The 115,343-nt window shown below is 76.7% G+C and carries 89 protein-coding genes and 1 tRNA gene (1 of these 90 running past the window's edge); 50 read left to right on the top strand and 40 right to left on the bottom strand.

Features of this window, described 5'->3' with window-relative positions:
* Positions 1-1,318, top strand: partial view of a hypothetical protein gene (locus LO771_RS18090; protein WP_230653674.1) — the final stretch only. Its footprint begins 1,397 nt before the window's first position; 1,318 of the gene's 2,715 nt are visible here — the last part of the coding sequence; the start codon falls outside the window, past its left edge; the stop codon is at positions 1,316-1,318.
* 275 nt (positions 1,319-1,593) lie between these two features.
* On the opposite strand, the gene LO771_RS18085 is transcribed toward LO771_RS18090, so the two are convergent.
* Complete coding sequence (locus LO771_RS18085) at positions 1,594-1,920, bottom strand: hypothetical protein (RefSeq protein WP_230653671.1); 327 nt, start codon at positions 1,918-1,920, stop codon at positions 1,594-1,596.
* 515 nt (positions 1,921-2,435) lie between these two features.
* On the bottom strand, positions 2,436-2,855 hold the full coding sequence (locus LO771_RS18080; RefSeq protein ID WP_230653668.1) for a PPOX class F420-dependent oxidoreductase: 420 nt from the start codon (positions 2,853-2,855) through the stop codon (positions 2,436-2,438).
* A gap of 426 nt (positions 2,856-3,281) precedes the next feature.
* Between LO771_RS18080 and LO771_RS18075 the strand changes: the two genes are divergently transcribed.
* The 4 genes from LO771_RS18075 (at position 3,282) to LO771_RS18060 (ending at position 6,994) form a co-directional block, all read left to right on the top strand.
* The gene (locus LO771_RS18075; RefSeq protein WP_230653666.1) at positions 3,282-4,136 is read left to right on the top strand and encodes an SAM hydroxide adenosyltransferase; all 855 of its coding nucleotides are present in this window, start codon (positions 3,282-3,284) and stop codon (positions 4,134-4,136) included.
* 215 nt (positions 4,137-4,351) lie between these two features.
* Entirely contained in the window at positions 4,352-5,239 is an 888-nt protein-coding gene (locus LO771_RS18070; protein WP_230653664.1) for an ABC transporter substrate-binding protein, read from the top strand.
* Positions 5,240-5,249: 10 nt separating this feature from the next.
* Positions 5,250-6,254: an amino acid ABC transporter permease gene (locus tag LO771_RS18065; protein WP_230653662.1), complete on the top strand. Its 1,005-nt coding sequence runs from the start codon at positions 5,250-5,252 to the stop codon at positions 6,252-6,254.
* Positions 6,251-6,994 (top strand): amino acid ABC transporter ATP-binding protein, encoded by a 744-nt coding sequence (locus LO771_RS18060; RefSeq protein WP_230653660.1) that lies wholly within the window; start codon positions 6,251-6,253, stop codon positions 6,992-6,994. The genes LO771_RS18065 and LO771_RS18060 overlap by 4 nt, the downstream gene beginning before the upstream one ends.
* A gap of 95 nt (positions 6,995-7,089) precedes the next feature.
* Here LO771_RS18060 and LO771_RS18055 read toward each other — a convergent pair whose 3' ends face one another.
* Entirely contained in the window at positions 7,090-7,932 is an 843-nt protein-coding gene (locus LO771_RS18055) for a patatin-like phospholipase family protein (RefSeq protein ID WP_230653658.1), read from the bottom strand.
* A gap of 149 nt (positions 7,933-8,081) precedes the next feature.
* Here LO771_RS18055 and LO771_RS18050 point away from each other — a divergent pair, with 149 nt between their 5' ends.
* The 13 genes from LO771_RS18050 to LO771_RS17990 all read left to right on the top strand — a co-directional run bounded on the left by LO771_RS18050 (position 8,082) and on the right by LO771_RS17990 (position 26,091).
* Positions 8,082-8,744, top strand: a complete 663-nt coding sequence (locus LO771_RS18050) for a TetR/AcrR family transcriptional regulator (RefSeq protein ID WP_230653656.1) — start codon at positions 8,082-8,084, stop codon at positions 8,742-8,744.
* A 159-nt stretch (positions 8,745-8,903) separates the two neighbouring features.
* A complete protein-coding gene (locus tag LO771_RS18045; RefSeq protein ID WP_230653654.1) occupies positions 8,904-9,392 on the top strand; it encodes a glutathione peroxidase in 489 nt (162 codons plus the stop codon).
* 1,140 nt (positions 9,393-10,532) lie between these two features.
* Positions 10,533-11,123, top strand: a complete 591-nt coding sequence (locus tag LO771_RS18040; RefSeq protein ID WP_230653651.1) for a cysteine hydrolase family protein — start codon at positions 10,533-10,535, stop codon at positions 11,121-11,123.
* A 57-nt stretch (positions 11,124-11,180) separates the two neighbouring features.
* Entirely contained in the window at positions 11,181-12,206 is a 1,026-nt protein-coding gene (hypE, locus tag LO771_RS18035) for a hydrogenase expression/formation protein HypE (RefSeq protein WP_230653650.1), read from the top strand.
* Between the two features lie 16 nt (positions 12,207-12,222).
* A complete protein-coding gene (gene hypF / locus LO771_RS18030; RefSeq protein ID WP_230653649.1) occupies positions 12,223-14,655 on the top strand; it encodes a carbamoyltransferase HypF in 2,433 nt (810 codons plus the stop codon).
* On the top strand, positions 14,652-15,920 hold the full coding sequence (locus tag LO771_RS18025) for an acetyl-CoA carboxylase biotin carboxylase subunit family protein (protein WP_230653646.1): 1,269 nt from the start codon (positions 14,652-14,654) through the stop codon (positions 15,918-15,920). Before hypF ends, LO771_RS18025 begins: the two co-directional genes overlap by 4 nt.
* Positions 15,921-15,986: 66 nt before the next feature.
* Positions 15,987-18,608, top strand: coding sequence for an acetyl-CoA carboxylase biotin carboxylase subunit family protein (locus LO771_RS18020; protein ID WP_230653643.1), 2,622 nt, complete (start codon positions 15,987-15,989; stop codon positions 18,606-18,608).
* Entirely contained in the window at positions 18,605-19,900 is a 1,296-nt protein-coding gene (locus LO771_RS18015) for an MFS transporter (protein WP_230653641.1), read from the top strand. Before LO771_RS18020 ends, LO771_RS18015 begins: the two co-directional genes overlap by 4 nt.
* A 78-nt stretch (positions 19,901-19,978) precedes the next feature.
* A complete protein-coding gene (locus LO771_RS18010) occupies positions 19,979-21,499 on the top strand; it encodes an aspartate aminotransferase family protein (RefSeq protein ID WP_230653638.1) in 1,521 nt (506 codons plus the stop codon).
* A gap of 32 nt (positions 21,500-21,531) precedes the next feature.
* Positions 21,532-22,749: a fatty acid desaturase gene (locus LO771_RS18005; RefSeq protein WP_230653635.1), complete on the top strand. Its 1,218-nt coding sequence runs from the start codon at positions 21,532-21,534 to the stop codon at positions 22,747-22,749.
* Between the two features lie 96 nt (positions 22,750-22,845).
* Positions 22,846-23,292, top strand: a complete 447-nt coding sequence (locus LO771_RS18000; protein WP_230653632.1) for a cobalamin-dependent protein — start codon at positions 22,846-22,848, stop codon at positions 23,290-23,292.
* Positions 23,285-24,697 carry a methylaspartate mutase gene (locus LO771_RS17995; protein WP_230653631.1) on the top strand — a complete coding sequence of 471 codons (1,413 nt, stop codon included), beginning with the start codon at positions 23,285-23,287 and terminating at the stop codon, positions 24,695-24,697. Before LO771_RS18000 ends, LO771_RS17995 begins: the two co-directional genes overlap by 8 nt.
* Entirely contained in the window at positions 24,697-26,091 is a 1,395-nt protein-coding gene (locus LO771_RS17990) for an aspartate aminotransferase family protein (protein ID WP_230653628.1), read from the top strand. Before LO771_RS17995 ends, LO771_RS17990 begins: the two co-directional genes overlap by 1 nt.
* Before the next feature lie 274 nt (positions 26,092-26,365).
* On the opposite strand, the gene LO771_RS17985 is transcribed toward LO771_RS17990, so the two are convergent.
* The 8 genes from LO771_RS17985 to LO771_RS17950 all read right to left on the bottom strand — a co-directional run bounded on the left by LO771_RS17985 (position 26,366) and on the right by LO771_RS17950 (position 36,092).
* On the bottom strand, positions 26,366-27,982 hold the full coding sequence (locus LO771_RS17985; RefSeq protein WP_230653626.1) for a glutamate synthase subunit beta: 1,617 nt from the start codon (positions 27,980-27,982) through the stop codon (positions 26,366-26,368).
* A 491-nt stretch (positions 27,983-28,473) separates the two neighbouring features.
* Positions 28,474-28,725: a hypothetical protein gene (locus LO771_RS17980; RefSeq protein WP_230653625.1), complete on the bottom strand. Its 252-nt coding sequence runs from the start codon at positions 28,723-28,725 to the stop codon at positions 28,474-28,476.
* Between the two features lie 353 nt (positions 28,726-29,078).
* Positions 29,079-29,567 carry an iron chaperone gene (locus tag LO771_RS17975; RefSeq protein WP_230653622.1) on the bottom strand — a complete coding sequence of 163 codons (489 nt, stop codon included), beginning with the start codon at positions 29,565-29,567 and terminating at the stop codon, positions 29,079-29,081.
* A 190-nt stretch (positions 29,568-29,757) separates the two neighbouring features.
* A complete protein-coding gene (locus LO771_RS17970) occupies positions 29,758-30,237 on the bottom strand; it encodes a helix-turn-helix transcriptional regulator (RefSeq protein WP_230653621.1) in 480 nt (159 codons plus the stop codon).
* 195 nt (positions 30,238-30,432) lie between these two features.
* Positions 30,433-30,843, bottom strand: a complete 411-nt coding sequence (locus tag LO771_RS17965) for a VOC family protein (protein ID WP_230653618.1) — start codon at positions 30,841-30,843, stop codon at positions 30,433-30,435.
* A gap of 203 nt (positions 30,844-31,046) precedes the next feature.
* Positions 31,047-33,794: an alkaline phosphatase family protein gene (locus LO771_RS17960; protein ID WP_230653616.1), complete on the bottom strand. Its 2,748-nt coding sequence runs from the start codon at positions 33,792-33,794 to the stop codon at positions 31,047-31,049.
* Positions 33,795-33,798: 4 nt separating this feature from the next.
* Positions 33,799-35,154 (bottom strand): ABC transporter permease, encoded by a 1,356-nt coding sequence (locus LO771_RS17955; RefSeq protein ID WP_230653613.1) that lies wholly within the window; start codon positions 35,152-35,154, stop codon positions 33,799-33,801.
* Entirely contained in the window at positions 35,151-36,092 is a 942-nt protein-coding gene (locus LO771_RS17950; RefSeq protein ID WP_230653611.1) for an ABC transporter ATP-binding protein, read from the bottom strand. The genes LO771_RS17955 and LO771_RS17950 overlap by 4 nt, the downstream gene beginning before the upstream one ends.
* Positions 36,093-36,609: 517 nt before the next feature.
* On the opposite strand from LO771_RS17950, the gene LO771_RS17945 reads away from it, so the two are divergent.
* From LO771_RS17945 to LO771_RS17925, 5 genes are all read left to right on the top strand, one after another.
* On the top strand, positions 36,610-38,376 hold the full coding sequence (locus LO771_RS17945; protein WP_230653609.1) for a SpoIIE family protein phosphatase: 1,767 nt from the start codon (positions 36,610-36,612) through the stop codon (positions 38,374-38,376).
* Positions 38,377-38,723: 347 nt separating this feature from the next.
* Positions 38,724-38,927 carry a cold-shock protein gene (locus LO771_RS17940; RefSeq protein WP_230653608.1) on the top strand — a complete coding sequence of 68 codons (204 nt, stop codon included), beginning with the start codon at positions 38,724-38,726 and terminating at the stop codon, positions 38,925-38,927.
* Positions 38,928-39,316: 389 nt separating this feature from the next.
* Positions 39,317-40,852 carry a DEAD/DEAH box helicase gene (locus LO771_RS17935; protein WP_230653606.1) on the top strand — a complete coding sequence of 512 codons (1,536 nt, stop codon included), beginning with the start codon at positions 39,317-39,319 and terminating at the stop codon, positions 40,850-40,852.
* A 359-nt stretch (positions 40,853-41,211) separates the two neighbouring features.
* Positions 41,212-42,708: an MFS transporter gene (locus LO771_RS17930; RefSeq protein ID WP_230653604.1), complete on the top strand. Its 1,497-nt coding sequence runs from the start codon at positions 41,212-41,214 to the stop codon at positions 42,706-42,708.
* 128 nt (positions 42,709-42,836) lie between these two features.
* Positions 42,837-43,445 carry a TetR/AcrR family transcriptional regulator gene (locus LO771_RS17925; RefSeq protein WP_230653601.1) on the top strand — a complete coding sequence of 203 codons (609 nt, stop codon included), beginning with the start codon at positions 42,837-42,839 and terminating at the stop codon, positions 43,443-43,445.
* Positions 43,446-43,584: 139 nt separating this feature from the next.
* Here LO771_RS17925 and LO771_RS17920 read toward each other — a convergent pair whose 3' ends face one another.
* Positions 43,585-44,379, bottom strand: a complete 795-nt coding sequence (locus LO771_RS17920) for an alpha/beta fold hydrolase (RefSeq protein WP_230653599.1) — start codon at positions 44,377-44,379, stop codon at positions 43,585-43,587.
* Positions 44,380-44,440: 61 nt separating this feature from the next.
* Between LO771_RS17920 and LO771_RS17915 the strand changes: the two genes are divergently transcribed.
* Positions 44,441-44,860, top strand: a complete 420-nt coding sequence (locus LO771_RS17915; protein WP_230653596.1) for a MarR family winged helix-turn-helix transcriptional regulator — start codon at positions 44,441-44,443, stop codon at positions 44,858-44,860.
* 350 nt (positions 44,861-45,210) lie between these two features.
* Here LO771_RS17915 and LO771_RS17910 read toward each other — a convergent pair whose 3' ends face one another.
* Entirely contained in the window at positions 45,211-46,164 is a 954-nt protein-coding gene (locus LO771_RS17910; protein ID WP_230653593.1) for an NADP-dependent oxidoreductase, read from the bottom strand.
* A 497-nt stretch (positions 46,165-46,661) separates the two neighbouring features.
* On the opposite strand from LO771_RS17910, the gene LO771_RS17905 reads away from it, so the two are divergent.
* The gene (locus tag LO771_RS17905; protein WP_230653590.1) at positions 46,662-48,401 is read left to right on the top strand and encodes an FAD-binding oxidoreductase; all 1,740 of its coding nucleotides are present in this window, start codon (positions 46,662-46,664) and stop codon (positions 48,399-48,401) included.
* A gap of 42 nt (positions 48,402-48,443) precedes the next feature.
* On the opposite strand, the gene LO771_RS17900 is transcribed toward LO771_RS17905, so the two are convergent.
* The 3 genes from LO771_RS17900 to LO771_RS17890 form a co-directional block, all read right to left on the bottom strand.
* Positions 48,444-50,246 (bottom strand): GAF domain-containing SpoIIE family protein phosphatase, encoded by a 1,803-nt coding sequence (locus LO771_RS17900; RefSeq protein ID WP_230653589.1) that lies wholly within the window; start codon positions 50,244-50,246, stop codon positions 48,444-48,446.
* 210 nt (positions 50,247-50,456) lie between these two features.
* A complete protein-coding gene (locus LO771_RS17895) occupies positions 50,457-51,644 on the bottom strand; it encodes a flotillin family protein (protein WP_230653762.1) in 1,188 nt (395 codons plus the stop codon).
* Positions 51,645-51,691: 47 nt separating this feature from the next.
* Complete coding sequence (locus LO771_RS17890) at positions 51,692-51,928, bottom strand: hypothetical protein (protein ID WP_230653776.1); 237 nt, start codon at positions 51,926-51,928, stop codon at positions 51,692-51,694.
* A 370-nt stretch (positions 51,929-52,298) separates the two neighbouring features.
* Here LO771_RS17890 and LO771_RS17885 point away from each other — a divergent pair, with 370 nt between their 5' ends.
* The 3 genes from LO771_RS17885 (at position 52,299) to LO771_RS17875 (ending at position 54,702) form a co-directional block, all read left to right on the top strand.
* Positions 52,299-53,618, top strand: coding sequence for a cytochrome P450 (locus LO771_RS17885; protein WP_230653587.1), 1,320 nt, complete (start codon positions 52,299-52,301; stop codon positions 53,616-53,618).
* 7 nt (positions 53,619-53,625) lie between these two features.
* A complete protein-coding gene (locus LO771_RS17880) occupies positions 53,626-53,823 on the top strand; it encodes a ferredoxin (protein WP_230653585.1) in 198 nt (65 codons plus the stop codon).
* Positions 53,824-54,084: 261 nt separating this feature from the next.
* The gene (locus tag LO771_RS17875; protein ID WP_230653582.1) at positions 54,085-54,702 is read left to right on the top strand and encodes a hypothetical protein; all 618 of its coding nucleotides are present in this window, start codon (positions 54,085-54,087) and stop codon (positions 54,700-54,702) included.
* Between the two features lie 169 nt (positions 54,703-54,871).
* Here the strand turns inward: LO771_RS17875 and LO771_RS17870 are convergent, their stop codons facing one another.
* The 6 genes from LO771_RS17870 to LO771_RS17845 all read right to left on the bottom strand — a co-directional run bounded on the left by LO771_RS17870 (position 54,872) and on the right by LO771_RS17845 (position 68,352).
* Positions 54,872-61,219, bottom strand: a complete 6,348-nt coding sequence (locus LO771_RS17870) for a hypothetical protein (RefSeq protein ID WP_230653580.1) — start codon at positions 61,217-61,219, stop codon at positions 54,872-54,874.
* A 4-nt stretch (positions 61,220-61,223) separates the two neighbouring features.
* On the bottom strand, positions 61,224-62,138 hold the full coding sequence (locus LO771_RS17865; RefSeq protein WP_230653577.1) for a hypothetical protein: 915 nt from the start codon (positions 62,136-62,138) through the stop codon (positions 61,224-61,226).
* A 40-nt stretch (positions 62,139-62,178) separates the two neighbouring features.
* Entirely contained in the window at positions 62,179-64,503 is a 2,325-nt protein-coding gene (locus LO771_RS17860; protein WP_230653574.1) for a hypothetical protein, read from the bottom strand.
* A gap of 66 nt (positions 64,504-64,569) precedes the next feature.
* Positions 64,570-65,205 carry a hypothetical protein gene (locus LO771_RS17855; protein ID WP_230653571.1) on the bottom strand — a complete coding sequence of 212 codons (636 nt, stop codon included), beginning with the start codon at positions 65,203-65,205 and terminating at the stop codon, positions 64,570-64,572.
* A 109-nt stretch (positions 65,206-65,314) separates the two neighbouring features.
* Complete coding sequence (locus tag LO771_RS17850; RefSeq protein WP_230653568.1) at positions 65,315-67,663, bottom strand: WD40 repeat domain-containing protein; 2,349 nt, start codon at positions 67,661-67,663, stop codon at positions 65,315-65,317.
* A gap of 56 nt (positions 67,664-67,719) precedes the next feature.
* On the bottom strand, positions 67,720-68,352 hold the full coding sequence (locus LO771_RS17845) for a GNAT family N-acetyltransferase (RefSeq protein WP_230653566.1): 633 nt from the start codon (positions 68,350-68,352) through the stop codon (positions 67,720-67,722).
* A 706-nt stretch (positions 68,353-69,058) separates the two neighbouring features.
* Here LO771_RS17845 and LO771_RS17840 point away from each other — a divergent pair.
* The 4 genes from LO771_RS17840 to LO771_RS17825 all read left to right on the top strand — a co-directional run bounded on the left by LO771_RS17840 (position 69,059) and on the right by LO771_RS17825 (position 74,771).
* Complete coding sequence (locus LO771_RS17840) at positions 69,059-69,898, top strand: potassium channel family protein (RefSeq protein WP_230653565.1); 840 nt, start codon at positions 69,059-69,061, stop codon at positions 69,896-69,898.
* 152 nt (positions 69,899-70,050) lie between these two features.
* On the top strand, positions 70,051-71,049 hold the full coding sequence (locus LO771_RS17835; protein ID WP_230653562.1) for a TIGR03885 family FMN-dependent LLM class oxidoreductase: 999 nt from the start codon (positions 70,051-70,053) through the stop codon (positions 71,047-71,049).
* A complete protein-coding gene (locus LO771_RS17830) occupies positions 71,046-72,752 on the top strand; it encodes an alpha-amylase family protein (RefSeq protein WP_230653561.1) in 1,707 nt (568 codons plus the stop codon). The genes LO771_RS17835 and LO771_RS17830 overlap by 4 nt, the downstream gene beginning before the upstream one ends.
* Before the next feature lie 135 nt (positions 72,753-72,887).
* Positions 72,888-74,771 (top strand): ABC transporter ATP-binding protein, encoded by a 1,884-nt coding sequence (locus LO771_RS17825; protein ID WP_230653759.1) that lies wholly within the window; start codon positions 72,888-72,890, stop codon positions 74,769-74,771.
* A 128-nt stretch (positions 74,772-74,899) separates the two neighbouring features.
* Here the strand turns inward: LO771_RS17825 and LO771_RS17820 are convergent, their stop codons facing one another.
* Together LO771_RS17820 and LO771_RS17815 are read right to left on the bottom strand one after the other, a co-directional pair.
* Entirely contained in the window at positions 74,900-75,706 is an 807-nt protein-coding gene (locus LO771_RS17820) for a class I SAM-dependent methyltransferase (RefSeq protein WP_230653559.1), read from the bottom strand.
* Between the two features lie 187 nt (positions 75,707-75,893).
* On the bottom strand, positions 75,894-76,103 hold the full coding sequence (locus LO771_RS17815) for a hypothetical protein (RefSeq protein ID WP_230653557.1): 210 nt from the start codon (positions 76,101-76,103) through the stop codon (positions 75,894-75,896).
* A 390-nt stretch (positions 76,104-76,493) separates the two neighbouring features.
* Here LO771_RS17815 and LO771_RS17810 point away from each other — a divergent pair, with 390 nt between their 5' ends.
* The 3 genes from LO771_RS17810 (at position 76,494) to LO771_RS17795 (ending at position 78,722) form a co-directional block, all read left to right on the top strand.
* The gene (locus LO771_RS17810) at positions 76,494-77,105 is read left to right on the top strand and encodes a hypothetical protein (protein WP_230653555.1); all 612 of its coding nucleotides are present in this window, start codon (positions 76,494-76,496) and stop codon (positions 77,103-77,105) included.
* Between the two features lie 356 nt (positions 77,106-77,461).
* Positions 77,462-77,977, top strand: coding sequence for a MarR family transcriptional regulator (locus tag LO771_RS17800; protein ID WP_308188932.1), 516 nt, complete (start codon positions 77,462-77,464; stop codon positions 77,975-77,977).
* Between the two features lie 394 nt (positions 77,978-78,371).
* On the top strand, positions 78,372-78,722 hold the full coding sequence (locus LO771_RS17795; protein ID WP_230653553.1) for a DoxX family protein: 351 nt from the start codon (positions 78,372-78,374) through the stop codon (positions 78,720-78,722).
* Between the two features lie 192 nt (positions 78,723-78,914).
* Here LO771_RS17795 and LO771_RS17790 read toward each other — a convergent pair whose 3' ends face one another.
* A complete protein-coding gene (locus tag LO771_RS17790; RefSeq protein ID WP_230653552.1) occupies positions 78,915-79,625 on the bottom strand; it encodes a peptidylprolyl isomerase in 711 nt (236 codons plus the stop codon).
* 395 nt (positions 79,626-80,020) lie between these two features.
* Between LO771_RS17790 and LO771_RS17785 the strand changes: the two genes are divergently transcribed.
* The gene (locus LO771_RS17785) at positions 80,021-80,992 is read left to right on the top strand and encodes an LLM class F420-dependent oxidoreductase (RefSeq protein ID WP_230653551.1); all 972 of its coding nucleotides are present in this window, start codon (positions 80,021-80,023) and stop codon (positions 80,990-80,992) included.
* 242 nt (positions 80,993-81,234) lie between these two features.
* Here the strand turns inward: LO771_RS17785 and LO771_RS17780 are convergent, their stop codons facing one another.
* Complete coding sequence (locus tag LO771_RS17780) at positions 81,235-82,479, bottom strand: MFS transporter (RefSeq protein ID WP_230653549.1); 1,245 nt, start codon at positions 82,477-82,479, stop codon at positions 81,235-81,237.
* Positions 82,480-82,784: 305 nt separating this feature from the next.
* Positions 82,785-83,624 (bottom strand): oxidoreductase, encoded by an 840-nt coding sequence (locus LO771_RS17775; RefSeq protein ID WP_230653547.1) that lies wholly within the window; start codon positions 83,622-83,624, stop codon positions 82,785-82,787.
* A 370-nt stretch (positions 83,625-83,994) separates the two neighbouring features.
* Between LO771_RS17775 and LO771_RS17770 the strand changes: the two genes are divergently transcribed.
* From LO771_RS17770 to LO771_RS17745, 6 genes are all read left to right on the top strand, one after another.
* A complete protein-coding gene (locus tag LO771_RS17770) occupies positions 83,995-84,921 on the top strand; it encodes a helix-turn-helix transcriptional regulator (RefSeq protein WP_230653546.1) in 927 nt (308 codons plus the stop codon).
* Between the two features lie 238 nt (positions 84,922-85,159).
* A complete protein-coding gene (locus LO771_RS17765; RefSeq protein ID WP_230653545.1) occupies positions 85,160-86,368 on the top strand; it encodes a low temperature requirement protein A in 1,209 nt (402 codons plus the stop codon).
* A 644-nt stretch (positions 86,369-87,012) separates the two neighbouring features.
* Positions 87,013-87,504 carry a DUF4396 domain-containing protein gene (locus LO771_RS17760; protein ID WP_230653543.1) on the top strand — a complete coding sequence of 164 codons (492 nt, stop codon included), beginning with the start codon at positions 87,013-87,015 and terminating at the stop codon, positions 87,502-87,504.
* Between the two features lie 286 nt (positions 87,505-87,790).
* Positions 87,791-88,216: a DUF6153 family protein gene (locus LO771_RS17755; RefSeq protein WP_230653541.1), complete on the top strand. Its 426-nt coding sequence runs from the start codon at positions 87,791-87,793 to the stop codon at positions 88,214-88,216.
* Positions 88,217-88,303: 87 nt separating this feature from the next.
* Positions 88,304-88,984, top strand: a complete 681-nt coding sequence (locus tag LO771_RS17750) for a DUF305 domain-containing protein (protein ID WP_230653540.1) — start codon at positions 88,304-88,306, stop codon at positions 88,982-88,984.
* Positions 88,985-89,210: 226 nt separating this feature from the next.
* Complete coding sequence (locus LO771_RS17745) at positions 89,211-90,389, top strand: MFS transporter (RefSeq protein ID WP_230653539.1); 1,179 nt, start codon at positions 89,211-89,213, stop codon at positions 90,387-90,389.
* Positions 90,390-90,777: 388 nt separating this feature from the next.
* On the opposite strand, the gene LO771_RS17740 is transcribed toward LO771_RS17745, so the two are convergent.
* Positions 90,778-91,080, bottom strand: a complete 303-nt coding sequence (locus LO771_RS17740; RefSeq protein WP_230653538.1) for a putative quinol monooxygenase — start codon at positions 91,078-91,080, stop codon at positions 90,778-90,780.
* Positions 91,081-92,221: 1,141 nt separating this feature from the next.
* On the opposite strand from LO771_RS17740, the gene LO771_RS17735 reads away from it, so the two are divergent.
* The gene (locus LO771_RS17735; RefSeq protein ID WP_230653535.1) at positions 92,222-93,277 is read left to right on the top strand and encodes an alpha/beta fold hydrolase; all 1,056 of its coding nucleotides are present in this window, start codon (positions 92,222-92,224) and stop codon (positions 93,275-93,277) included.
* Between the two features lie 191 nt (positions 93,278-93,468).
* Here the strand turns inward: LO771_RS17735 and LO771_RS17730 are convergent, their stop codons facing one another.
* Positions 93,469-94,317, bottom strand: coding sequence for a pentapeptide repeat-containing protein (locus LO771_RS17730; protein WP_230653533.1), 849 nt, complete (start codon positions 94,315-94,317; stop codon positions 93,469-93,471).
* Between the two features lie 330 nt (positions 94,318-94,647).
* Between LO771_RS17730 and LO771_RS17725 the strand changes: the two genes are divergently transcribed.
* The gene (locus tag LO771_RS17725) at positions 94,648-97,602 is read left to right on the top strand and encodes a SpoIIE family protein phosphatase (RefSeq protein ID WP_230653531.1); all 2,955 of its coding nucleotides are present in this window, start codon (positions 94,648-94,650) and stop codon (positions 97,600-97,602) included.
* 197 nt (positions 97,603-97,799) lie between these two features.
* Here LO771_RS17725 and LO771_RS17720 read toward each other — a convergent pair whose 3' ends face one another.
* Positions 97,800-99,611 (bottom strand): glycosyl hydrolase, encoded by a 1,812-nt coding sequence (locus LO771_RS17720; RefSeq protein WP_230653530.1) that lies wholly within the window; start codon positions 99,609-99,611, stop codon positions 97,800-97,802.
* 471 nt (positions 99,612-100,082) lie between these two features.
* The gene (locus LO771_RS17715; RefSeq protein ID WP_230653529.1) at positions 100,083-100,505 is read right to left on the bottom strand and encodes a hypothetical protein; all 423 of its coding nucleotides are present in this window, start codon (positions 100,503-100,505) and stop codon (positions 100,083-100,085) included.
* Between the two features lie 309 nt (positions 100,506-100,814).
* Between LO771_RS17715 and LO771_RS17710 the strand changes: the two genes are divergently transcribed.
* Entirely contained in the window at positions 100,815-101,582 is a 768-nt protein-coding gene (locus LO771_RS17710; protein WP_230653528.1) for an SDR family NAD(P)-dependent oxidoreductase, read from the top strand.
* A gap of 194 nt (positions 101,583-101,776) precedes the next feature.
* Here the strand turns inward: LO771_RS17710 and LO771_RS17705 are convergent, their stop codons facing one another.
* The gene (locus LO771_RS17705; RefSeq protein WP_230653526.1) at positions 101,777-102,286 is read right to left on the bottom strand and encodes a protease inhibitor I42 family protein; all 510 of its coding nucleotides are present in this window, start codon (positions 102,284-102,286) and stop codon (positions 101,777-101,779) included.
* An 89-nt stretch (positions 102,287-102,375) separates the two neighbouring features.
* On the bottom strand, positions 102,376-104,274 hold the full coding sequence (locus LO771_RS17700) for a putative Ig domain-containing protein (RefSeq protein WP_230653524.1): 1,899 nt from the start codon (positions 104,272-104,274) through the stop codon (positions 102,376-102,378).
* Positions 104,275-104,674: 400 nt separating this feature from the next.
* Here LO771_RS17700 and LO771_RS17695 point away from each other — a divergent pair, with 400 nt between their 5' ends.
* Entirely contained in the window at positions 104,675-105,496 is an 822-nt protein-coding gene (locus LO771_RS17695) for a TrmB family transcriptional regulator (protein WP_230653523.1), read from the top strand.
* A 96-nt stretch (positions 105,497-105,592) separates the two neighbouring features.
* Here the strand turns inward: LO771_RS17695 and LO771_RS17690 are convergent, their stop codons facing one another.
* The 4 genes from LO771_RS17690 to LO771_RS17675 all read right to left on the bottom strand — a co-directional run bounded on the left by LO771_RS17690 (position 105,593) and on the right by LO771_RS17675 (position 108,348).
* Positions 105,593-106,360: a class I SAM-dependent methyltransferase gene (locus LO771_RS17690; protein WP_230653522.1), complete on the bottom strand. Its 768-nt coding sequence runs from the start codon at positions 106,358-106,360 to the stop codon at positions 105,593-105,595.
* Positions 106,361-106,500: 140 nt separating this feature from the next.
* Entirely contained in the window at positions 106,501-107,412 is a 912-nt protein-coding gene (locus tag LO771_RS17685; RefSeq protein ID WP_230653521.1) for a diacylglycerol kinase family protein, read from the bottom strand.
* Positions 107,413-107,518: 106 nt separating this feature from the next.
* Positions 107,519-107,605, bottom strand: a tRNA-Ser gene (locus tag LO771_RS17680).
* Positions 107,606-107,712: 107 nt separating this feature from the next.
* Positions 107,713-108,348 (bottom strand): TetR/AcrR family transcriptional regulator, encoded by a 636-nt coding sequence (locus LO771_RS17675; RefSeq protein ID WP_230653520.1) that lies wholly within the window; start codon positions 108,346-108,348, stop codon positions 107,713-107,715.
* Positions 108,349-108,539: 191 nt separating this feature from the next.
* On the opposite strand from LO771_RS17675, the gene LO771_RS17670 reads away from it, so the two are divergent.
* From LO771_RS17670 to LO771_RS17655, 4 genes are all read left to right on the top strand, one after another.
* Positions 108,540-110,120: an MFS transporter gene (locus LO771_RS17670; RefSeq protein ID WP_230653519.1), complete on the top strand. Its 1,581-nt coding sequence runs from the start codon at positions 108,540-108,542 to the stop codon at positions 110,118-110,120.
* Positions 110,117-111,646 carry an MmgE/PrpD family protein gene (locus LO771_RS17665; RefSeq protein WP_230653518.1) on the top strand — a complete coding sequence of 510 codons (1,530 nt, stop codon included), beginning with the start codon at positions 110,117-110,119 and terminating at the stop codon, positions 111,644-111,646. Before LO771_RS17670 ends, LO771_RS17665 begins: the two co-directional genes overlap by 4 nt.
* Positions 111,647-111,708: 62 nt before the next feature.
* Positions 111,709-112,200 (top strand): hypothetical protein, encoded by a 492-nt coding sequence (locus tag LO771_RS17660; RefSeq protein WP_230653517.1) that lies wholly within the window; start codon positions 111,709-111,711, stop codon positions 112,198-112,200.
* Positions 112,201-112,233: 33 nt separating this feature from the next.
* Positions 112,234-112,974 carry an SGNH/GDSL hydrolase family protein gene (locus tag LO771_RS17655; protein ID WP_230653515.1) on the top strand — a complete coding sequence of 247 codons (741 nt, stop codon included), beginning with the start codon at positions 112,234-112,236 and terminating at the stop codon, positions 112,972-112,974.
* 58 nt (positions 112,975-113,032) lie between these two features.
* On the opposite strand, the gene LO771_RS17650 is transcribed toward LO771_RS17655, so the two are convergent.
* The 3 genes from LO771_RS17650 to LO771_RS17640 are packed head-to-tail and all read right to left on the bottom strand — an operon-like array spanning position 113,033 to position 115,031.
* Entirely contained in the window at positions 113,033-113,509 is a 477-nt protein-coding gene (locus LO771_RS17650; protein WP_230653514.1) for an SRPBCC family protein, read from the bottom strand.
* Positions 113,510-113,553: 44 nt separating this feature from the next.
* Positions 113,554-114,792, bottom strand: coding sequence for a beta-ketoacyl-[acyl-carrier-protein] synthase family protein (locus LO771_RS17645; RefSeq protein ID WP_230653513.1), 1,239 nt, complete (start codon positions 114,790-114,792; stop codon positions 113,554-113,556).
* On the bottom strand, positions 114,792-115,031 hold the full coding sequence (locus LO771_RS17640) for an acyl carrier protein (RefSeq protein ID WP_230653512.1): 240 nt from the start codon (positions 115,029-115,031) through the stop codon (positions 114,792-114,794). The genes LO771_RS17645 and LO771_RS17640 overlap by 1 nt, the downstream gene beginning before the upstream one ends.
* Positions 115,032-115,343 lie beyond the last annotated feature (312 nt).

Here is a 115,343-nt window from a genome sequence, read left to right as displayed (position 1 = left end):
GCCCGACTCCCGGCCCGCCGTGCGCCACCGCCTGGCCCTGCTCGCCCGCGACGTCCCGCCGCTCGGCCGCGCCGTGCACACCGTCCGCCTCGGCGACGCGCCCGCCCCCGCCGCCGGCGTCCGGACGGAGGCGGACACCCGCACCCTGCCGCTCCCCGGCGGCGCCCGCGCCGAGGCCGCCGACGACGCCTCGCTCACCCTCCGCCTCGCCGACGGCACCGTGCTCCCCGGCCTGGGAAGGCTGCTCGACGAGGGCGACCGCGGCGACACCTACACCTTCGACCCCGTCCCCGGCGACCGCCCCGCCGCCCCCCGGCTCACCGCCGCGCGCCGCCGCACCTCCGCCGTCCGCACCGTGCTGGAGCTCGACGCCGTCCTCGACCTGCCCGCCGGCCTCACCCCCGACCGCGCCGCCCGCCTCCCCGGGACGACCGCGCTGCCGGTCCGCATCGCCGTGGAGAGCTGGCACGGGCACGCGCCGCTGCGCTGGACCGTCCGGTTCGACAACACCGCCGACGACCACCGGCTGCGCCTGCACTTCCCCACCCCCGGGGCCCGCGGCCGCTGGACCGCCGACGCCCACTACAGCCTCCTCGACCACCCCACCGGCCCCGACCTCGGCCCGCTCCCGCAGGAGCGCGCCCACGAGGCCGAGTGCGGCGCCGTCCCCGTGCAGAGCGTCTCCGCCGTCGGCTCCGGGGCGCTGCGCGTCGCCGTCGCGGCCCCCGGCCTGCCCGAGCGCACCGGCATCGCGCCTGAGCACAGCCCCTCGGGCGCCGAGGAGCTCGCCGTGACCCTGCTGCGGTCCGTCGGCTGGCTCTCCCGGTTCGACCTGGCCTCCCGCACCACCGGCGCCGGGCCCATGCTCGCGACCCCCGAGGCCCAGTGCCGCGGCCCGCAGCGCTTCGACCTCGACGTGCTCGTCGGCGAGGACGGGGACACCGCCGGGGAGCCCGGCCTCGCCCGGCTCGGCGCCGCCGCCCGCGCGCCGCTGCACGCCCTCCAGGTGCGGCCGGGGACCGCCCCGCGGCCCGTCCTCGACCCCGGACTGCGGGTCGAGGGGGCGCTGCTGACGGCGCTGAAGACCGCCGAGGACGGTGACGGCCTGGTCCTGCGGATCTCGAACCCCACCCGGTCGGCCCTCACCGCCCGCCTCCGCCTGCCGGCCGGGCTGCACGCCGTGCCGGCCCGGCTCGACGAGTCGCCGGCGGACGGCCCCGCCCTCGCGCCCCCCGCCGTGCCGGGCGGTCCGGTGGAACTCCCGCTGGGCCCCTGCGGCCTGCTGACCCTGCGGCTCACCGCCCCGCCCGTGCGGTAGGGCGGCGCCCGGGGCGGTGCCGGCCTCCCGGTCCCGCCCCGGGTCCGCCGGGCGGTCCCGGAACCCCGCCGGCCCCGACGGGGGTCCGCACGGCAGGAACGCACGGCCGGGACGCACAGCAGGGACGAACGGCAGGGACGCACAGGTGGTCCGTACGGCAGGGACGCACGCCACCGCCCCCGCGCGTCGCGGGGGCGGTGGCGTGCCTTCCCGTGGGCAGGGGGGAGGGCCCCGGGGACCGGGGCCCTCCCACCGCTGCCGGACCTAGGCGGCGCTCACCGGTGGCAGTGCCGGTAGCCCTGGTGCCAGACCGGGGTCCAGTAGCCCGCGTGCCAGCGGTGGTGGCGGTCGCGGTGGCCCCTGTGCCAGGTCCGGGTCCAGTGGCCCGCGTGCCAGGCGCACCTCTCCCGGCCGTGGCCGCGGGCGTGGTCCCGACCGCGGTCGCGGTCGCCGTCGTGGCCGTGGTCGTAGGACGCGGCGGCCGGGGCCGCCGTGCGGGCGGGGACGGCCGCGGCGGCCGAGGCCGAGGTGAGCGTGGCGCCGCCGACGAGTGCGGTGGCGGCCGCACCGAGGGCGAGCGTGCGGACGAACCGGTTTCCCATAATGGGTTTCTCCCTTTCCGGAGAGCGGGTGGAACGCTCCATTCCTACCACCGGAAACCGGGCGGGGAATCCTCGTTTCATCCTTTCGGCGGCAATTCTCCAACCTCCGGAAGAAACTTACGCCGCCTTTATGTCCGTCTTGCCAGTGAGCAGCAAAACCGCTGCTCATGGGGATCCCGGAGGCTGCCGGGCGGCCGCCGGGCGGTCATCGGGAGCGCCCGGCGGGAGAGGGGCGGTGCGCGGTCCGGAAAACCGTCGCCGTCCAGGGTGCGACCCACCGCCCCGTCGGCGGAACGCGGAAAACACGCATCGCGGAAAACGCGGACCGGGGAAAGCGCGGTCCGGAGGAATGCCGGCCGCCTCCGACCGCCTGTCTCGCACCGGCCGCCTCCGACCGGCCGCCTCCGACCGGCCGCCTCCGACCGGCCGTCCTGGCCGTCCCGGCCGGGGCCGTGCCGGTACCGGGAAACGGCCGCGCCCCCGCCCGGGGAGGGCGGGGGCGCGGGGCGGAGGCGTCAGCCGGCCTGGCTGCTGTCCTTGAGCGAGCCCCAGCCGTGCCACCGGTCGACCTCGATCCAGGCGCTGACCCGCGCGCGGTCCCGTCGCGGGTAGTCCTTGCCCGTGTACTGCCGGGACAGCCGGTCGATGTCGGCGAGGCCCTCGTCGTCGCGGATCCCGACGACCCGTCCGATGATGCTCACGTGGGTGTACCAGTCGCCCTCGTCCAGCACGGTGAGCGTGACCCGGGGGTCGTTGCGCAGGTGCTCCAGCCGCTTGCGGCCCTCGTCCATGTTGACCAGGACCCGGCCGTCGTCCCAGAGGTACCAGGTGGCCGTCGACACCGGCTGGCCGTCGGACCGGAGCGTGGTGATGACCGCCGGGTTCGGCTTCCTCAGCATGGCGACCGCGGCCTCCGGGAGCGGCGGGTTCGACATGGGCTCTCCTCCTGCTGTCGTACCGGTGTCCACACCCCCCGGCGCCGGCGGTGCGGGTGCGCCCCGCGGCGTCCGTGCCCACAGTGCCACACCCGGGCCGCCGCACCCCGCATCCGCTCCCCGCGGGTCCGCCCCGCCGCCCGGGGTCCGCGCACCCCCCTCCGTGCAACCCCCGCCGTGCCACCCCCCGCCCCGCTCCGCCGTGCCGTGCCGCGTGTCCACGGACCGGAAGCGGTGAACGCGCGATATCCGGCGGTGCTATATTTCGCCGCATGCCGCACACCGCCGCGTCCGCCATGATGCGAATGATGCCCCCGACACCGGAGGCGCTTCGCTAGCGAAGCCGTGTGCGCGCACGACGCGACGGACCCTCCGGAAACGGAGGGTCCTTTTTGTTGTCCCCGTGTGGAATCCGAAGGGCCCGCCATGTCCTGTCCCCCCGTCATCTCCCTCACCGACTGCGCCGACCCCAACGCGGTGGCCCGGCAGTCCGCCCGGATCGCCGCGCTCTTCGGCGCCACGCCGAGCCTCCTCCCGCTGGCCGGCCCGGACCCGGAGGGCGCCGCCGCTCTCACCCTGCTCGACCTGCTGCGCTCCACCGGCCTGACCGGCGGGCCGACCCACCCGACCGTGGTGCTGGTCAACATCGCCCCCCGGGACGGCCACTGGCCCAACGGCGCGCCGTTCTGCTGGTTCCGCCACGGGGAGCACCTGGTCGTCAGCACGCTGAACCCCCGGGTCCTCGCCCCGCTTGCGGCCTACCTGGGCCTGGAGGAGGTGCAGGTCACCGACGTGCGCGAGGTCCTGGAGGCCGCCGCGGCGCAGTGGGCGCGGCTCGGTCCGGCCGAGGTGGAGGAGATCGCCCGGACCCAGTTCCGCAGCCTCTGGTACGCGCCGCTGCTGGCCCGCTGGCTGGTCGACGGCCGCCCGGTCCCCGCGCAGCCGCACGCCGTCCAGGCCCCGGAGCCCGCGGAGGTGCGGGTCGCCGTCGTGGACAACTTCGGCAACTGCAAGCTGGACCGGCCCGCCGCGGCCCTCCCCGGCGCGGACGGCGCCGACGGACCGGGCGGCGCGGACGCCCTGCCCGTCCGCAGCCGGCGCGACGGCCGGAGCGTCCTGGTGCGCCGCTACGACCGGCTGCCCGACGTGCCGTACGGCGAGCCCGGGATCACCGTCGGGAGTTCGGGAATCGGCTTCGCCGAACTCGTGGTGCGCGGCGGCTCCGCGTCCGCACTGTTCGGTCTGCGTGAGGGCGACCCGGTCTTCCGTCTCACCAGCTGACATGTTGTCGCGGTGTTATCGGAAGGTGATCGCCGCAATTGACACCGCGCTCGGCCGCCCGGAATGCTGAAACGCATGTCCGGACCCTTCCCGCTGGTACGCCGCCGCCACGTGGACCACGTGCGCTGTGCCGCCGACCTGTGCCGCTGAGCGCGCGACCCAGGCCCCTCCCCCCGTACCGTCCCTCTCCGGACTCCCCTGTGAAGGAAACCCCCGTGCTCCGTCTCCGTACCCTTGTCTCCGCATGCGCGGGCGCCGCCCTCGCCCTGGCGGCCTCCGCGTGCGCCCCCCAGCCCGAGGCGAAGCCCGCGTCTGCCGCGGCCGCACCCTCCGGCAAGGCCGCCTCCGCCTGCACGCCGGACAGCCCGCACCTGTACCGCAGGGGCCGGCTGACCGTCGCGACGGACTCCCCGGCCTACGCGCCCTGGTTCCAGGACAACAAGCCCGCCAACGGCAAGGGCTTCGAGAGTGCGGTCGCGTACGCGGTGGCCGGGAAGCTCGGCTTCGACCGCAGCCGGGTGACGTGGGTCGTCGAACCCTTCGACAACTCCTACGCCCCGGGCGCCAAGAACTTCGACTTCGACATCAACCAGATCTCCGTCACCCCCCAGCGCGCCAAGGCGGTGGACTTCTCCACCAGCTACTACACGGCCAGCCAGGGCGTCCTCGTGCTGGACGGGTCGCCGTACGCGAAGACCGCGTCGCTGGCCGGGCTCAAGGGCGCCAGGATCGGCGTGCAGGTCGCCACCACCAGCTACCAGGCCGTGCTCGACCGGATCGGGCCCTCGCACCGGCCCAGCGTCTTCAACACCACCAACGACGAGATCCGCGCCCTGCAGAACGGCCAGATCGACGCGATCGTCACCGACATGCCCACCGTGTTCTACCTGGCCGGCGCCGAGCTGGAGCACGGCAGGATCCTCGGCCAGTTCGGCTACAGCGGCGGCACGCCCGAGGAGTTCGGCCTGCTCCTGAAGAAGGGCAGCGGACTGACCGCCTGCGTGAACCGCGCCCTCGCCGACCTGAAGGCCGACGGCACGCTGAAGAGGATCACCGACCAGTGGCTGTCCGCCTCGGCCGACGTCCCCGAGCTGAAGCAGTAACGGACCCGCCATGGAACACGGCACCACCGAACCCGGCACCGCCGGGCCCGAGAACCAAGCCGTACCGGACCGGCCCACCCCGACACCGGCACCCGGCACACCCGCCCCCGGCGCACCGTCCAGCGGCGCACCGGCCCCCGTGGCACCGGCCACCGGGGCTGCGGAGGAGGAGCACCGGCCGAGCCCCCGTGAGCAGGAGCGGGAGCGGTTCCGGCGCTCCCGCCGCCGGCGCGACACCTGGATCGCCGCCCTGTCCACCCTGGCCTTCCTGGGGCTGCTGGCGGCGGCCGCCGTCGCCTCCCCGGGCTGGGACCGGGTCCACGGCCTCTTCCTGGACGCCGGGGAGTTCCGGGCGGCCCTCCCCGAGATCCTGCAGGGCTTCTGGCTCAACGTCAGGATGTTCCTCGTCGCCGAGGCGCTGATCCTGGTCCTCGGGCTCGCCGTCGCCCTGGTGCGGGTGACCCGGGCACCCGGCCTCCAGCCGCTGCGGCTGGCCGCGACCGTGTACGTGGACGTCTTCCGCGGGGTGCCGACCCTGCTGCTGGTCTTCCTGGTCGGCTTCGGCCTGCCGGCCCTCCGGCTGCAGGGCACCCCGTCGCAGCCGTGGGTGCTCGGCGTGATCGCCCTCGTCCTCTCCTACACCGCCTACGTCGCCGAGGTCCTACGCGCCGGACTGGAGTCGGTCCACCCCGCCCAGCGCAACGCCGCCCGGGCGCTGGGGCTGAGCGGTTCGCAGACCCTGCGGCACGTGGTCCTGCCGCAGGCGGTGCGGAACGTGCTCCCGCCCCTGCTCAACGACTTCATCGCCCTCCAGAAGGACACCGCCCTGGTCGCCGTCCTCGGTCCCCTCGAAGCCCTGCGGGTCGCCCAGATCAAGGCGGACTACGACTTCAACTACACCCCCTACCTCGGGGCGGCGCTGCTCTTCATCGCCGTGACCGTCCCGCTGACCCGCGTCGCCGACCGCCTGCAGCGGCGGGCGGCGCAGCGCACCCGGGCGGAGGCGGCCCGGTGAACGAGCCCCTGCTGAGGATCCGCGGCCTGCACAAGCGGTACGGCTCCCGCACGGTCCTGCGCTCGGTCGACCTCGACGTCGCCGAGCACGAGGTCGTCTGCCTCATCGGCGGCTCGGGCTCGGGCAAGTCGACCCTGCTGCGCTGCGTGGACCTGCTGGACGTCGTCGACGACGGCACCGTCCACCTGGGCGGCACCGAGCTGACCGACCCCCGCCTGGACGCCGACGTCGCCCGCCGGCGGATCGGCGTCGTCTTCCAGGCGTACAACCTCTTCCCGCACCTGAGCGTGCTCGACAACATCACGCTCGCGCCCCGGATCGTCCACGGCGTGCCGCGCCGGCAGGCCGAGGAGACGGCCCGCGGACTGCTGGCCAGGCTCGGGCTCGCGGACAAGGAGCGGGACCACCCCGACCGCCTCTCCGGCGGGCAGCAGCAGCGCGCCGCCATCGCCCGCGCCCTGGCGACGGAGCCTGAGCTGCTGCTCCTCGACGAGATCACCTCGGCGCTCGACCCGGAGCTAGTGGGGGAGGTCCTCGACGTGGTCGCGGACCTCAAGCAGCGGGGGATGACCATCCTGATGGCCACGCACGAGATGGGCTTCGCCCGGCAGGTCGCCGACCGGGTCTGCTTCCTGGAGGACGGTGTGATCCGGGAGGAGGGCACTGCGGAGCAGGTGCTGACCGATCCGCGGCACCCGTCGACCCGGCGCTTCCTCTCCCGGGTGCTCGACCGGCGCTGAACCGGACCGGGCCGGCGGCGCGCCCCGGCCCGGTCCGCCCCGGCCCGCGCCCGCCCGTCCGTCCGAACCGGCCCGTCCGAACCGGCCCGTCCGGGTCAGCCGTGCCAGACGGCCGCCACGGCCCCGGCCGCGGCGGCCGCCTGCGCGTGTCCGGCGCGGGCCGCGGCGGGCCTGCGGGCGTGGTCGAGCGGGTTGCGGCCGAAGGCCCTGCGGGAGGCCCGGTCCGGGGTGAGGAGGACGGCCTCGGTGCCGCCCGCGGCCAGCTCCGCGACATGGTCCGCCGCGCCCGGCCCCGGCCCGACGGGCCGCGGCAGCGGGGCCAGCACCACGACCCGCCCGTACCCCCGGACGAGGTCGGCATTGGTGGTGGAGCGGACGCCGCCGTCCATCCACCGGCGGCCGTCCGCGGCGATCGGCGGCCAGATGCCCGGCACCGCGCAGCTCGCCGCGACGGCCCGCGGCAGGTCCACCCCGCCACCCGCGTCGAAGGTGCCCACGGCCCCGGTGGAGACGTCGACGGCGGCGACGCGCAGCGCGCGGCCGGGCCACTCCCGCACCCCGGTCAGGGAGGCGACGGCGGTGAGGACCTCGTCCTCGCCGACGCCGGTGCGGACGCTCCGGGCGAGCCGTCCCAGGCGCCGCCGTGCGCGTCCGGGGTCCCTGGTGCCGTGGACCGCCCACAGGAACCGGGCGGTGGCGGCGAGGGAGATCCGCAGGTCGAGGCCGTCCCGGCCGCCCTCCAGCTCCCTCCCGTAGAGCCGGTCGGGAGGCTCGCCGGAGGCCAGCCGGGTGCCCAGCACGGCGCCCGCCGAGGTGCCGAGCACGAGGTCGGCGGTGGTGAGGTCGACCCCGGCCCCGGCCAGTCCGGCCAGCACGCCGGCCTGCCACGCCTGCGCGGTGTACCCGCCGCCCCCCAGCACCAGTGCCGTGCCCGCCATGGTCCGCCCCTCCCCGAGCCGGTAAACGGGGACTGCTCCCCGTTTTGCCCGCCGACGATAGCATCGGGGCGGACGGGCGGCCCACCCTCGGGGGATCCGGGCGGGAACGGGCGGCGGCGGACCGGCGGCGGACGGGAGCGGGCGGGCGGATGGAGGCGGACGGGCGGAGTGCGGCGCCCCTGCGGCGTGACGCCCGGCGCAACCGGGAACGGCTGACGGCCGCCGCCGCCGAGGTCTTCGCCGAGCAGGGCCTCGACGCCCCCCTGGACGAGATCGCCCGTCGCGCCGGCGTCGGCAACGCCACCCTGTACCGGCACTTCCCCGACCGCGCCGCCCTCGTCGGCGCCGTCTTCCGGGGCGTCCTCGCCGACACGGCGCGCGCGGGCGAGGAGGCCCGGCGCAGCGAGGACGCCTGGGCCGGGCTCACCGCCTACCTGGAGCGGATCTTCGCCGGGCTCGCCGCCGACCGCGGCGCCAACGACCTCATGACCACCGGCATCCCCGGCGTCGCCGCCCTGGAGGTGCTCCACGCCGAGAACCGGGAGACCGTCTCCCTCCTGGCCGCCCGCGCCCAGGCCCAGGGCGCCATGCGCGACGACGTGAACGCCGAGGACCTGCTCTTCTCCTTCGCCGCCCTCGGCCGCGCCGTACCGGCCCTCACCGCCGCCGCCCCCGACGCCTGGCGGCGCTACCTCGCCCTGCTCCTCGACGGCCTGCGCGCCGGCGGGCCCGTCCCGCTGCCCGGCACCCCCCTCACCCGGGACGGGCTCGGCGCCGTGCTGCGCGACCTCGGCCCCCACCGGTCGGCCTGACCCCGGCACGGACGCCCGGCCGGCCCCGTCCGCGCGGCCTGCCGCCCTGGCGACCGCGCCCCCCGCGGGGAGCTCCCGCGGTGGAGGAGGGCGGCCCCGGCCGGGCGTAGGTTGTGCGGTGGGGTGCGGCGCGCGCCCCCGCACCCCGAGGGAGACCCCATGGACCTGTACGACTTCCCCCTGCGCACCCTGAACGGTGCGCCGACCTCGCTCGCCGACCACCGCGGCAAGGTGCTGCTGCTGGTGAACGTCGCCTCCAAGTGCGGCCTGACCCCGCAGTACGAGGGCCTGGAGCGCCTCCAGCAGCGCTACGCCGACCGGGGCTTCACCGTGCTCGGCTTCCCCTGCAACCAGTTCGCCGGGCAGGAGCCGGGCACCGCCGAGGAGATCAGCACCTTCTGCTCGACCACCTACGGGGTGTCCTTCCCGCTGATGGAGAAGATCGAGGTCAACGGCGAGGGCAGCCACCCGCTCTTCGCCGCCCTCACGCAGGTACCCGACGCCGACGGCGAGGCCGGCGACGTCCAGTGGAACTTCGAGAAGTGGGTCCTCTCGCCGGAGGGCGAGCCCGTGGCCCGCATCCGGCCGCGCACCGAGCCGGAGGCGGAGGAGGTCGTCAAGGCGGTCGAGTCCCACCTCCCGCGCTGATCCGGCGTCCGGCCCCGCCCGCCGGGTCCCGGCCCTGACGGGGCCGGACCGGCCGGCCCGGGTGCTCCCGGCGGGCGGCGGCGCCGCCTCCCGGGCGGGGCCCCGGGGAGCTCCTCCGCCCGGGACGTGAGCCTCCCGCAGCCGCAGCCGCAGCCGCAGCCGCAGCCGCAGCCGCAGCCGCGTCCCCGGCCGCGTCCGTCCGCCCGAGCCGGGACCCGCCGCAGCCGCCCGCGGCCGTGTCGGCCCGCCCGCCCGAGCCGGGACCCGCCGCGGCCCCGGCGCGGGCGGACGCCGCCGCGACGTTCCCCGCGGCCCCCGGGCCGGGAAGTGGAAGGCGGCGACCCGCCCCGCGTCGACCGCGCGGCCCGGGCGTGCCCCTCGGACCGGACGTGAAGGCCCCCTCCCGCGGGCCGCACCCGGTGCGCCGGGCGGGAGCCCGGGGCGCCTCTCCGTGGCCGCTCGTCGTGAAGTCCCGCCGACGGCCGTGGGAACAGTTCTTACCAAGAGTTTTCCAAATTCCGTCCCACCCTTCCCACGGGCGTGCCGCGCCGGGGTCCGAAAGCCGCTCCTCCGCGCGTTCGGGCCCCGGCCGATCCCCGGCCGAATGGCCGGTTCGCGCCGCCCGGGCGGCCCCGGCCGACGGCTTCCCCGGGTCCCTGCGGCCGGCGGCCCGGCGCGCGGAAGGCGGGGGCCGAACGGCCGTTGCCCTGGTGCGGCCCGGGATCCTCGGTGTGCGGAGGGGCGGTCGCGGGCCTCGCCGCGCGGTCCGCCGGAGGTGCCTGGCCGGCCGCCAATTCCTTGGACGAACCATTGGCTGAATTGTCTTCATATCCCTCTTGAGGCGGAGGAGTTGCTTCCGGAGAACTGCCTGAATAGCGATCTTGACTGCCCTCGAAGGCCTGTGCCAGAGTCTCCGACGTCGCGTCCGGGGCGGTGGCCCCCACCCGCCGGAGCGAACGGCGGAAATCGTTCCGTTTGTTTTCCGGATGCGTATTGCCGACGTATTCCCCTTCGTGGTGCGGACGTTGTATCGGCGCCCGTACCACGGGCCCGCACGTCCGCAAGGCGGCCGCCGGCTCCTGCCTGCCGAAAGGCCCTGTTCTTCCTTCCCGCGCCTTCCACGTCCTCGCAAGGATCCCCATGGGCAAGATCGCCGTTCTCACCAACGACCTCCAGGCCGACGTGGTCCACAAGACCCCCGAGCGCACGTCGGCGATGGCCGAGGCGCAGCCTCACTTCACCGCCTTCCTCGACGAGATGCGCCGGCGCGGCCACGCCGTCTACCACCTGCAGCTGGTGAACCTGCCGGACGACCCGAACGTGGAGCGGGACCTCGACGGCACCCTGCCCCTGCAGCGCGGTTCGGAGGGGGCGGCCATCCTGGCCGACTTCCTCGCGGAGGGCGACGTCGTCGTGGAGAAGAACAAGGACAGCGGGTTCTACGAGACCGAGCTGCACGACCGGCTGCAGGAGGCCGGCGTCGACACCGTCCTCGTCACCGGACTGCAGACCCAGATCTGCGTCCAGACCACGGCGGCCGACGCGTTCTTCCGCGGCTACAACGTCTGGGTCCCCTCCGACTGCGTGGTGTCCGGCAATCCCGAGGACCGCGACCGCGCCCTGGAGTGGCTCGGCGGCTACTGCGCCACGGTGGCGGACTCGAAGGAGATCTTCGCCGTGCTCGACGCCGAGGGCGGGCTCCCCCGCAAGGTCGTCAAGATCCTCCCCTAGCGGACCCCGGTACGGCCGCCGCCTCCCCCCACGACGTCCCGAAGGGACCGACTCCACATGACAAGCCCGGTGACCGGCTCCGGCGAGGTCGTGCTCGACCACGGCAGCGGGGCCCAGCTCAGCCACGAGCTGATCTCCCTCATCGTCGAGACGCTCGGCGACGTCTACATCGGCGAGATGGAGGACAGCGCGATGCTGTCCCTCCCCGCCAGCAGGATCGCGATGACCACCGACTCGTTCGTCGTCGACCCGCCGTTCTTCGGCAACGGCGACATCGGCAAGATCGCGGTCTGCGGGACCGTCAACGACCTCGCCGTGGTCGGCGCCAGGCCGCTCTACCTGACCCTCGGCATGATCCTGGAGACGGGGCTGCCGATCGACCGCCTGGTCCGGGTGCTCACCTCGATCCGGGAGACGGCCCGCGAGGCCGGCGTCCTCATCGTCTGCGGCGACACCAAGGTGGTCCGCAAGGGCGAGGCCGACCAGATCTACCTCAACACCGCCGGCGTCGGCGTCTTCGAGCGCACGCCGCTGCGGATGCGCGACGTCCGCCCGGGCGACCGGGTCGTCCTCAGCGGGCCGATCGGCAACCACACCGTCCACCTGCTCTCGATCCGCGAGGGGCTCGGCTTCGAGCAGCGGGTCCTCAGCGACTGCGCGCCGCTCAACGGGCTGCTCGACGACCTGTTCACCGCGGTCGGCGAGGGGGCCGTGCACTCCGTCCGGGACGTCACCCGGGGCGGCCTGGCCGCCGTGCTGCACGAGTACGCGGCCTCATCGGGGCACACCATCCGGATCGAGCAGGCCGCGCTCCCCGTCCAGTTCGAGACCGTGATGGCCACGGACATGCTGGGCATCAACGCCATCCACGCGGCCAACGAGGGCTGCGTCTGCCTCTTCGTGGACCCCTCCGCCGAGCAGGAGGTGCTGGCCGCGCTGCGCTCGCACCGCTACGGTGCCGACGCCGTCACCGTCGGCGAGGTCACCGAGGACGCCGGGGCGGTCGTGCTGATGCGCGACGCCGACGGCCGCGACTCCGTCGTCGAGGAGCTCCAGGGCTCCGAACTGCCCCGGCTCTGCTGAGCGGGGGCACGGCGACATGGCGGAGAACGACGTGGCGGAGAACGACGTGGCGGCGACCGGCGTGGGGGAGACCCGCGCCGCGGGGGCCGGCGCGGCAGGGGGGCAGCCGGCGGTCCGGTGGCGCGTCCGCGTCGGGGGCGTCGTCCAGGGCGTGGGCTTCCGGCCCTTCGTGTACAAGCTCGCGCTCGCCCACGACCTGACCGGCTGGGTCCTCAACGACCCCGAGGGCGTCCTGACCGAGGTGTCCGGCCCCGCCGACGCGGTGCGCCGCTTCACCGAGGCGCTCACCACGCAGGCGCCGCCCCAGGCGCGGGTCGCCGCCGTCACGGTGGAGGAGCTGCCGGGTCCGCACTCCGCGGCGGACGGCTTCGCCATCCGGGAGAGCGCCCACGGCGGCCGCAGGGTCGCCGTCGTCCCCGCCGACTCCCACGTGTGCGCCGACTGCCTCGCCGAGATGCGCGACCCGGCGGACCGCCGGTACCGCTACCCCTTCATCAACTGCACCAACTGCGGTCCGCGCTACTCCATCGTGCGCGCGCTGCCGTACGACCGTGCGACCACCACCATGGCGGCCTTCACCATGTGCGGGCCCTGCGCCCGCGAGTACCGGGACCCGCTGGACCGGCGCTACCACGCCCAGCCCAACGCCTGCGCCGACTGCGGCCCCCGGCTGCTGCTGGCCGGCCCCGCCGGGGAGTCGGCCGAGGGCGAGGACGCGCTCGCCGCCGCGGCGGCCGCGCTCCGCGCCGGCAGGACCGTGGCGGTCAAGAGCGTGGGGGGCTTCCACCTCGCCGTGGACGCCCGCAACGCCCGGGCCGTCGCCCGGCTCAGGGCCCGCAAGCGGCGCGACTCCAAGCCGTTCGCGGTCATGGCCCGCGACCTGGCGGCCGCCACCGCCTTCGCCCACGTCCGCCCGGCCGAGGCCGACCTGCTGCGGTCGCCGTCCCGCCCCATCGTCCTGCTCCGCAAGCGGTCCGGCGGCCTGCCCGAGGCGATCGCCCCGCGCAACCCCAACCTCGGCGTGATGCTGCCCTCCGCGCCGCACCACCACCTGCTGGCCGACCACGACGGGCTCGACGCGCTGGTGATGACCAGCGGCAACATCTCCGGCTACCCGATCGTGCACCGCAACGAGGACGCGCTGGAGCAGCTCTTCGAGGTCGCCGACCTGATCCTGTACCACGACCGCGGGATCGAGACCCGCGTCGACGACTCCCTCGTCCGGTACTCCGAGCACCCCGGGCTGGACGAGCCGGTGGTGGGCTTCCTGCGCCGCGCCCGCGGCTACGCCCCCTACCCGGTCGAGGTCGGCACCGCGCTCGCGCCCCTGGTCGCCTACGGTGCCGAGCTCAAGACCACGGTGGCCCTGAGCGACGGCTCCCGCGTCTACCTCAGCCAGCACATCGGCGACCTGAAGAACGACGAGACCTTCGCGTCGCACCGCGACACCGTCCGGCACCTGGCCGCCCTGCACGGCCTCCGCCCCCGCCACGCGGCCGTCGACCTGCACCCGCAGTTCCGCGCCACCCGCTTCGCGCTCAAGGAGGAGGGCGGCGCCTTCGGCCGCGTCGTGCGGGTCCAGCACCACCACGCGCACATGGCCTCCTGCATGGCGGAGAACCGGCTGGAGGGCGAGACGCTCGGCGTCGTCTTCGACGGCGCGGGGTACGGCGAGGACGGCACCACCTGGGGAGGCGAGTTCCTGCTCGGCGACTACCGGGAGGTGCGCCGGGTGGCGCACCTGCGCACGGTGCCCCTGCTGGGCGGCGACCGGGCCGTACGGGAGCCGATCAGGACCGGCCTGGCCCTGGCCCTGGACGCCCTCGGCGGCACCGACGCCGCCGTGGCGGCCTTCCCGGTGCTGGAGCGGCTGGACGACCGGCAGCTGCACGTCTTCGCCACCATGGCGCGGCGGGGCGTCAACGCGCCCCCCGCCTCCAGCATGGGCCGGCTCTTCGACGGTGTCGCCGCCCTGCTGGGCGTCACGACGCACGCCGAGTACGAGGCCCAGGGGCCGATCGAGCTGGAGGGGCTGATGGAGCGCGACCTCGCCATGGCGCCCCCGGCCGAGCGGTACCGGTTCGGAGCCGCCGAGGCCGGCGGCGCCACCGAGGTGGACCCCCGGCCGGTGGTCCGCGCGATCGCCGCCGACCTGGCGGCGGGTCTCGACACCGCGTCCGTCAGCCGCCGCTTCCACTCGGGCGTGGTCGACATGGTGGTGGCCCGCTGCCGGGCGGTGCGCGACGCCGCCGGTGCGGCGGCGACCCGCCAGGTGGTGCTGTCCGGAGGGGTCTTCCTCAACGAGTTCCTGCTCGTCAACTGCCTGGTGGAGCTGCGGAGGGCGGGCTTCGACCCCCACTGCCAGCAGCAGGTCCCGACCAACGACGGCGGCATCGCGCTGGGTCAGGTCATGGTGGCGCACGCCCGCCTGGCGGAGGCGGACCGGTGACCGGCCCCGGCCCCGCGGCGGAGGGCGGGCCCCCGCACGTCGTCGTCCTGCACCGGTGGCGCGACCAGCACGCCCACTACACCGAGTACCTCGACCACCGGGCCTGCCGCGTCAGCTACGTGACGACCGCGCTGGGCCGCGCCTCGGTGCCCGCCGCCGCGGCCGCCGTGTCCGTGGTCGCCGCCACCGACGCCCTGGCCGAGGTCAGGGACGCCGTCGAGGCCCACGCACGGCGGTTCGGGCCCGTGCACCGCCTGGTGGCGCTGAACGAGGGGGACCTCGACACGGCCGCCGCCCTGCGCGGCGAACTGGGTCTGCCGGGGCAGCGGCCCGACGACCTGGCACGGTTCCGGGACAAGCTGACGATGGTGGCCGCGGTCGACGCCGCGGGCGTGCGGGTCCCGGCGTACGCCGACGCGCCCGACGCCGGCGCCGTCCTGGCCTTCGCCGGGGAGCACGGCTGGCCCGTCGTCCTCAAGCCGCGCCGGGGCACCGCCAGCCGGGGCGTGGCGGTGCTCGGCGGCCCCGCCGACCTCGACGGCCTGTTCGACCCGGCCGGCGCGGCCGGGCCGGGCGCGGAGCCCCACCTGGTGCAGTCCTTCGTCCCGGCCCCGGTCTTCCACATCGACGGCCTGTGGACCGGGGACCGGCTGGGCCCCTGGCGGGCCTCGCGCTACGTCAACACCTGCCGGGAGTTCACCCGGGGGGCCTTCCTCGGCTCGGTGGAGGTCGACGACCCCCTCCTGCTCGCGACCCTGGAGCGGTTCACCGCGGAGGTGGCCGCGGCCCTGGGCGCGGACGCTCCCTGGGTGTTCCACCTGGAGGCGTTCGTCGGCACCGGTCCGGGGGACGGGCCCGTGCCGACCTTCCTGGAGGCGGGCGCGCGCGTGGGCGGCGCGGAGATCCCGTTCGTCTGGCGCGAGGTCCACGGGGTGGACCTCATGGCCGCCGCGGCGGCGATCCAGCTGGGCCGGCCCCCCGCCGTCCCCGCCGCGCGGCCGGGCGGCACGGCCGGCTGGCTGCTGCTGCCCCTGCCGGTCCCGCCGCCGTGCCGCGTGGTCGGCACCGAGGGCGGGCCGCCCGCGGGGGAGGGGCCGTACGCGCAGGTGGTGCCGGCGCCGGGGACCGTGATCCCGCAGGTCGGCGGCTACGAGCACGTCGCCGCCCGGCTCCGGTTCCGCGGCGCGTCCAGCAGGGAGGTCGAGGCCGCGATCGTCACGACCGCGGCGTCCCTGCGGGTGCACTGCGAGGCGCTGGCCCCCTAGGGGCACCCGTCGCCGGTCCCCCCGGGGCGGCGGCACGAGAACGGAACAGGAAGCGGAGAGGACCCGATGCGCAACAGGAACCGTCTCATCGTGGTGGGCAGCAGACTGCGTGCCTACCGCGAGTACGCGATGGCATCGCTGGCCGGGGAGTACGACCTCGCCCTGGTGACCTCCCGCCCGCTCACCTGGGAGCAGGAGTACGTCACGGCCCACCGGATCGCCGACACCGCGGACGCCGCCGCCCTCCGGCCCGCCGTCGAGGAGCTGCTCGCCGAGGCGGCCGCCGACGGCTGTCCCCGGACCGGCGTCTACACCTGGGACGAGTCGTCGCTCACCGCCACCGCCGAGGTGGCCGGGCAGCTGGGCCTGCCGCACCTGTCCGCCGCGGCGGCCGCGGCCTGCCGGGACAAGTACGCCACCCGCCGGCTCCTGGACCGCGCCGGGCTGCCGGCCGTGCGCCACCGCCTGGTGCACACCGCCGAGGAGGCCGCGGAGGCCGCCGCCGCGGTCGGCTACCCCCTGGTCCTCAAGCCGCGCGCGCTGGCCGGCAGCATGGGCGTCACCCTCGTCCGCGGCCCGGAGGAGTTCCCCGACGCCTGGGCGCGGACCGCCTCGACCGTCCTGCCCGGCCTGCCCGCCGAGGCCGGCGTCCTGGTCGAGGAGTTCCTGGACGGGCCCGAGATCAGCGTCGACAGCTGCGTCCTGGACGGCGTGGCCGAGCCGGTGGTCGTCGCCCGCAAGCGGCTCGGCTTCGACCCGGGGTTCGAGGAGGTCGGCCACCTGGTGGGGCCGTGGCGCCACGAGCCGTGGGCCCGGCCCGTCGAGGACCTCGTCCGGGCCGCCCACCGGGCGCTCGGCATCGAGGTGGGCGTCACCCACACCGAGATCCGGCTGACCGCGTCCGGGCCGCGGCTGATCGAGCTCAACGGACGCCTCGGCGGCGACCTCATCCCCCGCGTGGGGGCCCTGGCGACCGGTGTCGACCTGCCGCTCGCCGCCGCCGCGCTCGCCCTCGGCCGCCGGCCCGCCCTCGACGCGGCCGAGGACCGCTGGGCCGAGATCCGCTTCCTCTACCCGCCCCACGACGGCGTCCTGGAACACCTGGACCTCGGCGCGGCCGCCGCGGTGCCCGGCGTCGCCGAGGTGGTGCCGCTGGCCGGGCCCGGCGACGAGCTGCTGCTCCCGCCCCGGGCGCTCACCCCGCGCACCGCGGCCGTCGTCGCCGTGGGGCCGGACCCGGCCGCCTGCACCGCCGCCCTGGACGCCGCCGAGGCGGAGATCCGGCCCGTGATGGCCGGATCCGCGATGGACGGCCTCGGCGCGCTCCTGGAGAACCCCGTCACCCGCCGGTACCTGGCGGCGGAGCGCGGCCTGGAGCACATGACCGTCCCCGGCGTGCGCAACGACTGGATCCGCTACGGCGCCGGCGGCGGCCAGGCCCTCAACCGGCCGGTCTTCCTGGCCGCCGCGGACCGGCTGCGCCTGGAGGCCGACCTCAACGGCCTCTTCGACCTGCTCACCACCATCCCCGACCGCCTCTTCGACGGCGACCGGCGGGCCTTCGCCCGGGCCGTGGGCATGACGCCCACCCAGGTCGACCTGGTGATGCGCGGCGCCGGCCGCCGGATGCCCCCGATGTCCCGGGCCGACATGTACCGCGAGCCGGCCGGCTTCAAGCTGATGGAGCTCAACACCGGCAGCTCGCTGGGCGGCTGGCAGATGGGCGAGTTCGCCCGCACGGTCCGCGAGGACCGGGCGTTCCGCGCCTTCGCGGACGCCGAGCACCTGGTCCACCCCGACCCGGTCGCCCGCATCGCCGCGGTGCTGCGCGAGGAGGCCGCCGCCGCCGGCTTCGACCTGCCCGAACGCCCGGTGCTGGCGATCACCGAGTGGCCGGACGGCTACGCCAAGACCAAGCCCTGGCTCGACTTCGTCGTCCCCGACTGGCTGCGCAACGGCTTCGACGCCGTCGTCTGCCACCTGGGCGAGCTCGACTACCGCGACGGCGACCCCTACGTCCACGGCCGCCGCGTGGACGTGGTCTACCGCATCTTCCTCCCCGGGGAACTGGAGGAGGGGCAGCGCAGCCACGACCTGGTCGACCCGCTGCTCGACGCCGTCGAACGCGGCCGCACCTTCCTCTTCGCCGGACTGGACTGCGAGCTCTACGGCAACAAGGGCAGCCTGGCGATGCTCAGCGACGAGCGCAACCGCGGCGCCTTCGGCACCGCCGAGCACGCGCTGGTCGAGCGCATCCTGCCGTGGACCCGCTTCCTGCGCGACGAGAAGGTCCAGCGGCACGGCGAGAGCGTCGACCTGCTCCCGTACGTCCTGGCCCACCAGGACCGCCTGGCCCTCAAGCCGACCCTGCTGTACGGCGGCGTCGGGGTCGTGCCCGGCTGGTCGGTCGGCCCGGAGGAGTGGGAGGCGCACGTCCGCGGCGCCGTCGGCGGGCCCTTCGTGGTCCAGGAGCGGGTGCTGCCGGTCGCGGAGCGGTTCGTCGCCGACTCCGGCCGCGGCTTCGAGCGGATGGTGGTCGCCTACGGCGTGCTGATGGTCGGCTCGGAGTACTCCGGCATGCTGGTCCGCGGCACCCCCGACCCCGGGGTCGGCATCGTCAGCATGTCCAACGGCGCGCAGATCGGCTGCTGCTTCCACGTCGCGGGACCGGGCGGGGGAGCGGCATGACCTCCCCGCGCCGCGGCGCCCTGTGGGGCAACCGCGACTTCCTCAGGCTCTGGGCGGGCGAGTCCGTCTCCCAGCTGGGCGCCCAGGTCACCCAGCTGGCCCTGCCGCTCGCCGCGGTCTACCAGCTGCACGCCACCTCCACCCAGCTGGGCCTGCTCAACGCGGCCAGCTACGCGCCCTTCCTCGGCGCGACGCTCTTCATCGGCGTCTGGGTCGACCGGCGCCGCCGCCGGCCGCTGATGGTCTCCGCCAACCTCGGGCGGGCCCTGCTCGTCGGCAGCGTGCCGCTGTGCGCCGTCCTCGGGGTCCTCCACATCGGGTACCTGTACCTGGCGGCGCTGGCCATCGGCGTCCTGACCGTGCTCTTCGACGTCTCCTACCAGTCCTACCTGCCCTCCCTGGTCGACCGGGAGCACCTGGTGGAGGGCAACAGCAAGATGTCCGTCACCACCTCGGTCGCCCAGATCGGGGGCCCGGGCCTGGCGGGCCTGCTGATCGGCTGGCTCACCGCGCCGGTCGCCCTCCTCGTCAACTGCCTCTCCTACCTCGTCTCGGTGGCCGGCCTGGCGTCCATCCGCCGCCAGGAGCCCCGGCCCGAGCAGCCCGCCGTGCGCACCTCCACCGCGCGCAGCATCGCCGAGGGGCTGCGCATGGTCCTCGGCAACGCCTCCATCCGCGCCATCGCCCTCCAGGCCGGCACGTACAACTTCTGCTGGATGTCCCTGCAGACGGTCTTCGTGCTGTACGCGGCCCGGCAGCTCGGGATGAGCCCCGGCACCATCGGCCTGGTCCTGGGGGTCGGCGCCGTCGGCTCGCTGCTGGGCGCCGTCGGCGCCGGACCGCTGAAGGACCGGCTGGGCCTGGGCCGGGCGGTCATGGTGGAACTGGCCCTCTGCTGCTGCGCGCCCGCCCTCGTCCCGCTCGCGCCCGTCACCGGCCCGCTCCCGTACGTCCTGTACACCGCCGCCTTCGCCCTCTGCGGCCTCGGCTCCACCATGTCGACCATCCACGCCGTGAGCCTGCGCCAGGTGATCACCCCGGACCACCTGCTCGGCCGGGTCAACGCGGGCTGCCGGTTCATCGCCTGGGGGCCGCTCCCGCTCGGCGCCCTGGCCGGCGGCTCCCTCGGCGACGCCGTCGGGCTGCGGGCCACCCTCTGGGCCACCTCCGCCTGCTTCCTCCTCGCCCTGCTCTGGGTGGCCTTCTCGCCGGTCCCCCGGATGAAGGACTTCCCCGCCCCCCTGCCCCTGCCGCAGGACGCGCCCGAACCGGACCCGACCCCGCAGACCTGAGCCCCCCGCCGCCGCCCCGCCCCGGCGGCCCCGTCCCGAGCGGCCCGAAGCCGCCCCGCCCCCACGAGGAGAGCACCCGTGAGCACGAGCGCGCCCGGCCCCCTGTACCAGCCCGCCGGCACCCCCGCCGGCCTGGAGAGCGTGCGCCGCCTGGTCGACACCGCCCTCGACATCCTCCGGGAGGTCTCCGCGGCCCGGACCGGCCCGGTCGCGCCGGGCGGCCCCGGGGGCGCCCGCGCCGCCGCCGCCGAGGCCCTCGCCGCACCGCTGCTGCCCGAGCGGGGCGGCGACCCCGGCGAGGTCCTCGCCGGCCTGGTGCGCCCCTACGCGCAGTGGTCGGTGGACATCACCCACCCGGCCGCGCTGGCCCGGATGCAGCCCCCGCCCACCGACGTGGCCGCCGCCGCCGAACTGGTCGGCGCCGTCCTCAACCAGTCCCTCCACGCCTGGGAGAGCGGCCCCTTCGCGCTGGAGCTGGACCGCTGGGTGATCGGGCAGCTCGCCGAACTCGTCGGCTACGACGGCGCCGAGGCCGGCGGCACCCTCACCTCCGGCGGCAGCGTCTCCAACCTGATGGCCATGACCATGGCCCGGGACACCACCATCGCGGAGAAGCTCGGCCGGTACGCCTTCCAGGAGGGCCTGCTCCGGCTGGGCGTCCAGCCCGTGGTGCTCTGCCCCCGGGGCGTCCACTTCTCGGTCGAGCGCGCCGTGCGCCTGCTCGGCATCGGCGAGGACAACATCATCACCGTCCCGGTCGACAAGCAGGGGAGGATGATCCCCGAGGAGGCCGACCGCATCCTCACCGGGCTCCCCGAGGACCGGATCGCCGTCGCCCTGGTCGCCGTGGCCGGCTCCACCGACCTCGGCATCGTCGACCCGCTGCCCGAGCTCGCCGCGGTCGCCCGCCGGCACGGCGTCTGGCTGCACGCCGACGCCGCCTACGGCGCCGGCGCGCTCTTCTCGCCCCGGCTGCGCCCGATGCTCGACGGACTCGCCCAGGCCGACTCGGTCACCCTGGACCTGCACAAGTTCGGCTGGACCCCCGCCTCCTCGGCCGCCCTGCTGGTGCGCCGGGCCGAGACCATGTCCTCCTTCGGCCTCCAGCCCACCACCTGCCTGAGTGCCGACGACGACACCTGCGCCGGCTACATCGGTGCGCAGAACACCTCCCTGCAGACCACCCGCCGGGTCGACGCCCTCAAGATCGCGGTCTCCATGCGGGCGCTGGGCCGGGAGACCGTCGCCGCCATGGTCGACACCTGCCACGACCTGGCCCGGCACGCCGCCGCCCGCATCGCCGCCGAGCCGCGCCTCGAACTGGGCACCGAACCGCCGCTCACCGCCGTGCTCTTCCGCTACCTCCCCGGCCACGGCCTGGACGCCGACGACTTCAACGGCAGGCTCCGCCGCCGCGTGATGGAGGAGGGACGGGCCCTCCTCGCCCGCACCCACATCGCGCAGGAGGACGGCGGCAGCCGGGTCTTCCTCAAGCTCATGCTGCTCAATCCGGAGACGACCACGGGCCAGCTCGACCTGGTCCTCGACGACCTGCTGGCGCTGGCCGCGGCCATGGAGGCCGCGGCGGCCGACGCCTGACCGCACCACCACGCCCGGGAGAGAGATCGGCGATGCCTGAGGTGCACCACCCGCCCGCGCCCCCGCTGCGGGAATCCGGGACGGACGACCCCGTCCGCGAGTCCATGCGGCGGCTGCCGCGCGTGTTCGACCTGCCGCTGACCCTGCTCACCGGCCGTCCGCACGCCGGCCAGCGCCGGACCAGGTACACGCCGACCAGGCACCTGCTCAACGCCCTCCTGTCGGTCGCCGCCGGGGTGGCCGTCGGCGCGTCCGCGACGGCGGCCGGCGGCTGGGTCCTGCTCCTGCTGCTCCCCGGCTGGGCGATGACCCTCCACGGCGCCAGGAACCTCCGCATGATGATCTACCACCAGTGCGCCCACCTGAACATGTGGGGGCGGCCCCGACGGGACGTCCTGCTGGGGAGGCTCGTCGCCGCGCTGCTGATGGTCCAGGACTTCGGGAGCTACAGCGCCGAGCACGTCGGCGACCACCACGCCCTGCACCACATGACCCTGCGCGACCCCACCGTCCAGGCGTTCCTGGTGAGCCTGGAGCTGCGGCCCGGCATGACCCGGCGTCAGATGTGGCGGAGGGTCCTCGGCAAGTGCGCCTCCCCGCTGTTCCACGCCCGGTTCCTGGCCGCCCGCGTCCGGTCCCACGTCCACGGGGCCCCGCCGGCCTGGCGCGCCGGGACCCTGGCGGCCGCGGCCGCGGCGGCCGGGGCCGCGACCTGGCTCCACCTGTGGATCCCCGTCCTGGTGGCCTGGGTCTTCCCGATGACCGTGCCCTACCAGGTCAGCAACGTCCTCCGGCTCTGCGTCAAGCACACCTTCCCGCAGCCCGGCCCGGCCGTCCGGCGCGGCAGGGAGTACTTCGCCGGCCTGACCAACGCCATCTTCCTCGGCGAGGCCGCCCCCGCCCCGGACCTGCCCCCCGTCCGGCGGGCGGCGGCCTGGGTGCGCTGGTGGTGCCGCATGCTGCTGGTCCACTTCCCGGCGCGGTACCTGGTGCTCACCGGCGACACCGTCGTGCACGACTACCACCACCGGGCCCCGATGAGCCGCGACTGGGCCAACTACCTCTTCGCGAGGGAGGAGGACCACCGGCGGGCGCGCCCGGGCCGGCCCCCCTACCGCCACGTCTGGGGCCTGGTCGCCGCCGTCGACCTCGTCTTCGACTCGCTGCGGACCGCCGACCCGGCGGAGTACCACCCGGACCGGCTCGCCGAGGTCAGCCGGCGCCACCTGTTCGCGGCCTTCGAGGACTGAGCCGCGCACCCGGCGGCCCCGCGGGCCCCGACCGCACCGACGACCCCGCGGGTCCCGACCGCACCGACAGCAGCCCACGCAACGGAGAGAGTGCCCATGGACACGCTTCACGGGCGGAGCGAACGCCTGGTCATCCTGGGGGTGGCCGAGAGCGACGCGCACGCCGTCGCCAACCACCTGATCGCCATGCAGCTGCGCGAGCACGGCTTCACCGTGGTCAACCTCGGCGTGTGCACGCCGCTCGCGGACTTCGCGGACGCCCTCGACCGCCACCCCCGCGCCGAGGCCGTCCTGATCGGCAGCCTCAACGGCCACGCCCACCAGGACCTGCGCGCCCTGCCCGAACTCCGCGCCGCCGGCCGGCTCCGCCGCCCGGTGGTGCTGGGCGGCAACCTGTCCGTCGGCAGCCGCACGACCGACGCCGACCTGCAGCGCCTGCGGGACCTCGGGGTGGACCACATCCTCCCCGACGCCGGAGGCCTCGTCCTGCTGCTCGACATGCTGGACGCCGCCGCCCGGGAGCCCGAGCCGCAGCATGGCTGACCTGCACGGCCTGGAGATCTCCGCGCGGACCGCCGCCGCGCTGCCCGACTGGGACGACACCGTGGCCTACCTCGCCTCCCGGCCGCTGCCGGCCGTCGAGGTGCTGCGCGCCGCCGACGCCGCCGCCCGGCCCGTCGTCCAGCCCCGCTGCGGCGTCGGCGGCCACGGGGAGATGCTCGGCCTGCTGCGCGAACTGGAGTCCGCCGGACCGGGCATCCTCTCCGTCACCATCGACTCCCACACCCGGCTGCTCCGGTTCGACACCGCCTCGGCCCTGCTGCGCCGGCGCCCGGCCGACCTCAACGGCTACCCCCTGGTCACGCACGGCTGGCAGCGCGGGCGCGAGCTCACCGAGGCGGTCGCCGTGCCGCTGGAGGTCAGGCACGGCTCGCCCGACGGCCGCGACCTGTTCGCGGTGGCCCTCGCCGCCGGCATCACCTCCTACGAGGGCGGCGGCATCGGCTACAACCTGCCGTACTCCAAGGACGTCCCGCTCGCCCACTCGCTGCGCGCCTGGCAGCAGGTCGACGCGCTGTGCGGGACGCTCGCCGCGTCCGGGGTGGTCGTCGACCGCGAGCTGTTCGGCACGCTCACCGCGGTCCTGGTGCCGCCCTCGACCAGTCTGGCCGTGGCCGTGCTGGAGGCGGTCGCCGCGGCCCGGGAGGGCGTCCGCTGCCTGTCCGTCGCCTACCCCCAGGGCGGCGAGCCCCACCAGGACATCGCCGCACTGCGCGCCGTGCGCTCGCTGGCCGCCCGCTACCTGGACCCCGCGGTGGAGGTCTTCCCGGTCCTCCACGAGTTCATGGGGGTCTTCCCGCGGACCCCGGAGTACGCCGGCCTGCTGATCCTGCAGGGAGGCCTGCTGGCCCGGCTCGGCGGGGCGGCCAAGGTGGTCAGCAAGACGGTCCAGGAGGCGTACGGCATCCCCGACGCGGCCGCGAACGCCGCCGGCGTCCGCACCGCGGCCCTGGGCACCTCGGACCTGCTCGACTTCGTCCGGTACGACGAGTCGCGGGTCGCCGAGGAGCAGCACTGGATCGAGCGGGAGGTCGCCGAGCTCGTGGACCCCGTCCTGGCGGACGGCGACCTGTTCGCCGCCGTCGAGACGGCCTTCGCCGAGGGCCGGCTGGACATCCCGTTCAGCGCCAGCGTCCACGCCCGCTCCCGGGTGGTGCCCCGCCGCGACCGCGACGGCGCCATCCGCTACGCCGACAGCGGCTCGCTGCCCTTCTCCCGCGCGGTCCTCCGGCGCAACGCCGCCCTGCTGCGCGACCCGGAGGGGGCGCGGCCGCGGTCGCTGATCGACGCCGCCACCGCGGACATCCACTACTTCCTCGACAAAGAGAGCCGGCTCCCCCTCCGGGCGCCGTACGGCGCGAACTCCGACACCCCACCGAGGTACTGATGACGACCCGAGACCTGCCCCCGCAGCAGCCCGTCCCCGCCCCCGACCCCGAGGAGGGGAGGAGGGTCCTCGCCGACGACCGCGCGCACCTCTTCCACTCCTGGGCCGCCCAGGGCTCGGTCGCCCCCCTCCCGGTCGCGGGGGCCTCCGGCCGCCACTTCTGGGACTACGACGGCAAGCGCTACCTCGACTTCTCGTCCCAGTTCATCAACCTGAACATCGGCCACGCCCACCCCAAGGTGGTCGCGGCGATCAAGGAGCAGGCCGACCGCATCTGCATGGTCGCCTCCACCTTCGCCAACGACCGGCGCGGGGAGGCCGCGCGGCTGATCGCCGAGCTGGCCCCGGGCGACCTGAACCGCGTGTTCTTCACCAACGGCGGGGCCGAGGCCAACGAGCACGCCGTCCGGATGGCCCGGATGCACACCGGCCGCCCCAAGGTGCTGTCGGCCTACCGCTCGTACCACGGCGGGACCTCGACCGCGATCAGCCTCACCGGCGACCCCCGGCGCTGGGCCAACGAGCGGTCCGGCAGCGCCTCGGGGAACGTGGCCCACTTCTTCGGCCCCTACCTCTACCGCTCGCACTTCCACGCCGCCACGGAGGCCGAGGAGTCCGCGCGCGCCCTCGCCCACCTGGAGCAGGTGATCGCCTTCGAGGGTCCGTCCACCGTCGCGGCGGTCCTGCTGGAGAGCATCGTGGGGACCGCGGGCGTCCTCGTGCCCCCGCCCGGCTACCTGGCGGGCGTCCGAGCCCTGTGCGACCGGTACGGCATCGTCCTCATCGCCGACGAGGTGATGTCGGGCTTCGGCCGGGCGGGGGAGTGGTTCGCGATCGACCACTGGGGGGTCGTCCCCGACCTCATCACCTTCGCGAAGGGCGTCAACTCCGGCTACGTGCCCCTCGGCGGCGTGCTCATCTCCGACGCGATCCACGAGACGTTCCGCGACGTGCCCTACCCGGGCGGCCTGACCTACTCCGGGCACCCGCTCGCCTGCGCCGCCGCGGTCGCCGCCATCACCGCCATGAAGGAGGAGGGCGTCGTCGAGAACGCCGCCCGGATCGGCGAGGAGGTGATCGGCCCCGGCCTGCGCGAGATCGCCGGACGCCACCCCTCGGTCGGCGAGGTCCGCGGCCTCGGCGTCTTCTGGGCGGTCGAGCTGGTGCGCGACCGCGCGACGCGGGAGATGCTCGTCCCCTACGCGGCGGGCGGCGCCGAGACCCGGCCCGTGGACGAGGTCGTCGCCGCCTGCAAGGAGCGCGGCATGTGGCCGGTGTACAACTACAACCGCATCCACCTCGTGCCGCCGTGCACCATCACGGACGACGAGGCCCGGCAGGGGCTGGAGATCCTCGACGAGGCGCTGGAGGCAGCCGACCGGTACGCCGTCTGACGCACCGTCGGGAGCCGTGCCGCACGTCCCGTGCCCCGGGGCGCGCGGCACGGACCCCGGCCGCCCCCCTCCGGGGCGCGGGGTCCGGCCGGGCACGCGCCCGCCGCCTCCGGAGGGCCGTCCGGCCCGGCGGGGCGCGGCGGTCCGGCGGGGCCTTCGCCTGCGGACGCCGGGCCCGGCCGGTCCCACCTTCCGCCCCGCACGCCCGCACGCCCATACGCCTGCGCGCCCGGCATCCGACCGGTCCCGGCGGGCGGCCCGGTGCGGGGGCCGGTCACACCGCCAGCGGCCGGTCGGCGGGACGGACCGGGGCCGGCAGGTCCGTGCCGCCCGTCAGGTAGCGGTCCACGGCCGCCGCCGCCGACCGCCCCTCCGCGATCGCCCAGACCACCAGGGACTGCCCCCGGCCCGCGTCGCCCGCCACGAACACCCCCTCGGTGCCCGCGCCGAAGCCGGCGTCCCGGGCCAGGGTGCCGCGTGCGTCGAACCGCAGGCCCAGCTGCTCCACCAGGCCCCCGTCCCGCTCCGGTCCGCGGAAGCCGAGCGCCAGCAGGACCAGCTGCACCGGGACCGCCCGCTCCGTGCCGGGCCGCGGGCGCCTGCTGCCGGGCTCCGCCTCGGCCAGGTGGAGCGCCCGGACCCGGCCGACGGCGTCCCCCTCGAACCGCAGGGTCGACGCGGAGAAGACGCGCACGTCGCCCACCGCCCCGGGCGGCGGCAGGTCCGCGCCCGACGGCTCCCCGCCGGAGGCCGCCCCGCCGCGGTGCCCGGGACCGCCCGGGTCCGCCCCGCCGCAGGGGCCCGCCCAGCCCGGTCCCGGGCCCTGCGGCCCGGTGCCGTGCGGCAGGGCCAGCGCCCGTGCCTCCTCGTGCGCGGGGGAGACCCGGTACACCCGCGGGTACACCGGCCACGGCTCGTCCTCCGCCCGGTCCCCGCCCGGCCGCGGGTTGATGTCCAGCTGCACCACGGAGGCCGCGCGCTGCCGCAGGACCGTCCCCAGGCAGTCCGCGCCGGTGTCGCCCCCGCCGACGATCACCACGTCCCTGCCCTCGGCCGTGACCGGCGGCACCGCGAAGTCGCCCTCGCACACCCGGTTGGCCAGCGGCAGGTACTCCATCGCCTGGTGAACCCCGGCCAGCCCCCGGCCGGGCACCGGGAGCTCGCGGGGGTCGGTGGCTCCGACGGCGACCACCACCGCGTCGCTGCGCCGCAGCAGGTCGGCGGCGTCCAGGTCGGCCCCCACCCGCACCCCGGTCCGGAAGCGGGTGCCCTCCTCCCGCATCTGCCGGATCCGCCGGTCCAGGTGGCGCTTCTCCATCTTGAACTCGGGGATGCCGTACCGCAGCAGCCCGCCGACGCGGTCGGCCCGCTCGTAGACGGTGACGGTGTGCCCCGCGCGGGTCAGCTGCTGGGCCGCGGCCAGGCCCGCCGGGCCGGAGCCGACCACCGCGACGGTCCGGCCCGAGAGCCGCTCCGGCGGGCGGGCGGGGAGCGCCCCGCCCGCCCAGGCGTGGTCGGCGACGGCCACCTCCACGTCCCTGATCGTCACCGGGTCGGCGTTGATCCCCAGCACGCAGGCGGACTCGCACGGCGCGGGGCAGAGCCGGCCGGTGAACTCCGGGAAGTTGTCGGTCGCGTGCAGCCGCTCGCCCGCGGCCCGCCAGTCGCCCCGGGCGGCCAGCTCGTTCCATTCCGGGATCAGGTTCCCGAGCGGACAGCCGCTGTGGCAGAAGGGGATGCCGCAGTCCATGCAGCGGTCGGCCTGCGCCGCCACCACCGGCAGCAGCTCCTGGCCGGTGTGGACCTCGTTCCAGTCGGCGACCCGCTCCCGGACCGGGCGGCGCGGCAGCGGGCGGCGCGGGATGCTGAGGAAGCCCTTGGGGTCGGCCACGGCGGCCTCCGGGGGAGCGGGCGGAGTGGGGGAGTCCGGCCGCTGCCGGACCGGGCCCGCGAGCGGGGCACACCACGTCGTTCCGTCACGATACGCCCGTCATGCCGGAAATTCGACGGCCGGGACGCCCCTGCCCGGACGCCCCTGCCCGGACGCCCCTGCCCCGGGGCGGTGCGGCAGCGCGGGTGCGCGACGGTACGGTGTCCGGAGGGGGGCGCGCGCTCCCGCGCGGAACGGTTCGGGCGCCGGCGGGCGGGCCGGCGCCTCCCCGCCCGGACGCGCCGCCCGGCGCGGGGGCGGGAGGGGCGGAGGAAGGGGGAGGCCCTGTGAGGGCGTGCCTCCCGGATCCGCTGCCGAGCGGGCCGGGTGTGTCCGCCGCCCGCGGCGGGGCGGTGGACCCCGAGAGGTCCGGGCCGGGCGGAGGGATCCGGGAGGCGTTGCACCGGGCGCCCGCGGTCGGGGGGGAACGCGGGCACCCGGCGGTCCGGGGGTCACTGCAGGGGGTCGGTCCACCGGCCGGGGCCGGCCCTGCCGGCGGCGTCGCCGGAGAGGCCGTCCGCGGCGGGGGAGGTGCTGCCGGCGGCGGTGCCGGCCGGGTGCTGCGGGGCGGCGGTGAGCTCCAGGAGCCCGAGACCGAGGCCGAGATCCAGGCCGAGGCCGAGGCCGACGCCGAACCGGTCCGGGGCCGCGCGGCGGGGCGGCGGTCCGGCGGTCCGCGCCGGGAGCTCGCCGGTGTCCGTCACGGTCGTCTCCTTGCGGGCGGGGAAGGGGGAGGGCGTCCGATGTCCGGTCTTCCTGGACGAATCGTCCGACGAGATGGGACGTTATGTGCTCGCGGGGCGCCGGGCAAGCACATTCCGGCGCGCTTTCCGCCTCCGGTGCGGGAGAGCCGCCGCGACACCGCGACGGGGAGCCCCGGCGTCCCGCTCGCCGGGGGTCCCGCGCGTGCGCGTGCGGGCGGGGAGAGGGCGGGCGCCGACCCCGGCGGGCGCCGCGGACGCCGGGGCCGCGGCACCTTCGGGAGAGGGCCCGGCGGCGCCCGACGTGCGGGCGGCCGGACCCGTCCGGGTCCGGCCGCCCGCACGTCGCACCGGCCTCAGCCCACCGCCCGCTTGATGAGTGCGGCGATCCGCTCCTCGTCGTCGGCGCTCAGCCCGGCCAGGGCGTAGGCGGCCGGCCACATGGTGCCGTCGTCGAGCTTCGCCTGGTCGCTGAAGCCGAGCGTGGCGTACCGCGTCTTGAACTTCTGCGCGCTCTGGAAGAAGCAGACGACCTTGCCGTCCCTGGCGTACGCGGGCATGCCGTACCAGAGCCTCGGCGTGAGGTCCGGCGCGCTGGACCTGACGACGGCGTGGATGCGCTCGGCGAGCACGCGGTCCGCCTCCGGCATCTCGGCGATCTTCGCGCGCACCTCGCTCTCCCCGTCCGGCTTGGCCGCGCGCGAGCCGCGCCGCGCCGACGCCTTCAGCTCGCCGGCGCGCTCCTTCATCGCGGCCCGTTCCTCCTCCGTGAACCCGTCGTAGGTCCCGTCGGCCTTCTTCCCGGCCGCGCCGGTGCCACCGGCGGACGTCCGCGTGCTTCCCATCGCAGGTCTCCTCTCGTGACGTGCTCGACATGCTCGACGTGCTCGATGTGCGTGACGTGCTCGAAGCGCCCGGCCGGGGCCGCCCCCTGCCGGGGTCCGTCCCGGCGGCGGGCCGCTCCGTGACCGGCCTGCCGTCCGGGCGGGCGCGGTGGCGGCGCACACCCGCCGCCTGCGCACCGGCCGGCCGCGGTCACGCCGGCTGCGGTTCGGCGGCCGGCGCCTCCCGGCATCCTGCCGGTCCGGCCGCCCGTTCCGCCACGTGCGGCGGCACACCCGCCGCTGCGGCGGCGGCCGCCGGGGCCGCCGCCCCGCGCCGGTACGCGCCGGGCGGCGTGCCCACCAGCTCGGTGAAGCGGGTGCCGAAGACGCCCGGCGACCGGTAGCCGACCAGCGAGCGGACCTCGGCGACGCCGAGGTCGCCGCGGCGCAGCAGCGCCGCCGCACGCTCGATGCGACGCGCCGTCAGCCAGGCGTACGGCGACGCGCCGTAGGCGAGCCGGAACCGGCGCCCGAGCTGCCCGGGCGGCATGCCCGCGTCGCGGGCGAGCGCCTCGACGTCCAGCGGCCGCGCGTACTCCCGGGTGATCCGGTCGCGGACGCGGCGCAGCCGTGCCAGGTCTGCCAGGAGCATCGCCTCGGCGCGTGCGCGCCCCCATGCGGGATGGCACATGCGGGAACTCCCTTGCGTCGGTGTCCGCGGGCCCCGGGCCGCCCGGTGGGGTGGGCGGCGGGGTGCCCGCGGGTGGGGATGGGACGCCCGCCGGTGGGGGCGGGGCGGGGGCGGCCGCCGGGGGCGCTTCCGCCGCCGGCGCGACCGGCGTGACCGGCAGGGTCGGCCCGGCCCGGCGCCCGGTCACCGGACGGCTCAGCGGAGCTCCTGGAGGCGGACCAGGTTGCCCGCCGGGTCGCGGAAGGCGCAGTCGCGGATGCCGTACGGCTGCTCGGTCGGCTCCTGGACGACCTCGGCGTCGCCGGCCTGCAGCTTCTCGAAGGTGCCGTCGAGGTCCCGGGTGGCCAGCAGGATCCAGCCGTAGGTGCCCTTGGCCATCATCTCGCGGATGGTGCGGCGCTCGTCCTCGGTGACCCCGGGGTCGGCGGCCGGCGGGGCCAGCAGGATGGACGTGTCGGGCTGGCCGGCGGGGCCGACCGTGATCCAGCGCATCCTGCCCTGCCCGACGTCGCTGCGGACCTCGAAGCCGAGGGTGTCGCGGTAGAAGGCCAGGGAGGCGTCCGGGTCCTCGTGCGGGAGGACGCTCGTGTGAATGGTGATGTCCATGGCCATCACGGTAGGCGCGGCACGGTGGTCCGCGCTTCTCCGTTCCTGACCGGTCCGGCCCGCCCTCCCCGGCCGGCTCCCCGCCCCTTGCCCGCCCGGGACCCGGGCGGGCAAGGGGCGGGGCCCCCGGCCGGCGGTGACGCCGGCCGGGGGCCCCTGGGTGCGGTCGGTCCGCGGCGCTCCCGCGGACGTCGGCGCGGACGTCAGCCGTCGGACTCCGGCGACGGGATGAAGGCGCCCGGCACGTCCGCCGGTGCGAAGATCCTGTCCTCGCCGGGGTACGGCTTCCTCCACCCGTGCGTCTGGTACCACGTGAAGTGGTCCATCTGCGCGGGGTTCGCGAAGTCGGGGACGGCGTTCGGCCCGGTCAGCCGCTGGTGCGACTTCCACCGGTCCCACTCCGCCGCGACCTGCCGCCTGTCCGCCGGCACGCTCGCCGACGGGGCGGCCGCCGCACGGCGGTTCTGCGGCGCCGCGGTGTCCGGGCCGCAGGCCGGCTGGGTCCTGAGGCCGTCGGTCAGCGGGATCCGGTTGGGCAGCGCGGTGAACGGCGTGCCGTCCGGCTGCCGGGTGAACGCCCCCTCCATCGGGCTGGCCGCGCTGTCCTTCTGGTTCATCGGGTGGATCCCGAGGATCTGCTCGATGGTGCGGATGATCGTGATCTGCGAGTAGTAGTGGCTGTCGACGGCGCCGTGCCGGGCCCAGGGGCTGATGATCTGGACCGGGGCGCGGTGGCCGTCGACGTGGTCGAGGCCCGCCTGGGAGTCGTCCTCGACGACGAAGACCGCCGAGTCCTTCCAGTACGGGCTGTGCGAGATCTCGTCGACCAGCCGGCCGACCGCGAGGTCGTTGTCCGCCACCTGGGCCGCCGCGCTCGCCGGGCCGCCGGTGTGGTCGTTGGAGAGCCAGAACATGTTCAGGTCCGCCGGACCGTTCTTCTCGAAGTCCTGCTTCCAGACCTCGTACTTGTAGACGTCCGGGACGTCGAGGTCGAACATGGGGAAGCCGGGCGCCGAGACCGCGTTGAGCGACGGGATCGCCGAGCCCGTCCGGATGGGGTACGCGGAGGGCCGGCCGGTGGCCGCCATGTCCTTGGCGTCGCAGTACAGGTTCTGCCAGGACGCCCCCGCCGGCTTGCTCTCGAACGACTGGAACTCGCCGAAGTCCCGCACGCTCCTCCCGGCCGCCTGCGCGCCGGTCCAGAGGAAGCCGGACCGCTGGTGTCCGAGGGCGTCGTTCTCGGTGTCGTAGCTGCGCTGGTACGCGCCGGCCGAGGACTCGGTGTACTCCGGGTCGTCGGCCTGCATCAGCCAGTTGTGCCCCTCGGCGGAGTTCGTGCCGACGTCGTACGTGTTGTCGTACAGCCCGAACTGCCGCGCCAGCGCGTGCTGGTTCGGCGTCACGTTCTCGCCGAACTGCGTCAGCGACGGGTCGCCGTCGCCCTGCGGCATGTCGCCGAAGACCTGGTCGTAGGTCCGGTTCTCCTTGACGACCAGGAAGACGTGCCTGATCGTCGACGGGTCCCCGAGCCGCTTCGGCACCGGTACCGGCCTGGCGCCGCCCCCGTGCCCGGCGAGCTCCACGGAGCCGGCGGTCCAGCCGTTCTGCCGGAAGACCTTCGCCGTCAGGGACCTGATGCCGCGGTCGTCCGGCAGCGTGAACCACTGCACGCTCGACGTGGTGTCGTGGGTGCCGTGCCCGGCGGGGTTGTTCGGGCGGCGGGCGTCGATGCCGCGGGTGTTGGAGACCAGCACCCGGTCGCCGACGGTCGTGACCTCCGCGGGGAAGTAGTCCGTCGGGAGCAGGCCGACGTAGCCCACCGGCTCCTGCGGGCCCTTGTACCGGTAGACGGCGACCGCGTCGGCTCGGCCGAGCGTCACCAGGAGGCGGCCGTCGTCCGTGAGCGCCACGGCGGTGGGCTCGTAGCCCACCGACGCCTCCGGCCACGGCCGGGTGTCGATGGTCTGCACGACCCTGCCCTTGCCGGTGTCGATGACCGACACGTCGTCGGAGGCCGTGTCGGTGACGAACAGGGCCCCGCCCTTGGCGTACAGGGCGGTGGGGTGCAGGCCGACGTCGATGCCCGTGGGGGCCGCGTCCGGGTGCGCCAGGTCGATGACGCTGACCGTGCCGGTGGTGGCGGCGCCGGTCCGGGGGTCGGCCGGCACCTGGGTGCCGTACGAGTCGATGGTCGTGTCACCGGGCCTCGCCGGACGGCCGCCCTCGTTGCCGACGTAGAGCCGGTCGCCGACGAGGGCCATGCCGCGGGGCGCGTTGCCCACGGGCCAGCTCCGCCGGACGGCCCCGGTCGCCGCGTCGATGGCGACCACCCGGTTCTGGCCGTTGACCGCGGCGTACACGGTGGAGCCGTCGGGCGAGAACACCGCCCGGCCGACGAGCGCGCGCCTGGAGCCGTCCGCCGGAATGGTGACGGGCCTCGGGTCGGAGACCGTGCCGTCCGGGCCGACCGTGAACCTGGTGTACCCGTCGGTCTGGCCCAGCCACAGCTGCCTGCCGTCGGGCGAGTACACGGGGCCCTCCTGGCCCACGGCGTTGCTGCCGAGGCGGGGCTGCGACGACGCGGCGGCGCCGACGACCTGCTGCACCCGCCGGGTCCTCACGTCGACGACGGCCAGCGCACTCCCGCCGTCGGCGAGCGAGGCCGCGAGGTGGGTGCCGTCCGGGCTGACCGAGGACGACATGATCTTGCCGTTGTCGATGACGAGCCGGTCGCCGTACGGGGCGATGTACTGGTCGCTGGAGACGACCCGCCCGTCGCGGGTGACCTGGCCGACCTGGTCGGTGCCGAACCGGTGCGTCCGGGCGTAGCCGACGCCGGCGGTGGCGGCGAGGACCACCGCGGTGGCGGCCGCCGTGAGGGTGGTCCGGCGGCCGGCGCGTCCGCCGCGCGACCCGGCCCGGACCGGCCGGCGGTTGCGGGTTACCTGCATGGGGTCATCCCTTCGAGAGGCGGAGCAGTCCGACGGTGCCGTCGAACTGCCAGAGCGGGTTCGGCGCGTCCCCGGCCGGGGTCCGCACCAGGAAGTAGCCGTTCACCTCCTTCGGTCCGTCGCCGTCAGCGACGAACCGCCCGTCCGAGGTGACGTCGAGCTGGTAGACGGCCGTCCCCGCGGCCTCGGCGCCGGGGAGGTGCCAGGTGACGACGCAGCGCCAGTCGTTGCCCGGCCCCCGGGCCGCGGCCCGGCCGACGCCCCTGGTGCACGCCGCCGTGGTCCGCAGCTGCGCCTCGGTGACGTCGGGGCGGTTGAGCTGCCCGGTCTGCAGGCGGTAGAGGTGGGCGAACGCCGTGGCGACCGACCGCTCCACCTCGTCCCGCCCGATCCCGGAGCCCGGGGACGGGACCGCCGCGGTGACGGCCGCGACCGTGAGCGCGGCCAGTCCGGCCGCCGGCAGGAGCCCGACGGCGGCCGCGCGGAGCCCGGTGCCGTCGTGGGCCGGGCCGGTGAAGTCGCGCCGCAGGAAGAGCAGGTGGGCCGACGCGGTCGCGGCCACGGCCCACCCCAGGCCGACCGCGGTGGACACCAGGATCGGGCCGGCCTGCACCGGGCTGGTGAACAGGCCGTTCCAGGCGGTGAAGGCGTAGCCGGGCAGGGCGAGGCGCACGGCGGCGGGCAGCGGCAGCATCTGGGCGAGCTGCATCGCGAGCGCGACGAGCGCGGGCAGCAGCAGCCCCGTCGGGGACCGTCCCAGCGCGACCGACCCGAGCAGCCCGACCGCGGCGAGGGCCAGGGTCGGGGCCAGGACGGAGACCCAGGCGAGGAGGACCGCCCAGGCGGCGTCCGCCGGGGCCAGCAGGTGGCCGTCGAGGCCGACCAGCGGGCGGTCGCCGGCCGACGCGATCCCGCCGGCCGTACCGGAGCAGGCCAGGCCGGCCACGAGCAGCAGGACGACGGTGAGGCCGGCCAGTGCCTTCCCGGCGAAGACCCGCCGGGGCGACCGGACCGCCACGAGCAGGTGGCGCCAGGTGCCGAGCCGGTCCTCGGAGGCGAACACGTCGCCGGCGACCACGGAGGCCAGCAGCGGGAGCACCCAGGTGCCCGCGAAGCCGAGCACCACCAGCGGCCCGGCCCATCCCGTGGCGTGCATCCAGCGGCCGAAGAGGGTGTCGACGGGGAGCGGGCCCTGCCGGCCCACCGCGGCGACGAAGAGCCCCGGCACGGTCCAGCAGGCGAGGAGCAGCAGGCGGATCCGCCACTGCGAGACCAGCTTGACCAGCTCGAAGCGGTAGACGCGCACCACCGGGACGCGGCGTCCGCCGGCGGTGCGGACGTCGGCGGCGGCCGCGGTCACCGGCCGGCCTCCTGCTGCCCGGTGAGGGCGAGGAACGCGGCCTCGAGCGGCGGTACCACGGGTGCGAGCCCCCGCACCGCGACACCCGCGTGCACGAGCCGCGCCACCAGTGCGTCGAGGGCGGGCACCGGCGCGCGCACGACGAGCGCCCCGGCGCCGCGCCGCGGCCCGGCGTCGTCGACGACCCGCACCCCGGCGGTGCCGGCCGCCAGCCGGTGGGCGGTCCGCGGGTCGGAGGTGAGCAGCCGGTAGTCGAGTTCACGGTTCTCGGCGGCCAGCTTCTCCGGAGGGCCGGAGAAGACCACCCGTCCGGTGGCGACGACGGTGACCTCGGCGCACAGGGCCTCCAGGTCGTCCATCCGGTGGCTGGAGAGCACGACGGCGGTCCCGTCCGCCGCGAGGCGGGTGAGGACGCCGTGGACGTGCCTCGCGCCGGCCGGGTCGAGGCCGTTGGAGGGCTCGTCGAGCACGAGCAGCCGGGGCCGGGTGAGCAGGGCGGCGGCGAGTCCGAGCCGCTGACGCATGCCCAGGGAGAAGCCGCGGGCGCGGTCGTCGGCGACATCGGTGAGCCCGACCTGGCCGAGCACGTCGTCGATCCCCGCCGTCCGGGCGTCGGGGCCGCGGAGGGCGGCCAGCGCGGCGAGGTTCTGCCGGGCGGTGAGCGAGGGGTAGAGGCCGGGCCCGTCCACGAAGCCGGCGACACCGTCGGGAGCGGCGGGCGCCCGCCCGACCGGCGTCCCCAGGACCTCCAGGCGGCCGCCGTCGGGGGCGGCCAGGCCCAGCAGGAGGCCGAGCAGTGTCGTCTTGCCGGCGCCGTTCGGTCCGACCAGTCCGTGGATCCGGCCTGGGGCCACGTCCAGGTCGACGCCGTCGAGGGCGACGACGTCGCCGAAGCGCTTGGTGATCCCACGGGCCCGGACTGCGGGGAGCGTCTCCATCAGTCCCTCCTTTCGAACCACCAAGGAACGTAGGGAGGGCACACGACGCAGGCGGGGGTGGCGGGTTGAACGCTCGTGGAACGGGAGACGACCGTCACGGCAGCGGCAGCGCCGCCGCCGACGCCGCCGCCGACACCGGCCCCGCCACGGCGCGGCTCGTCGACGGCCTGAGCGGCACGGTCCTGTCCGCGGCGGCCGCCGGACACCCCGGCCGGACCCTCCGCGTCGGCGGGGCCCCGGCCGGTCAGGCGGACCCGGACCGCCGCCTCGCCCGGCGCCTGCCGCCCGTCGTCGCGGCCGTCGCGGCCGTCGCCACCGTCGCCGGGGTCCTGCTGCTCCTCGCCCAGCGCGCGCCCCGGTCGTCGCCCTCGAGGCCGCCCTCATGGACCCCGTCCCGGTCGGCGCCGCCGTCGCGGTCCTCACCGCGGTCCTCTCCCGGGGGCGGGGGCGGGGGCGGGGGCGGGGGCCGGACCCGGTCGCGCACGCCGTCCGGGCCGTCGGAGAGGAGACTGGAGGGGTGAAGCTTCCCGCGGGTGTCCCGTACAGCCCCCCGCCGTGCCCCGGGCCGGCGGCGGGGGCGGACGTGTTCCGGGAGGTCTTCGCCGCCCTCGGCCTCGGCGTGTGCCTGGTGGACGCGGGCGGCGCGGTCCTCCTGGGCAACCCGGCCGCCGAGCGCCTGCTGGGCCGTCCGCCCGGGGGACTGGCCGGCCGGGACCTCCAGGACGTGGCGGGGACGGGCCGCCGGCCGGGGGACCGCCCGGCCGGGACCGCGTGCCGCCTGCGGGACGCCCTGCGCGAGGGACGGGCCGCCAGGTGCGACGAGGACGTGTTCCTGCGCGCGGACGGCGCGCCGCTGGAGGTCATGTGGACCTGCACCCCGCTGTCCCCGGCGTCCCCGGACGGCGGCGCGGTGGTGGCCTTCCAGGACGTCACCGCCCGGCGGGACGAGCGGGCGCGGCACGAGGCGCTGCTCGCGAGCGGGGAGCGGGCACTGCAGCGCGCCGAGGACGTGAACGCCGCGCTGGCCTGGTTGGCCGAGGTGACCATGGAACTGGTGTCGGCGGCGGACACGGAGGAGAGGCTGGGGCGGCTGGCGCGGCTGCTGGTGCCGCGTCTGGCCGACCGGGCGGCGCTCGACCTGGTGGCCGAACCCGGCCTGGTCCGGAGGGCCGCCTGCGCGGACCGTTCCGGAGCCGCCGGGCCGGTGTCCGCCAGCGGCGCACCGCAGCAGTTCCGGGTCCCCTCCTCCGAGCCGCTGGGCCGGGTGCTGCTCGGATCCGGCACGCAGCAGTCCGCCCCGGGCGCGGCCGGACCGGGCGGCGGCCCCCCGGCGCCTCCGGCGCCCCCGGTCCCCTCGCCCCCCGTCCGGTGGCAGGAGCAGCCCGGTCTCGGTGCGGCGGTCGCCCTGGTCGTGCCCCTGCGGTTGCGCGAGCACACCTACGGGGCGATGACGCTGGCCCGCACCGGTTCCGGCCGTGCCTTCACCCCGGCGGAGGTGGAACTGGCCGAGGAGGTGGGCCTGCGGGCCGCGCTCACCCTGGAGAACGCGCGCCTGTACGCGGAGCAGGCCGACATCGCCGCGACGCTCCAGCGCAGCATGCTCACCGACCTGCCGCCCGTCGAGGGGCTGGAGCTGGCCGCCCGCTACCGGCCCGCAGGGCGCAGCGCGGAGATCGGCGGGGACTGGTACGACGCCTTCCCGCTGCCCGGCGGACCCCTGGCCCTGGCCGTCGGCGACGTCGCCGGCCACGACCTGCAGGCCGCCACCCGCATGGGCGCGCTCCGCAACATGCTGCGCGCCCTGGCCGTGGACCGCCCCGAACCCCCCGGAAGCACCCTGCACCGCCTGGACACGGTCATGAGCCACCTGGACGCGGCCGACTCGGCCACCGCGGTCTACGGCCACCTGCACCGTGAGGCCGCCGGCGCCTGGCGGTTCGACTGGTCCAGCGCGGGCCACCCGCCGCCCCTGCTCGTCCGCCCCGACGGCCGCACCGCCCTGCTGGCCGAGGGGCACGGGGCGCTGCTCGGGATCCTCCCGGACATCCCGCGCCTCACGGCCGTCGTCCCCCTGCCGCCGGGCGCCACACTGCTCCTCTACACCGACGGCCTGGTCGAGTCGCGCCTGCGGCCCCTGGACACCGGCCTGGAGCGCCTGCGGCGGGAGGCCGCCGTGCTGGCCGGCCTGCCCCTCGGCGAGCTGTGCACCGCCCTGATGGACTCCCTGGGCACCGCCGACGACGACGTCACCGTCATCGCCGTGCGCGTGCCCGCCGGGGGATGACGGGCGACCGCCGCGCCCGATCCCGCGCCCGATCCCGGCGCTGTCGGCCGCCGGGCCGCCCGGTACGGCGCGCCGGCGGGCGGATCCCTGCGGCCCACGGGCCGGGTGCCCGCCCGCGCGCCGGGGACCTCGGGGAACGCCGCGGGAAATCCTCCGGCCGACTCAGCGGCGTGCTACCGTGGTCCCAGTTGCAGTTGTGGTTCCCATGAACTTGTGTGTGCGCCTGCTGGTTGTGACCACCCAGGCGCACTTTTGTTTTCCGAGGTTCTTTCTCGGCGGGGCGATCATCACGGCGACGCGCGGGACCGCACGGTGCGGCCCTGCGGCACTGCCCCGAAGGAGAGAACATGGCCACCGGTACCGTCAAGTGGTTCAACGGCGAAAAGGGCTTCGGCTTCATCGAGCAGGACGGCGGCGGCGCCGACGTCTTCGCCCACTACTCCAACATCAACGCCCAGGGCTTCCGTGAGCTGCAGGAGGGCCAGAAGGTGGAGTTCGACGTGACGCAGGGCCAGAAGGGCCCGCAGGCCGAGAACATCACCATCCTCTGAACCAGGGATGACGCGTGGCGCAGGCCACGCACCCGTCGCGGGCCCGCACTCCGGTGCGGGCCCGCGCACCGTGCCCGGGGGACCGGCCGGCCGGCGTCCGCCGCCGCCGCCCTCCCGGGCGCAGCCCGGCCCCGCGCCGCTCCCGGCGCCGGGAGGCCGGCGCCGGGCCCGCGGCCCGCCGCACACCGGTGACCCCGCCGGGGCCCCGCGCGTCCGCGCCGCACACCGCGGCGGCCGCACAGCGCCGCCGCCGTCCTCTGCACGAGAAGCATTCCGTACGGCTCCAACCGTCCACGCTTCGCCCCATTCACGGCCGTTCCTGCCGAGTTCCGCGTGCCGCATTCCGTGGATTCCTCCTCGACACGCGCGGTCATCGAGGAGAACTCCGCATGAATCGCGACCGCACCCCCCGATCGCCCGACCGCTTCCGCCGGAACCGCGCCGGCGGCCCGGGCTCCGGCTCCGCTCCCCGCCCCGCCTCCGGCCGGGCCCCCGAGCGCCGCCGGGCCCCCGCCCCGCAGGGCGACTTCGCGGTGCCGGTGTCCACCACGCCGCCCCTGCCGCCGGTGGACGCCTTCAGCGACCTCGAGATGCCCGCGCCCCTGCTGGCCGCCCTCACCCGCCAGGGTGTGACCACGCCCTTCCCCATCCAGGCGGCGACCCTGCCCGACGCCCTGGCCGGCCGCGACGTGCTGGGGCGCGGCCGCACCGGCTCCGGCAAGACCCTCGCCTTCGGGCTCGCGATGCTCGCGCGCACCGCAGGGCGGCGCGCCGACGCCCGGCGCCCCCTCGCCCTGGTCCTCGTGCCGACGCGCGAGCTGGCCCAGCAGGTCACCGACGCCCTCACCCCGTACGCCCACGCGGTGCGGCTGCGGCTGACCACCGTCGTCGGCGGCATGTCGATCGGCCGGCAGGCGCAGGCCCTGGGCCGCGGGGCGGAGGTCGTCGTCGCCACGCCGGGACGGCTCAAGGACCTCATCGACCGCGGCGACTGCCGGCTGGACCAGGTCCGCACCACCGTCCTGGACGAGGCCGACCAGATGACCGACATGGGCTTCATGCCGCAGGTCACCGCGCTGCTGGACCAGGTGCGGCCCGACGGGCAGCGGATGCTGTTCTCCGCCACCCTCGACCGCAACGTCGACCGCCTGGTGCGCACCTACCTCACCGACCCGGTCACCCACTCGGTCGACCCCACGGCCGGTGTGGTCAGCACGATGGAGCACCACCTGCTGCACGTCGAGGACGCGGAGAAGGGCGACGTCGCCACCCGCATCGCGGCCCGCGACGGGCGCGTGATCATGTTCCTGGACACCAAGCGCGCCGCCGACCGCATGGTGCGCCACCTGCTCGCCAGCGGCGTGCGCGCCGCGGCCCTGCACGGCGGCAAGTCCCAGCCGCAGCGCACCCGGACCCTGACGCAGTTCCGCGAGGGCCGCGTCACCGCCCTGGTCGCCACCGACGTCGCGGCGCGCGGCATCCACATCGACGGCCTGGACCTGGTCGTCAACGTGGACCCGCCGGCCGACCACAAGGACTACCTGCACCGCGGCGGCCGCACCGCCCGCGCGGGCGAGTCCGGCACCGTGGTCACCCTCGTCCTGCCGCACCAGCGCCGCGGGACGACCCGGCTGATGGCCGACGCCGGCGTCACCGCGCGCACCGCGCGCGTCCGGCCCGGCGACGCCGAACTCGCCCGCATCACCGGGGCCCGCACCCCCAGCGGCGTCCCGGTCACCGTCGCCGAGCCCGCCCCGGCCCCGAGCGCGACCCGCCGCCCGGCCGGCTCCGGCGGGCGCCGCGGCGGACGCGGCAACGGCGGACGCGGCGGCAGCAACGGCAGCAACGGAAGCAGCAACGGCAACGGCAACGGCAACGGCGGGCGCCGCTCCCCGGGAGCCCGCCGCTCGTCCCTCGCCGCCTGAGAACCCGCAGCCCCGGAGGGGTGGCGGTCCCGAAGCCGGGACCGCCACCCCTCCGGCGTCCTCCGGTCCGTCCGGTGTCGTCCGGCCCCTCGCCCCTCCGGCCCCTCGCCCCTCCGGCCCGTCCCGGTGCGTCGCCGGACGAGGTGAACGTTTGCGTTTCGATCGGGCGAGGGGGTAGCGTCCCATGTGAACGAAACAGTTTCGTTCACAAAGTGTTTCCGCACGTGCGCAGCGGTGCCGGCCGGGAGCCCGGCTCCGGGCCCCGGCCGCTGCGGCATCCGCCGCTGCCACGGCGGCACCCGTGTGCGCGGTGACGGCAGACCGCCGGACCGCACGACCCCTTTCGAAGGGAAACCCGCATGTCAACGTCCACCGCCACAGGCGCCACGGCCGTCTCGGCCCAGGGCCGCGGCGGATCCCGGCACCGGTGGCTCGTCCTGGGCATGATCGCCCTCGCGCAGCTGATGGTGGTGCTCGACGCCACCATCGTGAACATCGCGCTGCCCTCGGCCCAGCAGGACCTCGGCTTCAGCAACGACAGCAGGCAGTGGATCGTCACCGCCTACTCCCTCGCGTTCGGCAGCCTCCTGCTGATCGGCGGCCGCATCGGTGACTTCTTCGGCTACCGCCTCACGTTCACGGTGGGACTCGTCGGGTTCGCCGCCGCCTCCGCCCTGGGCGGAGCCGCCGGGAACTTCGAGGTCCTCGTCACCGCCCGCGCCCTGCAGGGCGTCTTCGGCGCGCTGGTGGCGCCGGCGTGCCTGTCGCTGCTCAACCTCACCTTCACGGAGCCCCGGGAGCGCGCCAAGGCGTTCGGCATCTACGGCGCCGTCGCCGGCATGGGAGCCGCGGTCGGCCTGCTGCTGGGCGGCCTCCTGACGCAGCACCTGGACTGGCGCTGGTGCCTCTTCGTGAACGTCGCGATCGCCGTCCCCGTCCTGGCCGGCGCGCTCGCGCTGCTCAAGGGCAACGACCGCGCCGACGAGCGCCCCGCCCTGGACGTGGCGGGCGCCCTGCTGGTCACGGCCGGGCTGTTCTCCGTCGTGTACGGCTTCGCCAACGCCGAGACCAAGGACTGGGGGCACCCGGGCACCTGGGGCTTCCTCGCCGCCGGCGTCGTCCTGCTGGCCGCGTTCGCCTGGTGGCAGACGCGCGCCGCCCACCCGCTGCTGCCCATGCGCATCCTGCTCGACCGCGACCGGGCCGCCTCGTTCCTCTCGCTGCTCGTCGCGGGGGCCGCGATGTTCGCGGTCTTCCTCTTCCTGACCTACTACCTCCAGCAGAACCTCGCCTACAACCCGGTGAAGACCGGTGAGGCGTTCCTGCCGATGGTCGCCGGCATCATGATCACGGCGGTCGGCGGCAACGCGCTCCTCGGCCCGCGCGTCTCGCCGAAGATCCTCGTCCCGGCCGGCATGGCCCTCGCCGCCGTCGCGCTGGCGATGCTCACCCGGCTCGACATGGACAGCCACTACGCGAGCGACATCCTGCCCCCGCTGTTCCTCATGGGCCTCGGCATGGGCGTGCTCTTCTCGTCCGCGATGAGCCTCGGCACCGCCGGCGTCGACCCGGCCGACGCCGGCGCCGCCTCCGCCAGCGTCAACGTGGTGCAGCAGGTCGGCGGCTCGATCGGGACGGCGCTGCTGTCCACCATCGCCGCCCGGGCGGCGGAGTCCTACCTGGAGGGGAAGCGCCCCTCCCCGCAGGTGCTCGCCCAGGCGGGCATCGAGAGCTACTCGGCCGCGTTCTGGTGGGCGGCGGGCCTGTTCGCCGTCGGCGCCCTCATCGCGGCCGTGCTGTACCGCCGCGGCGTGCCCGAGGCCGCCCGCACGCAGGGGCCCGTCGTGCACATGTGACCGCCCGACGGTGTCCGGCCGGGCCCGCACGGCCCGGCCGGACACCCCCTCCGGGCCGGCGCCCGCCAGGGCGCCGGCCCGGAGACGTGCCGGACTCACCGCCGCCACGTGTGATAAGGATCACCGCCATGACCAGCTCCACGCCCCCCGCCGCCCCGGGGGACCGCTACTCGCGCCTGCCCAAGGAGCGCGAGCACGACCTCTACGACGCCGTCCTGCAGGTCCTCAGGGACGTCGGCTACGAGGGGCTCACCATGGACACCGTGTCCGTCCGGGCCCACGTCAGCAAGGCCACCCTCTACCGCCGGTGGCACAGCAAGAGCCGGCTCGTGGTCGCAGCGCTGCGCCACGCGGAGCCCGCGAAGATCTCCACGGTCGACACCGGCTCGCTCCGGGGCGACCTCCACGAGGTGGCCAGGAGGGTCACCGACCGCGCGGTGGAGTCCGGCGCCCTGCTGAGCGCGGTCTGCCACGCCATGCGCACCGACGAGGAGCTGGCGCGGACCCTGAGGGAGACCCTCTTCGACACCGAGGCGGCCGCCCTCGCTGCGATGGCCCGGCGCGCGGTCGACCGCGGCGAGGCGGACCCCGCCGCCCCCGCCCTGCCCTACTTCCCGCAGCTGGTCGTCGCCCCCGTCCTGACCGCCACCCTGCTCCAGGGCGAGGAGTGCGACGCCGGTCAGCTGCAGGCCTACTTCGACGCCGTCGTGCTGCCCGCCGTGCTCCTCCCCGGCTGACGCACGGCCGCGGGCCGTGCGGGGCGGGCGGGCCCTCGCGGTCGGAGCGCTGGGGCCTGTGCGAGGGTGTGACGGCGGCCGGCTGCGATTCCCCGCCGGCGGCCGGTCGGTGGGGAGGCGACCGGCCGCCGGCGGCCGCTCACCGGTGGGGGGACGGGGTGCCCGTCCGGCGCAGGTGGGCCTCGATCAGGGCGAAGGTGGCTTCGGGCTGTTCGATCTGCGGAAGGTGGCCCGCCTCGGGGATGACCTCGAGTCGGCCGTCGCCGAAGGCGTCGGCGTACGCCGCGCCGTAGGCGGGGGTGACGATGCGGTCGCTCCCGCCCCAGAGCAGGAGGGCGGGCGCCCGGACCTGTCCGAGCCGGCTCAGCAGTCCGGGGTCGTGCATGTAGGGGTCGCCGGCGAGGATGCGCATGGTGGCCATGTTGGCCCGCCTGCGTGCGAGCTCCTCGACCGGGACGTCGGCCGGGTCGAGGTGGTACCGGTCCGGGTCGTGCCAGGAGTGCTCCGCGACGCCGCGGGCGTCGAGGGCGAAGACGTCGGTGATCGGCTCCGTCTCGACCTGCACGCCGACGGCGTCGATCAGGACGAGGCCGGTGATCGTTCCCGCGCTGTCGCGTACGGCCATCTCGGCGGCCGTCCAGCCGCCGAGCGAGGAGCCGACGACGAGAACGTCGCGCAGTCCGCGTTCGTGCAGGTGGTGGAGGTAGGCGAGGGCGAGGTCGCCGATGCCGGTGAGCCATGCGGGGCGGTGGGTGCCGTCCCAGCCGGGGTGCACGGGCGTGATGGTGTGTGCGGTGCGGGAGAGATGCCGGGCGATGCCGGCGACCGTGGCGCGGCCTCCGCCGCCGTGCAGGATGAGGACCGGCCTGCCGGTTCCGGCCTCGTCCAGCGTGAGGGACAGGTCGGCGTGTGTGGCTGATGCGTCTGTGGGCATGTCCCCAGCTTAACTAAACATATTTAAATAAGCTAGCTTGGTCGTGGCGTAGACTGGCTCCGTGCACAGTGAGCTGCAAGAACTCGGCAGAGCGGTCAAACACGCCCAGTACCGACAGCACCGGGCCCTCGACAGCGCGCTCTCCGCCGTCGGCACGACGCTGGCCCAGTGGGACGCGCTGCGCGCGATCAGCCGCTCACCCGGGGCATCGGCCCGCGAGCTGGCCGCGGCGACGTTCCAGACCGAGCAGGCCTTCGGAACGCTCGCCGGCCGCCTCACGGCCCAGTCCCTCGTCGAGCGCCGACCGGGACACGGCCGACGCATCGAGCACCATCTCACGCCCGCCGGCGAGCAGCTCCTGGCGGCCGGCCACGCGGTTGCCGACGAGGTGCTCGCCGCCTGCTTCTCGGCCCTGCCCGACGCGGACCGCGCAACCCTGCTCGACCTGCTCCGGCGCCTCACCGCAGAACGGGACGCGTAGACCCGCCGCAGGCACACCTCGTGCGTGCCTCCCGCCCCCGCCACCCGTCGGGCGACCGCCTCGGGGCAGCCCGGAACCGGCGGGCCGGCGAGTGCCCCGGCGGTCCTGCTCCTTCCGGTCGGCGGCCCGGTCCTTCCTCCACCGGGCACCGGAGGGGAACCGCCGGCTCACTCCTCCGGACTGATCCCGCAGCCTCCGGGGGAGCGGGCCGCACGCGCCGACCGGCAGGAGCGGCCCGACGGACGTCCGCCGCCCGCCGGCGAGCCGCCCACGCGCCCCCGCGACGTCCTGCCGGATCCCGCACCCGGCAGGCACGGGACCGCACCGTCGACCACGACGTCGCACAGGCCCTAGCCGGACACGTGGAGCACGACCTTGCCCCGGCGGTGCTCCCGGGCGAGGGCCTCGTAGCCGGCGCGGGCCTCGGAGAGCGGCAGGACCCGGTCCACGGCCGGGGTGAGCCGCCCCTCGTCGATGAGCCGGCCGACGGACCGCAGCCCCGCGGAGTCGGGCTCCACCACGAAGAAGACGCCCCGGACGCCGTGCCGCGCGGCCTCCTGCGGGTCCGGTGGCTCCGCGATGCCGACCAGGACCCCGCCCGGCCGCAGCACGGCCCACGAACGCGCCAGCGTGGCCCCGCCGGCCAGGTCGACGACCACGTCCACGTCGCCGACGTGGTCCTCGAAGTGCCCGTGCGCGTAGTCCACGACCCTCGTGGCGCCCAGCCCCCGGACGAAGTCCAGGTCCGCGGCGCCCGCCGTGGCGGTGACCTCGGCGCCCAGGGCGGCGGCGATCTGCACCACGAACGAGCCGACGCCCCCGGCGCCGCCGTGCACCAGGACGTGCTGCCCCGCCCGCAGTCCGGCGTGGTCCACCAGCGCCTGCCAGGCGGTGAGGCCGGCCAGGGGGGCGGCGGCCGCCCGGTCGTGGTCCACGGCGGCGGGCTTGGGGGCGAGGATGTCCGCGGCCAGGCACACGTACTCGGCGGCCGCGCCGTCCTGCGTGAACGGGACCAGCCCGTACACCTCGTCGCCCTCGGCCCAGGAGGTCACGCCGCCGCCCAGGGCGGCCACGACGCCGGAGAACTCGTGCGAGGGGATGACCGGGGTGCGGTCGTGCCCCGTCCCGTCGAAGCTGTCGGTCCAGCTCGCGTCCCAGGTGAGCTCGCCCGAGGTGATGGAGGCGGACCGCACGGCGACCAGCACCTCGCCCGGGCCCGGCTCCGGGCGCGGCGCCTCCTCGTGGACCAGCTGCTCGGGTCCGCCGCGGCGGTGCGCCCGCACGGCGTGCATGGTGTTCGACACGTCCACTCCCGGTGTGTGCGCTCAGGGCGGCGGCGCCCGCGGGTGCGGGGCCGTCCGTGGGGCCGGCGCGGGCCGTCCGTGCGGGCGGGGTCCCGCGGGCCGGCGGTGCCGGCCGGCGTCCGGCGCGGGCCGTGCCCGTGCCCGTCTCGCAGCATTCCACGTTCCGCCGGGCCCGGCCCGCCGACCGCGGCGGGACGCCGTCTCCCCTGGGACCGCCGGTGTCCCGCGCCCGGGAGGGCCCGGGGCGGCGGCCGGTCCGCGGTGCGCCGCCGGCGGTCCCGGGGGTGTTCCACCGTTCGGCCCCCGCAGCGGTTCCGGCCCCGGAGCGCCCCTTTCCTGCCCGATTCTCCGTTTCTCTCCGCCCTTCCGGACACTTTTCCCCTTTTCCGACAACCGTTCGGGATGCGGCGACGTCGTCCTTCTCGCACGATGTGCGCAGCGCACCCCGTCCGCCGGACGGAACGGTGCGCGGCGCGCCTGCCGAGAGGTGACCGGAGATGGCCGAGCCGCAGACCCCCGAGCCGCAGACCCCCGAGTCGCGGACCCCCGCCCCCGGGCCCGCCGGGCCGGACGGGGCCGGGGCCCCCTCCACGACCGGCCGCCGCACGCTGCTCCGGGCGGGGACGGGAGCGGCGGCCGCCCTGTGGCTGGCCGCCTGCTCCCCGGCCGCCGGACGGGCCCCCGCCGCCGCCCCGGCAGGCGGCGGACTCCCCGCCGCCCCGGCCGGCGACGGGCTCCCCGCCACCGGGTCCGTGGCGCCGTCCGCGCGCCCGGCCACCCGGTACGCCGCGGCCTCGCCGACCGCGGCCGGCCCCGGCGACTGGGCGGCGCTCTCCCGCGACCTGGACGGGTACCTGGTCCGCCCGGGCGACCGCCGCTACCCCGTGGCGCGGGAGAGCTTCCAGCCGCGCTACGACACCGCGCACCCCGCGGCCGTCGCCTATCCGGCCAACCCCCAGGACGTCGCCACCTGCCTCGCCTTCGCCCGCCGCCACCGGCTGCCGGTGGCGGTCCGCGGCGGCGGCCACTCCTACGCGGGCTGGTCCACCACGACCGGCCTGCTGGTCGACACGGGCCGGATGGCCTCCGTCTCCGCCTCGCGCGGCGCGGCCTCGGTGGGCGCGGGCGCCCGCCTGGTGGACGTGTACGCGGGGCTCGCCGCCCACGGGGTGACGGTGCCCGCCGGGTCGTGCCCGACCGTGGGCGTGGCGGGGCTGGCGCTGGGCGGCGGCGTGGGCGTCACCGGGCGGGCGTACGGGCTGACCTCGGACAACCTCACCGCGGCCCAGATCGTCACCGCGGACGGCCGCATCCGCACCGTGGACGCGCGGCACGACCCGGACCTGTTCTGGGCCCTGCGCGGCGGGGGCGGCGGCAACTTCGGCGTGGTCACCCGCCTGGACTTCCGCACCCACCCCGCCCCGGCCTGCTCCTACGCCTTCCTGTACTGGCCGTGGCGGCAGGCCGCCGCCGTCCTGCGGGGCTGGCAGCGCTGGGCCCCGGCCGCGCCCGACCCGTACTGGTCGAGCCTGCACCTGTCCGCGAACCACACCGGCCCGCAGCGGGTCGGGGTGACCGTGGTCCACCTGGGGTCCGCCTCGGGCCTGCAGGCCCAGCTGTCCCGGCTGGAGGCCGCGGTGGGCGCCGCGCCCGCCACGGCGGTGGTGCGCAGCCGCCCGTACCTGGACACCATGCTGGCGATGGCGGGCACCCTGGGCTGGAGCATCGCCCAGAACCACCTGCCGGGGGACCTGCCCGGCCGGCGGCCGCAGGGACGGGTGGTGCGGGAGTCCTACGGGGCGCGCTCCGACTTCTACAACCGCGGCCTGTCCGACGCGGCGGTCCGGGCCCTGCTGGCCGGGGTGGAGCGGTACTCCCGCACCGTCCCCGCCGGGGGCAGCTGCGCGGTGGCGCTGGACGCGCTGGGCGGCGCGATCAACCGGGTGCGGCCGCAGGACACGGCGTTCGTGCACCGCGACGGGCTGTTCCTCGCCCAGTACATCGCCAACTGGCCGGAGGGCGCCTCGGTGCCGCGCAACCAGGCGTGGCTGGACGGGGTGTGGCGCTCCATGCGGCCGTACGCGAGCGGCCGGGCGTACCAGAACTACGTCGACCCGCAGCTGACCGACTGGCAGCAGGCCTACTACGGCGGCAACCTGGCGCGGCTGCGGCGGGTCAAGGCCGCCTACGACCCCGGGCGGCTCTTCACCTTCCCCCAGGCCGTGCCCAACGGCTGAGCGGGGGAGCGCCCCGGCGACGGGGAGGGGCGGCCGGCGGGTTCAGCCGCCGGCCGCGGGGCGGGGGCGCAGGGCGAGGAGCACGACGTCGTCGTCGGGCGCGGCGCTGCCCGTCCGGTCGACGAGGCGGTCCAGCAGCTCGGGGAGCGGCTCCCCGCGGCTGTCGGACAGCGCGGCGGCGAGGCGGTCCATGGCGGCGTCCCAGGAGGTGCCCCGGCGTTCGACGAGCCCGTCCGTGTACAGCAGCAGGGTCGAGCCGGGCGCCAGCAGGTGGCGGTGGTCGGTGCGGGGAAGCGGGCCCAGGGCGTGGTGCACCAGGGCGTCGTGCTCCTCGAGGAGGCGGGTGCCGCCGTCGGGGGAGTGCAGCAGCGGCGGGGGGTGGCCCGCGTTGGTCCACCGCAGCTCCCAGCCGTCGCCCCGCCGGTCGAGGTGGGCGTGCACGAGGGTGCCGCTCGCCCGGAGGGACAGGCGGGCGCAGGCGCGCTCCAGGGCGTTGACGCCGGTCGAGGGCTCCTGGCCGGGGTGGTCCAGGGTGGCCTGGCGCAGCATGGCGCGCACCTGTCCCATGACGGCGGCCGCGTTGACGTCGTGGCCGGTGATGTCGCCCACCGTCACCGCCCACCCGCCCTCGCCCGCGGGGGTGGGGGACAGGCGGTAGCTGTCGTACCAGTCCCCGCCGACCATGTCGTCCGCGGCGGCGGGCAGGTACAGGGCGGCCATGTCCAGGCCGGGCACGGACGGCAGGTCGGTGAGCATGGCGTGCTGCAGCCGGCGCGCCACCTGGACGCGCTCCTCCAGGAACACCGCCCGCTCCACCGCCTGGGCGGTGTAGGCGGCCACCGAGGTCAGCACGGCCTGCTCCTGCAGCCCCACCCGGTGCGGCTCGGCCCAGCCCAGGGTCAGCGCGCCGACCGGCCCGCGGGTGCCCACCAGGGGCAGGGACACCGAGGACTGCAGGCCCAGGGAGTCGGCCGCGGCGAGCGACTCGGGGCCGAAGTGGCGCAGCAGGTGGCCGCGGTCGGGCACGGCGACCGTCCGCCGCTCGCGGAACGCCCGCGCGGTGGGGAAGGGGGCCCCGGTCTCGTACGAGGAGTGGAGGGACTCCAGCAGGTGGGCGACGTCGGGGTCCGGCACCCGGCGCAGGCGGCCGTTCTCGGCGAGGACCAGGCCCACGTAGGCCGGCCTGAGGTCGCCGCCGACCAGGTCGCGCACCCGGCGGCGCACGTCGGTCAGGCTCGACGCCCCCGTCAGGTCCTCGGCGGCGCGCAGCAGGACCTCGGCGCTGGCCAGGGACCGGCGGGCCTGGTCGGCCATGTCCCGGGCGTGCCGGGAGGCGATCCGCAGGCGCAGTCCCGCCGAGCACGACTCGGCCAGGTCCGCCAGGTCCTGGAGCTCGCGGTCGGTCCACTCCCGCGCGGACCCGTCGATCGCGCACAGCGAGCCCAGGACGTGCCCGTCGGCGTCGGTCAGCGGCATCCCGGCGTAGGCGACGACGTCCAGGTCGGGGATGGCCGGGCTGGTGCACGTCAGGTCGTGCTCCCGGGCGTCGGCCAGCACGAGCGGGCGCGCGGACGCCACCACGTACCGGCACAGGGAGTGCGACAGCGGGGTCTGCCGGCGGCCCGCCCACGGTTCGGCGAGCCCCACCATCCCGGGGAAGACCTGGCGGTCCTCCTCCACCAGCGACACCAGGGCCACGGGCACGTCCAGGATGCGGGTCACCATCCGGGCGAGGCGGTCCATGTCCGCGTCGGGGGCCGCCGTCAGGCCGGCGTCCCGCAGGGCCCCCACCCGTCCCCGCGCGCCCAGCACCGCGGGGGGCACCTCGGGGGAACCGGCCGCCACGCACACCTCCTGTCGCCGGCCCCGGTGCCCCTTCGCGCCGGCGGCCGTCCTCACAGGCCATTCTAGGGACGCCGCCGGGCCTCCCCGCCCCCCCCGTGTGCGGCACCGGCACCGCACGTCCCCGTGCCGGGGCCGCCCCTCCGGCCCGGGGCCGGTGCCGGCGCGCCCCCGGGGGAGGACCCTCCGGGGGCGCGGGGGTCCGGCCGCGGGTCAGGGCTTCTCCGGGATGTGCGCGGCCGGCCGTCCGGGGACGGCGGGGGCCGCCGCCCGCTGGAGGGAGCGGAGGATGGCCAGGCCCTGGCCCACGATGCCCGCCGCCACCTGGTTCACGCCCTCGGTGCCGTTGAGGACCGTGACGCTGGCCCCCGAGATGCCGCGGGCGGCCGCCTCGGCCAGGGCGGGCAGGTTCTCCACGACGCGGTTGGCCGCGATGAGCTCCTGGTTCCCGTTCCGCAGCGAGGCGGCGCGGGCGGAGTTGGCGTCCGCCTGGGCCTGTGCGAGCGTCCGCTCGGTGTAGGCGCCGCCGTCCGCCTCGAACCTCGCCCGGTCGCGGCCCGCCTCGGCCAGGGTCCGCTGCCGGTACGCCTCGGCGTCCGCAGGCCGCCGCACCTCCGCCTCCAGGCGCTGCGCCGTCAGCCCGGCCTCCCGCTGGGCCAGGGCGGTCCGCTCCTCGACGACCTCCTGCGACGCCCGGGCCTGCGCGAGCGGCCCCGCCTGGGCGGCGCGGGCGTTGGACTCCTCCGTCTGCGCCAGGAAGCCGGCCCGCTTGATCGCCGTGTCGCGCTCGTACTCGGCCTTGAGGGCGGCGGCCTGCTGCTCGCGCTCGGTCGCCTCCTGGTCGGCCCTGGCCCGGGCGATGCGCGCCTGGCTGGCGACCGCGGCCGCGTGCGGCGCGGCGAGGTTGTCGATGTACCCGGTGGCGTCCTCGATCTCCTGGATCTGCAGCGCGTCCACGACGAGGCCGAGCTTCTCCATCTCGCCGTGGCTGCCCGCCACGACCTCCTGGGCGACCCGGCTGCGCTCCCGGATGATCTGCTCCACGGTCAGCCCGCCGACGATGGAGCGCAGGTGCCCGGCGAAGATCCGGCCGACCAGCTCCTCCATCCGGTTCTGCTCCGCCAGGAAGCGGCGTGCGGCGTTGGCGATCGACACCGCGTCGTCGCCGACCTTGAAGACGCAGACCGCCCGCACGGTGAGCCGGATCCCCTGCTGCGTCACGCAGTCCTCCGCGATCTCCGCCTCCCGCAGGGCCAGGGAGAGCATGCGGGCCTTCTGCTTCACGGGGAGGACGAAGCTGCCGTGGCCGGTGACGATGCGGAACTGCGTCTCCTGGGCCTGCCGCTTGGAGCCGGAGATGAGCATGGCCTCGTTGGGCGCGGGGACGTGCCAGAACAGCATGGCGACCACCTGCGGATCTTCCTGGTTCGGTACTGGGGTGCTGCGGTTCAGGACGGCAGGGGTTCGACGACCACCGAGCGGGCCGAGAGGGAGTCCACGACCACCACACGGGCGTCCCTGCCGACCGGCTTCGCGGACCACGCGGCGAACGCCTCCGACCCGCCCCGCACGGCGACCAGGACCTCACCCGGGCCGTCCGGCGGGATCGGCACCGTCACCCTGCCGACGGCCCCGACCGGGCTCTGCGAGGAGTCATCGGCCGCGTCCGTGCGTCCACGTGCCACGTGAGGCTCCGCCCGTCGCTGCATCCGCACCGTCGGCCGTCACGGGGGCGACACCGCCTCCCGGAGGCCCGCGCCTCCCGTCCCGCCGGACGCCGGTGACGCCCGCCACCGTGCTCGATGCCGGAAATGTCCTTGATGTCTTCCACCGTACACCGCGCCCCGCACGGGCGGACCCGTGCGCCCGGGCACCCCGGAGGGCCGGGACCGCCGCCCGGCCGCACCGCCCGAACGGCCCCGGCCCCCCGGCGCGGGCCGCGCCGCCGGACTACCCTGAGGTGCAGGTCCGGCGGCGTCCGGCCGACCGGGCGCGGCCCCGCCGCGGCAGCCCCCGCAGGCTGCCGGCGGCACGTCGGACGGAGGCACTGCCGCCATGCGCACGACCGAACCGGCTGCGACCGGACCGACCGGGGCCCGGCCCACCGCGCCCGACACGACCGCGTCCGGACCCACCGCAAGCGACACGACCGCGTCCGGACCCACCGCCCCCGGACCGGCACCGGCCGCCCTGCCCGTCCGCCGCACCTGCCCCTTCGACCCGCCGCCGGAGTACCGGCGCCTGCGGGAGGAGGACCCCGTCAGCCGGCTCGCCTTCCCCGACGGGGGGACCGGCCGGCTGCTCACCCGGCACGAGGACGTCCGCGCCCTCCTCGCCGACGACCGGTTCAGCGCGGACCGCCTGCACGCCTCCTCCCCGGTGCGCACGGTGCGGCCGCCCGCCGACCCCGCGTCGCGCGCGGGCGTCTTCATCGGCATGGACCCCCCGGAGCACACCCGCTACCGCCGGATCCTCACCCGCTACTTCACCGTGCGGCGGATGCGCGCCCTCGCCCCGGCCGTCGAGCGGATCGTCGAGGACCACCTCGACGCCATGGAGCGCACCGGACCCCCCGTCGACCTCGTCCGGGCCTTCGCCCTCCCCGTCCCCTCGCTCGTCATCTGCGAGCTGCTCGGCGTCCCGTACGAGGACCGCGCCCGCTTCCAGGCCTGGTCGGCCGCCCTGCTGCGGGTCGGCGGCGAGGAGGCCGGGACCTACGCCGCGATGGAGGCCCTGCGGCGGTACATGCTCGACCTCGTCGCCGCCAAGCGGGACCGGCCCGACGACGCCCTGCTCAGCGCCCTCCTCCACCGGGACGAGCCGGAGGCCGCCCTGAGCGACGAGGAGGTGGCGGGCGTCGGCCGCCTGCTGCTGATCGCCGGCCACGAGACGACCGCCAACATGCTGGCCCTCGGCACCTACGCCCTGCTCCGCCACCCCGACCAGCTGCGCCTCCTGCGCGAGCACCCCGACCGCGTCGGACGTGCGGTGGAGGAGCTGCTGCGCCACCTGAGCATCGTCCAGTTCGGCACCGTCCGGGTGGCGCGCGAGGACGTGGAGTTCGCCGGACACCGCATCCGGGCCGGGGAGACCGTCGTCGCCTCCCTCGCCGCCGCCAACCGCGACCCCGCCCACTTCCCCGACCCCGACCGGCTCGACCTCACCCGCGAGCCCTCGCAGCACGTCGCCTTCGGGCACGGCGTCCACCAGTGCCTCGGCCAGCAGCTCGCGCGCGTGGAGATGGAGACCGCCTTCCCCGCCCTCTTCCGGCGCTTCCCCACGCTGCGCCTGGCGGTGCCGCCCGAGCAGCTCCGCATGCGCGACGACATGGTCGTCTACGGCGTCCACGAGCTCCCCGTCGCGTGGGAGGTGTGAGGCCGGCATGAGGATCCGCGTCGACCGGGACCGCTGCCGCGGCGCGGGCCAGTGCGCCCTCAACGCGCCGGAGCTCTTCGACCAGGACGAGGACGACGGCACCGTCGTCGTCCTCGACGACCGCCCCGCGCCGCGGCAGCACGCCGCCGCGCGGCTCGCGGCCGCCCTCTGCCCCAACGCGGTCATCACCCTCGACGAGGAGTGACGCCGCGAGGACCGGCGCCGGAGGCCTGACGCCGTCCGGCCCGCGGCCCGCACCCCCGGCCGGTTCCGGCGGGCGGCGGGTGCCCCCCGCCCGCCGCCCGGGCCTCCCCGAGGCCCTCCCCCGGAGCGCCGGCGCTCCCCGGGCGGTCCGGACCGGCCGTCAACTTTCGTACCACGAGGTGCATCCGGGTCCGCGAAGGCGGCGGAAGCAGGGCGTGACGGTCACCGGGACCGTCGCTACCGAGTCTTCCAGGGAGTCCCCATGAGCATCACGACGGCAGTGCGGGTCCGGTCTGCGGTGGCGGTCGCCGCGGCGGCCGTGGTGGTCGCGGGCGTCGGCGCCGCGCCGGCGTCCGCGCACGGACCGGCCTCGGTGCGGGTGAAGTCCGGCACCACCAAGGTGACCCTGGCCCCCGCCGTGACCCGCGCCCTGCTGAAGGCCGGCATCCTGCCGGTCGTCACCCGCCCCGGCCACGCCGGCCTCGCCTTCGGCGGCGGCCAGGCCACCCTGACCGCGTCCTTCCCCGTCACCGGCGGACGGCTGACGCCCTCCCCGCTGGGCGGCACCATCGAGCACCGCGGCGGCCTGCGCTTCGTCAACGTCGCCAACGGGACCTCGCTGGAGGTCCGCGACTTCGTCATCGACCTGAAGCACGGGAACCTCACCGGCCGCGTCGCCGGCACCCGCACCCGGGTGCCCGTCTTCACCCTGGACCTGTCCAAGGCCCGGGTCCACCTCGGCAAGCACTCCGCCACCGCCTCGAACGTGGGCCTCAACCTCACGAAGGCGGCCGCCGACGCCCTGGACGCGACCCTGAAGACCAAGGCGTTCGCCGGCGGCCTCAAGGTCGGCACCGCGACCACCAGCCCCCGCTTCTGACCCGACCCGCACCCCCGGGACGGGCCACCGGTCCGTGCGGCCCCCGCCGCACGGACCGGTGGCCTGCCGCGTTCCCGCGCACGCCCTGCCCCTCCCGTTCCCTGCCGTCGGCACGGGGCCGGGAGCCGGGGCCCGGCCGGCACGGGATCCCGTGCCGGCCGGGTACGCGTCAGGCCCCCAGGGGATGGCCGCGCAGGACCGCCGCCGCGTCGCAGGTGTCCTCGATCGCGGCGAGGTGCGCCTGCGGCGGTGCCCCGTCCGGGCCGTACCCGAGGGGGGCGCCCCCGCCGGGCACGCCGAGGTAGCGCAGCGTCTGGAGCACCAGGGCGGCGTCGTCGTGCCCCAGGTCCCAGTGGCGCTGCCCGGCGGGGTCCGGCGCGGCGGCCTCGGTGAGCAGGATCCGCTCGCCGTGGCCTTCCGCGTGCACCATGCGGACGGAGACGTGCAGCTGGTCGCCGGAGCGCGGCAGGGCGTAGCCGCTGTTCAGGCCGCGGTCCAGGGCGTTCTGGACCCGCTCGCGCAGCTCCGCCAGCCGGGCCGGGGACACGCCCGCGGCCGGCTCGAAGGGCAGCGTCACGGTGAAGTCGCGGACCCACCGGCCGTCGTCCGCCTGGAAGCGGCGGACCGCCGAGCGGATCAGCACGGTGCCGCCGGTCGCCGGATCGGTCCGCTCGGTGCGCAGCCCGGCGGCGGTGGCGCCGGCCCGCCGCTGCGCCCACAGCCCCGGGAGCGCCGGACCGGCCAGCCGCACGGCCGGCTCGGCCTGCCCGCCGGCGTCGGGCCCCTCGGCCGTCGCAGCCCGGGGGAGGACGGACGCGGAGTCCAGGCCCGTGCCCGGGGACGCGGCCGGATCCGGCCCGCCGGCGGCCCCGATCCGGGCCAGCCCGTCGAGGATCCCGGTCAGGGCGGGGTCCGGCTGCCGTCCCGCCAGGGCGGCGGTCAGCCTGCGGTGCATGTCCGCGGCGAACGCCCGGTTCTCCTCGTTCCGCTCCGCGAGGACCGCCCGGTCGCCGATCTTGTACCCGTAGTCCCCCAGGACGGCCTCGCGCCGTGCCTTGAGCTGCGAGAGCAGCGCCCGCACGTCCGCCTGCGGATGCGCCTTGAAGGCGCCGGGGAGGGACGGGCCGAGCTCGTCGAAGCCGCCGCGCACGACGACGCGGACGCCCATGAGGGCGCGCTGGTCCTCGCCCAGGGCCTGCTCGGCGGTCCTGCGCTGCCCGCGCAGCGGCTCCCCGTCCGCGAGCCGGTAGTCGACCGCCCGGTCCGCCGGATCGCTGGAGAGGAACTCCTCGTACTCGTGGTGGAGCGCCTGGGTGACGCGCGCCTGGGCGGCCCAGGGCGCCACGTACTCGCGGACGAACGTGTCGATCGCCTCCCGCTCCTGCGCGGGGGGCCGGTTCCTGAGGTGGTCCGGCGCGTGCCGGCGGAAGAAGTCCTTCACATACGCCGAGGACCGCGGCAGGTCCCCCTTCTCGCGCAGCGCGCTGTTGTTGAGGTGGGCCGCGACGACCTCGCGGAGCCCCCGGGCCGTCGCCTCGTACTTCGAGGCGGGGAGGAACCCCTTGCCCTCCGTGAAGACCGGGTACCCGGGGATGGTCTCCCGGGGGACGCCCAGCCGGTCCCGCAGCTCGCCGGTCGGCCTGACCTCGCCCCAGGACGCCGGGGCGCCCTCCGTGTCGCCGTCGGTGTAGGTGCGCAGCGAGCCGGGCAGCGCCGTCTGGCGCAGCAGCTCCAGCGACTCGGGGTCCCTGATGCCGAACTGGTTGGACCCGAAGTGCTTGTCCACGTTCAGGTCCATCGTGTTGCTGCCGGAGCCGTGCTCGGTGACCGCCGTCCGGGAGATCTCGTTGACGGTGCGCAGCGGCACCAGGAACGAGCGGATGAGGGGGGCGGGCGCCCCGTCGGACTGGTACTTCTCCACCCACTTGACCTGCCGCAGGGGCTGGCCGATGCCGAGCCAGAACACCTTCTCCGTCGCGTCCCTGGAGCCGGTGTGGATCTGGACGACCCCGTCCTCGTCCTGGCTGATGTCCTTGTGGACCGGCGGCCCGCCCGCCGCCGTGGCGTCGCCGAACACCGCCGAGTGGACCGGCACGTACGGCTCGCCGTTCACCAGGACGACGGCGGGGACGTCCCGGTTGATGAAGCCCTGGCCCGGACCGCTCGTCACGCGGCTCGCGCTCACGAAGTCCGCGCCCGGGACCGCCAGGGCGGGCCGGTCGCGGTCGTGGGCGTCGAGCGCCTTGTGGGCGGCGTTGACCGACGCGTCCGTGAACGCGCCGTCCGGCAGGGTGTCGACCATCCTGCGGGCCTCGCGCATCCAGGTGGCACGGTGCTCGGCGGGCAGGTCCGCGAGGAAGTCGCCGACCGTCTCCTGCAGCCGCGCCCGGTCGACGGGGACCTTCACCGCGAGCCCCTTCAGCTCGTCGGCGAAGCGCTCGAAGCGCTGCCGCTCCGCGGGGTCGACCGGGGGCCGCCGCTCGGTCCACTTCTCCCTGCCCCGTGACGGGTTGCCCCGTGACGGGTTGCCCCTGGACGTCCCGTTCCCTGACGGGGGCGGAGGCGGGTAGGGGGTGTCGCGGGGCGTCGCGCCGTGGGTGCCGACGGGCGCCGCCCGCCCGCCGCCGTCGGCGGGCCGCTCCGCGGCGGGCGGCTCGGGAGCCTCCCGCGGCGGCGCGGCGTCCTCCGGCCTGGGTGCGGCGTCCTCGGGCCTGGGTGCGCCGTTCTCGGGTCGGGGCGCGGCGTCCTCGGGCCTGGGCGCGCCGTTCTCGGGCCTGGGTGCGCCGTTCTCGGGTCGGGGTGCGGCGCCCTCCGGGGGCGCCCCCTCGACCCGCTCCATGAACGCCCGGTACCCGTCGTACAGGTCCTCCTCGGCGCGGGCCGCCCCGACGGGGTTGGCCGGGTCGGGGTGGACCGCGGACGGGTCGGCCCCGTACAGCCGCTCCAGCAGCGGCACCAGCTCCGGCGCGTTGGCACGGACCCAGTCGGCGCCGTTGTTGCGGTCCTGGCCCGTCCAGGGGTCGGTGCCGTGGTTGGTGCCCAGGTAGGCGTTGGTCATCTGGGCGAAGTACTCGTCCTCGTCCCGCGAGGAGTAGTTCTCCACCGGGTTGCCGTCCCCGTCCCGGCCGGCGGTGCCGTCGGGCCAGTGCGCGGCGGGCCCCTGGCCGCGCCGGTCCTCGTAGCTGCGGGTGACGGCCGCCTGGTCCTCCGGGGTCAGGCCGTACCGGTGGAGGGTGTGCGCGAACTCGTGCGTGGTCGTCGAGTAGCCGTCGTGGTAGTGGCCGTGGGCGCCGACGGTGGTCTCGGCCCCGAGCAGGTTCTCCTCGGTGACCGCGGTGCGGCGGCCGCCGGAGCCCCGGACGTCGTCCCAGCCGCGCCCGGCGCCCGCGGCGCCCTCGGCGGTCGTGCCCCGCAGGTTCCGGAACGCCTGCACGTCCGTCATCCGCACGTCCCTCGGGACGACCGTCACCTGCGCGCCGTTCCTCAGCAGCCGCGCGGCGGTGTCGGGGTCCTGGAGCATCCTCGCGACCTGGGCCTGCGCCTCCTGCCGCGCGGACGCGGGCTGGTGGGCCCCCTCGGGCACGTCCACCAGCAGCCGGGCCGCCGTCGCGGCGAACTCGCGGGGCGGCAGGGCGCTCTGCAGGCCGTCCACCAGCTCCGGGTTCCGTGCCAGCCAGCGGCGGTGCTCCGGCCGCAGTGCGGCCAGGGTCCCCGCGCGCTCCTGCGGGGTCATCCCCGGCAGGTCGCGGACCAGCTCCTCGGCGCGGGGCGGCCGGGCGGCCACGTAGCGCTGCTCCCCGCCCAGCTCCCGCACGGCGTCCCGGACGCGGCCGGTCTCCTGCATCCGGTCGAGTTCGGCCTGCCGCTCCTCCTGCCGCCGGGCGGCGAACTCCTCCTCGGGGCTGCGCCGGTCGCCGGAGCCGGACCGGCCGGGGCCGGAGCGGGCGCCGGCACCCGAGCCCGAGCCCGAACCGGAGCGGGCGCCGGCACCCGAGGGGCCGCCGGCTCGCCGGGCCCCGGGGGACCCGAACACGCCGACCGCCCCCACGACCGGCCCCTCGGTCTCCGCCCGGCCCGCGGACCCGGCGGGCGCCGGGCCCCCGGCCGTGCTTCCCGCCGCCGGGTTCCCGGCGGGGGCGGCCGCACCGGCGTGCGGCGCGGAGGGGGAGGGTGCGGAGGGGGACGCTGCGGAAGGGGACGGCGGCGCTGTGCGTCCCGGAGCGGCGCCCGGGGGCGGCGCGGGGGACGGGTGGGCGGGCGCCGGTGCCGCCGTCTGCACCGCCGGTGCAGGCGGGGGCACGGCCGCGGCCGGACGCGACCCCGCAGGGGCGGCGTCCCCGGCGCCGGCGGGGGAGAACGCGGGCGCCGCGGGCGGCGGGGGCGGGGCCGCGGCCGCGGCATGGCCGGGGGCCGCCTCCGGCGAGGCCGAGGGCGGCGGCGAGGAGGCGGCCGACGGGTCGGGGGCCACGGCGGCCGTGTCCAGGCGGGAGGGGCCCACGTGGATGGCGTCCGGGTCGTGGACGGACCGTGGGGCTCCGGCGTCGCCGGCACCGGAGGACACCGGCGGGGTGTCCCCGCGGCCCGCTCCCTGGAGGAACGGCCCGTCGACCGGCCGGCCCGCCCCGCCGCCCGCGGCCGGGGCGTCGCCGTACGCACGCGGCTGCACGGGTGCCGCGTCCGGCGTCTGCGCGTCGTGCGTCCGCACGGCGTCCGCACCGGGCCGCTGCCCGCCGTCCTGGGTGTGCTGGTCGGGCTGGGTGTGCTGGTCGGGCTGTGCGTGCTGGTCGGGCTGGGCACCGGCCCGCTGTCCGTCGTGGGGCTGCGCTGCACCGGTGCCGGGCCGCTGTCCGTCGGGCTGCTGGCCGTCGTCCGGCGCGGTCCGGGGGTCGGCCTGCTGCCCGTCGCGGGGCTGGGCGGGGTCGGGTCGCGAGGGGCCGTGGTCCGCTGCGGGGGGAGCGTCCTCGGTCCGGTGGGCCGAGGCGTCGGGGAGCGGGGAGCGGTCCTGCGGCCGGCCCTCGTGGGCCTGTGCCGGGCCGTCCTGCGGCGTGCCCTCGTGGGCCGGCGTCGCAGCCGGTCCGTGCTGCACCGCCGGCCCGGCGGCGCCGCGGTCGGCCGGGGAGGCGGTGCCACCGTCCGGCCGCGCTCCGTCCGGCCCGCTGCCGGGCGTGGGCGTGGTCGTGGGCGTGTGCGCGGCGGGGCCGCCGTCCGGGGCCGTCCGCGCCCGGTCGACGGCGGGTCCGCCGGGGGAGGCCGCCGCCGACGTCCCCTCGGCCGCGGCGCCGTCCTGCCCGGGGGACCCGTGGACCGCCGCGCCCCCGTCGGCGCCGCCGTGCCCGGAGACGCCGGCCGGCGCCCCGTCGGACGCCGCCCCGGTGGACGGACCACCGCTCCCCCCGGGCCGGTCGGAGCCGAACGGCACCAGGCCCCGGGACGTGCCCGCCGAACCCGCGCCCTCGTGGACGGACGGGGCACCGTCCCCGGCCGGTCCGCGGTAGGCCGGGGTGCCGCCGCCGTCGGCTCCGGATGCGAACGCGGTCGCGCCGCCGCCCGGCGCACCGGCGTGCACCCCCGTACCGGCTCCCGCGCCTGCGCCGTCCGGGCCGAGGTGCGGCACGGCGACGGGCGTGGGCCCGGAGAAGTGGGCCCTGGCCGCGGCGGCCCCGGCGTGCAGGCCGGCCCCGCCGGCGCCGTTCAGTCCGGACCCCAGCAGGCTGTCGCCGTCGACGTGGCCGGTGGTGATCAGCTGCGTGCCGACGTCGGTCCCCACGCCCACGGCCGCCCCCGTGGCCATCCGGCCGGGGACGCTCGCCATGGCGTTGCCCAGCCCGGCCCTGGAGCCGAGGGCGCCCGCCCCCCTGCCGAGGCCGTGGCCGAGCGCGCCCGCGACGGCCCCGCCCTCGACGTTCTGTCCCAGCTCCTTGAGGTCGATGCTCTTGCGGTGGCCCTCGGCGACCTCGATGGACTGCGCCATCAGGTTGATGCCGCCCATGATGGCCGCCTGCTTGGCGGCGTGCTGCAGGGCCTCCTTGAGGAGGGTCTTGAGGACCTGCTGCACCACCGTGCGGCTGATCCCGACGAAGGCGGGGATCTCCGCCAGCGAGGCGCCGAACGTGAACGGCGCCTCCGCCTCCGCGGTCGCGATCTCGAAGGCGAGGATGCCGATCTGGGCGATGATCTGGATCTTCGCCGTCTCGATCGAGTTCGCCATCTGCTCCAGCATGTCGCCCATGCCGCTGCACGCCTGCGCGGTGCCGGGGAAGTACCCGGGCGTCGAGCCGGAGCCTGTCGTGTACTGGCCCCAGTACGCGGTGAGCGCGTCCGCCGCCGCGCCCTGCTGGCCGTCCAGGGCCCGCTGCACGGCGGAGTCCGCCGCGCGTCCGGCCTCCTCCAGCTGCTCGGCGGTCTCCCGCCACCGGGCGGCCATCTCGCGGAGCTCGTCCTCGTCGCCCTCGGGCCACCTGGTGCCGGACAGCAGCATCAGGACCCACTGGAGGGGCTCGGGTACCTCGACTGCCATGGTTTCAGTGCCTTCCGCCGGTGCTGCCGGATTCCCGCGCGATCACGTGGGCCGCCTCCGTCCGCGGCAGGGCCGCGGTGAACGCCCCGGGCGACCAGTAGGTGCCCTGCGTCGCCTGGAGGTCCTCGTCCTGGGCGTCCATGCCGGACGCGATGCCCTCCTCGGTGGCGGTGTAGTTCTCCGCCATGGCCTTCAGGCCCTCCGCGGTGTTGCGCAGGCCCTCCGGGAGGCTCTTCAGGCCTTCGAGGGTGTCGGCGGCGAACTTGACGTAGCCCTTCTCGCCGTCGGCGAACTGGTGGCCCGCGTGGTCGTCGCCCCAGGGGGCGTCCAGACCGGAGAGGTAGCCGTTGAGCGAGGTGTACAGCTCGCTGATCCGGTCCGCCACGGCCTGCAGCGGGCCGGCCGCGGCCGCGTACTGGTCGGCGGCGACCTTGAACCCGCTGCCGGCGGCCGTCCCGGAGCCGCCGGAGGACCCGGTCCCGGCCGGTGGCTGCACGACGCCGATCCGCGCACTCGCCGGGAGCGCCGCGGTCGGCGCTTCGGACTCCAGGGCGGGTTCGACGGCGTGGCGGCCCTCGGACTTGGCGAGGGGTTCGGCGGCCTGGCGGGCCTCCATCCGGGCGAGGGGCTCGGCAGCCGCGGGCGCCTCGGCCCGGGCGAGGGGTTCGGCGGCCTGGCGGGCCTCCATCCGTACGAGGGGCTCGGCAGCCGCGGGCGCCTCGGCCCGGGCGAGGGGTTCGGTGGCCTGGCGGGCCTCCATCCGTACGAGGGGCTCGGCAGCCGCGGGCGCCTCGGCCCGGGCGAGGGGCTCGGGCGCCTCGCGCGGTTCGGCGTGCACGGCGGGGGCGGGTGCCTCCGCGGCACGGTACGCCGTCGGCCGCCCGGCGGCTGCGGCGTCCGTCCTCGTTTCCTCGGTCACGGTGTCTCCTCGGTTCGGTCGGGCGCGCCCGTCGGGCGGGTCACCGTTGCTGTCCGTCGGCCGTCCCGCCCGCGGGGGCGGCTCCTGCCTCTCCGGGGCGGGCCGCGCCGGCGGCGCCCCGGTTGTCGAAGCCGCCCGAGGCGGCCATCCGGGCCAGTGCGGTGCGCAGGAACGGGCTGGGCACCGCGTAGCCCTCCTCCTGCCGCAGCGGACGGGGCGTCCCCGGTTCTGGGCGGGCGGACCCGGCGTCCGCCTGTCCGGTACCGGTACCGGTACCGGCGACGGCCCCGTCGTCGTCCGCGCCGGGGAGGCCCCGGCGGGCCGCGACCGCACGGGCCCGGGCCAGGTAGTCGTCGTCCGCCGTGGTCCCGGACGGCCCGGGCGTCCCCGGCGCCTCCGGGTGCCGGGGGCCGGCCGTCGCGGCGCCCGCCTGCGGCGGCCCGGCTGCCGGGTCCTCGGACCCGGCTCCGGAGATCGCCGACCGGAGCTGCATCAGGAAGTCGTCCGCGCCCGGCTGTTCCGGCGCCCGCTCGCCCGGCCCGGGGTGCGCCGCGCCTGCGGGCGAGCCGCCCGCGGCGGGGTCCTCGGAGGAGGCGGACCTGGCCGCGTCCATCCAGCGGCGGCGCATGCGCTGCCAGTGGCGGTCCCCGGTGGGGGCCTGGGCCGCGCTGCCGGTCACGCCGGAGTCGGTCGGCAGGCCGTCCTCGTCCTCGAGCTCCTCGGCGCCCATCCGGGTGGCGCGCACGTAGCGGCGGCCGCCGCGGCTCTCCCCGCGGCCTCCGCCCCCGGCGCCCCCGGCCCCGCCGAACCCGCCGCCGGGCCGTCCTCCGGCGCCGTTGGCGGACCCGCCCGCGGACGAGGCACGACCCGCCGACGCGGCGGTCCCGGCGCCCTCCCGGGCGCCCAGGGCCGCGGACGCGCCCGGGCCCCGCCCGGCGGCCCCCGCCCCGGAGAGGTTCTCCCCGGCCAGGCTTCCCAGCCCCGGCCCCCGGCCGCCGCCCCCGAAGGCCGCACCGCCGAGCCGGCCGCCCGGCCTGAACCCCGACGCGCCGGCCCCCGCGCCCCGGCCGGCGCCCATGCCCATGCCCATGCCCGCACCCGCGCCCCGGCCGATGCCCGTACCCGTCCCCAGCCCCGCCCCGCCGACGGCCCCGGCGCGTCCGGCGGCGCCGCGGCCGAGGGCCGATGCGCCCGCCCCGTACCCGCCGCCCCCGGGTATCCCGGCCGAGCCGCCGTACGCGCCCGCCCCGGTGGAGGAGCCGGCCGTGTCGAAGAGCGGTATGCCGCCTCCGCCCGGCGGGGTCCAGGGCGCCAGCCCCGGTCCGCCCGAGCCGGGGAGGCCCCCGCCGAGCAGGCCCCCGCCGCCTGCCGCCGTGCCCGGGTCCCCGAGGCCGGAGAGCTGCAGCTTCGGCAGGGACGCGGGCGAGGCGTCGAACACCGGCGCACCGCCGCCTCCGGAGCCCTCCGGACCGTGCGGCCCGTACGAGGTCTGCGGCAGGCCGAACGGCCGGAGCCCGCCGGCGCCGGTCCGGTCGGTGCCCGTGCCCGGGTACCCCCCGGTGCCGTCCGCGGGGCCGGTCCCGCCCGGTCCGCAGTCCTCCGCGCCCGGCGCGGGCGCGCCGGAGCCGTCGTACCCCGCCCCGGCGCCGTCCGGTCCGGTGCCGGGGTCGGACACGCCGTACGGGTCCCCGCCCGCCGCCGGATCGGCGGGACCGGGCCCCCCGAGGTCCGGGCCGTACGGGGCGGAGGCGGTCCCGAGCGGCTCTCCCGCGGGTCCGGTGCGATCGGGGCCCGCGCCCCCCTCGGGGAGGGTGGCGGCCTGCCCGGCGTGCGTCATCCGGTCGATGTGGGAGGAGCCCTGGCGCAGCATCGAGTCGACGCTGTGGGAGGCCTCGCCGATGTAGCCGTCGTAGGTCTCGGCGGCCTGCCGCACGCCCTCGGACCGGGCGACGTCGCCGTGCTTCCCGCCGGGGTGGCTGTCGATGTAGTCCTTCGCGTACTGCAGCTCGCGGGTCATCTCGGTCTTGGTGCGGGTGACCGCGCGGCCGGCCCCGTTCAGGGACTGCGCGACGGTGAGCCCCGCCTCCAGGGTGGTGCCGACGTGGGACTCGTCGCGCATCGCGTACGTGCGCAGGTACTCCTCGTACCGGTCGGCGGCCTCGCCCTCCATGTTCTGCCGGGCGTGCGCGGCGCCGGCGACGATGGTGCGGGTGTGGGCCGCGGCGGCGCGGTTCCAGGTGCGCCACGCGTCGGCGAGCTCCGCGAGGGCGTCCTCGTCGCCGTCGGGCCAGGCGATGCCTGCGCCGTGCTCGTTGCTCTGGACGATCTTGAGCACTTCTGCCAGGTCGGAGGGGAGCTCGATCACGTGGGTCGCTTTCTGGGCGTGCGGCGTGAGGGCGCGTGGCGTGGGGCGTGCGGGCGGACGAGGGGGTCAGGCGAGCGACGGGTGCGCCCCGCCGCCGCCGTGGACGGGCCGGTCCGCGTCCGCGTCCGCGCGGTGCGTCCCGGCGCGGTCGTTGTAGTGCAGGTCGGGCTGCCCGGGGTCCTGGTAGTCCACCAGGTCGGGCTCGGGTGCGTCCGGCGGCTCCGGTGCGGCGTCCGGGAGCGGGGCGTCGGTGACGACGGTCCCGATCCGGGGCCGCGGGAGGGCCGGCCCGGGGCCGTCCGCGGGCAGGGGCTCGGCGGCGGTCTGCGCGGCGGCCGCGACGGCGGGCCGCTCGGGCTCGCCGCGGTGGATCCGGCGCAGCAGGGCGGCGGTCTCCGCGTCGTTCTCGGCGTGGCGCTCGCACATCAGCAGCAGGTTGTCCGAGAGCCGGGAGGAGTTGCGCAGGTAGTGGCGGATGCCCTGGAGCACCTTCTCCTGGTGCTGGGGGAGCCCGCCGACCCCCGAGCCCTCCCCCTGGAGCGCCCGCCCGAGGGGGTCGGTGCCGTAGTGGGCGGCGGTGACCCGCTGCACCGCGGCCTCCAGGGCGCGGGTGGCGAGGTCGAGGTCGTCCACCGCGCGCCTGATGGTCAGGGCGGCGGTCCGCACCTCGGTGAGGTCGATCCGGAACGACGGACTGCTCATGCTGCTCTCCCCCCGGCCACCGCGCGCCGGTCCGCTCCCGGGAGCGGGTCCGGCGGACGGGTGGTCGGATCTCTCGGACTGCTGTGGACCAGGCCGGGACGGCCGGGCCTCACCAGGTGGTCAGGCCCCCGGCGCCCGCCACGTGCACCCCCGTGTCGTCGAAGGCGACCGCGAGCGGCACTGTGCCCACCGGGACCTCGTTCAGCACCGCACCGCCGGACAGGTGCCACAGCCGCAGGGTGCCCCCCTCGTCGCCGACCGCGACCAGGGTCTCGCCCTCCAGTTCGTGGCAGACCAGGCTGCGCACGGCCGGGCCGCCGTCCCCCAGCACCGAGACGCGGCGGCCGTCCGAGACGTCCCAGACCGTGACGGTCCCGTCCGCCGCGCCCCCGACCACCACACTGCGCCCGTCGAGGACGGCGAAGGACAGGGCGTGCACGGCCCCGCCCGCCCCCGCCAGCTCCGGGCCGGCGAGGCCGGTGAGCCCGTGCCACAGCCGCACCGTGCGGTCTGCGCCCGCCGAGGCGAGCAGCGCGTGGCCGCCCGCCTCCCCGGCCGCGACCGCGGTCACCCCCGGTCCGTGGGCCCGCAGCCGCAGCAGCGGCGTGCCGTCGAGCGGGTCCCAGGTCCGCACGGTGCCGTCCGCGCTGCCGGACACCAGGACGCCGGAGGGGGCGAACGACAGGGCCGTGATCCGGCCGGTGTGCGGGCCGGGCACCGAGAGGGGCGAGCCGTCGCGCAGCCGGTGGCAGCGCACGGTCCCAGCGGCGGTGCCGCAGACCAGCACCGGCCCGGCCGCGGCGCCGTCGTCCGTGGCGGCGTCCGCCGCCCGGGTGACGGCGACCGAGGTGACCGGGCCGCCGTCCGGGGGCACCCGGTGGAGCAGCGCCCTCCCCGCGAGGTCCCACACCCGTACGGAGCCGTCGCCGTGGCCGGCGGCCAGGACGGGGGCGCCGTCCAGCTCGGCCGCGGCCAGCGCGTTCACCGGTGCGCCGGGGGCGCCGGCGCCCTCCGGGTCGTCGTGGAGCACGCCGAGCGCCGCACCGGACTCCGCCCAGATCCGCAGCAGGCCGCCCTCGTCGCCGGTCACCAGGACCGGGACGCCCTCCACCACGGCCGGGGCGAGCGAGGTCAGCCAGCCGCCGCCGGCCGCCCAGCCGTGCAGGGCGCGGCCCTCGTGGACGTCCCAGACGCGCACGCTGCCGTCCAGCGAGCAGGAGGCGAGCACCGGCCGCCCGGCCCCGTCGGGGAAGGCCAGCCCGGTGACGGTCCCGGTGTGGCCGGTGAGCACGGCGACCGGGCGGCCGGTGGCCAGGTCCCAGAGCCGGATGCCGTGGTCCGCGCCCCCGGAGGCCAGCAGGGCCTGGTTGCCGAGGCTGAGCACGGCGAGGGCCGTGACCCGCTCGGTGTGGCCCACGAGCAGGTGCAGCTGTTCACCGGTCGCCACGTCCCAGACCCGGACCGCGGCGTCGTCGCCGGCGGCGGCGAGCAGGTCGAGGCCGCCGCAGCGGGCGTGGCACAGGACGGCGGCGCCGTTCCCGGAGGTCGGCAGCGCCCCGAGGGGCCGTGCGTCGTCGGTCCGCCAGGCGTGGACGTCCCCGGTGCGGCCCGCGGCGAACGCGAGGGGCACCCCCTGCACGGTGCCGGCCGCCACCGCCCGCGCGCCTCCCGCCGCCCCAGTGCCGTGCAGGACCGAGCCGGTCGCGGCGTCCCAGACCTTGAGCGCGCCGTGGCCGTCCCCGGCCGCCAGCAGGTCGCGGCCCTCGACGGTGCCCAGCGCCACGGCCCCGGGCGCCGGTGCGGCGGCGTCGGAGGAGGAGCCGAGGAGTTCGCTGTCCGGTACGGCGTGGAGGCCGAATCCGCGGCCCTCCTCGGCGAGGGCGTAGGCGTGCCTGCCGCGCACGGTGCCGAAGGCGGCCGCCGCGCGGACGCCCGTCCGGCCGCCGCCCGGGCCCGTGCCGTCCCCGGCTGGGTCCCCGGCCTGCTCGCCGGCCTCGCCGTCGGCCTGCTCGTCCACCTGCAGGACCGCGCCGGGCAGCGCTCCGCTGCGGCCGTCGGAGAACACCTGGTCGACCAGGGTCCGCAGCAGCCGCACCGCGGCGGGCGGCGGCTGGCGTCCCTCCTCCCAGGAGAGGTCGCCGGAGGGGAGCAGGCCGCGCACGCCCAGCCGCAGCGTGCCGCCGGCCCCGCCGGACGGCCCGGGGCCCGCGGACGGTCCGGCCCCGCCGGGCGCCGCCGGTCCGAGCAGCGAGACCAGCCGCGCGAGCAGGGCGGGGTCGACACCGCCCGAGCGGCTCCGCGGCCCCTCGGGGGCGGGCCGCTGCGCCCACAGCGCGCCGCCGGGGGAGAGGAACAGCTCGGTCCGGCCGGGCGCCGGCCCGTCCGCCTCCATGGTCAGGCGGACGCCCGGGACCTGCGCGCCCCCGGCCGTGACGGCGCGGTCCTCCGTGTCCGGCATGGGTGTCCTCTCGCTCGGGGGTCGTTCAGCGGGTGCGTCCGGGAGGTGGCGGCCGGTCAGCACAGGTCGTCCGGGGACAGCGTGGCGTACACGGCGTCGTGCAGCCGGTGGGTGCGGGAGCTGCGGAACAGGGCGGGCCGGAAACCGGCCCGGCGGAAGCCGATGGCGGCCCCGACCACCTGGACCGGCATGTTGTCGACGGCGGCGTAGGCGTCGATGCGGCGCAGCCCCAGCCGCTCGAAGCCGAACCGGCACAGCAGGCGCAGGCCGGCGGTGGCCGTCCGCATCCGGCGGGCGTGCGGGAGCAGCCAGAACGAGGCCTCCGCCGCGCCCTCGGCGGGCCTGAGGTCGACCAGCTCCGCCAGACCGAACGCGGTGCCGTCCGGACGGGCCAGGGCGAAGTGGGCCGCCGTGCCGTCCGCCCAGAGCCGGGGCGCCAGTCCGGTGATCCACCGTTCGGCGGACGCGCGGTCGGGGTGGGGCAGGACGCCCTGCATGAACTCCCGCACCAGCGGGTCGCGACTGCCCGCGACGAGCGCGTCGGCGTCCTCGGCGCGCGGCCGTCGCAGGACCACGTCACCCTCCGTGAGCGCCGGGTCCCCCGTCAGCGTGCCCAGCGGGCGCACCCCCGGAAGGGCGTCCCCCGCCGCCGGGCGTGCGGGGTCGGGGCGCTGCTCGGGGACGGGCACGGGGGCTCCACGAGAGGACGGACACGGCAGCACGCGGACGCCGGCCGCTGCGGGCCGCATGTCCGCGTGCAAAGTGAGATTAACATCCTAAAATGACACTACCGGGTCAATCTGATGACCCGTCAGTTTCCCTTTTCGATCGGGCCTGTGCATCCGTGGCGTCACCGCGTCGCTCCCGTGAAGGCGTCGTGGAGCCGTCCGTGCGGGCTTCCCCGCCACGTACGGCCCCGCGCCGCCCGGAGTCCGCCCCGGGCGCCGGCGCGGCCGCGCCCGCCGGACCCCCGGTCCGCACCGTCGCCGCGTGACGCAGATCACCGGGTGTCCTCGGGGCGGCCGTCGACCGGGCGACCGCCGCGGACCGCGCCGGGCGGGGCCCTCCGGCGGGGTGCCCGAGCCCGGCGCGCACGCCTTCGGGCGGTGGAACCCCCGGCCGGGCGGCCTGGGGCGCCCGCGGCCCGGCGACCGGACGAAGGCCGAGTCGCCGGCCGCTGCCGCGGTGATCAGGGACGGAGGAGGACGCGCGGCGGCCGGACGCCGTGCGGGGCGGAGCGGGTGCTCCCGCCGCGCCCTGCCGCGGCCGCCCCTCGGAGGCGACCGTCTACGCTCGTCGCGAGGCCCGGTGCCGCCGGTCCGGCCGGCCGTCCGCCCCGGGCGCCGGCGCGGCCGCGGCACGACCCGCCGCCCCGACCCGTCCCGGAGTACGTCCATGAGCCCTCTCGAGCGCTGGGAGCGGCGCACCCGGCTGCCCCTGCTCGTCCTGGCCCTGCTGTTCGCCGCGGCCTACGCCGCCCCGATCCTCCTCCCGCACGCCGACCCCCGCCTCGCGGCCGCCGCACGGGCGCTGGAGTGGACGGCCTGGGGCTGCTACGCCGCCGACTACGCCGTCCGGCTGGCCCTCTCCGGGCAGCGCTGGGCCTTCGTCCGCAGCCAGCCCCTGGCGCTGGCGGCGGTCGTGCTCCCGCTGCTGCAGCCGCTGCGCCTGCTCCGGCTGCTGGCGACCCTGCTGCTCGCCGGGCAGCGGGTCCGCGCCACGCCGCAGGTCCGGCTGACCACGTACGTCGTGGGATCCGTCCTCGCCCTGCTGCTCTTCGGCTCGCTCGCCGTGCTGGAGGTGGAGCGCCAGTCCCCCCACGGCAACATCCGCACCATGGACGACGCCCTGTGGTGGGCGTTCACCACGATGACCACGGTCGGCTACGGCGAGCACTACCCCACGACCGGGGTGGGGCGGCTCATCGCGGTGTGCCTGATGCTCTCGGGCATCGCCCTCCTCGGTGTGGTGACGGCCAACATCGCGGCCTGGTTCATCGCCGAGTTCCAGGAGGAGGAGCAGGAGACCCGGCGTCAGCAGCAGACGCTGGACGCGCTGGTCGGCGAGGTCCGGGCGTTGCGCGAGCAGGTCGCCCTGCTGACGCTGCGGGCCGTCCCCGGGGGACCGCCCCCCGGGGACGCCCCGGCCGCTCCGCCCCCCGCCCCGGCGGACCCCGCGGACGGGCCCGGCCCCGCGGACCTGCCGCCCGTGCCGGCCGACCGGCCCTCCGCCTGACGGACCGGCCGTCCTGCGGCCCGCGGCCCCGCGGCCCCGCGGCCGCCCGGCCCTGCCCGGTCCGCCGCCCCCGCCCGCCGCCGCCCCCGCCCGTGAACCGTCACCCGTGAACCGCCGCCCGTGAACCGCCGCCCGGCGGGTACGCGCGGGCCATGACCGTCTACGGATTCCACGCCTCGCACGAACAGGTGCCCCCCGCCGACCTCCTGCAGGCCGTCGTCCATGCCGAACAGGCCGGCTTCACCGCCGCCATGTGCTCGGACCACTTCTCGCCGTGGAGCGCCCGCCAGGGCGAGTCGGGATTCGCCTGGTCGTGGCTCGGCGCCGCCCTCCAGGCCACCGACCGCGTGCCGTTCGGCGTCGTCAACGCCCCCGGCCAGCGCTACCACCCCGCGATCGTGGCCCAGGCGATCGGCAGCCTCGCCTCCATGTACCCGGGCCGCTTCTGGGCGGCCCTGGGCAGCGGCGAGGCCTCCAACGAGCACATCACCGGCGGCCGCTGGCCCCGCAAGGACGTCCGCAACGCCCGGCTGCGCGAGTGCGTCGACGTCATCCGCGCCCTGCTGCGCGGCGAGGAGGTCAGCCACGACGGGCTGGTGACGGTCGACCGGGCCCGCCTGTGGACCCGGCCGGAGACCGTGCCGCCGCTCGTCGGAGCCGCGTGCAGCGAGGCCACCGCGGCCTGGTGCGCCGAGTGGGCCGACGGCCTCATCACCGTGAACGCCCCCCGCGAGACCCTGCTGGGCATAGCCGGCGCCTACCGCTCGGCCGGCGGCCGCGGGCCGCTCACCCTCCAGGTCCACCTCAGCTGGGCCCCCGACGAGGAGGAGGCGGCCGCCCTCGCCCACGACCAGTGGCGCACCAACGTGCACGCCCCGCCGGCCAGCTGGGACCTGGACACCCCCGAACTGTTCGACACCGTCAGCGAGCACGTCACCGTCGAGCAGGTCGCCCGCACGGTGAACATCTCCTCCGACCTGTCCCGGCACGCCGCCTGGCTCCAGGAGTACGCCGACCTCGGCTTCGACGCGGTGATGCTCCACCACGTGGGCCGGGAGCAGCGCGCCTTCCTCGACGCCTTCGGCGCGAAGGTCCTGCCGCAGCTCGACGTCACCCGCCCGCAGCCCGCCACCGCGGAGGCGTACCGATGAGGCTCACCCGCACGTCCGACCTGTGGTGGAAGAACGCGGTCGTGTACTGCCTGGACGTCGAGACCTACCAGGACGGCAACGGCGACGGCATCGGCGACTTCGCCGGGCTGACGCAGCGGATCGACCACCTTGTGCGCCTCGGCGTGACCTGCCTGTGGCTGATGCCGTTCTACCCGACGGCCGAACGCGACGACGGCTACGACATCACCGACTTCTACGGCGTCGACCCCCGCCTCGGCACCCTGGGCGACTTCGCCGAGTTCGTCCGCACCGCGCGCGACCGCGGCATCCGCGTCATCGCCGACCTCGTGGTCAACCACACCTCCGACCGGCACCCCTGGTTCCGGGACGCCCGGTCCTCCCGCGACTCCGACCACCGCGACTGGTACGTCTGGCAGGACACCCCGCCCGAGGACGGGCCGAAGGGCGTCGTCTTCCCCGACGCCGAGCAGAGCCTGTGGGAGTACGACGAGCCCACCGGCCAGTACTACCTGCACCGCTTCTACAAGGAGCAGCCCGACCTGAACGTCGCCAACCCCGCGGTGCGCGACGAGATCGCCCGCATCATGGGCTTCTGGACGCAGCTCGGCCTGTCCGGGTTCCGCGTCGACGCCGTGCCGTTCCTGCTGGAGACCGACGGCCAGGACGACGCGGGCGCGCTGCCCGACCCCCACGACCACCTCGCCGACCTGCGGGCCTTCCTCAACCGCCGCAACGGCGAGGCGGTCCTCCTCGGCGAGGTCAACCTGCCCTACCCGGACACCCTCCGGTTCTTCGGCGACCCGTCCTCGGAGCGCGGCGACGAGCTCACCATGTGCTTCGACTTCGTCGGCATGCAGCGGATGTACCTGGCCATGGCGCGCGAGGACGCCCGCCCGCTCGCCGACGCGCTGCACGAGCGCCCCGCCGCCCCCCGGGACGCCCACTGGGCGACCTTCGTGCGCAACCACGACGAGCTGACCCTCGACAAGCTGGACGACGACGAGCGGGCCGAGGTGTTCGCGGCCTTCGGCCCCGAGAAGGACATGCAGCTCTACGGCCGCGGCCTGCGCCGCAGGCTGCCCCCGATGGTCGGCGGCGACCGCCGGCGCGTGGAGCTCGCCTACAGCCTGCTGTTCACCCTGCCCGGGACGCCGGTCCTCTTCTACGGCGAGGAGATCGGCATGGGGGAGAACCTGGCCGCCGAGGGCCGCCAGGCGGTCCGCACCCCCATGCAGTGGTCCCCGGAGAAGGGCGCCGGGTTCTCCACGGCCGACCCGGCCCGCTTCCCCAACCCCCTGGTCGAGGGGGACTTCGGGCCGGAGCACGTCAACGTGGACGGCCAGTGCCACGACCCCGGCTCGCTCCTCGGCCGCATGCGCCTGTTCGTCGAGCGCTACCGGGAGGCGCCCGAACTGGCCTGGGGCCGCTACCGGGCCGTCGAGACCCGCGACCCGGCGGTCCTGGCCCACCTCGCCTCCACGTCCGACGGCTGCGTGCTCGCCGTGCACAACTTCTCCGGACGGCCGGTGACCGTCCGGCCGGCCCTGCCCGACGCCGTACCCGGGAGCACGCTCACCGACCTGCTCGCCACCGCCGGCGACGGCGAGGACCTGACCGTCCCGGAGGACCGCAGGCCCGAGGTCCCACTCCCGCCGTACGGCTACCGCTGGCTGCGGGTCCCCACCGGCCGCGAGGCCCCCGAGCGGACCGCGGCCTGCTGAACCCCCGCCCCCGGGCGGCCCGGCGGCGGTACCGGGAGGTCCCGCCGCCGGGGGCCGGGGCGGCGGCGCCGGCCCCGCACACGGGCACGTCCTTGACCTCAAGCCCGGTTGAGGCCCTACGGTCCCTCCATGAGCATGGAGACCACCGCCTGGATGCAGCTGCACAGCGTCATGAACGCCACGCGGGAACGCCGCCCCCTGGCCCGGGCCACCCTGCGCCGCGTCGGCGCGTTCGCCCGGCCGCACCGCCGCCGCATCACCGGCTTCGTGCTGCTCAGCGTGGTCACCGCGCTGCTCGCCGTCGCGACCCCCGTCCTCGCCGGCCGCGTCGTCGACGCGATCGTCTCCGGCGGCGACTCCCGCCGCGTCACCACGCTGGCCCTGCTCATCGCCCTGATCGCCCTCGCCGAGGCGGGGCTCGGACTGCTGAACCGCTGGCTGTCCGCGAACCTCGGTGAGGGCCTCATCCTCGACCTGCGCACCGCCGTCTTCGACCACGTCCAGCGCATGCCCGTCGCCTTCTTCACCCGCACCCGCACGGGGGCGCTCGTCAGCCGCCTCAACAACGACGTGATCGGCGCCCAGCGGGCCTTCAGCAACACCCTGTCCGGGGTCGTCGGCAACATCGTCACCCTGCTGCTGACCCTCGCGGTCATGCTCACCCTGTCCTGGCAGATCACCCTCCTCGCCCTGGTGCTGCTCCCCGTCTTCGTCGTGCCGGCGCGGCGCACGGGCACCCGCATGGCGGCCCTCCAGCGCGAGGCCGCCACCCACAACGCCGCCATGGGCACCCAGATGACCGAGCGGTTCTCCGCCCCCGGCGCCACCCTGGTGAAGCTCTTCGGCCGGCCCGCCGACGAGTCCGCCGAGTTCGCCCGCCGGGCCCGCCGCGTCCGGGACATCGGCGTGCGCACCGCGATGGCCCAGTCGGCCTTCATCACGGCCCTCACCCTCGTCTCCGCCCTCGCCCTCGCCCTCGTCTACGGGCTGGGCGGCCACTACGCGCTCACCGGCGGCCTCGAAGCGGGCTCCGTCGTCGCGCTCGCCCTGCTCCTCACCCGCCTCTACGCCCCGCTGACCTCCCTGGCGGGCGCCCGTGTCGAGGTCATGAGCGCCCTGGTCAGCTTCGAGCGGGTCTTCGAGGTCCTCGACCTGGAGCCCCTCATCGCCGACCGGCCCGGCGCCCGGGAGGTGCCGCCCGGGCCCGTCGCCGTCGAGTTCGACGACGTCCGCTTCGCCTACCCGTCCGCCGACAAGGTGTCGCTCGCCTCGCTGGAGGAGGTCGCCGCCCTCGACACCCGGGCCGGCGGCGAGGTGCTGCGCGGCGTCTCCTTCCGCGCCGAGGCCGGCTCCACGGTGGCGCTCGTGGGGTCGTCCGGGGCCGGCAAGTCGACCATCGCCCAGCTCCTGCCCCGCCTGTACGACGTCGACGGCGGCGCGGTGCGGGTCGGCGGCGTCGACGTGCGCGACCTGTCGGCGGCCTCCCTCCGCGCCACCGTCGGCATGGTCACCCAGGACGGGCACCTCTTCCACGACACGGTCCGCGCCAACCTGCTGCTCGCCAGGCCGGAGGCCGGCGAGGACGACCTGTGGGACGTCCTGCGCCGCGCCCGCCTCGACACCCTCGTCGCGGAGCTGCCGGACGGCCTCGACACCGTCGTGGGCGAGCGCGGGTACCGGCTCTCTGGCGGCGAGCGGCAGCGCATGACCATCGCCCGGCTGCTCCTGGCCGGCCAGCGGGTCGTCATCCTCGACGAGGCCACGGCCCACCTGGACAACACCTCCGAGGCGGCGGTCCAGGAGGCCCTCACCGAGGCCCTGGCCGGCCGGACCGCCGTGGTCATCGCCCACCGCCTCTCGACGGTGCGCGCCGCCGACCTCATCCTCGTCGTCGAGGGCGGGCGGATCGTGGAGCGCGGGACGCACACCGAACTGCTCGCGGCGGACGGCCGCTACGCGGAGCTGTACCGCACCCAGTTCCGGGCCGGGGCCGGAACGGAGCCGGTCGAGGCCGTCTGAGCCGCGCCGGCCGCCCTGTGCCGGTCGACCTGCGCCGGCCGCCCCGTGCCCACGGTGAGCCGACGGTGGGCCGGCGGTGTTCCGGCCCCTGTCCCGGGCCCCGCCTGCCGGCCGGGGGGCGGGGCCGGTCAGCGCCGCCGGGCCACCACGAGGCGGCAGCGCGGAGTGCCGTCCGGCCGGAGGCCGAGAGCGCCGAGGGGCGGCGCGGCCACGTCGAACCCGGCCCGCGCCAGCTCCCCGAGCACGGCGGACGGCCGGAACGTGCGGTAGTACATGACGAAGCGGGGGCGCCACAGCGCGTTGCGCACCCGCATCGCCGCGTCGAACCCCCACAGGCCCCAGTACAGGCGCGAGCCGACCCGCGCCGGTGCGGGCAGGGGGAAGGCGAACAGGCCGCCGGGCCGCAGCGCCGCGTGCACCTGGGCGAACAGCGCGGGCCGCTCGGCGGGCAGGAAGTGGCCGAACGCCCCGAAGCTCACCGCCAGGTCGAAGGCGGGCGCGCGGAAGGGCAGCCGGCGGGCGTCGGCCCGCACCCAGTGCGCCGCCGGCCCGTCCGGGCCGGCGGGTCCGTCCGGACGTCCTGCGTCTCCCGGTCCCGCTCCGCCGGGTTCCCGCGCGGGGGCGGCAGGGACGGGGGCGACCGGGGCTGAGCGGGCGACGGCGAGCATCCCCGCGCTGAAGTCGACGCCGACGACCCGGTCCGTGCACACCGCCCGCAGGACACCGACGCCGGCCCCGGTGCCGCAGCACACGTCGAGCCCGGCGGCGAACGGCCCCAGCCGCCGCAGTTCGCGGGCCACGGCGTCCAGGACGCGGTCCGGCGTGCGGAAGGGCGTGCGGTCGAAGTCGGGGGCGAGCAGGTCGTAGCCGCGCTCCGTGGAGGACAGTGCCTGCACGGCGAGTTCGCGGAGGGTCGGGCCCGGCGAGGTGGACATCGGCCCCAGCGTATCGGGCCCGGACGGTGTCCCTCCCGTGATCCGCGGGCACGGCGTACCGCCCGTGGCCGCGGCGACCCCGGCAGGTTCCGTGCTCGCCGGCGAGGGCGGCAGGCCCGCCGCCCGCCCGGACGTCCCCCGCGGCGATCGCCGTGCCGCAGGGGACGCCGGGCGGGCCGGTGGATCACTAGCGGACGTTGATCCACTGGCCGGAGTTGGCCTGGGCGAGGGCGTCGTCGGAGAAGTTGTTCACCGCGAACGAGGTGTTGCTCGCGTCGACGTCGGCCAGGCGCTGGTTGATGTTGGTCAGCTCCAGGAGGTTGAGGTTGAACCGGCCCAGAGCCTCGCGGCGGGGCAGCAGTTCGGCGGTCTGCTCCTGGAGCTCGGTGGTGTCCATCACGGTGGTCTCCTCGGTAGGGGAAAGACGGGCAGGGCAGAACGTCCGATGTCCGACGTTCTTGGACGAATCGCCCGACGAGATGGGACGGTATGTGCTCCCGGCGTCCCGGGCAAGCACATCCGGGTGCCCTCGTGCCGCCGTTTCGCCGGGGGCGCGCCCCCGCGAGGTGCGGCGTGCCCGGCCGGCGCGTCGGGACCGGCGGGCCGACGTGCCCGCCCCCCCTGCCGCGGCCGGGTCCGGAGGGCGTCCCTCGGGGCGGTCGCCGTCCCGCCCCTGCCCCGGCCCACGACGCGGCCGGGTGAACCGGACCGCCCGTCCGCCCGTACACAGGGCGACCGGTCACCGGTATGCGGTGCTGCGCCCCGGTCCCACCCGTGAGGAGTCGTCATGTCGCGAAGGCGTACCGTCAGCCGCAGGCAGAGGGGCGTCCTGTTCGCCTGTGCCGCCGCCGTCGTCTGCGGGGGAGTGGCCGTCACCGTGCAGACCAGCCAGGCGGCCGTGGACTGCGCCGGGCTGGCGTCACGCCTCCGGGAGACGCAGGACCTCGTCGCCGCCCAGCGGGCCCACCCGGTGGCGAACTCGGCCGCGGTGATCGCCAACCGGCAGGCGGTCGCCGACCTCCTCGGACAGCAGCTCGCCCAGGGCGGCTGCGCCGCGCCGCAGGCGGCTCCCCGGAGCGCACCCCCGTCCGCCGCGGCGCCGGGGGGCGTCCCGGCGCCGGCGGGCGCGGTGACGGTCCCGCCTCCCGCCGGTGAGGTGGTGTGTGCGGGGGCGACGGTGACGCTGTCGGGGGAGGCCGGGGCGCCGGCGGCGAGCAGTGACCGGTTCCCGGTCGGCACCAGGCTGAGGGTGACCAACCTGGACAACGGCCGTTCCACGTCGGTGGCGGTGACGGGCCCCTCGGGGAGCTGTGCGCTGCTGAACGACGCGGCCTTCGACCGGATCCGTGAGCCCGGCAGGAACCTCGTCCGCCACGCCCGCATCGAACGCCTCCGGTAGGCCGCGCCCTCACGTCCACGGCCCCCGGCCGGACCGGAGCGGCCGTGGCGGCCCTCCGGCGTCGGTGCCCGGGGCCGGACCCCGGGTGTTTCGTCCAGGAACCGTCGGAAGGGACGCTCGACGCCCGGGAGACCGGCCCGGGGGCCCGTCGCCGCACGGCGACGCACGCCGCGCACAGCCGCCGCCCCACCGGGCCCGACCGGGTCGAGCCGCAGGCGCCGCGCCCCGGCCCGCCCGCCGTCCTCCGGACGGCCCGCCCGCCGTCGTCCGGACGGCCGGTCCACCCGTACGGCGGCCTCGGCAGGCCGTCTGCTCCGCAGACGGCCTGCCGAAATGTACAGGTTTATACTCACGGCGTGACCGAGCCTGCGCCCTCGCCCCTGCCGCCCGGCCTCGAGGACAGCCTCGGGTGGCTGCTGGCCCGGTGCTCCCGTGCTCATGTCGAGGCCGTGCAGCACGCCGTCGCCGACCTCCCGCACGGGCTCCGCGGGTTCCAGGCCCTGTCCGGCGCCGCGCACCGCAGCGTCCGCAACCAGGCGGAACTGGCGCGGCAGTTGGGCGTGGACCGGACCGTCATGGTCTACCTGCTCGACGACCTGGAGGAGGCCGGCCTGGTCGAGCGGGTCGCCGAACCGTCGGACCGGCGCAGCAAGCTCGTCCGGGCGACCCCCGAAGGCAGGAGGCGGCTCTCCGCCGCCCAGGCCGTCATCGACGGGGCCGAGGCCGCCCTCCTGGAGCCGCTGTCCCCGTCCGACCGTGACCGGCTGCCGGTCATCCTGCGGGCCATCGCCGCTCACCACGTCTCCCCGGAGGGGCCGGACGGCGTCTGCGCCATGGCGCAGGGGGCCGCAGGCAGCGCCGGGACCCGCTGAACCTGCCTGCCGCGCCCCCGGTCGGGACGCCGGTGCGGCCCCGGTGCCGGACTCGGCTGCCGCCCTGGTGCCGGCGGCACCGTGGACCCCGCCTCCCCGCGACAGGCGGGCCCTCGCGGAAGGATCCTGAAAGCCCGTCGGCCACGCCGTCGCCGCCCGCACCGGACCCGGCGGCGGGCGTCGCCGACCCTGCCCGCCGCCCCGGCCCTTGGCCCCCGTCGCTCCCGTCGTCCCTGCCGCTCCCGCCGTCCCGCCCCGTCGCAGGGGACTGCCGGGCTGCTTCCCTTCTGACGGTCTGTCCAGGAGGTCGGCTGCTTGGAAGAATGACGGCCCGACCGCATATGCAGCCGGGGACCCCGTGCTTCCGCCGCCTCCCGTTCCAGGAGAAACCGCAGTGTCGATCGCCTACGTCGCCCTTGCCGTCCTGCTGTCCCTCGTCCTGGTCGCCTCCGGACGGGGCAAGCTCGTCAAGGACGAAAGGGTCACCTCCTCCCTCGACGGCATCGGCATCCCGAGGGGCGTGTTCCCGGTGCTGGCGGGCCTCGAGTTCGCCGGCGCCCTCGGGCTGCTCATCGGTGCCGGCTTCCGGCCGCTCGGCATCGCCGCAGCCGTCGGCGTCGTCCTCTACTTCGCCGGCGCGGTCATCGCCCACCTGCGCGCCCGGGACGCCAAGGGCGCTCCCGTCCCCGGCGTCCTGCTCGCCGTCTCGATCGCCGCGCTGGCCCTGGCCGTCGCCACCGTCTGACCCGAGGGGCCCGGCCGGGCCGGCCGGGCCGCCACGGACGTCCTGCGGCCCGGGCGGCCCGGGCGGCCCGGCCTTCCTTCCTTCCTTCCCGCCGGGCAGGGATCCGGGCCGGCCCTTCCCCGGGCGGGCTCCCCCGCCGGGCTCCTCCGGAGCGCGGTTCTCGCGGACGGCCCCCCGGAGGCCGGCGGCCCGTCAGCGCTTCTGGATCTGGACCCGCCTGACGGTGACCGGCAGGGTGGGGAAGCCGTCGCCGGGGCCGTTCTGGTCGTCCTCCCCGCCGGCGGCGATCTTCTGCAGCACGTCCAGGCCGGAGGTCACCCGGCCGAAGGGGGTGTACGCGGGGGAGAGCCGGGTGTCCTTCCAGACGAGGAAGAACTGGCTGCCGTTGGTGTCGGGCCCTGCGTTGGCCATCGCCACGGTGCCCGCCGGGTAGGTGGCGCCGGTGAGGTTCTCGTCCGGGAACGAGTACCCCGGGCCTCCGCTGCCGGTGCCGGTGGGGTCGCCGCACTGCAGGACGTAGATCCGCTGTGTGGTGAGCCGGTGGCAGTGGGTGCGGTCGAAGTACCGGTGCTCGGCCAGGAACCGGAAGGAGAACGTCGTGCACGGCGCCTCGCCGGTGAGCGCCCGGAAGGTGATCCGGCCCTGGGCGGTGCGCAGGGTGGCGTCGTAGGGGGCGGCGGCCCCGACCGGGTCGAAGACGGGGATGCCCTTGAAGTTGTCGGCGGGGACCGCCGGGGTGTAGGCGCAGCCGGCGGGGCCCGGGGCGGCCCTGCCGCCGGCGCCGGGTCCCGCGGCCGGGGCGCCTGCGCCGGGTCCTGCGGCCGGGGCGGCCCCGGCTGACGCCAGGACGAGGATCGCGGACGTTGCGAGGGCGGTGGGGAGCAGTCGGTGACCGCGCTTCACGGGTCGACCTCCGGGTCGTGGGTGGGGCGGGGCGTCCCGGCCGGGGCTTTGGTGGGACACCTGTCATCGCCATGTCATGTCCATGAGCCATTCCCCGGTCGGCGGCCGGGTACTCGCCGCCCGCCGCCCGGTCGCGCCGCGTCCTCCCGCCCGTGCCGCCGCAGCGGTCCGGGCCCCGCGGGGGCCGGTCGCCCGGGCGGTCCGGTCGGCCGCGGCGACGCCGAGCCGGGACGCGCGCCGGCAGGAGCGCCCTGAGCCGCCGAACGCCCCGGCCACCGCGCCCGGGAGCGGCGGCCTCTCTGTGTTCCGCGGGGTGAGCCGAGGCCCCTGCCGTTCTTTCCATGCCCGTGTACTAGTTTTGCGAACGTTTCTTCGATCGCAAGGGTGTGGTGGCAGTGGCAGGAATACGGTGGGGCGCGATACTGCCGCAGGGGTGGCGTCTGGACCTGGTCCATCTGGCCGACCCCGCGGAGCAGTTCGAGGCCATGGTGGAGGTCGGCAGGGAGGCCGAGGCGCTCGGCTTCGACTCCGTGTGGCTCTACGACCACCTCCAGCCGGTCCAGGCCGAGCCGGAGACCACCTTCGAGTGCTGGACCAGCCTGGCGGCCGTCGCCCGGGAGACCCGGCGCGTCGAGCTGGGCCAGCTGGTCACCTGCAACAGCTACCGCAACCCGGCGCTGGTGGCGAAGATGGCCGCCACGCTCGACGCCGCCAGCGGCGGCCGCGCGATCGTCGGGCTGGGCGCGGGCTGGGACGGGCGCGAGTACGAGGCCTACGGCTACCCGGCGCCCCACCCGCCCGTCGGGGAGCGGCTGCAGCGGCTCGGCGAGGCGGCCCAGGTCGTCAGGACCATGCTCCGCTCGCCGCGCAGCACCTTCGAGGGCCGGTACTACCGGGTGCGCGACGCCGTCAACGTGCCCGTCGGGGTCCGCAGGCCCCACATCCCGCTCCTGATCGGCGGCAGCGGGGAGAAGGTCACCCTGCGCCTGGTCGCCGAGCACGCCGACGCCTGCAACCTGACCGACCACACCGACCCGCAGTTCTACCGGCACAAGCTCGACGTGCTGGCCCGCCACTGCGACGACGTCGGCCGCGACTACGACGACATCCTTCGGACGGCCACGCTCTCGGTCTTCGTCGCCCCCGACGAGTCCGGCCTGCAGCGCATGACGGCGCCGCACCTGGACGGGCGCAGCCGCGCGGAGCTCGCCGCGCACAACGCCGTCGGAACCCCGGAGCAGCTCGTCGAGACCTTCGGGGCCCTCGTCGACGCCGGGATCCAGTCCTTCGTGCTGTACTTCCACGAGTCCACGCGGCTGGAGTCCATGCGGCTGTTCGCCCGCGAGGTGATGCCGCACCTGCGCTGACCCCGTGCCGGACCGGCGCCGTCCCGTCCCGCCCCGTGCGCCTCGGGCCGGGGCGGGACGGCACCCGTGCGGGCGGGCCGCGGGGTGTCGCGGGCGGGCGGGCCCGGGACGGTCCTCGCCCCGCCTCCCCGGCCGCCGCGTGGCGTGCGGCAGCCCGACCGGTGGGCTGCGCCGCGTGGGAGCCTGCCCTGCCCGCCCCCGGTCCGGCGTTCCGGCACCGTGGGCGGCCCGGCCCGGCGCGGTCAGGGGGCGGGCTCGGTGCGCTGCCTGCGTTCGGCGGCCAGGGTCGCGGCGAGGAGCAGCAGGCCGGTGGCGGCGAGTGCGGACCCGGTCCACGCGGGGGCGGCCCAGGAACCGGTGGCGTCGAGGGCGGCGCCTCCCAGGAACGCCCCGAGGGCGTTGGCGAGGTTGAAGGCGCTGTGGTTGGTGGCGGCGGCCAGGGTGGGGGCGTCTGCGGCGGCGTCCATCAGGCGCGTCTGCAGCGCGGGGACCAGGGCGAAGCCGGTGCCGAGGAGGAGGACCGCGCCGACGGCCGCGGTGCGGTGTGCCGAGACGGCCGCGAAGAGCGCGGGGAAGAGGACCATCGTGCCCAGGATCCCGACGAGCGAGGCGGCCGGTGCGCGGTCGACGGTCCGCCCGCCCGCGAGGTTGCCGGCGGTCATGCCCAGGCCGAAGACGGCCAGGACGGCGGGGACGGCCGCCGCGGGCAGGTGGGCCCGCCCGGTCAGCGCGGGGGAGAGGTAGGTGTAGACGCTGAACATGCCCCCGAAGCCGATCGCGCCGACGGCCAGGGTGGCCAGGACCCGTGGTCGGCGCAGTGCCGCGAACTCGCTGCGGACGGTCGCCCGCGGCCGGCCAGGACCGGCCGGCACGAGGAGGCGGACCGCCGCGAAGGTCAGGGCGCCGGCGACGGTGACGGCGGCGTAGGCGGTGCGCCAGCCCGCGGCCTGTCCGAGCGAGGTGGCGGCCGGCACGCCCGCCACGTTGGCGATGCTCAGGCCGAGCATGACGCGGGAGACGGCCCGGGCCCGGCGCGCGGGCCCGGCGAGGTCCGCGGCGACGAGGGCGGCGATTCCGTAGAAGGCGCCGTGCGGCAGCCCGGAGGCGAACCGGGCCGCCAGGAGCGTGCCGTAGCCGGGGGCCAGTGCGGTCGCCAGGTTGCCGGCGGTGAAAAGCGCCATCAGCGCCAGGAGCACGGAACGGCGGGGCCGGCGCACGCCGAGGCCGGCGAGCAGGGGGGCGCCCAGCACGACGCCGAGGGCGTAGGCGCTGACCAGGTGGCCGGCGCGGCTCGGGCCCGTGCGGAGGCCGGCGGCGATGTCGGGGAGCAGGCCCATGGCGGCGAACTCGCCGGTGCCTATGGCGAACCCGCCCAGGGCGAGCGCGGCCAGGGCCGGCCCCGGACGGACGGTTCGCCCCGGACCGGCGGTGCGCCCGCCGCCGGCGGGTGCACCCGGGGGCAGGGTGGTGCTGCTGGTGGCGCTCATTCCCTCTTCGTTCCTTCTTCGCTTCCTGCGGGGGTCTTCCTCCGGCCCGGCCGGTCCGGCCCGCACCGGCGTTCCCGGCCCTGCCGGCCGCCGTACGGCCGGCCCGGGGGCCGCGGCGCGCAGGCCCTGTCGTCGCAGGCCGGGCCGGCCTGCCCGTGGTGGTGGCGCGTGCCCGCCGTCGGGTCCGCGCGGTCCGCACAGGCCGGATGGTCCGGCCGTTCGGTCCGGGGCCGGGCCTGAGGACCGGACCACGGCACGGCACCGGCCCCCGGGCGCGGGCGCCCGCGCCCGGGGGCCGGTCGGGGTCAGTCCTGCGGGAAGTCGGCGCCGCGGGAGACGTGCTCCCAGGCGGCGAACTCCTCACGCAGGGCGTCGAGCCCGGCCAGGGCGGTGTCGTAGGCGGCGGAGCCGAGCAGGAGGCGGCGCGGCGGGTTGTCCGCCTCGACGGCGGTGATGATCGCCGTGGCGGCACGGGCCGGGTCGCCGGGCTCCTGCCCGTTGCCGGAGCGGAAGGCGGCGCGCTGGGCGCCGGCGGTGGCCGCGTAGTCGGCGATCTCGCCGGCCGGGGCGGTCTCGGCCGCGGAACGGCCCGCCCAGTCGGTCCGGAACATCCCCGGCTCGATGAGCATGGCCCGGATGCCCAGCGGCTCGGTCTCCTGCCACAGGGCCTCGGTCAGGCCCTCGACGGCGAACTTGGTGGCGTTGTAGTGGCCGACGGCCGGGAAGGCCCGCAGGCCGCCGATGGAGGAGAAGTTCACGACCGTGCCGGTGCGGCGCCGGCGCATGCCGGGCAGCACGGCGCGGGTGACGTCCCACAGGCCGAAGACGTTGATCTCGTACATGCGGCGGACCTCGGCCTCGTCGCTCTCCTCGACCGCGGCGAAGTAGCCGATGCCGGCGTTGTTGACCAGCACGTCGATACCGCCGAAGGCGTCCTCGGCCGCCTTGACGGCGGCCCGTACCTGCTGCGGGTCGGTGACGTCCAGGGCGAGGGCCAGGGCGCGGTCGCCGTGGCCCGCCACGACGTCCGCCACCTGCTCGGGGTTGCGCGCGGTGACCACCGCGCGGTCGCCGCGGTCGAGGACCGCCCGGGCGAGGTGGCGGCCGAAGCCGGTCGAGCAGCCGGTGATGAACCAGGTCTTCACGGGAGAAGGGGTCCTTTCGGGAACCGTGGGGGGTGGCACGCGTCCGGCGGGCCTGCGGCGGCGTCCGCCGCACCCGACGGGCGGCGAGGCGCCGCGGGCGGCAGGCCGGGATCCGGCCTGCCGTGACCCGGCGTGCCGGGGTCTGCATCCAGCACACCAGCGCCGCCGGGGCGTCCGGGGGCCGATGCCGGGCCCTGCTCTGCCCGGGACGGCCCTGCCCGGGACGGCGCTGCCCGGGACGGCCCTGCCCGGGACGGCGCTGCCCGGGACGGCGCTGCCCGGGACGGCGCTGCCCGGGACGGCGCTGCCTGGGAACGGCAGACCCCCCTTCGCCCCTCCGTACGGCCGCCGCGCCCGGCACCATGGAGGCATGCCCGCCCGCAACGCCGACCTCGCCGAGTTCCTGCGCAGCCGCCGCGCGGCCATCGACCCCGCCTCCGCCGGGCTGCCCGACCGCGGCGCCTACCGCCGCGTCCCCGGCCTGCGGCGTGAGGAGGTCGCCCTGCTCGCCGGGGTGAGCACCGACTACTACACGCGCCTGGAGCAGGGCCGGCAGGTCAGCCCCTCCGAAGGCGTCCTGGACGCGGTCGCCGCCGCCCTGCGCCTGGACCAGGCCGAGCGCGCCCACCTGTTCCACCTCGTCCGCCCCCGGAGCGGCCCGGTGCGCCGCGGCGCCCCCGCCGTGCAGCGGGTGCGCCCCGCCGTCCGGCGCATGCTCGACTCCCTCACCGACCAGGCCGCCTTCGTCCTGGGCAGGCGCACCGACGTCCTGGCCGCCAACCACCTGGCCCGCGTCCTGCTCGCCGACTTCGACGCCATGCCCCACCGCGAGCGCAACCTCACCCGCTGGGTCATCCTCGACGACGCCGCGCGCGCCCTGTACACCGACTGGGAGAAGGTCGCCGCCGAGATCGTCGGCATGCTCCGCCTGGACGCGGGCCGCCACCCCGACGACCCGCGCACCGCCGAGCTGGTGGGCGAGCTGGCGGTGAAGAGCGACCGGTTCCGCCGCTGGTGGGCCGACCACCGGGTGGTGGAGCGCACCTTCGGCTCCAAGCGCTTCCACCACCCCCAGGTGGGCGCCCTGACCATCGACTACGAGGCCCTGGTCCTGCCCGGCGAGGAGGACCAGACCCTCTTCGTCTACCTGCCCGCCGAGGACGCGGCCTCGCAGGACGCGTGGCGCCTGCTGGCCAGCTGGAACGCATCCCCCGCCGCCCCTGCCGGCCACGGCCGCCCCGCCGCCCCCGGCCGGTCCCCCGCTCCGGACCGGCCCGCCGCACCGGACCGGGCCTGACCGCCCGCGCCGCCCCGGCACCCCGTCCCCGGCACCCCGTCCCCGGCACCCCGTCCCCGGCACCCCGTCCCCGGCACCCCGAGCCCGGAACGGCCGCCGGGCCGGAGCGGGACCGCCGATACGCTGGGCCTTCCCCGGCGGACGGCCGGGGCCGTCCACCCCGCGGGTCCCGTGCCCGCACACTGGACGGGGGCCGACGTTGCCCGGCGAGGCCGGCGAGAGCGGACGAGGGATGCCGATGAGTACCGGGGAGGCTCCGTCCGCGGTGTGGCGGCGGCTGATGACGGCGCGGTCCGCGGACGAGGAGCACCGGGTCTCCACGGCCCTGGAGCTCTTCTTCGACCTGTGCTTCGTGGCGGCCGTGGCGCAGGCGTCGGCCGGGCTCCACCACCGCGTCTCCGACGGGCACCCCTGGCAGGGGGTGTCCGGGTACGCGCTGGTGTTCTTCGCGATCTGGTGGGCGTGGATGAACTTCACCTGGTTCGCCTCCGCCTACGACACCGACGACGTGCTCTACCGGGTGACGGTGCTGGTGCAGATCTCGGGCGCGCTGGTGCTGGCGGCCGGCGTGCCGAGGGCGCTGGACCGGCAGGACTTCGCGGTCGTCACCTGGGGGTACGTGGTCATGCGCCTGGCCCTGGTGGCCCAGTGGCTGCGCGCGGCCCGCTCCGACCCGCCGCGCCGGGCCTGCTGCCTGCGCTACGCCGTGGGCGTGACGCTGGTCCAGGCCGGCTGGGTGGCGCGCCTGGCGCTGCCGCAGCAGTGGTCCACCGCCTCCTTCGTGCTGCTGGCCGCCGCCGAACTGGCGGTCCCGGCGTGGGCGGAGCGGGTGGGGCCGACGACCTGGCACCCGCACCACATCGCCGAGCGCTACGGGCTCTTCACGCTGATCGTCCTGGGGGAGACGGTGACCTCCTCGACGCTCGCCGTCCAGTCCGCCCTGGACGGGAGCGCCGCCGCGGGCGGGCTGGCGGCCACGGCCGCGGGCGGACTGCTGACGGTGTTCGGCCTGTGGTGGATCTACTTCGCCGAGGACGCGCCGCGCCTGCTGACCTCGCTGCGCGCCTCCCTGGCCTGGGGGTACGGGCACTACGGCGTCTTCGCCGCGGCGGCCGCGGTGGGTGCGGGGCTCGCCGTCCAGGTGGACCGCCTCGCGGGTGGGGCCCACGTGGGCGACCGGGCGGCGGCGGCCGCCTTCACGGTGCCGGTCGCGGCCTTCGTCGTGCTGGTGTGGGCGCTGCACCTGCGCCGCGGGTCCGGGCGTGCGCGAGGGGCCGCTGCGCTGCCGCCGGCGGCGGCGGCCGGGGTGCTCGCGGCCGGGTTCACCGGGCAGCCGGTGCTGTACACCGGCCTCGTGGTCGCCGCGCTGGTCGTGGCCCGGCTCCTGGTGCAGGACGGCGGGCCGCGTGCCGCCGGGCCGGACGGGGGCGCCCCGGCGATGCCGTAGGCCGGGGTGCGGGCCGCCCGGCCCGGCGCGCGGCCGCCGGGGGCCTTCGGCGTCGCCGTCAGCCGCTTCGGCGCCGTGTTCCTCGCCGACCCGGTCGCCGCCTTCGCCGTCGTCCGCCGCGCCCTGGGGCCCGGCGGGCGCGCCGCCCTGCTCGCCCCGGCCGGCCCCGGGCGGGCCGACCGGGTGCGGGTGCTCCACGCCCTGCGCCCCTTCGGGCCGGTGCCCGACTGCGCGGTCGGCGCGCCCGGGATGTTCTCTCCCCCCGCCGCCGACCCGGCGGCGTTCCGCCGGGTCGGCGGCGACGCGGGCTTCGCGCAGGCGGGGACCGCCCTGGTGGAGGCGCCGATGGTCCTCGGGCGCGACGCGGACGACGCGGCGGACCGCCTGCTCGGCCCCGGCCGGGTCCGCCTCCTGCCCGACCGCGCCTGCCCGGGTGGCGGGGAGCGTGTGCGCGCCGCGCCGGCCGAGGCCCTGCGCCCGTTCGGGGGTCCGGGCGCAGGGCCTGGGCGGTGCCGCCCGGCTGGCCGCCACCCCCCGGCCTCCGGTGCGGACCGGGTGCGCGATGCGGGGTCGGGAATACCCCCTGGGGGTATATGGTTGGGGCAGGCAGCCCGCACGTCCGACCCTTCCGAGGAGACCGTGTCATGGACCACGCGACACTCGAGCACCAGCACCAGCAGCAGCACACCGGTCACAGCGCCGGCGGTACCTGGCGGACGGCCGCGCAGGCGACCCTGCACTGCCTGACCGGCTGCGCCGTCGGCGAGGTCCTCGGCATGGTCGTCGGCACCGCCGCCGGCCTCCACAACGGCGCCACCCTGGCGGTCTCCGTCGTCCTGGCCTTCGTCTTCGGCTACGCCCTGACCATGCGCGGCGTGCTGCGCGCCCAGGTGCCCCTCCGCCAGGCGGTGAGGATCGCCCTCGCCGCCGACACCGTCTCCATCGCCGTGATGGAGCTGATCGACAACACCGTCATGGTCGGCGTGCCCGGCGCCATGGACGCCGGCCTCTCCGACCTGCTGTTCTGGGGCTCCCTGGCCTCCTCCCTCGTCCTGGCGTTCGTGCTCACCACGCCCGTCAACCGGTGGCTGATCGCCCGCGGCAGGGGCCACGCCGTCGTCCACGCCCACCACTGACGGCGGGGGTGCCCGGGGGCACCCCCGCCGTGGGCGGCCTCCGACGGGCCTCGGGTCCTCGACGGGATCCGCCCCCGCGCCGGACACCCCGCAGGATGCGGGGCCGACCGGTGCCGGCACCGCCCGGGGCGGGGCCGGGGCCGGCGGGGCGCGGCGGATCGGGAGGGCCGCCGGACGCCGCTCGTGCTCCTCCTCGCCGGGCTCCCCGGCCTGCGCCCCCTCCTGCGCTCCCGCCACCCCTTCGGCGGACAGTCCCCACCCGCCCCCACCCCTTAAGGTTGCCGCCATGAAGCGCCCCGCGCAGCACCCGGCCCCGCTCCGGCGGGCCCGCGTGCTGCTCGCCCTCACCGCGCTTCTCGGCCTGCTGGCCATGCACGGCCTGACCGGCGGCACCGTGGGCGGCGCCGACGCGGCCCCGGCCGCCGTCGCCGCCCACACCGTGCCGTCCGCCGACGGGGGCGGCACGGACGGCCACCACACCGACGACTGCCCGTGCCCGCACCACGACGGCGGCCACGGGGGAGCGGTCCACGCCGGGCCCATGTGCCTGTCCGCGGCCCCCTCCGCCCCCTGGACCCCGCCCGCCCCCGCCCCGGCGCCCCTGGCCGCCCCGCCCGGACCGCGGGCGGCACCCGCGGGCGCGGACCCCGCCGCCCTCGGCGGCCCGCGCTCCCCGCCGGACCTCGCCGAGCTCCAGCTCCTGCGCATCTAGAGCAGCCCGTGCCCGTGCGGCCCCGACGGCCCGCACGCGGCACCGCCGCAGCCTCTTCCCCTTCGTGCACCCCGCAGGAGTACCCGCATGTCCTCTTCCACCCTCGCCCGCCGGGCCGCCGTGTCCGCCGCGGCCGTTGCCGCCGCCGTCGTCCTCGCCGCCTGCGGCGGCAACGGCGGCTCCGCCTCCGACGCCCACACCGGCCACGGCTCCGGCGCCCCGTCCCCGGCGGCCCCCTCCGCGCCGGCCTCGGCCACCGGGGCCCACAACGCCGCGGACACCGTCTTCGCCCAGCAGATGATCCCCCACCACCGCCAGGCCCTGGCCATGGCGGGGCTCGCCGCCGCCCGGGCCTCCTCCCCGCAGGTCAAGCAGCTCGCCGCCGCGATCGAGAAGGCCCAGGGTCCCGAGATCGCCACCATGACGGGCTGGCTGGCCGCCTGGGGCGAGCAGGTCCCCGACGCCATGGCGGGCATGGGCTCCATGCCCGGCACGGACCACTCCGCCATGCCCGGCACGGAGGACACGGCCGGCATGCCGGGGATGGCGGACGACGCCGACATGGCCCGGCTCGGCACGCTCACCGGTAGGGCGTTCGACACCGCCTTCCTGCGGATGATGATCGCCCACCACGCCGGCGCGGTGCGGATGGCCGGGGACGAGCAGGCCGGGGGCGCCTACGCCCCCGCCAGGCGGCTCGCCGCCTCCGTCGCCACCTCCCAGACCGCAGAGATCACCCGCATGAAGCAGCTCCTCGCCCGGGGCTGACCCCCGCGGGCGCCGCCGGACCGCACCCCGCGGCCCGGCGGCGCCCCGTCCCGGGGCGCCCGCGGCAGGCCTTCCGCGGGACCGCGCCCTGCCGCCACACTGGCCGGTGCCGGCCGGCCCGTGCGCCGTGCCGGCTCTCCGCCCGCCGCGCCCCCCGCGCCCGCCGCGCTCGCCGCGCCCCCCGCGCCCGCCCGTCCGTCCGTCCGTCCGCGGAAGGATCCCGCCCATGCCGACCGCAGCTCCCGGCCGAGGCTGTGCGCCGGCGCGCGCCCGTCTGTGGCCGCTGTACGCGGCCGGGTTCACCACCGCGTTCGGCGCCCACGGGGTCGCGGCGAACCTGGGCCGCTTCACCGCGGGACACCACGACCCGCTGCTGGTCCTCGGCGGCCTGCTCGCTCTGTACGACGGTGCGGAGGTGCTCCTCAAGCCGGTCTTCGGCGCGCTGGCCGACCGGATCGGCGGCCGCCCGGTCCTCCTCGGCGGTCTGGCCGCGTTCGCCGCCTCCTCGCTCCTGTTCGCCGTCGCCGCCCACACCTCGCTGCTGTGGGCGGCCCGGCTGGGGCAGGGCGCCGCGGCCTCGGCGTTCTCCCCGGCGGCGTCCGCGCTGGTCGCCCGGCTGCGCCCGGCGGCCGCCCACGGGCGCGCGTTCGGCTCCTACGGCTTCTTCAAGAGCGCCGGCCACACTGCGGGCCCCCTGCTCGGCGGCCTGCTGGTCGCCGGGGGCGGCCTGCCGCTGCTCTTCGGGGCCATGACGGCGCTCGCCGCCTCCGTGGCGGTCTGGGCCGCCCTCGCCGTGCCCGCCGTACCGCCGCTGCCCAGGGCCCGGCAGACGGTGGCCGACCTCGCGAAACGCCTGGCCCAGGGCGGCTTCCTGCGGCCGACCGCCGCGCTGGCGCTGGCGACGGCGGCCCTCTCGGCCGCCGTGGGCTTCCTGCCGGTCGCCGGGGCCGCCGCCCGTATGGGGCCCGTCGCCACCGGCGCCGCCGTCTCCGTGCTCGCGGTCTGCGCGGCCCTGCTCCAGCCGTGGGCCGGGACCGCCCTCGACCGCGGGCGGATCACCACCGGCGCCGGGACCGGTACCGGACTGGCGCTCACGGCTGCGGGACTCGCCTTGGCGGCCTTCCCCGGCCCCGCCGGAGTGCTCGTCGCCGCCGTGCTGGTCGGCGCGGGGACGGGCCTGGTCACCCCGCTCGGGTTCGCCGCGCTCGCCGCATCGACCCCGCCCGGGCGGCTGGGCGCGACGATGGGGTCCGCCGAACTCGGCCGCGAGCTCGGGGACGCGGGAGGTCCGCTCGTCGTCGCCGGGGTGGCGGCGGCCACCACGCTCGCCGCCGGTTTCGCCGCCCTCGCCGCCGTGACGGCCGCTGGCGCCCTCGCCGTGCGCCGATCCCACGCCCGGCCGTGAGCGTCCCCCGCCGCGACCGGCGGACGGGCTCCCCGCGGACCGGCGGACGGGCTCCCCGCGGACCGGCGGGCCGTCGGCGCCCCGAGCACCGCGGGCCGCCCGGTCGGCGGGCGGGCCGGTCGGCGGGCGGGCCGTCGCCGCCCCGGAGGTCCGGGCGCCTCCCGCGCGCGCCCCGTGCAGCACCGCCCGTACCACCGCCCGAGTCACCGGCCCTGTCGGAGCCGTCCCCGTTCCGGGGCCCACCGCACGGGTGCGACGGAGGGAAAGGGCTCGGGCGGGGCGGAGCCCCGGGTGGCGACGGCCCCTCCCGGTCGCCGGCCCGTCCGCCGGGAGCGTCGTCGCCCTGCTCACCCCGACCGGTCCGTCCGGCGGTCGGGCCGAGGAGGACCTATCCGGGGATCTTTGAGGCGATAATTCCCACCGGGGTGATGGTGGGCGGTGCGGCGAACAGCTCCCCGCCGCGCTCCTCGATGGCCGTCCGAACCCCTCCCTGCAAGTGCGTCTCCCTTTCCTCCTCCGTTTCGAAGGCGTCGAAGATGCGGAACGACGAATCCCCGAGGCGGAATGCGAACCATGCCAGGGTACCGGGCTCGTCGTCCACGATCGCCTTCGCCTCCTCGAGGAACCGGGCGACGTCATCCTCCTTTCCGGGCTTGGCCTCGAACTCCACGAAGAATCCGTATTCGGGCATCCTGGAACTCCTTTCCGAATCGGAATCGCATTTTTGGACGGCGGATGCCGACGGTATTCTTCGAAACTTTACCGCCTGATGCCGCGGCGTGTCCGGCGCGATTGCGCCCAATGGGTGCACCCGGGACTGATGTGTTTTCAGCCGACGGGGCGGGCGGGTTCGTCGGGCCCGGCGCCCGGCGGGTGGCCTGGCGGGGTGCGCGGGGGAGGCGCGACGCCGGGTGGTCGGGGCTGCCGGGGCCGGGGGCAGGTGGCCGGCCCGGAGCCGGGCCCGCCGCATCAACCGCCGGGAGTGCAGCGGTCCGGGGGTGCGGGCCGGTTGACGCCGGAGACGTAACTGCTACAGTTACGACATCGGCAGGGGGTCTGGACGCCCTGTCGTAACAGAGTCAGTGACGTCTTCCCGGTGAAGCGATCTACGCGAAGTGACGTGAAGCAGCCCATGTGCAAGCAGGACCGATGAGCCGGGCCCGGCTGCGGACACGTGCGAAGCCCCTGGCAGGGCAGGTCTCGCCACGAGGTCCCGGCCGTGGGCCGGGGGGCCGCCTCGCCCCGGTCCGCGGCCCGAAGGTCCGCACCGGGCAGGCTCTGCACACCGGCACGCGCACCACGGGCGGCCTGATCGGGGCCGTCCGGGCACGCGGCGCACGCGTCGCGGCCGAGCCCGGGCGGCGCCGGCGCGTACTGCGGCACACCGCCCCCGCTCCGGACCGGATCGGCGGCACCGCCCGTGCCGCCTCCGTCCTCGACGGAATCCGGAAACGGTCACCCCTGGGAGGACGTCGGTCACCCCAGGGGCGCGGAAGGCAGCGGGCGGGCACGAGGCCGGGTTCATTACGTCGGCACGGCGGCTGACCCGACCTCGTCCGGAGCCGCGGAATGCGCTCCACCCGCCGCACGCCCAGGGCCGAACGCCGCAGCCCGGCCGGTTCGGTGGTCCGCGGAGCCGTGATCACCGGCCACCCGCCCGCAGAACGGGCCCATGGATCGACGGGCCCGTGGACCGGTGTGCGCCACCTTCCGGGATCCGCGTGCGAAACGCGGCGCCGTGCTCGAACGGCACGCGCTTTCCGAGTGCCGCAGGACCGGCGTGCCCGGACGTCCGACCACTCTCACTGCATCATTCCTCCAAGGAGTTTTTCATGGACAGCCACAACGAAGATGTCGCCAACACCCCGGAAACGCGCCGCATCGGCCGCAGGGGCATCCTCAAGGCCGCCGTGGTCGGCGCCGCCGTCGCCCCCGCACCGTGGCTCATGTCGGGCGTGGCGGAGGCGGTGGGCAGGCCGTCCACCGCAGCCACCCCCCGTCTGCCCGGGCTGCCCGAGGGCTTCTGGAAGACGTTCACCAGCACCCGGGTCCGCGTCAACGGGATCCACCTCCACGCCGTGACGGGCGGCAGGGGGCCCGCGGTCCTCCTCATCGGCGGGTGGCCCCAGACCTGGTACGCCTGGCGCCATGTGATGACCGCCCTCGCCTGCGACTTCCGCGTCGTCGTCATGGACCCCCGCGGTGTGGGCCTGTCGGACAAGCCCGCGTCGGGTTACGACTCCGGCACGCTGGCCGACGACGGGGTCAAGCTCATGAGGGCCCTGGGGCACAAGCGGTTCGCCCTGGTCACGCATGACGTCGGCGCGTGGACGGGGTACGCGCTCGCCTCGGACCACCCCGAGGCCGTGGAGCGGTTCGTGGCGATGGAGACGATCACCCCGGGCCTCACCGACCCCGCCTCCTTCCTGCTTCCGGGGAAGCTGAACAGCCTGCTGTGGCACTTCCCGTTCAACCGCGTCCAGGGCATCAACGAGCAGCTCGTGCGGGGCCGCGAGGAGGTGTACTTCGGGTACCAGTTCGCCACCAAGGCCGCGTCTCCGACGTCCATGCCGGCCGAAGCCGTCAAGGTCTACATCGACGCCCTCAAGTCGAGCCCCGAGGCGCTGCGGAGCAGCTTCGAGTTCTACCGCGCCATCGACGAGATCATCGCTCAGAACACCGAGCGGAAGAAGACCAAGCTCCGCATGCCCGTCCTGGCCGTCGGAGGCGAGCTGGCTGTCGGAACCGGCGTGGAGACGGAAATGCGCACCGTCGCCCAGAACGTGCAGAGCGTGCTCATCCCGCACGCCGGCCACTTCCTGATGGACGAGAACCCCGACCAGGTGATCCAGGCCGTCACGCCCTTCCTCAAGCACCACCGTTCCTGACGTACCGGGGGCGGCGCACGAGCCGCCGGGCCCGCCCCGCGCACCGGGGGGCGGCTGGCCCGGCGGCAGCGCCGACTCCCCGTCCGGCGAGGGGTGCCCGTCCGGCGGAGGACGCCCGTGCGGTCGCCCGGCTGCGGCCGTGCGGCTGCCCGGCTGCCCGGCTGAGCCCCGCGCCGGTGCGCCCCGGCGGGTCAGGACGCCCGGCGCCGCCAGTGCGCGGGGCGGGTGAGGGCCGGCGGGATCCGGGTGGCCGCGTCGCCCCTGGCCGCTTCCAGCTGGGCCTGGGTGAGGAAGATGCTCCCGGTGAGGTCCGCCCCGCCCAGGTCGGCGTCGCGCAGGTCCGCCCCGATCAGGTCGGCCGCCCGCAGGTCGGCGCCCCGCAGGTCGGCGGCGATCAGCACGGCCCCGCGCAGGCTCGCGCCGCGAAGACCGGCGCCGGCCAGCCGGGCCCCGGCGAGGTCGGCGCCCCGGTGGTTCCTCCTCCGGCCCGGGGCCGTGGCGCGCACCAGGTCGCCGGCCCGCAGCAGCAGCGGGTTGACCTCGCCGCGCAGGGCCGTCACGTCGGTCGCGGCGACCGACGCGGCACTGCCGCGGGTGAGGCCGTCGACGGTCTCGAACGCGCGGCGCAGGTCCTCGTGGACGGGGGCGGCCTCGGCCCGGTCCAGCGCCTCGGCGATGTACCGCAGCAGCTCGTGCAGGTGCCGCATGACGGGGAAGACCTGGAACATCAGGCGTGCGGACCGCGGGTCCTCCCGCCAGCTCCGGCCGCCGAAGGTGACCTGGGAGACCTTCTGGCCCGCGCCGGCGCAGTCGAAGACCGTGCAGCCGGAGAAGCCCTCCTCGCGCAGCCGGGTGTGGATGCCGCAGCGGAAGTCCGCCCGCAGGTTGGCGCAGGGCTGCCCGGCGTCCTTGTCGACCGCGAAGTCGGACGAGCGGGCGAAGGGCAGGGCGACGCAGCACAGGCCGAAGCAGTTCGCGCAGTCCGCCTGCAGGTCGGGCCGGCCGGCCGGGCCGGAGGGGGCTTCCTGTTCCTGGGGCAACGTGCGTGATCTCCTTCTTCGCGAACCGGGCACCGCTCAGCGCCGTCCTCCGGGCCGGGCCCATCCTCCCAGACGCCCCGGTCCGCGGGGGGCCGGGGCCGCGGCCTGCCGGCGCACCGTCCGCGGCGCGGAGCCGCTCGACGCCGGCCTCGCGGGCACCGTCGCCCGGACGGAGCTCCGGCCCGCCCCGCTCCGGCCGACCCGGGCGGTGCCCGTCGGCGCTCCGGGGCGCCGGACGGCGGGTGCGGCTGGTGCGGCGGCCTGCGCGGACGCCTCCGGCCACCAGGGGCAGCGGTATGTGCAGATATGGAAAGAATGTACTTTTAATCCATGAATGTGCGGCTGGAGCTGCTCGGCTCCGTGGAGCGGGGCATCGCGGAGAGCGAGGTGTTCCGGCTCGCCCTCCAGCACGCGGTGGCCGAGCTGGGCGGCCTGGGCGGGACGGTGCACCTGTGCGGCCCCATGTCCGCCCTGCGCCTGGTGTCGGCGGCCGGGCTGCCCCCGGACCTCGTCCGGGCGTGGGAGATCATCGACCAGGAGGGGCCGGCGGCGCCGGCCCGCGCCGTGCGCCGGTCCGGCAGCGTGTGGGAGCCCGCAGAGGCTGCAGAGCCGGCTGCAGAGCCCGCCGGGCCCCCGGACCGCGCACCCTCCGCCTCCGTCGACCGCACCGCGCCGGGCGGTCCCGGCAGCCCCGCCGAACTCTCGGCGGCGCAGGTGTGCTCGGGCTCGGGCCTGGCGGCCGTGCCCGTCCACGGGGGTGACTGCAGCCCGCTCGGCGTGCTCACCGTCGTGACGGGCGCCGCGGGGGAGCCGACCGGGGACCAGTGGGCCTTCCTCCGCGCCGTGGCCGCATGGGCGGAGGAGTGGGTGCGCCAGTCGCCGGTGCCGGTCCGGCCCGCCCGGGAGGAGCTGAGCGGCGCCCGCATGCGGCAGGCGCTCAAGGCCGTCCAGGTGGGGACCTGGGACTGGAACATCCGCACCGGCGAGCTGGCCTGGGACGACGCCGCCATGGTCGTCTACGGCACCGACCCGGCCGACTTCGTGCCCCGGGTCGAGAGCTGGATGAAGATCGTCCATCCCGACGACCTGCCGTCGACGCTGGCCGCGGCCGACAAGGCGATCCGCACCCGCACCCTGTTCGAGGCCGAGTACCGGGTGCGGCACCCGGACGGCGGCTACACCTGGACGCAGACCCGCGCCAGGGTCCTCCTCGACGACAGGGGTGAGCCCTACCGCATGATCGGCAGGGCGTGGGACAGCAACGAGTCCCGCTCCGCCCGCGACGCGCTCAGCCGCGCCCTGCGCCACATGAGCGACGGCTTCCTCTCGGCGGACGACGACTGGCGGATCACCTTCGTCAACCTGAGGGCGGAGCGCATGCTGGGCTCCTCCGAGGAGGAGCTGTTCGGCCGTGTGCTGTGGGAGGTGCCCTCGGTGCGGCAGATCCCCGAGCTGGAGGCGCGCTGCCGCAAGGCCGCCGCCGCGGCCGCGCCCACGAGCTTCGACGTCGAGGTCCCGGACACCGGGCGCTGCTACCACCTGCGGCTCGTCCCCGTGCCCGACGGGGTCACCCTCTACCTGACCGACGTCACCGACAGGCGCAGGGACGAGGCCGAGCGGGCCGCCGCCGCGAGTGCCGCGTCCGGGCGCGCCGCCCGGATCGCGGAGCTGACCGCGGCGCTCGCCACGGCGACCACCTCGCGGGACGTGGTGGCCGCGGTCGCCGCGAGGGTGCTGCACCCGTTCGGCGCCACCGGGCTCATGGTGCAGGCCGTCGAGGGCGACCGGGTGCACACCGTCGGGGCCGTCGGCTACCCCCCGGCCTTCCTCGACGAAATCCACGGCCGCCCCCGGAGGCCGCACGACCCGGTCTGGGACGCCATCCTGGGCGGCGAGCCCCTCTTCTTCTCCTCGGCCGAGGAGTACGGAGCGCGCTACCCCGGGCTCGCCGACCGCCCGCGCGCGATCGGCAAGCAGGCCGGCGTGTTCCTCCCGCTGACCGCCTCCGGGCACACCTTCGGCGTCTGCGTGATCGCCTTCGACCGGCCGCGCCGTTTCAGCGAGGAGGAGCGCACCCTGCTGACCGCCATCAGCGCCCTCGTCGCGCACGCCCTGGAGCGGGCGCGGCTCTACGACGCCGAGCACGCCCGGTCCCGCGAGCTGCAGCGCGGCCTGCTCCCCCGGGAGCTGCCCGACCTGCCGACGTGCACCGCCGCCGCGCGCTACCTCCCCGCCGGGCAGGGCATGGAGGTGGGCGGCGACTGGTACGACGTCATCCCGCTCTCCTCCGGCCGGGTCGCGCTCGTCGTCGGCGACGTGATGGGCCACGGGCTCTCCGAGGCGGCCACCATGGGGCGGCTGCGCACGGCCGTCCACACCCTGGCCGGCCTCGAACTGCCCCCCGACGAGGTCATGGGCCACCTCAACGAGATCGTGGGGGGCCTGGGCGACGACTCGTACGCCACCTGCCTCTACATGCTCTACGACTCCACCACCCGGACGTGCTCCTTCGCCCGCGCCGGACACCCGCCCCCGGCCGTCGTCCACCCGGACGGCACCGTGCGCTTCCCGGACCCGGCCCCCGACCCGCCGCTGGGCGCGGCGGAGCCGCCCTTCGGGACGGTCGAGCTGGCGGTGCCCGACGGGAGCCTGCTCGTGCTGTACACCGACGGCCTGGTCGAGTCGTCCGGACGCGAGATCGACCAGGGGATGGCCGATCTCGCCCGGATCCTGCACGGCACGGACGGCGCGGACCTGGAACGGCTCTGCGACGCCGTCGTCGCCGGACTCCTCCCCGCCGAGCACCCCACCAGCGACGACACCGCCCTCCTGGTCGCGCGCGTCCACGCGCTCCCCGCGGACCGGATGGCCTCCTGGCCGCTCCCGGACACGCCGCAGGCGGCGGGGCAGGCGCGCAGGTACGTCCGTGAGCAGCTGTCCGCCTGGGGCCTGGACGACCTGGCGGCGACCACGGAACTGCTCGCCAGCGAGCTGGTCGGGAACGTCGTGCGCCATGGGAGGGGACCGGTGGGGCTGCGGCTGCTGTACAGCACCTGCCTGGTCTGCGAGGTCTCCGACGGCAGCCAGACCATGCCCCGGATCCGCCACTCGTCCGCGACGGACGAGGGCGGCCGGGGGCTGCAGCTCGTCGCCGCGCTCTCCCAGCGGTGGGGCGCCCGCTACACCGCGACCGGCAAGTGCATCTGGACCGAGCAGCCGCTGCCCGGCTCCGGCTGCCCGGAGGTGCTCCCGGTCGCGCTCGACGCGTGGTCCCTGCAGCTGTGACCCCGCCCGCCCGGGCCCGGCGCGGGCGGGGCCGGGCACGGCCGCCCGGTACGGGCACCGCCGGCCGGTCCCCGGGCGGGGAGCGGCCGGCGGTGGTCCGGCGGTGTTCCGGTGCTGAACCGGTGACGGTCCGTCAGTTACCTGTCGCCGGATGTCGACGGGCCGTCAGCGATCCGTCGGCGGCCGCAGGACCCGGCTCACCACCGGGTCATGTCGGGGAGCTGGTCGAGGGAGATCGTCCTCGGGTCGGCCATGGCGGTCCTCCACAGCCCCTGGACGTCCTTCCCGCTGCCGGCCCAGTCGCGCGAGGCCCACACGACGAAGTAGTTCCACGCCGGGTCGCCGGACGGGTTGAGCGGGCTGAACGTCTCCGCCACGCCCACCGTCTTGCCGCTGCCGACGGCCCTGGTCGTGGAGTAGTCGCCGGAGCCCTGGTAGTAGTCGGAGGTGACCAGGTCCACGTAGGCGTCGCCCGGGTACCAGGAGGACAGCGAGGTGCCCTGCCCGCTCGCCATGCCGTTGAACACCCACACCACGTTGTGCACCCCGGCCAGCTGCGCCCGCTGGAAGATCAGCCGCCACAGCTGCTTGTACGCGTCCTGGCCCTTCTTCGTCCACCACATGTAGTTGTTGTTGCTCTCGTGCAGCGGGCGGAACATCACCGGGATGCCGGCGTCGCCCATCTTCCTCAGCTCCCGAACGACCAGGTCGATGTCCTGGTAGAGCTTCGACGAGGGGTTGCCGAGGTCGGGCACGAAGTCGCACGGCGCCGAGTAGTTGCCGCCGTGCGGGCAGTACCAGTGCCACTGGAAGGCGACGATGCCGTGGTGGGCGTTGTACCAGTCGATGACGCTCTGGGTCTGGATGCTGCCGTTGGTGTACTCCATGAAGTCGAAGGCCGTGATGGCCGGGTAGCGCCCGGTCAGCGCCTTCACCTTGTCCGAGTCGGGGGCGTCGGTCTGCCCGCTGACGTACGCGTGGGTCCTGAGGTAGCAGAGCAGGTTGCGGGCCTTGGAGTTCGCCCCGGGGTCGGCCGGCTCCTGTCCGCAGTCCGGTCCGGTCGGGGCGGGCGGGACGGCGTAGACCTCGAACTCGTACAGGGAGTAGCCCCAGCCGGTGCCGCGGGCCGTGCCGTACAGGCGCACGTAGCGCCCGCTGCCCGAGACGGCGAGGTTCTCGACGCCGCCGGTGCCGGTGGTGGTGCTGTGGACCGTCGTCCAGTTCACGGCGTCGTCGGAGGTCTCGATGCGGTACCCACGGCCGTAGGCGGCCTCCCAGCGCAGGGTCACCTGCCGGATCGGGCGGGTGGCGCCCAGGTCGACCTGGATCCACTGCGGATCGCTGTACGCGCTGGACCAGCGGGTGGTGCGGTCGCCGTCGACGGCCAGGTCCGCGGTGAGGCCGGCGCCCTCGTTGGACGAGGAGGTGACCGGCCGGTGCAGGGCCAGGTTGCCGGCCGGTGCCGTGTCCGTGGGCGTCGGGGTCGGGCTGCCGGTCGGGTCGGGCGTCGTCGTCGTGGGCGTGGGCGTGGGGGTGGGGGTCGGCGTCGCGGTCGGGGTGGGGGTCGGGGTCGGCCCGGTCCCGCCGCAGGCGGCGCCGTTCAGGGTGAAGCCGCCGGGGGAGGGGTTCGCGCCGCTGTAGGCGAGGTTGAAGCCGAAGCTCACCGACCCCCCGTTCGCGGGGATGACGGCGTCGTAGTCGACGTTGGTGGCGGAGGCCGAGGCGCCGGACTGGGTCTTCGTGGCGCCCCAGATGTCCGCGAAGGTCTGGCCGCCGGGGAAGGTCCAGCCCAGCGTCCAGCCGTTCACGGCCGAGGCGTCGTTGTTGGTGACGACCACGTTGACGGTGGCGCCGGACCCCCAGTCGTTGGTGACCTGGTACTGCACCTGGCAGGCGGCCGTGGCGGCGTCCGCCTGCGGGATCTGCGCCAGCCCGGCGGCCGACAGCACGGCCAGTGCCGTGACCGGGCCGGCGAGCCACGCCCTGACGCGGTTTCTGCGGTGTTCCATGGGAAGCTCCTTGACCGGACGACGGCCGACGCGGTGCCTCCGGACGGCGCGCAGCCGCCCCGCGTCCCGGCGTTGCCGGACCGATGGGTGGATCGGTGGGTGGATCGGTGGCGGGGGGGATGTGCACGGGTGCCGGGCAGCGTGCCGCTGCGGCGGGGCATCCCGGGATCGCCGACTCCTCCGGAACACCGGTCCTCGGGCCGCCTCGACGCGATGCGCTGCCCTGACACGGGTGCCGGCGCGGTGGACCGCCGACACGGCGGTGCACCGGGAGTGCTGAGACGATGGTCGTGCTGAACCGGTTTACTTGTCAACGCCCTGACAGTGATGCGTCGTACGGCCCGGGTCCGCCGGTGGGACGTGTCCCGCTCAGGGGTGTGCGGGTCGGGGGTGCGCCCCGCTCAGGGGTGCGCCGCAGCCGGGGCCGTACCGGTCCGGGTGTCCCGGCCGGCGCGTCCGGAGGGCCGGCCGTCAAAGCTCCACGGCGGCGCCCGCGGCGGCGAGGGCGTCGGCCCAGGTGCGCATGTGCGCTGCGGCCGAGCCGTTGAGGACCTGGTCGAGCAGGCCCGCCCGGCGAGGGGCGACCGAGGCGGGGTGGTCGGTGAGGAAGGCGGCGCACCCCTCCTGCTGGAGGCGGCTCGGCGCGGGCGACTGGGCGCCGCCGCGTCCGACGAGCGCGTACGCGCGCCCGCCGACGGTGAGCGTGAGGGTGCCGAGCCGGGACAGGCGGGCGGCGGCCTGGCCGGCCGCGGCGGCGAGGACCTCGCCGCCGTCGCGGTCGCAGGCCCGCAGCCGGTCCCCGTGCAGGGTCACCAGGAGCGGTTCGCAGCGGGCGCCGTTCCACCGGCTGCGCCGCCAGAACACGATGCTTGCGTATGCCTGTTCGTCGACCACCTCCGCACTGTAGCGGGACCCGCCGCGCGGCCGCGTCCCGGATGCCCCGCCAGGTCGGAGCGCGTCCACGCGCCGCGTCCGCGAACGGGTCGCCACCCGGCTCCACCGGGCCGGCTCCGGATCCGGATCCCTTGCGGACGCGTTGACGGCCCGGGCGGCGGACCGCCCGCGGGTCGAACCGCGGACCGGGGGGACGCCGCTGCCGTCCGGCGGTGCGGCAGAGTGGACCCCGGCCCCGGACCGCCCGCCGGGTCCGGGCCGCGCGGCACCGCGCCGAGGACGGCGGGACATCCACGAGAGGCGGAGGACATGGCACGAGTGGTCGTCATCAGCGGTGGCGGCACGGGCATCGGGTTCGGCGTCGCGGAGGCCTTCGCGGCCGACGGCGAGCAGCTGGTCCTGGTCGGGCGGCGCGCGGAGGTGCTGGACCGGGCGGCAGCCCGGCTCCGCACCGCCTTCCCCGGCATCCCGGCCCCCCTGGCCGTGGCGGCCGACCTGGCCGACCCGGCCGGGGCGGAGCACGCGGCGAAGGCCGTGGGCGAGCGGTGGGACCGGGTCGATGTCCTGGTCAACAGCGCCGGCGGCAACGCGGCCCTGGGCGCCCCCGCAGACCGGACCGGGGGCCTCGCCGGGACGGCCTGGCACTGGGAGCAGAACTTCCGCGCGAACACGCTGACGGCCGTCCTCCTCACCGAGGCGCTGAAGGACCGTCTGGCGACCCCGGGCGGCAGGGTGGTGCTCGTCAGCTCGATCGCGGCGTACCGGGGCTCCGGATCGGGCTCCTACGGCGGGTCCAAGGCCGCCCTCCACCCCTACGCCTACGACCTGTCGGCCGAGCTCGGCCCCCGCGGCGTCACCGTGAACGTCGTCGCCCCCGGCTATGTGGCGGACACCGAGTTCTTCCGGGGCGCCCTGTCCGCCGAGCGCGAGCGGACGCTCGTCGCCCAGACCGACACCGGGCGCGCCGGCCTGCCGGAGGACGTCGCCGCGACGGTCCGCTGGCTCGCCTCCCCCGAGGCCGGCCAGATCACGGCGCAGGTGGTCCAGGTCAACGGCGGAGCCGAGCGCGGACGCTGATCCGCGGGCCGGCCGCCGGGCGGTCCCGACCGGTGGAGGCGATGATCCCCGGCGGGCAGCGGGCGGCGGGCGGCGGCGGTACCGCCGGGACGGCGTTCGCGGCGGGCGCCGCTCCACCTGCCGCGGCGCCGCCCCGCGGTGCCGGCCGTGTCCGGCCGCCGAACGGGCCGCATCGCCGCGGGATGCGGGCGGCGTCAGCCGGTGACCGCCACCGTGACGTCGTAGGAGGACTGGGCCGGTGAGCAGGGCTTCGCCTCCCCGCAGGACCTCCGGGAGGCGGTGATGCGGGCGGTTCCCGGCTGCCGCGCGGTGAAGCGGGCGGTGGTGGTGCCGCAGCCGCCGCCGGGCCGGCAGGTCGCGCCGGGGCTGGTCGCGCCGTCGGCGGCTGGTGCCAGCACCTTCGGGGCGGAGGCCGCGGGGATCGACCAGTAGGTGCTGTGGAGCAGGACCGTGACGGCCGTTCCGGTGCGCACCCGGACGGTGGTCCCGGCGGAGCGTTCGTCGAGGGTGACCGCTCCGGCCGCCGGCGTACCGGGGTCGGACGCGGACGCCGTCGCGGTGCCCCCCGCCGTCGCCGGCGGACGGCCGCCGGAGGCGGGGAGGCCGCCGCCCGACGAGCAGGCGGCGGCGCCGGCGGTCAGGACGAGGGCGAGCAGGGCTCCGGTCGCGGGCCGGCTGCGCCGGCGGTCCGGTCGGGGGGGCATGGGTCCTCCTGGAGCTGGGGTGTGCTGCGGTGCGCGCCTGTGGGGGCGGTCCGGGCGGACCGCCCCCACAGGGCTGGGACGACGCCGTGTCAGGAGGCGTTCAGGGCGGTGTCGTCGAGGACGAACGAGGTCTGGAGGCTGGAGTCCTCGGTGCCGGTGAACTTGAGGGTCACCGTCTGCCCGGCGTAGCCGGACAGGTCGAAGGACTTGAGGGCGTAGCCGGTGGCCGCGTTCAGGTTGGAGTAGGTGGCGAGGGTGGTGCTGCCGACCTGGACGGTCAGCTTGTCGTAGGCGGAGGTCGTGGTGGTCTCCGCGGTGTCGACGTGCAGGTAGAAGGAGAAGGTCGCCTTGCAGCCGGCCGGGATGGTCACCGACTGGGAGACGGTGTCCGTGTGGGCGCTGCCGTAGCCGTTCATCCAGGCCTTCCAGCTGCCCGAGTGGGCGGGCTCACCGGTGGAGTTGTCGACCACGCCGGTGCTGGCGGTCCAGGGGGCGGCGGTGCCGGTCTCGAACCCGGGGTTGCCGAGCTTCTGGCCCGGGCTCGGGCAGCCGCCGCCGGTGGTGCCGACGGTCCAGGTGAAGGAGGTGCTGCCGGTGGCGCCCGTGCCGTCCTTGGCGGTGACGGTCACGGAGGAGGTGCCCGCCGTGGTCGGGGTGCCGCTGATCAGGCCGCCGGAGGAGATGGACAGCCCGGCCGGGAGCCCGGTCGCGGTGTAGGTGAGCGTCTGGCCCGAGGCCGAGTCCGAGCCCGACATCTGCAGGGAGACGGCGGTGCCCACGGTGCCGCTCTGGTTGCCGGGGTTGTTCACGGTGACCGTGTTGCCCGTGGTGCCGCCGACGATCGCGTGCGAGATGGCGCAGGAGTTGGTGTCGTTCGACCAGCTGGCCTGCTCGGCGAAGGTGCCGGTGCCCATGGTGACGTTGGCCGCGCCGCCGGTGCTGCCGGGCGCGATCCAGGCGCACTCGTCGGAGTTCTCCTGGCCGTTGTACGAGCTGCCGGTGTGGTTGGTCCAGCCGCCGGCCGGGTTCTGGTCCGACATCATCTCGTGCCACTCGTGGCCGAGCGTCATGGTCCAGCCGTCGAGGGTGCCGGGGGAGTTGACGAAGCCGACGCCGCAGCCCGCGCCCGAGTCGATGTTGTACGGCTGGTTGCTGAAGGCGACGTCGCCGACGGTCGAGGAGACCGCACCGCCGGTCAGCGTGGTGTCGCCGTTCCAGTCGTGCCAGGCGCAGTACTGGCCCTGGTAGTTGTCCGGGTTGGTGCCGTGCGGCGAGAGGATGACGTAGTAGGCGTTCCGGTTCGCCGCCGCGGTGGTGTTGCCGAAGTGGCTGGCCGCCTTGACGGCCTCGACGCCGAGCTGGTGGCCGGTGGCGGCGCTCGGCGAGGCCGCCGAGTTGTCGTACCACACGCCGCTCAGCACGCCGCCGCTCTGGTACGGGATGAAGTTGGCGTTCGCCGGGCAGCTGGTCGCGCCGGTCGGCACGTTCGGGCCGTCGCACCACTGCGTCAGCTCGGCCGACCACCGCTCGTTGCCGGTGCCGATGCCCTTGAACATCTCCTGGGCGGCGGCGGCGGCGCCGTTCGCGTCGCCGGAGAACGTCAGGTCCCCGCTGCTGTTGGTGCTCTGGGTGCCCCACTGGGTCCCGTAGAAGACCAGGTAGACCTTGGAGTGCCCGCTCTGGACGCCGATGCCGTCGACACCGCCGCCGTAGGAGAGCGTCTGCGTTCCGGTCGCGACGCTCGCCTGCTGGTTGGCCTTGGCCCAGGCCTTCATCTTCGCGTGCGTGCCGAGGGTCGGCACGACGCCGTGGCGGTAGTCGTGCCCGTAGGCCGGGCTGTACGGGTTGGTGACGGGGTTGCTGTGCGCGGTGTGGGCCGCGGGGGCGGCGGCCGGCGCGGCGGCCAGCGCCTGGGGTGCGGCGGCCAGCATGCCGCCGGACACCAGGGCCGCGGTGGACAGCAGGGCGGTGGCCCCGCGACGGGTCATCCGGCCGAGTCGGCCGGATCTCCCGTGGTCCGTGTTCTGCGAACGCAAGTGACTGCCCTCCAAGGGGGTCGGGGGCCCTGCGGCGGGGAGTTCGCCTGCTATGTCCAGTTCATGACAACACATGATCCGGGACATGACGGGTCCACAGCTGCCGGCGGGCTTCGAGGAGCGCGCATTCAGGGGTGAGGGGTGCCACCCCGATGAGTGGTGGCAATCGATGATGCTAGGGACCGCCGCTCCGGGGGGCCACGGGTGCATTGGCAAAGACTTCCCCCCGGAAGCGTCAAGATCAGGTGGAGGGCCGGGGGCGCCGGGGCGGGGGAGCGGCGGGCCGCAGCGCCCGGCCGCCGATCCGGGAGGGCTGCGGCGGCCCGGCGCCGATCGGCGGTAGCGTGACGCCGTGGACGCGGACGACGGACCGGTCAACGACCTCATCGCCCTGGGGCTGTCGCGCTACGAGGCCCGGGTGTACCTCGCCCTGGTCAGGCGCGAGTCGTACACCGCGGCCGAGGCGGCGCGCGAGGCCGACGTGCCCCGCCAGCGCATCTACGACGTGCTGGACGGCCTGGTGCGGCGCCGGCTCGCCGTGGCCCGCCCGGGCAGGGTCGCCACCTTCTCGGCGGTCGCACCCGAGCTCGCCACCGCCCGGCTGATGACGCTGCAACGGGAGTCCCTGGACCGGCTGGAGCGGGTGTCCGCGGCCCTGACCGCCGCGCTCCTGCCGGTCTGGTCCGACGGGCGCACCCACACCGACCCGCTCGACTACATCGAGGTGCTGCGCGAGCCCGGCGCCATCGCCGAGCGGTTCGCCGACATCCAGGAGCAGGCGGGGCGTGAACTGCTGAGCTTCTGCAAGCCGCCCTTCGTCGCCCCGGCCGCCAACACCGAGGGCATCGCCGTGGTCCGCAGGCTGCACCGGGCGGGCGGCAGGGTGCGGGCGGTCTACACGCACGACGCACTCGACGACGCCGAGACGCTCGACAACGTCAGGTCCTTCGCCGAGGCGGGGGAGGAGGCCCGGTTCACCGCCGGGCTGCCGCTGAAGCTCGTCATCGCCGACGCCTCGCTCGTGCTGTGCGACATGCCGGACCCGGTCGCCGGCACCGGCGCCACCACCGCGCTCTACATCGAGCACCCGGCGCTCGCGGCCTGCCTCCGGCTGGCCTTCGAGAGCGTCTGGCAGTGCGCCGAGCCTGCCGCCGGGGCGCGCGCCGCCCGGTGACCGGCAGCTCCCGGCCCCGGGGGTGCCCGTGCGGCGCCCGGCCGCCGCCGGTGGCGCACCCGCCCGCCCGCCCGGCCGGGGCGGCCCGGCGGCCCGCTACCGCTCCGGTTTCCGGGCCTCGATCAGGAACCGCTGTGCGTGGGCGACGAAGGGGCCGTGCCGTTCGATGAAGCCGTGGAGTTCCGCGAGACGGCCGCGGTGGGCGTCCACCGTGAAGCCCGGGACGATCCAGACCACCTTCCGCAGGAAGTGGACCACCGCGGCGATGTCGTGGAACTCCATCCGCAGCGCCTCCTGGCGCAGGTCGAGCACCTCCAGGCCGGCGGCCTCGGCGTCCGCCACCGCCGTCAGGGGGCTGCGGGACGGGTGCACGGGCCGGGGGCCCATCATGAGGTCGGTCAGCTCCCGGACGGACCCCGCGCCCACCTGCTGGGAGAGGTACGTGCCCCCGGGGCGCAGGACGCGGTGGACCTCGTCCCAGCGGACCGTGGTCGGGTGCCGGCTCACCACCAGGTCGAAGCGGTCCGACGGGAAGGGGAGGTCGGCCGTGTCGTCGACGTGGACGACGACGGCGCCGAGCGGGGCCAGGGTGCGCCGCGCGATCTCCAGGTTCGGCGGCCACGACTCGGTGGCCGCGAGGAACGGCGGGGCGGCCGGGACCGAGGCGAGCACCTCGCCGCCGCCGGTCTGGACGTCGAGGGCCGCTTCCGCCTCGGCCATCCTGGCGGCGAGCAGTCCCGCGTAGCCCCAGGACGGACGCTCCTCGGTCGCCCGTCCCGCGAACCACGAGAAGTCCCAGCCCTCGGTCGGGACGGCCTCGCCCTCGGCGACGAGGTCCTCGAACGCGGACGGGTTCCCGGGCACGGGCGGGCTCCCGGGCACGGATGGATTGCCGGGCGCGGACGGGCTCCCGGGTGCGGACGGGTTCTCGGGTGCGGACACGGGGCGAGGCTGGCAGGCCGCCGCGACCCCGCGCAACCGGATATGCGCCGCCGGGCACCCCGTCAGCGGGCCGCGAGCACCGGGAGCGCGCCGGGCAGGACGTCGAGGGTGTACCGGGTGCCGCCGCCCCCGACCAGCTCCCCGTCCTGCTCGAAGACGAGGGGGTGTCCGTCGGTGCGTTCGACCGTGATGTGGCGGCCGCGTGCGCAGACCACCCCGGGGCGGTCCACGTGCCCTCCGTCGAGGGCGAGCCGCGGCAGGTCGCCCAGCGGGATCCCGGCCCCGACCACGCACACGTCGAGCAGTCCGTCGTCGAGCACGGAGCCGGGCAGCAGCAGGAACCGGCCGCCGCGGCGGCGTCCGCCCCCGACGTTGGCGAGGACGGTGGCGCCCTCGTGGACCACCTCGCCGTCCACGAGGACGCGGCCCGGGTAGGGGCGGAAATCCCGCAGGGTCTCCGCGACCGCGACGGCGTAGCGGTCGCGCCCGGCCACCCCGGTGACGCCGCGCACGGTGACCAGCGCCTGCGCCACCACGCCCGAGCAGGCGCCGAGGACGGCCAGGTTGCCGGTCTCCTCGATGCGCGCCAGGTCGATCCGGCGGGTCGGCGCGCCGGCCAGGGCCTCGTCCAGGGTGGACCGCCACGAGCGGTCCCCCCAGAGCTCCCGGTGGAAGGAGTTGCCGGTGCCTCCGGGCAGCACCAGCAGGACCGGGCGGCGGTCCGGGGCGCCGCCGTGCACCAGTCCGTGCGCCACGTCGTGGACGGTGCCGTCGCCGCCGACGGAGACGACGGTGCCGGGCCCGCCCGGGGCGGCCGCGGCGGCCGCGAGCCCGCGGGCGTGTCCGGGGTGCTCGGTGAGGACCAGTTCGACCGCCGCGCCGGCCGCCTCCAGGCGGCGCGCGACGTCCTCCGGCCGTACCCGGGAGGAGTCCCGGCCCGCGGCCGGGTTGGCGATCACCAGGGCCGACTGCATCCGGACTCCCCCGTTCGGTTCGCCCGCGCCGCCGGACCGCGGGCGGCGGCCGGCGGTGGTGGGGCCGGCGGCGGTGGTGGTGGCGGTTGCGGCGGTGGCGGTTCGGCGGAGAGGGCAGGATTCGAACCTGCGTGGGCTTGCACCCGTACCGGATGGCTCCGGAACCCCGTTGGGCCGCTTCGGGTACCTCTCCCTGCTGCGCCACCCATCCTGCGGCAGCGCGCTGAGACGCCGCTGAGACGCCCCTGAGACGCCGCCGGGAGGCTGCCGGGAGTCCGCCGGGACGGGCGTGACGCCAGGTCAGGCGGGTGCGGTCCCGGGCTCGGGGTCGCCCAGGCCGCGGTGGGCCAGCTCCAGGACGGCGGCGGTGACGGCGTCGAGGTCGATGTCCTCCCGGCGGCTGATCAGGTCGTCGAGCAGCCCGTCCGCCGCGTGGAAGACCAGGCGGCAGGCCAGCCGTGTGTCCTGGGCGCTGAAGGCCCCCGCCAGGGTCCCCCGCGCGACGAAGTCGGCCATCAGGTCGACGACCCGCTGGTTGGAGAGGCGGCACAGCTCCAGGGCGCGCCCGTTCGCCGACTGGTAGACGATCCGGTGCAGCTCCGCGTTGCCCACGGCGTGCTCCACCAGGGCCCGGATCAGGCGGTCCAGCGTCGGCCACCAGGCCCCGCCCTCGTCGAGCAGGGTGCGGGTGGTCTCCAGGAAGCGGTCGACGTAGCGCTCCCACAGGGCGCCGAGGAGGTGCTCCTTGGAGTCGAAGTACAGGTAGAAGGTGCCCTTGGCCACCTCGGCGGCCTCGGTCACCTCGGCCACGGTCGCCGAGGCGAAGCCCTTGTCCCGGAACACCCGCGCCGCGCCCAGGAGGAGGCTCTCCCGGCGGTCCTCCGGGCTCCTGGTCACGCGCCTGCGGCGGGGCGCGGTGCCTGCGGTGGCTGTCATGGTCCTCACCTTGGTTCCACTCGACGGTGCTCCCAATCTACATCCGCAACGCCGCTGACTGACCGTCGGTCATTGACTGACTGACCGTCGGTCATTATCGTGCTGGGGGCCCGGCGGACGTGTCGTGCACCCCACCCCGCGCAGCCGCCGCCCGACGAGGCGGCCACTCCACGAAACAGGGGGAACCCCCGATGACCGAGAGCACCGGAAGCGGCAGCCGCAAGGGGCTGCTGCTGGCCTTCCTCTGCTTCGGCGTGTTCATGGTCTACCTGGACGCCACGATCGTGAACGTGGCGCTGCCGAACATCCAGCAGGACCTGGGCGCCGACATCACCCAGCTGCAGTGGATCATCGACGCCTACACGCTCACCTTCGCGTGCCTGCTGCTGACCTCCGGCACCCTCGGCGACATCCTCGGCCGCCGGCGGCTCTTCCTCGGCGGACTGGCCGGCTTCACGCTCGCCTCCGTGGCCTGCGCCCTCTCGGGCAGCATCGGGCTGCTGCTCGCCGCCCGCGCGGTCCAGGGCGTCTGCGGCTCGATCATGATCCCGGTCTCCCTGGCGCTGGTGTCCGCCGCCCACACCGAGCCCGCCGCGCGCGCCAGGGCGATCGGCATCTGGGCCGGCCTCGGCGGCCTCGCCCTCTCCGCCGGCCCGGTGCTCGGCGGCCTCCTGGTCGACCGATTCGGCTGGCAGAGCATCTTCTGGGTCAACCTGCCGATCGGCGCCGTCGCCGTCGCCGTCCTGCCGCGGCTGCTCACCGAGAACCGCCCGGCCCGCTCCCGCCGCCCGGACCCCGTCGGCCAGCTGCTCTTCATCGCCGCCGTCGCCGCGCTCGCGTACGGCCTCATCGAGGGCAACAACCGCGGCTGGGGCTCCGGCCCCATCGTCGGCTCGTTCGCCGGCTCGGCCGCGGCCCTGCTGGCCTTCGTCCTCTGGGAGCTGCGCCGGCCCGACCCGATGCTGCCGCTCGGCCTCTTCCGCAGCCCCGTCGTCGTGGTGGCCGGCGTGGTCAACTTCCTGAGCCTGTTCGGCCTGTTCGCCGCCATCTTCCTGCTCACCCTGTACCTGCAGAGCATCAACGGCCTGAGCACCGTCGGGACCGGGGTGCGGTTCCTGGCGCTCACCGTCCCGATCATGGTCGCCTCCTTCGCGGCCAGCGTCCTCGCCGCCAGGGCCGGCTCCCGATGGCCCATCGTGGCCGGCTCCGTGCTCTCCGCCGCCGGCCTGCTCGCCCTCACCCGGACCGAGCCCGGGACCGGCTTCGGCGGCTACTGGTGGGCGCTGGTCCTGCTCGGCGCCGGCGTCTCGCTGACCGGTGCGCCCGCCACCGTCGCCCTGCTCGGCTCGGTGCCGCCCGAGCAGGCCGGCACCGCCTCCGGGGTCTCCAACACCTTCCGCCAGGTCGGCGCCGTCTTCGGCGTGGCCCTGGCCGGGGCCCTGCTGGTGCGCCGCCTCGGCGACGGCCTGCCCGGCGCCCTCGCCGCCGTCCCCATGCCCGACGCCGTGCGCTCCAGGGCCGTCGCGCTGCTCGGCGACGGCGACCTCTCCCGGATCCGGCTGCTCCCCGCCGGACTCCGCCGCCCGGTGCTGAACGCCGTCGGCCCGGTCTACGTGGACGGGCTGCACCTCGTGATGACGGTGGCCGCCGTGGGCACCCTGGCCGGCGGGGTCTGCGCCCTGCTCTTCCTCAGGGGCGCCCGGGGCCGGGCCCCGGCGCCCGCGGCCGGGGCGGCCGGGGCGGACCGTCCCGCGGCGGAGGCCGCCCGGTGAACGCCGCCCCCGGACCCGGCGCGGGCCCGCGGAACCCCCCGAGCCTGATCACCCGGCTCGCCGGATGGGCCGCCGCACTCCGGCTCGACGACGCCCCCGGGCGCGTCACCGCCCACCTCAGGAGCCAGCTGCTCAGCCAGCTCGCCGCCGCCCGCGCCGGGTACGCCCACCCCCTCGGGGCGAGGATCCTCCGCGCCTGGGGCGGCCCCCTCCAGGCCGACCCCGGCCGGGCGGCCCGCACCCTGGCCGCGGCCACCATCTGCCTCGACTACGACGACACCGCCTACGCCGGGCACCTGTCCCACTCCACCGTCAACGTGCCCCTCGCGTACGCCCGCCCGCTCCGCCTGTCCGGCCGCGGACTGCTCACCGCCGTCCTCGCCGCCAACGAGTGCGCCGCCCGGATCACCGCGGCCGCCACCCTCGGGCCGTTCCGCGGCCAGACCGCCGGGCACACCCACCTGGCCGGAGCGGTGGCGGGGCGGCTGCGCGCCGAGGACGCCCCGGCGGCCACCTGGGCGAACGCCCTCGGGCTCGCCTTCTCGGTGCCGACCTGGACGCTCCCGCGCGGCTTCTTCACCACCGACGCGAAGCTGCTCACCGCCGCCGCGCCGCTGCAGACCGCGCTGAGCGCCTGCGACGGCGCCGCCGCCGGCCTGCTCGGGCCGGACGACATCCTGGAGCACCCGGCCGGCTTCCTGGACCGCTTCGCCGACCTGCCGCTCCCCGAGGAGGCCGTGGCCGGACTGGGCACCTGCTGGTACACCGAGACGCTGTCCTACAAGGTCCACCCCGGCAGCGCCTACACCAGCGCCGCGGTCGACTGCGCGGTCGAGCTGCACCGGGACCTGCCCGGCCTGCGGCCCGAGGAGGTGGCCGACGTCCTGGTCGAGGGCTCGCTGTTCACCAGCGGCCTCGACCGGATCTCCCGCCGGCAGGCCGTCGGGCCGGACTCCAGCGTCGCCGCGCTCAACTTCTCCCTCCCGTACAACGTGGCCACCGCGCTCCTCACCGGAGCCCTGCGGCCGGCCGACCTGGCACCGCCCGCGGTCGCGGAACCGGACCGCTGGGACCTGGCCGCCAAGGTCCGGACCGGCCACGATCCCGAACTCAGCAGGACCGCCCTGCTCGCCACCGCGCCGCTCGGCCAGGCGCTGCGCCGGGCCGGGGACCGGGCCGAGGGCTGGGTGCGGGCGGCCGACGCGGAGGCGGCCGACGCCCTGCCCCCGTCCTGGCCGCCGCCCGAGGAGGACTTCCGCCGCGCCCGCAAGGACCTGGGCGCCCGGCTCACCGTCCGGCTCCGGGACGGCCGCACGCTGCGCGCCGAACGCCGTACCGCGGTGGGCGCGGCCGGGGACGCCGGGGGCCCGGACCACGCCGACCTCGCCCGCCGGAAGTTCCTCGGCTGCGGGGGCCCCCCGGAGGCCGCCGACCTCGTCCAGGACCTCGAACGGCTGGGGCCCGAGGAGGTCGGGCGGCTGCTCGACCTCGCCCTCGGGGACGTCGGCCGCACCCACGGGCACTGACCGCACCCCCGGCCGCGGCCCCCGGCTGCGGCCGCCGACCCCGTCTCAGGGAAGGGACCCCGGTGGACACCACCTCGCTCCGGACCGCCTACACCGGCCTGCTCGACGCCGCCGCCGCAGCAGGGGCGGCGGCGCAGGCCGGCCGTCCGACCGCGGAACCGCCCGGGGAGCCGGGCGCGGAGCGGACCCTGGCCCACGTCGCCCTCGGCGACCGCCTGCTGGCCGCCGCCGCACGCCGGCTCCTGGAGGGCGCCACCCCGTCGGTCGACAACGCCCCCGCCGTGGACCCGGCGGCGATCGACGCCCTGACCTCCTCGGCCGGGCCCGACGTCCTGGCGGACCTGGTCCGCCGGAACGCGGCGGAGCTGCTCGGCCTGGTGGAGCGGCTCCCGGACGACGCCGCACTCCGGCCCGTCCGGGTGCGCCTGGTGGACGGATCGGGCCGGGAGGCGTTCAGCGGGGAGGTCCCCTGGGGAGAGCTCCTGCGCGTGCGGGCCGAGGAGCACCTGCCCGGACACGCGGACCGGCTGCGGCGTCTGGCGGCGGCCGGCTGAACGGTGGCCCACAGGGGAGAGCGGAGGACGGGCATGGGGGAACGGCGCACGGGGGAGCGGCCGGGCACGGCGGCCGGGCACGGACCGGCGGCGCCGGTGCCGGGCGAGGACGGCGACCCGCACTGCCTGGGGGAGGGGGAGGCGCGCCGGCTGCTGGCCGGGCACCCCTGGCGCCGGCTGGTGGTCCTCGGGGGGAGCGCGGCCGACCCGTCGCCCGAACCCGTACCGGGCTACCGCAGCGCCCCCTGGTACGACCGGATCGCCTCCGCCCTGCGCACCGCCGGTGCCGAGCCGGCCTGCCTCGTCCTGCTCGGCCCGCGGGAGCTGGCCGTCGGCCGGGTGCGGTCCCAGCAGCTCGCCCGGGCCCTCGACTTCAGGAGCGACCTCGCGCTGGTCTGCTGCGACGGCACCGACCTCCTGCGGCCGTCCTTCGCCCCCGACGCGCTGGAGGTCGAACTCGAGCGGATCGTCACACCACTGCGGGACGGCGGCGCCGACGTGCTGGTGGTGGGCCCGTACAGCCTCGCACACTCGGCACGGGCGCCGGAGCCGCTGCGGGAGTCGGTGGGGCTGCGGCAGCGGGTGCTGATGGAGCGGGCGCGCGCCGTGACGCTGCGCCACGGGGCGCTGCTGCTGGACCTGTCGGTGCTGCCGCTGCCGCTGCCGGGGACGGCGGTGTGGGGTGCGGACCGGATGCGGCCGGACGGCCGCGGCCACGCGGTCGCGGCCGCGGCGGCTGTCCGGCGGCTGGGCTCGTTCCTCGCCGAGCGGTGATCCGCGCCGGGCGGTGGTCCTCGCCGGGCGGCGGCCCGCCCGGCGCCGGTGGTCCGCGTCAGCCCTCCAGGGCCTGCCTGAGCCGCTGGAGGGTGGTGCCCATGCCCGCCCGGTTGACCAGGTGGCGGTCGGCCGGCCGGGTCCCGGTGAAGAGCCGTCCCAGCAGGGAGGCGGCCCGGCCGGTGCGGCCGGTGCGCAGGTCCTCCCAGTACTCGGTCACCCGCGTGCCGCCGTCCTCCGCGGCGAAGCGGTACCCCCACCGGGCCACCGGCATCCCGAAGGTGGTCACCCGGAACTCGAAGCACCGCCCCGGGTCGGCCCGGGTCACCCGGCACTCGGTGAACCACACCCACGGGCCCCGGCGGTTGAGGCCGACGAACCGGGTGCCCGCGGCCACGGGCGGGCGGGGCACCCAGACGGCCCGGCACTCGGGGCTCCACCGCCCCATCGACCGCACGTCGGCGACCGCCCGGTACACCCGCTCGGGCTCCGCCGCGACGAGCACGGTCTCCTCGACGCTCCACCGGCGTTCCATCGGTCCGCGGCCCCCCGCCCCTCCCGGCTCCGGCCCCTCCGGCCTCAGCCCCTGGTGAACAGAAGGACGCTGTTCTGCCCCCCGAACCCGAACGAGTTGCTCAGCGCCACCTCGACCGGCATCTCCCGCCCGGCCTTGGCCACCACGTCCAGCTCCACCGCCGGGTCCTGGCTCTCCAGGTTCGCGGTCGGCGGCACGAAGGACTGCTCGACCGTCAGCGCGGTCACCACCGCCTCGATCGCCCCCGCGGCGCCCAGGGAGTGGCCGACCACGCCCTTGACGGAGGTGACGGCGGGCCGGTCGCCCAGCACCCGGCGGATCATGCGGGCCTCGGTGGCGTCGTTGAGCGGCGTCGACGTGCCGTGCGCGTTGACGTGGTCCACGTCGCCCGGGTGCAGCCCGGCGTCCCGCAGGGCCGCCCGGACGGCGAGTTCGGCACCGGTGCCGTACGGCTCCGGAGCGGTCGCGTGGTAGGCGTCGGAGGAGGCGCCGTACCCGCTCACCACGGCCCGCACCCGCGCCCCGCGGGCCCGCGCGTCCTCGACCCGCTCCAGGACCAGCACGCCCGCCCCCTCGGCCGGCACGAACCCGTCCCGGTCGACGTCGAACGGGCGCGAGGCCGCCTCGGGCCGGTCGCGGCGGCGCGACAGGGCGCCCATCTGGCCGAACCCGGTGATGATCGAGGGGACCAGGCACGCCTCGGTGCCCCCCGCGACCACCACGTCGCAGGCGCCGCTGCGCAGCAGGTCGCGTGCCACGCCCACCGCCGTCGTCCCCGAGGCGCAGGCCGTGGCCGTGACCAGGCTCGGTCCCCGTGCGCCGAACTCCATCGCCACGTAGCCGGCGGACATGTTGACCGACAGCATCGGGATGAGCAGCGGGGAGACCTTCAGCGGACCGTCGGACAGCAGGGTGCGGTGCTGCTTCTCCCAGGTCGCGGCGCCGCCGATGCCGTTGCCCAGCACCACGCCCACCCGGGCGCGGTCCCAGTGGTCGGGGTCGAGCCCGGCGTCGGCGAGCGCCTCGGCGGCCGCGGCCAGCGCGAACTGGCTGCAGCGGTCGATCCGCCAGGCCTTGCGCCGGCCGATGGCCCGCACCGGGTCGAAGCCGGTGACCGCGCAGCCGAAGCCGGCGGGCAGGCCGGACAGCTCCGGCACCGCGGTCGCGGCCGTGGCCGCTCCGGCCCGGATGCGCTCCCAGGACGCCGCCACCCCGACACCGGCGGCCGTGACGAGACCGACCCCGGTGACGGCGGCGCCGAACGGGGCGGGGCCGCCCGGCATCAGGCCGCCACCGCCTTCCCGGCGATGACCTCGGCGGCGTGCGCCACGGTGTCGTTCGGGCCCAGGTCGTCGTCGGAGATCGGCACGCCGAACTCCTCCTGGGCCGCGATGGAGAGCTCCACCAGGGCCAGCGAGTCGAGCTCGAGGCCGCTGAAGGTGTCGTCCGGGGCGATCTCCTTCGGTTCGAGGCCGAAGCCGGAGACGAGCAGCTTGACCAGGCGGCCGTAGACGTCGTTCACGGGAGTGCTCCTCGGGTCGGGTCGGGTCGGGTCAGGTCAGGTCAGGTCCGGGTCGGTGCGGTGCGGTGGGGTGCGGTGCGGTTCTCGGGTGGTGGGGGGGGGGGGGGGGCGGGGCCCCGGGGGGGGGGGGGGGGGGGGGGGGGGGGGGGGGGGGGGGGGGGGGGGGGGGGGGGGGGGGGGGGGGGGGGGGCGGCGTGCCGGTCGGCGGGGCCGCTGGTGGATGACGACATGTGTCCTCCGGTTGCCTGACCTGACGGAGTGTGCGGCTTGGGTCAGCCGCCGGCGGCGGCGGTCTCCGCGGGGCTCATGCCG

The organism is Streptacidiphilus sp. ASG 303 (genome assembly GCF_020991365.1).
Taxonomy (GTDB): Bacteria; Actinomycetota; Actinomycetes; order Streptomycetales; family Streptomycetaceae; genus Peterkaempfera.
The sequence above is the reverse complement of the archived record's forward strand: the minus strand, read 5'-3'. Positions and strand labels throughout refer to the sequence as shown.

Bases quoted from the DNA above. Each gene is read 5' to 3' on its own strand.
- LO771_RS17850 (WP_230653568.1), bottom strand. From the start codon at position 67,663: ATGCCGGACACGGAGGACCGCGCCGTCACGGCCGGGGGCGCGCAGGTC.
- hypF (WP_230653649.1), top strand. From the start codon at position 12,223: ATGGCGGAGAACGACGTGGCGGAGAACGACGTGGCGGCGACCGGCGTG.
- LO771_RS18080 (WP_230653668.1), bottom strand. From the start codon at position 2,855: ATGTCGAACCCGCCGCTCCCGGAGGCCGCGGTCGCCATGCTGAGGAAG.
- LO771_RS17960 (WP_230653616.1), bottom strand. From the start codon at position 33,794: ATGCAGGTAACCCGCAACCGCCGGCCGGTCCGGGCCGGGTCGCGCGGC.
- LO771_RS17725 (WP_230653531.1), top strand. From the start codon at position 94,648: ATGAATGTGCGGCTGGAGCTGCTCGGCTCCGTGGAGCGGGGCATCGCG.
- LO771_RS17815 (WP_230653557.1), bottom strand. From the start codon at position 76,103: ATGGACACCACCGAGCTCCAGGAGCAGACCGCCGAACTGCTGCCCCGC.
- LO771_RS17755 (WP_230653541.1), top strand. From the start codon at position 87,791: ATGAAGCGCCCCGCGCAGCACCCGGCCCCGCTCCGGCGGGCCCGCGTG.
- LO771_RS18085 (WP_230653671.1), bottom strand. From the start codon at position 1,920: ATGGGAAACCGGTTCGTCCGCACGCTCGCCCTCGGTGCGGCCGCCACC.
- LO771_RS17920 (WP_230653599.1), bottom strand. From the start codon at position 44,379: ATGCCCACAGACGCATCAGCCACACACGCCGACCTGTCCCTCACGCTG.
- LO771_RS17885 (WP_230653587.1), top strand. From the start codon at position 52,299: ATGCGCACGACCGAACCGGCTGCGACCGGACCGACCGGGGCCCGGCCC.
- LO771_RS18065 (WP_230653662.1), top strand. From the start codon at position 5,250: ATGGAACACGGCACCACCGAACCCGGCACCGCCGGGCCCGAGAACCAA.
- LO771_RS17995 (WP_230653631.1), top strand. From the start codon at position 23,285: ATGGCTGACCTGCACGGCCTGGAGATCTCCGCGCGGACCGCCGCCGCG.
- LO771_RS17760 (WP_230653543.1), top strand. From the start codon at position 87,013: ATGGACCACGCGACACTCGAGCACCAGCACCAGCAGCAGCACACCGGT.
- LO771_RS18040 (WP_230653651.1), top strand. From the start codon at position 10,533: ATGGGCAAGATCGCCGTTCTCACCAACGACCTCCAGGCCGACGTGGTC.
- LO771_RS18050 (WP_230653656.1), top strand. From the start codon at position 8,082: ATGGAGGCGGACGGGCGGAGTGCGGCGCCCCTGCGGCGTGACGCCCGG.
- LO771_RS17745 (WP_230653539.1), top strand. From the start codon at position 89,211: ATGCCGACCGCAGCTCCCGGCCGAGGCTGTGCGCCGGCGCGCGCCCGT.
- LO771_RS17705 (WP_230653526.1), bottom strand. From the start codon at position 102,286: ATGCCCCCCCGACCGGACCGCCGGCGCAGCCGGCCCGCGACCGGAGCC.
- LO771_RS17740 (WP_230653538.1), bottom strand. From the start codon at position 91,080: ATGCCCGAATACGGATTCTTCGTGGAGTTCGAGGCCAAGCCCGGAAAG.
- LO771_RS18075 (WP_230653666.1), top strand. From the start codon at position 3,282: ATGTCCTGTCCCCCCGTCATCTCCCTCACCGACTGCGCCGACCCCAAC.
- LO771_RS17710 (WP_230653528.1), top strand. From the start codon at position 100,815: ATGGCACGAGTGGTCGTCATCAGCGGTGGCGGCACGGGCATCGGGTTC.
- LO771_RS17765 (WP_230653545.1), top strand. From the start codon at position 85,160: ATGAGTACCGGGGAGGCTCCGTCCGCGGTGTGGCGGCGGCTGATGACG.
- LO771_RS17880 (WP_230653585.1), top strand. From the start codon at position 53,626: ATGAGGATCCGCGTCGACCGGGACCGCTGCCGCGGCGCGGGCCAGTGC.
- LO771_RS17970 (WP_230653621.1), bottom strand. From the start codon at position 30,237: ATGTGCCATCCCGCATGGGGGCGCGCACGCGCCGAGGCGATGCTCCTG.
- LO771_RS17770 (WP_230653546.1), top strand. From the start codon at position 83,995: ATGCCCGCCCGCAACGCCGACCTCGCCGAGTTCCTGCGCAGCCGCCGC.
- LO771_RS17700 (WP_230653524.1), bottom strand. From the start codon at position 104,274: ATGACCCGTCGCGGGGCCACCGCCCTGCTGTCCACCGCGGCCCTGGTG.
- LO771_RS17935 (WP_230653606.1), top strand. From the start codon at position 39,317: ATGAATCGCGACCGCACCCCCCGATCGCCCGACCGCTTCCGCCGGAAC.
- LO771_RS17780 (WP_230653549.1), bottom strand. From the start codon at position 82,479: ATGAGCGCCACCAGCAGCACCACCCTGCCCCCGGGTGCACCCGCCGGC.
- LO771_RS17925 (WP_230653601.1), top strand. From the start codon at position 42,837: ATGACCAGCTCCACGCCCCCCGCCGCCCCGGGGGACCGCTACTCGCGC.
- LO771_RS17930 (WP_230653604.1), top strand. From the start codon at position 41,212: ATGTCAACGTCCACCGCCACAGGCGCCACGGCCGTCTCGGCCCAGGGC.
- LO771_RS17875 (WP_230653582.1), top strand. From the start codon at position 54,085: ATGAGCATCACGACGGCAGTGCGGGTCCGGTCTGCGGTGGCGGTCGCC.
- LO771_RS17675 (WP_230653520.1), bottom strand. From the start codon at position 108,348: ATGACAGCCACCGCAGGCACCGCGCCCCGCCGCAGGCGCGTGACCAGG.
- LO771_RS17720 (WP_230653530.1), bottom strand. From the start codon at position 99,611: ATGGAACACCGCAGAAACCGCGTCAGGGCGTGGCTCGCCGGCCCGGTC.
- LO771_RS17895 (WP_230653762.1), bottom strand. From the start codon at position 51,644: ATGCTGTTCTGGCACGTCCCCGCGCCCAACGAGGCCATGCTCATCTCC.
- LO771_RS18005 (WP_230653635.1), top strand. From the start codon at position 21,532: ATGCCTGAGGTGCACCACCCGCCCGCGCCCCCGCTGCGGGAATCCGGG.
- LO771_RS17830 (WP_230653561.1), top strand. From the start codon at position 71,046: ATGAGGCTCACCCGCACGTCCGACCTGTGGTGGAAGAACGCGGTCGTG.
- LO771_RS17840 (WP_230653565.1), top strand. From the start codon at position 69,059: ATGAGCCCTCTCGAGCGCTGGGAGCGGCGCACCCGGCTGCCCCTGCTC.
- LO771_RS17855 (WP_230653571.1), bottom strand. From the start codon at position 65,205: ATGAGCAGTCCGTCGTTCCGGATCGACCTCACCGAGGTGCGGACCGCC.
- LO771_RS17655 (WP_230653515.1), top strand. From the start codon at position 112,234: ATGGGGGAACGGCGCACGGGGGAGCGGCCGGGCACGGCGGCCGGGCAC.
- LO771_RS18055 (WP_230653658.1), bottom strand. From the start codon at position 7,932: ATGGCGGGCACGGCACTGGTGCTGGGGGGCGGCGGGTACACCGCGCAG.
- hypE (WP_230653650.1), top strand. From the start codon at position 11,181: ATGACAAGCCCGGTGACCGGCTCCGGCGAGGTCGTGCTCGACCACGGC.
- LO771_RS18000 (WP_230653632.1), top strand. From the start codon at position 22,846: ATGGACACGCTTCACGGGCGGAGCGAACGCCTGGTCATCCTGGGGGTG.
- LO771_RS17645 (WP_230653513.1), bottom strand. From the start codon at position 114,792: ATGCCGGGCGGCCCCGCCCCGTTCGGCGCCGCCGTCACCGGGGTCGGT.
- LO771_RS17735 (WP_230653535.1), top strand. From the start codon at position 92,222: ATGGACAGCCACAACGAAGATGTCGCCAACACCCCGGAAACGCGCCGC.
- LO771_RS18015 (WP_230653641.1), top strand. From the start codon at position 18,605: ATGACCTCCCCGCGCCGCGGCGCCCTGTGGGGCAACCGCGACTTCCTC.
- LO771_RS17835 (WP_230653562.1), top strand. From the start codon at position 70,051: ATGACCGTCTACGGATTCCACGCCTCGCACGAACAGGTGCCCCCCGCC.
- LO771_RS17905 (WP_230653590.1), top strand. From the start codon at position 46,662: ATGGCCGAGCCGCAGACCCCCGAGCCGCAGACCCCCGAGTCGCGGACC.
- LO771_RS17650 (WP_230653514.1), bottom strand. From the start codon at position 113,509: ATGGAACGCCGGTGGAGCGTCGAGGAGACCGTGCTCGTCGCGGCGGAG.
- LO771_RS17825 (WP_230653759.1), top strand. From the start codon at position 72,888: ATGGAGACCACCGCCTGGATGCAGCTGCACAGCGTCATGAACGCCACG.
- LO771_RS18020 (WP_230653643.1), top strand. From the start codon at position 15,987: ATGCGCAACAGGAACCGTCTCATCGTGGTGGGCAGCAGACTGCGTGCC.
- LO771_RS17990 (WP_230653628.1), top strand. From the start codon at position 24,697: ATGACGACCCGAGACCTGCCCCCGCAGCAGCCCGTCCCCGCCCCCGAC.
- LO771_RS18045 (WP_230653654.1), top strand. From the start codon at position 8,904: ATGGACCTGTACGACTTCCCCCTGCGCACCCTGAACGGTGCGCCGACC.
- LO771_RS17820 (WP_230653559.1), bottom strand. From the start codon at position 75,706: ATGTCCACCTCGCCGGGCCCGACCCTCCGCGAACTCGCCGTGCAGGCA.
- LO771_RS17870 (WP_230653580.1), bottom strand. From the start codon at position 61,219: ATGGCAGTCGAGGTACCCGAGCCCCTCCAGTGGGTCCTGATGCTGCTG.
- LO771_RS17670 (WP_230653519.1), top strand. From the start codon at position 108,540: ATGACCGAGAGCACCGGAAGCGGCAGCCGCAAGGGGCTGCTGCTGGCC.
- LO771_RS17810 (WP_230653555.1), top strand. From the start codon at position 76,494: ATGTCGCGAAGGCGTACCGTCAGCCGCAGGCAGAGGGGCGTCCTGTTC.
- LO771_RS17685 (WP_230653521.1), bottom strand. From the start codon at position 107,412: ATGCAGTCGGCCCTGGTGATCGCCAACCCGGCCGCGGGCCGGGACTCC.
- LO771_RS17975 (WP_230653622.1), bottom strand. From the start codon at position 29,567: ATGGGAAGCACGCGGACGTCCGCCGGTGGCACCGGCGCGGCCGGGAAG.
- LO771_RS17950 (WP_230653611.1), bottom strand. From the start codon at position 36,092: ATGGAGACGCTCCCCGCAGTCCGGGCCCGTGGGATCACCAAGCGCTTC.
- LO771_RS17965 (WP_230653618.1), bottom strand. From the start codon at position 30,843: ATGGACATCACCATTCACACGAGCGTCCTCCCGCACGAGGACCCGGAC.
- LO771_RS17750 (WP_230653540.1), top strand. From the start codon at position 88,304: ATGTCCTCTTCCACCCTCGCCCGCCGGGCCGCCGTGTCCGCCGCGGCC.
- LO771_RS17940 (WP_230653608.1), top strand. From the start codon at position 38,724: ATGGCCACCGGTACCGTCAAGTGGTTCAACGGCGAAAAGGGCTTCGGC.